112 protein-coding genes, 6 tRNA genes, 1 pseudogene and 1 riboswitch (2 of these 120 only partly in view) are annotated in these 111,234 nt (G+C 60.1%); of the genes and pseudogenes, 48 read left to right on the top strand and 71 right to left on the bottom strand.

Annotation, left to right across the window (positions count from 1 at the left end; translation table 11 throughout):
* A protein-coding gene (locus QMK50_RS20525; protein ID WP_320333834.1) for a site-specific integrase crosses the window boundary here: on the top strand, positions 1-260 show its 3' end. It extends 952 nt beyond the left edge of the window; only the last 260 of its 1,212 coding nucleotides appear in the window; its start codon lies off the left edge, out of view; it ends in the stop codon at positions 258-260.
* Here QMK50_RS20525 and QMK50_RS20520 read toward each other — a convergent pair.
* A complete protein-coding gene (locus tag QMK50_RS20520) occupies positions 257-754 on the bottom strand; it encodes a hypothetical protein (RefSeq protein ID WP_320333833.1) in 498 nt (165 codons plus the stop codon). The genes QMK50_RS20525 and QMK50_RS20520 overlap by 4 nt on opposite strands.
* Positions 755-916: 162 nt before the next feature.
* On the opposite strand from QMK50_RS20520, the gene QMK50_RS20515 reads away from it, so the two are divergent.
* Together QMK50_RS20515 and QMK50_RS20510 are read left to right on the top strand one after the other, a co-directional pair.
* Positions 917-1,117 carry a helix-turn-helix domain-containing protein gene (locus QMK50_RS20515; protein ID WP_320333832.1) on the top strand — a complete coding sequence of 67 codons (201 nt, stop codon included), beginning with the start codon at positions 917-919 and terminating at the stop codon, positions 1,115-1,117.
* 136 nt (positions 1,118-1,253) lie between these two features.
* Positions 1,254-1,490, top strand: a complete 237-nt coding sequence (locus tag QMK50_RS20510; RefSeq protein WP_026067396.1) for a helix-turn-helix domain-containing protein — start codon at positions 1,254-1,256, stop codon at positions 1,488-1,490.
* Positions 1,491-2,237: 747 nt separating this feature from the next.
* On the opposite strand, the gene QMK50_RS20505 is transcribed toward QMK50_RS20510, so the two are convergent.
* The 4 genes from QMK50_RS20505 to QMK50_RS20490 all read right to left on the bottom strand — a co-directional run bounded on the left by QMK50_RS20505 (position 2,238) and on the right by QMK50_RS20490 (position 3,499).
* Positions 2,238-2,567 (bottom strand): hypothetical protein, encoded by a 330-nt coding sequence (locus QMK50_RS20505; RefSeq protein WP_320333831.1) that lies wholly within the window; start codon positions 2,565-2,567, stop codon positions 2,238-2,240.
* Positions 2,564-2,863, bottom strand: coding sequence for a hypothetical protein (locus tag QMK50_RS20500; RefSeq protein WP_320333830.1), 300 nt, complete (start codon positions 2,861-2,863; stop codon positions 2,564-2,566). Before QMK50_RS20500 ends, QMK50_RS20505 begins: the two co-directional genes overlap by 4 nt.
* A complete protein-coding gene (locus QMK50_RS20495) occupies positions 2,860-3,126 on the bottom strand; it encodes a hypothetical protein (protein ID WP_320333829.1) in 267 nt (88 codons plus the stop codon). Before QMK50_RS20495 ends, QMK50_RS20500 begins: the two co-directional genes overlap by 4 nt.
* 145 nt (positions 3,127-3,271) lie before the next feature.
* Positions 3,272-3,499: a hypothetical protein gene (locus QMK50_RS20490; RefSeq protein ID WP_320333828.1), complete on the bottom strand. Its 228-nt coding sequence runs from the start codon at positions 3,497-3,499 to the stop codon at positions 3,272-3,274.
* A gap of 170 nt (positions 3,500-3,669) precedes the next feature.
* Here QMK50_RS20490 and QMK50_RS20485 point away from each other — a divergent pair, with 170 nt between their 5' ends.
* The 8 genes from QMK50_RS20485 to QMK50_RS20450 all read left to right on the top strand — a co-directional run bounded on the left by QMK50_RS20485 (position 3,670) and on the right by QMK50_RS20450 (position 9,390).
* Positions 3,670-4,332, top strand: coding sequence for a DUF4145 domain-containing protein (locus QMK50_RS20485; RefSeq protein WP_320333827.1), 663 nt, complete (start codon positions 3,670-3,672; stop codon positions 4,330-4,332).
* Positions 4,333-4,507: 175 nt separating this feature from the next.
* Positions 4,508-5,179 (top strand): hypothetical protein, encoded by a 672-nt coding sequence (locus QMK50_RS20480; protein ID WP_320333826.1) that lies wholly within the window; start codon positions 4,508-4,510, stop codon positions 5,177-5,179.
* Positions 5,180-6,492: 1,313 nt separating this feature from the next.
* The gene (locus QMK50_RS20475) at positions 6,493-6,909 is read left to right on the top strand and encodes a DUF5681 domain-containing protein (protein ID WP_017138405.1); all 417 of its coding nucleotides are present in this window, start codon (positions 6,493-6,495) and stop codon (positions 6,907-6,909) included.
* Positions 6,906-7,337 carry a hypothetical protein gene (locus QMK50_RS20470; protein ID WP_320333825.1) on the top strand — a complete coding sequence of 144 codons (432 nt, stop codon included), beginning with the start codon at positions 6,906-6,908 and terminating at the stop codon, positions 7,335-7,337. The genes QMK50_RS20475 and QMK50_RS20470 overlap by 4 nt, the downstream gene beginning before the upstream one ends.
* Positions 7,324-7,533 (top strand): hypothetical protein, encoded by a 210-nt coding sequence (locus QMK50_RS20465; RefSeq protein ID WP_320333824.1) that lies wholly within the window; start codon positions 7,324-7,326, stop codon positions 7,531-7,533. The genes QMK50_RS20470 and QMK50_RS20465 overlap by 14 nt, the downstream gene beginning before the upstream one ends.
* A gap of 4 nt (positions 7,534-7,537) precedes the next feature.
* Positions 7,538-8,371 (top strand): hypothetical protein, encoded by an 834-nt coding sequence (locus QMK50_RS20460; RefSeq protein ID WP_320333823.1) that lies wholly within the window; start codon positions 7,538-7,540, stop codon positions 8,369-8,371.
* Between the two features lie 69 nt (positions 8,372-8,440).
* The gene (locus tag QMK50_RS20455) at positions 8,441-8,785 is read left to right on the top strand and encodes a hypothetical protein (RefSeq protein WP_320333822.1); all 345 of its coding nucleotides are present in this window, start codon (positions 8,441-8,443) and stop codon (positions 8,783-8,785) included.
* An 8-nt stretch (positions 8,786-8,793) separates the two neighbouring features.
* Positions 8,794-9,390 carry a tail assembly protein gene (locus tag QMK50_RS20450; RefSeq protein ID WP_320333821.1) on the top strand — a complete coding sequence of 199 codons (597 nt, stop codon included), beginning with the start codon at positions 8,794-8,796 and terminating at the stop codon, positions 9,388-9,390.
* 48 nt (positions 9,391-9,438) lie between these two features.
* Here the strand turns inward: QMK50_RS20450 and QMK50_RS20445 are convergent, their stop codons facing one another.
* Positions 9,439-10,113: a hypothetical protein gene (locus tag QMK50_RS20445; protein ID WP_320333820.1), complete on the bottom strand. Its 675-nt coding sequence runs from the start codon at positions 10,111-10,113 to the stop codon at positions 9,439-9,441.
* Entirely contained in the window at positions 10,113-10,961 is an 849-nt protein-coding gene (locus QMK50_RS20440; protein ID WP_320333819.1) for a hypothetical protein, read from the bottom strand. The genes QMK50_RS20445 and QMK50_RS20440 overlap by 1 nt, the downstream gene beginning before the upstream one ends.
* A 243-nt stretch (positions 10,962-11,204) precedes the next feature.
* Between QMK50_RS20440 and QMK50_RS20435 the strand changes: the two genes are divergently transcribed.
* Positions 11,205-11,819, top strand: coding sequence for a recombinase family protein (locus QMK50_RS20435; protein ID WP_320333818.1), 615 nt, complete (start codon positions 11,205-11,207; stop codon positions 11,817-11,819).
* Here the strand turns inward: QMK50_RS20435 and QMK50_RS20430 are convergent.
* The 3 genes from QMK50_RS20430 to phnN all read right to left on the bottom strand — a co-directional run bounded on the left by QMK50_RS20430 (position 11,800) and on the right by phnN (position 13,586).
* Positions 11,800-12,654, bottom strand: coding sequence for a hypothetical protein (locus QMK50_RS20430; protein WP_320333817.1), 855 nt, complete (start codon positions 12,652-12,654; stop codon positions 11,800-11,802). The genes QMK50_RS20435 and QMK50_RS20430 overlap by 20 nt on opposite strands.
* Before the next feature lie 160 nt (positions 12,655-12,814).
* Positions 12,815-12,891: transfer RNA gene (locus tag QMK50_RS20425), tRNA-Arg, on the bottom strand.
* Between the two features lie 110 nt (positions 12,892-13,001).
* Positions 13,002-13,586 (bottom strand): phosphonate metabolism protein/1,5-bisphosphokinase (PRPP-forming) PhnN, encoded by a 585-nt coding sequence (phnN, locus tag QMK50_RS20420; protein ID WP_320333816.1) that lies wholly within the window; start codon positions 13,584-13,586, stop codon positions 13,002-13,004.
* Positions 13,587-13,971: 385 nt separating this feature from the next.
* Here phnN and QMK50_RS20415 point away from each other — a divergent pair, with 385 nt between their 5' ends.
* Positions 13,972-14,298: an Arc family DNA-binding protein gene (locus QMK50_RS20415; RefSeq protein ID WP_095171568.1), complete on the top strand. Its 327-nt coding sequence runs from the start codon at positions 13,972-13,974 to the stop codon at positions 14,296-14,298.
* Positions 14,299-14,462: 164 nt separating this feature from the next.
* Here QMK50_RS20415 and mgtE read toward each other — a convergent pair whose 3' ends face one another.
* Positions 14,463-15,905: a magnesium transporter gene (gene mgtE / locus QMK50_RS20410; protein WP_095171567.1), complete on the bottom strand. Its 1,443-nt coding sequence runs from the start codon at positions 15,903-15,905 to the stop codon at positions 14,463-14,465.
* Positions 15,906-16,289: 384 nt separating this feature from the next.
* Here mgtE and QMK50_RS20405 point away from each other — a divergent pair, with 384 nt between their 5' ends.
* Positions 16,290-16,571: a hypothetical protein gene (locus QMK50_RS20405; RefSeq protein ID WP_320333815.1), complete on the top strand. Its 282-nt coding sequence runs from the start codon at positions 16,290-16,292 to the stop codon at positions 16,569-16,571.
* 19 nt (positions 16,572-16,590) lie between these two features.
* On the opposite strand, the gene QMK50_RS20400 is transcribed toward QMK50_RS20405, so the two are convergent.
* The 8 genes from QMK50_RS20400 to ltaE all read right to left on the bottom strand — a co-directional run bounded on the left by QMK50_RS20400 (position 16,591) and on the right by ltaE (position 22,698).
* A tRNA-Arg gene (locus QMK50_RS20400) sits at positions 16,591-16,667 on the bottom strand.
* Between the two features lie 71 nt (positions 16,668-16,738).
* Positions 16,739-16,815 (bottom strand) — tRNA-Arg (locus tag QMK50_RS20395).
* A 72-nt stretch (positions 16,816-16,887) separates the two neighbouring features.
* Positions 16,888-16,964 (bottom strand) — tRNA-Arg (locus tag QMK50_RS20390).
* Positions 16,965-17,071: 107 nt separating this feature from the next.
* A tRNA-Ser gene (locus QMK50_RS20385) sits at positions 17,072-17,162 on the bottom strand.
* Between the two features lie 62 nt (positions 17,163-17,224).
* A complete protein-coding gene (gene csrA / locus QMK50_RS20380; RefSeq protein ID WP_002554426.1) occupies positions 17,225-17,413 on the bottom strand; it encodes a carbon storage regulator CsrA in 189 nt (62 codons plus the stop codon).
* Positions 17,414-17,596: 183 nt separating this feature from the next.
* Positions 17,597-18,838: an aspartate kinase gene (locus QMK50_RS20375; protein WP_095171563.1), complete on the bottom strand. Its 1,242-nt coding sequence runs from the start codon at positions 18,836-18,838 to the stop codon at positions 17,597-17,599.
* A 90-nt stretch (positions 18,839-18,928) separates the two neighbouring features.
* The gene (gene alaS, locus QMK50_RS20370; protein WP_159994215.1) at positions 18,929-21,547 is read right to left on the bottom strand and encodes an alanine--tRNA ligase; all 2,619 of its coding nucleotides are present in this window, start codon (positions 21,545-21,547) and stop codon (positions 18,929-18,931) included.
* Positions 21,548-21,693: 146 nt separating this feature from the next.
* Positions 21,694-22,698 (bottom strand): low-specificity L-threonine aldolase, encoded by a 1,005-nt coding sequence (ltaE, locus tag QMK50_RS20365; protein WP_320333814.1) that lies wholly within the window; start codon positions 22,696-22,698, stop codon positions 21,694-21,696.
* Positions 22,699-22,895: 197 nt separating this feature from the next.
* Positions 22,896-23,067: riboswitch (FMN riboswitch) on the top strand.
* A gap of 120 nt (positions 23,068-23,187) precedes the next feature.
* On the opposite strand from ltaE, the gene QMK50_RS20360 reads away from it, so the two are divergent.
* Positions 23,188-23,697, top strand: coding sequence for a 6,7-dimethyl-8-ribityllumazine synthase (locus QMK50_RS20360; RefSeq protein WP_095171559.1), 510 nt, complete (start codon positions 23,188-23,190; stop codon positions 23,695-23,697).
* Positions 23,698-23,751: 54 nt separating this feature from the next.
* Here QMK50_RS20360 and astE read toward each other — a convergent pair whose 3' ends face one another.
* From astE to QMK50_RS20325, 7 genes are all read right to left on the bottom strand, one after another.
* The gene (astE, locus tag QMK50_RS20355) at positions 23,752-24,762 is read right to left on the bottom strand and encodes a succinylglutamate desuccinylase (protein ID WP_320333813.1); all 1,011 of its coding nucleotides are present in this window, start codon (positions 24,760-24,762) and stop codon (positions 23,752-23,754) included.
* Between the two features lie 12 nt (positions 24,763-24,774).
* Complete coding sequence (locus QMK50_RS20350) at positions 24,775-25,062, bottom strand: topoisomerase II (RefSeq protein WP_095171555.1); 288 nt, start codon at positions 25,060-25,062, stop codon at positions 24,775-24,777.
* A 63-nt stretch (positions 25,063-25,125) separates the two neighbouring features.
* Complete coding sequence (gene astB, locus QMK50_RS20345) at positions 25,126-26,472, bottom strand: N-succinylarginine dihydrolase (protein WP_320333812.1); 1,347 nt, start codon at positions 26,470-26,472, stop codon at positions 25,126-25,128.
* 164 nt (positions 26,473-26,636) lie between these two features.
* Positions 26,637-28,106 (bottom strand): succinylglutamate-semialdehyde dehydrogenase, encoded by a 1,470-nt coding sequence (astD, locus tag QMK50_RS20340; RefSeq protein ID WP_320334532.1) that lies wholly within the window; start codon positions 28,104-28,106, stop codon positions 26,637-26,639.
* Positions 28,103-29,128 carry an arginine N-succinyltransferase gene (gene astA, locus QMK50_RS20335; protein WP_095171550.1) on the bottom strand — a complete coding sequence of 342 codons (1,026 nt, stop codon included), beginning with the start codon at positions 29,126-29,128 and terminating at the stop codon, positions 28,103-28,105. The genes astD and astA overlap by 4 nt, the downstream gene beginning before the upstream one ends.
* A 79-nt stretch (positions 29,129-29,207) precedes the next feature.
* Entirely contained in the window at positions 29,208-30,227 is a 1,020-nt protein-coding gene (gene aruF, locus QMK50_RS20330) for an arginine/ornithine succinyltransferase subunit alpha (protein ID WP_095171548.1), read from the bottom strand.
* Between the two features lie 194 nt (positions 30,228-30,421).
* Positions 30,422-31,642 carry an aspartate aminotransferase family protein gene (locus QMK50_RS20325; RefSeq protein WP_095171547.1) on the bottom strand — a complete coding sequence of 407 codons (1,221 nt, stop codon included), beginning with the start codon at positions 31,640-31,642 and terminating at the stop codon, positions 30,422-30,424.
* Between the two features lie 306 nt (positions 31,643-31,948).
* On the opposite strand from QMK50_RS20325, the gene QMK50_RS20320 reads away from it, so the two are divergent.
* The gene (locus QMK50_RS20320; RefSeq protein WP_320333811.1) at positions 31,949-36,979 is read left to right on the top strand and encodes a dermonecrotic toxin domain-containing protein; all 5,031 of its coding nucleotides are present in this window, start codon (positions 31,949-31,951) and stop codon (positions 36,977-36,979) included.
* 57 nt (positions 36,980-37,036) lie between these two features.
* Here the strand turns inward: QMK50_RS20320 and argR are convergent, their stop codons facing one another.
* The 8 genes and pseudogenes from argR to acs all read right to left on the bottom strand — a co-directional run bounded on the left by argR (position 37,037) and on the right by acs (position 45,043).
* Positions 37,037-38,017: a transcriptional regulator ArgR gene (gene argR, locus QMK50_RS20315; RefSeq protein WP_159994205.1), complete on the bottom strand. Its 981-nt coding sequence runs from the start codon at positions 38,015-38,017 to the stop codon at positions 37,037-37,039.
* A 98-nt stretch (positions 38,018-38,115) separates the two neighbouring features.
* Positions 38,116-38,229: pseudogene (locus tag QMK50_RS20310) on the bottom strand (outer membrane lipoprotein carrier protein LolA); the annotation flags it as partial.
* Between the two features lie 6 nt (positions 38,230-38,235).
* Positions 38,236-39,000, bottom strand: coding sequence for an ABC transporter ATP-binding protein (locus QMK50_RS20305; protein ID WP_095171542.1), 765 nt, complete (start codon positions 38,998-39,000; stop codon positions 38,236-38,238).
* A gap of 23 nt (positions 39,001-39,023) precedes the next feature.
* A complete protein-coding gene (locus QMK50_RS20300) occupies positions 39,024-40,136 on the bottom strand; it encodes a M14 family metallopeptidase (protein ID WP_320333810.1) in 1,113 nt (370 codons plus the stop codon).
* 1 nt (position 40,137) lies between these two features.
* The gene (locus QMK50_RS20295; RefSeq protein WP_095171538.1) at positions 40,138-40,836 is read right to left on the bottom strand and encodes an ABC transporter permease; all 699 of its coding nucleotides are present in this window, start codon (positions 40,834-40,836) and stop codon (positions 40,138-40,140) included.
* Entirely contained in the window at positions 40,833-41,522 is a 690-nt protein-coding gene (locus tag QMK50_RS20290; RefSeq protein WP_095171536.1) for an ABC transporter permease, read from the bottom strand. The genes QMK50_RS20295 and QMK50_RS20290 overlap by 4 nt, the downstream gene beginning before the upstream one ends.
* Positions 41,523-41,613: 91 nt before the next feature.
* Positions 41,614-42,387 carry an ABC transporter substrate-binding protein gene (locus tag QMK50_RS20285; protein ID WP_159994201.1) on the bottom strand — a complete coding sequence of 258 codons (774 nt, stop codon included), beginning with the start codon at positions 42,385-42,387 and terminating at the stop codon, positions 41,614-41,616.
* Positions 42,388-43,087: 700 nt separating this feature from the next.
* On the bottom strand, positions 43,088-45,043 hold the full coding sequence (acs, locus tag QMK50_RS20280; protein WP_320333809.1) for an acetate--CoA ligase: 1,956 nt from the start codon (positions 45,041-45,043) through the stop codon (positions 43,088-43,090).
* Positions 45,044-45,416: 373 nt separating this feature from the next.
* On the opposite strand from acs, the gene QMK50_RS20275 reads away from it, so the two are divergent.
* Together QMK50_RS20275 and QMK50_RS20270 are read left to right on the top strand one after the other, a co-directional pair.
* Complete coding sequence (locus tag QMK50_RS20275) at positions 45,417-45,680, top strand: DUF2790 domain-containing protein (RefSeq protein WP_095167135.1); 264 nt, start codon at positions 45,417-45,419, stop codon at positions 45,678-45,680.
* A gap of 253 nt (positions 45,681-45,933) precedes the next feature.
* Complete coding sequence (locus tag QMK50_RS20270; protein WP_095167133.1) at positions 45,934-46,179, top strand: hypothetical protein; 246 nt, start codon at positions 45,934-45,936, stop codon at positions 46,177-46,179.
* A 48-nt stretch (positions 46,180-46,227) separates the two neighbouring features.
* Here the strand turns inward: QMK50_RS20270 and QMK50_RS20265 are convergent, their stop codons facing one another.
* Together QMK50_RS20265 and QMK50_RS20260 are read right to left on the bottom strand one after the other, a co-directional pair.
* Positions 46,228-47,613 (bottom strand): sensor histidine kinase, encoded by a 1,386-nt coding sequence (locus QMK50_RS20265; RefSeq protein WP_095167131.1) that lies wholly within the window; start codon positions 47,611-47,613, stop codon positions 46,228-46,230.
* Entirely contained in the window at positions 47,606-48,277 is a 672-nt protein-coding gene (locus QMK50_RS20260; protein WP_095167129.1) for a response regulator, read from the bottom strand. The genes QMK50_RS20265 and QMK50_RS20260 overlap by 8 nt, the downstream gene beginning before the upstream one ends.
* 234 nt (positions 48,278-48,511) lie before the next feature.
* On the opposite strand from QMK50_RS20260, the gene QMK50_RS20255 reads away from it, so the two are divergent.
* Genes QMK50_RS20255 through QMK50_RS20235 form a run of 5 tightly spaced genes read left to right on the top strand, consistent with a single transcriptional unit; the run spans position 48,512 to position 53,919 of the window.
* Entirely contained in the window at positions 48,512-49,804 is a 1,293-nt protein-coding gene (locus tag QMK50_RS20255; protein WP_320333808.1) for an OprD family porin, read from the top strand.
* Between the two features lie 54 nt (positions 49,805-49,858).
* Positions 49,859-50,848, top strand: coding sequence for a tripartite tricarboxylate transporter substrate binding protein (locus tag QMK50_RS20250; protein WP_320333807.1), 990 nt, complete (start codon positions 49,859-49,861; stop codon positions 50,846-50,848).
* 60 nt (positions 50,849-50,908) lie between these two features.
* Positions 50,909-51,367: a tripartite tricarboxylate transporter TctB family protein gene (locus QMK50_RS20245; RefSeq protein ID WP_320333806.1), complete on the top strand. Its 459-nt coding sequence runs from the start codon at positions 50,909-50,911 to the stop codon at positions 51,365-51,367.
* 1 nt (position 51,368) lies between these two features.
* Complete coding sequence (locus QMK50_RS20240; protein ID WP_320333805.1) at positions 51,369-52,883, top strand: tripartite tricarboxylate transporter permease; 1,515 nt, start codon at positions 51,369-51,371, stop codon at positions 52,881-52,883.
* The gene (locus QMK50_RS20235) at positions 52,876-53,919 is read left to right on the top strand and encodes an AbrB family transcriptional regulator (protein WP_095167121.1); all 1,044 of its coding nucleotides are present in this window, start codon (positions 52,876-52,878) and stop codon (positions 53,917-53,919) included. The genes QMK50_RS20240 and QMK50_RS20235 overlap by 8 nt, the downstream gene beginning before the upstream one ends.
* A gap of 38 nt (positions 53,920-53,957) precedes the next feature.
* On the opposite strand, the gene ung is transcribed toward QMK50_RS20235, so the two are convergent.
* Positions 53,958-54,650, bottom strand: a complete 693-nt coding sequence (gene ung / locus QMK50_RS20230; protein WP_320333804.1) for a uracil-DNA glycosylase — start codon at positions 54,648-54,650, stop codon at positions 53,958-53,960.
* 132 nt (positions 54,651-54,782) lie between these two features.
* On the opposite strand from ung, the gene QMK50_RS20225 reads away from it, so the two are divergent.
* Positions 54,783-55,895, top strand: a complete 1,113-nt coding sequence (locus QMK50_RS20225; protein ID WP_095167117.1) for an enoyl-CoA hydratase/isomerase family protein — start codon at positions 54,783-54,785, stop codon at positions 55,893-55,895.
* Positions 55,896-55,948: 53 nt separating this feature from the next.
* Here the strand turns inward: QMK50_RS20225 and QMK50_RS20220 are convergent, their stop codons facing one another.
* Complete coding sequence (locus QMK50_RS20220; protein ID WP_320333803.1) at positions 55,949-56,395, bottom strand: hypothetical protein; 447 nt, start codon at positions 56,393-56,395, stop codon at positions 55,949-55,951.
* 230 nt (positions 56,396-56,625) lie between these two features.
* Between QMK50_RS20220 and QMK50_RS20215 the strand changes: the two genes are divergently transcribed.
* From QMK50_RS20215 to QMK50_RS20185, 7 genes are all read left to right on the top strand, one after another.
* Entirely contained in the window at positions 56,626-58,113 is a 1,488-nt protein-coding gene (locus QMK50_RS20215) for a sensor domain-containing diguanylate cyclase (protein ID WP_320333802.1), read from the top strand.
* Complete coding sequence (locus QMK50_RS20210) at positions 58,106-58,324, top strand: cysteine-rich CWC family protein (protein WP_159994185.1); 219 nt, start codon at positions 58,106-58,108, stop codon at positions 58,322-58,324. The genes QMK50_RS20215 and QMK50_RS20210 overlap by 8 nt, the downstream gene beginning before the upstream one ends.
* Before the next feature lie 32 nt (positions 58,325-58,356).
* Positions 58,357-59,049, top strand: a complete 693-nt coding sequence (locus QMK50_RS20205; protein ID WP_320333801.1) for a pseudouridine synthase — start codon at positions 58,357-58,359, stop codon at positions 59,047-59,049.
* A gap of 311 nt (positions 59,050-59,360) precedes the next feature.
* Positions 59,361-60,245 (top strand): alpha/beta fold hydrolase, encoded by an 885-nt coding sequence (locus QMK50_RS20200; protein WP_095167107.1) that lies wholly within the window; start codon positions 59,361-59,363, stop codon positions 60,243-60,245.
* A 169-nt stretch (positions 60,246-60,414) separates the two neighbouring features.
* Positions 60,415-60,488 (top strand) — tRNA-Gly (locus tag QMK50_RS20195).
* Between the two features lie 281 nt (positions 60,489-60,769).
* Entirely contained in the window at positions 60,770-60,952 is a 183-nt protein-coding gene (locus QMK50_RS20190) for a type II toxin-antitoxin system HicA family toxin (RefSeq protein WP_093412936.1), read from the top strand.
* Between the two features lie 31 nt (positions 60,953-60,983).
* Entirely contained in the window at positions 60,984-61,391 is a 408-nt protein-coding gene (locus QMK50_RS20185; RefSeq protein ID WP_320333800.1) for a type II toxin-antitoxin system HicB family antitoxin, read from the top strand.
* Positions 61,392-61,396: 5 nt separating this feature from the next.
* Here the strand turns inward: QMK50_RS20185 and tam are convergent, their stop codons facing one another.
* Positions 61,397-62,167, bottom strand: a complete 771-nt coding sequence (tam, locus tag QMK50_RS20180; protein WP_320333799.1) for a trans-aconitate 2-methyltransferase — start codon at positions 62,165-62,167, stop codon at positions 61,397-61,399.
* 157 nt (positions 62,168-62,324) lie between these two features.
* On the opposite strand from tam, the gene QMK50_RS20175 reads away from it, so the two are divergent.
* Entirely contained in the window at positions 62,325-63,053 is a 729-nt protein-coding gene (locus QMK50_RS20175) for a class I SAM-dependent methyltransferase (protein ID WP_320333798.1), read from the top strand.
* 168 nt (positions 63,054-63,221) lie between these two features.
* Here the strand turns inward: QMK50_RS20175 and QMK50_RS20170 are convergent, their stop codons facing one another.
* Entirely contained in the window at positions 63,222-64,307 is a 1,086-nt protein-coding gene (locus QMK50_RS20170) for a type I restriction endonuclease (protein WP_320333797.1), read from the bottom strand.
* Between the two features lie 198 nt (positions 64,308-64,505).
* Here QMK50_RS20170 and QMK50_RS20165 point away from each other — a divergent pair, with 198 nt between their 5' ends.
* Entirely contained in the window at positions 64,506-64,916 is a 411-nt protein-coding gene (locus tag QMK50_RS20165) for a low affinity iron permease family protein (RefSeq protein ID WP_320333796.1), read from the top strand.
* A gap of 6 nt (positions 64,917-64,922) precedes the next feature.
* Here QMK50_RS20165 and QMK50_RS20160 read toward each other — a convergent pair whose 3' ends face one another.
* The 5 genes from QMK50_RS20160 to QMK50_RS20140 form a co-directional block, all read right to left on the bottom strand.
* Positions 64,923-65,426, bottom strand: a complete 504-nt coding sequence (locus QMK50_RS20160) for a DUF4142 domain-containing protein (protein ID WP_320333795.1) — start codon at positions 65,424-65,426, stop codon at positions 64,923-64,925.
* A gap of 119 nt (positions 65,427-65,545) precedes the next feature.
* On the bottom strand, positions 65,546-66,889 hold the full coding sequence (locus QMK50_RS20155; protein WP_095167094.1) for a bifunctional diguanylate cyclase/phosphodiesterase: 1,344 nt from the start codon (positions 66,887-66,889) through the stop codon (positions 65,546-65,548).
* Between the two features lie 109 nt (positions 66,890-66,998).
* A complete protein-coding gene (locus QMK50_RS20150) occupies positions 66,999-67,637 on the bottom strand; it encodes a LysE family translocator (RefSeq protein WP_095167092.1) in 639 nt (212 codons plus the stop codon).
* Between the two features lie 138 nt (positions 67,638-67,775).
* Positions 67,776-68,516 carry a hypothetical protein gene (locus QMK50_RS20145; RefSeq protein WP_095167091.1) on the bottom strand — a complete coding sequence of 247 codons (741 nt, stop codon included), beginning with the start codon at positions 68,514-68,516 and terminating at the stop codon, positions 67,776-67,778.
* A 33-nt stretch (positions 68,517-68,549) separates the two neighbouring features.
* Positions 68,550-69,461 carry a LysR family transcriptional regulator gene (locus tag QMK50_RS20140; RefSeq protein ID WP_174244567.1) on the bottom strand — a complete coding sequence of 304 codons (912 nt, stop codon included), beginning with the start codon at positions 69,459-69,461 and terminating at the stop codon, positions 68,550-68,552.
* A 78-nt stretch (positions 69,462-69,539) separates the two neighbouring features.
* Here QMK50_RS20140 and QMK50_RS20135 point away from each other — a divergent pair, with 78 nt between their 5' ends.
* Complete coding sequence (locus QMK50_RS20135) at positions 69,540-70,028, top strand: DMT family transporter (protein ID WP_320333794.1); 489 nt, start codon at positions 69,540-69,542, stop codon at positions 70,026-70,028.
* 12 nt (positions 70,029-70,040) lie between these two features.
* Here QMK50_RS20135 and yiaY read toward each other — a convergent pair whose 3' ends face one another.
* The gene (gene yiaY / locus QMK50_RS20130) at positions 70,041-71,189 is read right to left on the bottom strand and encodes an L-threonine dehydrogenase (protein WP_159994165.1); all 1,149 of its coding nucleotides are present in this window, start codon (positions 71,187-71,189) and stop codon (positions 70,041-70,043) included.
* Positions 71,190-71,343: 154 nt separating this feature from the next.
* On the opposite strand from yiaY, the gene QMK50_RS20125 reads away from it, so the two are divergent.
* Complete coding sequence (locus QMK50_RS20125) at positions 71,344-72,363, top strand: DUF4917 family protein (RefSeq protein WP_159994163.1); 1,020 nt, start codon at positions 71,344-71,346, stop codon at positions 72,361-72,363.
* Between the two features lie 83 nt (positions 72,364-72,446).
* On the opposite strand, the gene QMK50_RS20120 is transcribed toward QMK50_RS20125, so the two are convergent.
* Positions 72,447-72,989 (bottom strand): helix-turn-helix domain-containing protein, encoded by a 543-nt coding sequence (locus QMK50_RS20120; protein ID WP_095167081.1) that lies wholly within the window; start codon positions 72,987-72,989, stop codon positions 72,447-72,449.
* A 157-nt stretch (positions 72,990-73,146) separates the two neighbouring features.
* On the opposite strand from QMK50_RS20120, the gene QMK50_RS20115 reads away from it, so the two are divergent.
* A complete protein-coding gene (locus tag QMK50_RS20115) occupies positions 73,147-73,929 on the top strand; it encodes an aldolase (RefSeq protein WP_320333793.1) in 783 nt (260 codons plus the stop codon).
* Positions 73,930-73,960: 31 nt separating this feature from the next.
* The gene (locus QMK50_RS20110) at positions 73,961-74,848 is read left to right on the top strand and encodes a dihydrodipicolinate synthase family protein (RefSeq protein ID WP_095167077.1); all 888 of its coding nucleotides are present in this window, start codon (positions 73,961-73,963) and stop codon (positions 74,846-74,848) included.
* 47 nt (positions 74,849-74,895) lie between these two features.
* Here the strand turns inward: QMK50_RS20110 and QMK50_RS20105 are convergent, their stop codons facing one another.
* From QMK50_RS20105 to QMK50_RS20095, 3 genes are read right to left on the bottom strand one after another with little or no spacing between them, the layout of a single operon-like run.
* Complete coding sequence (locus QMK50_RS20105) at positions 74,896-75,240, bottom strand: YegP family protein (protein ID WP_320333792.1); 345 nt, start codon at positions 75,238-75,240, stop codon at positions 74,896-74,898.
* Positions 75,241-75,297: 57 nt separating this feature from the next.
* Positions 75,298-75,603 (bottom strand): ribbon-helix-helix domain-containing protein, encoded by a 306-nt coding sequence (locus QMK50_RS20100; protein ID WP_095167073.1) that lies wholly within the window; start codon positions 75,601-75,603, stop codon positions 75,298-75,300.
* Between the two features lie 14 nt (positions 75,604-75,617).
* Positions 75,618-76,199, bottom strand: a complete 582-nt coding sequence (locus QMK50_RS20095) for a DJ-1/PfpI family protein (RefSeq protein ID WP_095167071.1) — start codon at positions 76,197-76,199, stop codon at positions 75,618-75,620.
* Between the two features lie 197 nt (positions 76,200-76,396).
* Here QMK50_RS20095 and QMK50_RS20090 point away from each other — a divergent pair, with 197 nt between their 5' ends.
* Complete coding sequence (locus QMK50_RS20090; protein WP_159994159.1) at positions 76,397-77,308, top strand: DMT family transporter; 912 nt, start codon at positions 76,397-76,399, stop codon at positions 77,306-77,308.
* On the opposite strand, the gene QMK50_RS20085 is transcribed toward QMK50_RS20090, so the two are convergent.
* The 4 genes from QMK50_RS20085 to QMK50_RS20070 form a co-directional block, all read right to left on the bottom strand.
* Positions 77,259-78,473 carry an SAM-dependent methyltransferase gene (locus QMK50_RS20085; RefSeq protein WP_320333791.1) on the bottom strand — a complete coding sequence of 405 codons (1,215 nt, stop codon included), beginning with the start codon at positions 78,471-78,473 and terminating at the stop codon, positions 77,259-77,261. The genes QMK50_RS20090 and QMK50_RS20085 overlap by 50 nt on opposite strands.
* 125 nt (positions 78,474-78,598) lie before the next feature.
* A complete protein-coding gene (locus QMK50_RS20080) occupies positions 78,599-79,216 on the bottom strand; it encodes a TPM domain-containing protein (protein ID WP_320333790.1) in 618 nt (205 codons plus the stop codon).
* 28 nt (positions 79,217-79,244) lie between these two features.
* The gene (locus tag QMK50_RS20075; protein WP_320333789.1) at positions 79,245-79,970 is read right to left on the bottom strand and encodes a TPM domain-containing protein; all 726 of its coding nucleotides are present in this window, start codon (positions 79,968-79,970) and stop codon (positions 79,245-79,247) included.
* Positions 79,971-79,991: 21 nt separating this feature from the next.
* Positions 79,992-80,600, bottom strand: a complete 609-nt coding sequence (locus QMK50_RS20070) for a LemA family protein (RefSeq protein ID WP_095167062.1) — start codon at positions 80,598-80,600, stop codon at positions 79,992-79,994.
* 230 nt (positions 80,601-80,830) lie between these two features.
* Between QMK50_RS20070 and bglX the strand changes: the two genes are divergently transcribed.
* Positions 80,831-83,122 (top strand): beta-glucosidase BglX, encoded by a 2,292-nt coding sequence (bglX, locus tag QMK50_RS20065; RefSeq protein ID WP_095167060.1) that lies wholly within the window; start codon positions 80,831-80,833, stop codon positions 83,120-83,122.
* Between the two features lie 944 nt (positions 83,123-84,066).
* Here the strand turns inward: bglX and QMK50_RS20060 are convergent.
* The 5 genes from QMK50_RS20060 to QMK50_RS20040 form a co-directional block, all read right to left on the bottom strand.
* On the bottom strand, positions 84,067-85,224 hold the full coding sequence (locus QMK50_RS20060; RefSeq protein ID WP_320333788.1) for a phosphatidylserine/phosphatidylglycerophosphate/cardiolipin synthase family protein: 1,158 nt from the start codon (positions 85,222-85,224) through the stop codon (positions 84,067-84,069).
* Position 85,225: 1 nt separating this feature from the next.
* A complete protein-coding gene (locus tag QMK50_RS20055) occupies positions 85,226-85,816 on the bottom strand; it encodes a YceI family protein (protein ID WP_320333787.1) in 591 nt (196 codons plus the stop codon).
* Between the two features lie 69 nt (positions 85,817-85,885).
* Positions 85,886-86,224 carry an amidase gene (locus tag QMK50_RS20050; RefSeq protein WP_095167055.1) on the bottom strand — a complete coding sequence of 113 codons (339 nt, stop codon included), beginning with the start codon at positions 86,222-86,224 and terminating at the stop codon, positions 85,886-85,888.
* Positions 86,221-87,315 carry a serine hydrolase gene (locus QMK50_RS20045; RefSeq protein ID WP_320333786.1) on the bottom strand — a complete coding sequence of 365 codons (1,095 nt, stop codon included), beginning with the start codon at positions 87,313-87,315 and terminating at the stop codon, positions 86,221-86,223. Before QMK50_RS20045 ends, QMK50_RS20050 begins: the two co-directional genes overlap by 4 nt.
* Before the next feature lie 55 nt (positions 87,316-87,370).
* Positions 87,371-88,252 (bottom strand): acyl-CoA dehydrogenase, encoded by an 882-nt coding sequence (locus tag QMK50_RS20040; protein ID WP_320333785.1) that lies wholly within the window; start codon positions 88,250-88,252, stop codon positions 87,371-87,373.
* 140 nt (positions 88,253-88,392) lie between these two features.
* On the opposite strand from QMK50_RS20040, the gene olsB reads away from it, so the two are divergent.
* Together olsB and QMK50_RS20030 are read left to right on the top strand one after the other, a co-directional pair.
* Positions 88,393-89,148, top strand: coding sequence for an L-ornithine N(alpha)-acyltransferase (olsB, locus tag QMK50_RS20035; protein ID WP_095167049.1), 756 nt, complete (start codon positions 88,393-88,395; stop codon positions 89,146-89,148).
* A complete protein-coding gene (locus QMK50_RS20030) occupies positions 89,148-89,942 on the top strand; it encodes a lysophospholipid acyltransferase family protein (RefSeq protein WP_095167047.1) in 795 nt (264 codons plus the stop codon). Before olsB ends, QMK50_RS20030 begins: the two co-directional genes overlap by 1 nt.
* Before the next feature lie 30 nt (positions 89,943-89,972).
* Here the strand turns inward: QMK50_RS20030 and QMK50_RS20025 are convergent, their stop codons facing one another.
* Positions 89,973-90,554 carry an ACP phosphodiesterase gene (locus tag QMK50_RS20025; RefSeq protein WP_320333784.1) on the bottom strand — a complete coding sequence of 194 codons (582 nt, stop codon included), beginning with the start codon at positions 90,552-90,554 and terminating at the stop codon, positions 89,973-89,975.
* Between the two features lie 154 nt (positions 90,555-90,708).
* On the opposite strand from QMK50_RS20025, the gene QMK50_RS20020 reads away from it, so the two are divergent.
* The 3 genes from QMK50_RS20020 to QMK50_RS20010 are packed head-to-tail and all read left to right on the top strand — an operon-like array spanning position 90,709 to position 93,275.
* Positions 90,709-91,014 (top strand): ArsR/SmtB family transcription factor, encoded by a 306-nt coding sequence (locus QMK50_RS20020; protein ID WP_095167043.1) that lies wholly within the window; start codon positions 90,709-90,711, stop codon positions 91,012-91,014.
* Between the two features lie 23 nt (positions 91,015-91,037).
* Positions 91,038-92,204 carry an MFS transporter gene (locus QMK50_RS20015; RefSeq protein ID WP_320333783.1) on the top strand — a complete coding sequence of 389 codons (1,167 nt, stop codon included), beginning with the start codon at positions 91,038-91,040 and terminating at the stop codon, positions 92,202-92,204.
* A gap of 21 nt (positions 92,205-92,225) precedes the next feature.
* Positions 92,226-93,275 (top strand): alkene reductase, encoded by a 1,050-nt coding sequence (locus QMK50_RS20010; protein ID WP_095167039.1) that lies wholly within the window; start codon positions 92,226-92,228, stop codon positions 93,273-93,275.
* Between the two features lie 61 nt (positions 93,276-93,336).
* Here QMK50_RS20010 and QMK50_RS20005 read toward each other — a convergent pair whose 3' ends face one another.
* Positions 93,337-94,221, bottom strand: coding sequence for a DMT family transporter (locus QMK50_RS20005; RefSeq protein WP_159994141.1), 885 nt, complete (start codon positions 94,219-94,221; stop codon positions 93,337-93,339).
* A 143-nt stretch (positions 94,222-94,364) separates the two neighbouring features.
* Positions 94,365-95,015: an efflux system transcriptional repressor EmhR gene (emhR, locus tag QMK50_RS20000; RefSeq protein ID WP_095167034.1), complete on the bottom strand. Its 651-nt coding sequence runs from the start codon at positions 95,013-95,015 to the stop codon at positions 94,365-94,367.
* A gap of 268 nt (positions 95,016-95,283) precedes the next feature.
* Here emhR and emhA point away from each other — a divergent pair, with 268 nt between their 5' ends.
* From emhA to adeC, 3 genes are read left to right on the top strand one after another with little or no spacing between them, the layout of a single operon-like run.
* Entirely contained in the window at positions 95,284-96,441 is a 1,158-nt protein-coding gene (gene emhA / locus QMK50_RS19995) for an efflux RND transporter periplasmic adaptor subunit EmhA (RefSeq protein WP_320333782.1), read from the top strand.
* Between the two features lie 3 nt (positions 96,442-96,444).
* Positions 96,445-99,609 carry an efflux RND transporter permease subunit EmhB gene (gene emhB / locus QMK50_RS19990; protein WP_320333781.1) on the top strand — a complete coding sequence of 1,055 codons (3,165 nt, stop codon included), beginning with the start codon at positions 96,445-96,447 and terminating at the stop codon, positions 99,607-99,609.
* Positions 99,606-101,066 carry an AdeC/AdeK/OprM family multidrug efflux complex outer membrane factor gene (adeC, locus tag QMK50_RS19985; RefSeq protein WP_095167028.1) on the top strand — a complete coding sequence of 487 codons (1,461 nt, stop codon included), beginning with the start codon at positions 99,606-99,608 and terminating at the stop codon, positions 101,064-101,066. Before emhB ends, adeC begins: the two co-directional genes overlap by 4 nt.
* 97 nt (positions 101,067-101,163) lie before the next feature.
* On the opposite strand, the gene QMK50_RS19980 is transcribed toward adeC, so the two are convergent.
* The 3 genes from QMK50_RS19980 to QMK50_RS19970 all read right to left on the bottom strand — a co-directional run bounded on the left by QMK50_RS19980 (position 101,164) and on the right by QMK50_RS19970 (position 104,545).
* The gene (locus QMK50_RS19980) at positions 101,164-102,342 is read right to left on the bottom strand and encodes a trans-sulfuration enzyme family protein (protein ID WP_095167026.1); all 1,179 of its coding nucleotides are present in this window, start codon (positions 102,340-102,342) and stop codon (positions 101,164-101,166) included.
* Positions 102,339-103,715 carry a cystathionine beta-synthase gene (locus QMK50_RS19975; RefSeq protein WP_320333780.1) on the bottom strand — a complete coding sequence of 459 codons (1,377 nt, stop codon included), beginning with the start codon at positions 103,713-103,715 and terminating at the stop codon, positions 102,339-102,341. The genes QMK50_RS19980 and QMK50_RS19975 overlap by 4 nt, the downstream gene beginning before the upstream one ends.
* 344 nt (positions 103,716-104,059) lie before the next feature.
* On the bottom strand, positions 104,060-104,545 hold the full coding sequence (locus QMK50_RS19970) for a hypothetical protein (RefSeq protein WP_320333779.1): 486 nt from the start codon (positions 104,543-104,545) through the stop codon (positions 104,060-104,062).
* Between the two features lie 367 nt (positions 104,546-104,912).
* On the opposite strand from QMK50_RS19970, the gene QMK50_RS19965 reads away from it, so the two are divergent.
* The gene (locus QMK50_RS19965) at positions 104,913-105,812 is read left to right on the top strand and encodes a polysaccharide deacetylase family protein (protein ID WP_320333778.1); all 900 of its coding nucleotides are present in this window, start codon (positions 104,913-104,915) and stop codon (positions 105,810-105,812) included.
* A 22-nt stretch (positions 105,813-105,834) separates the two neighbouring features.
* Here the strand turns inward: QMK50_RS19965 and pcaD are convergent, their stop codons facing one another.
* The 6 genes from pcaD to pcaR form a co-directional block, all read right to left on the bottom strand.
* On the bottom strand, positions 105,835-106,626 hold the full coding sequence (gene pcaD, locus QMK50_RS19960; protein ID WP_095167019.1) for a 3-oxoadipate enol-lactonase: 792 nt from the start codon (positions 106,624-106,626) through the stop codon (positions 105,835-105,837).
* A gap of 72 nt (positions 106,627-106,698) precedes the next feature.
* Positions 106,699-107,994 carry an MFS family transporter gene (locus tag QMK50_RS19955; RefSeq protein ID WP_095167017.1) on the bottom strand — a complete coding sequence of 432 codons (1,296 nt, stop codon included), beginning with the start codon at positions 107,992-107,994 and terminating at the stop codon, positions 106,699-106,701.
* 152 nt (positions 107,995-108,146) lie between these two features.
* Positions 108,147-109,352: a 3-oxoadipyl-CoA thiolase gene (gene pcaF / locus QMK50_RS19950; protein ID WP_174244566.1), complete on the bottom strand. Its 1,206-nt coding sequence runs from the start codon at positions 109,350-109,352 to the stop codon at positions 108,147-108,149.
* Positions 109,349-110,131: a CoA-transferase subunit beta gene (locus QMK50_RS19945; protein WP_174244611.1), complete on the bottom strand. Its 783-nt coding sequence runs from the start codon at positions 110,129-110,131 to the stop codon at positions 109,349-109,351. Before QMK50_RS19945 ends, pcaF begins: the two co-directional genes overlap by 4 nt.
* Positions 110,128-110,985, bottom strand: a complete 858-nt coding sequence (locus QMK50_RS19940; RefSeq protein WP_095167011.1) for a CoA transferase subunit A — start codon at positions 110,983-110,985, stop codon at positions 110,128-110,130. The genes QMK50_RS19945 and QMK50_RS19940 overlap by 4 nt, the downstream gene beginning before the upstream one ends.
* Before the next feature lie 198 nt (positions 110,986-111,183).
* A protein-coding gene (gene pcaR / locus QMK50_RS19935) for a pca regulon transcriptional regulator PcaR (protein ID WP_095167009.1) crosses the window boundary here: on the bottom strand, positions 111,184-111,234 show its 3' end. Its footprint extends 792 nt past the window's final position; only the last 51 of its 843 coding nucleotides appear in the window; its start codon lies beyond the right edge, outside the window; it ends in the stop codon at positions 111,184-111,186.

Raw genomic sequence — 111,234 nt, 5'->3', positions numbered from 1 at the left:
ACTCTCGCTACGTGTTCCCGAGTCAGGAAGGTGGCCGCCTAGAGGATGTGAAAAGCGCCTGGCTCAAGCTACTTGAGCGAGCCAAGATCGAGGGCTTCCGTTGGCACGATATGCGCCACGACTTCGCGTCACGCCTCGTGATGGCTGGAGTGCCGCTCAACACGGTGCGAGACCTTCTGGGGCACGCCGATATCAAGATGACACTGCGCTATGCCCATTTGGCACCAGGGACCAAAGCCGCCGCGGTAGAACTGATTTAGATAGGCGGTTCAAAGGGCACGATGGTGCGGCTTTCTTTGTTTTCCTCCACGTGCTCTAAAAGGTCGCCCCAGAACGTCCTGATATACGACCGATCCAACTGGCCCACTCCCTCTATCTGCCAATGCGTGCCAATTTTTGCAGCTCCTTTATCGTGGAACACTGGAGACGCCTTGATGGTTTCCCAGATGCGTTGCTCCTCGTATGTGAGCAGATTAGGCAGGTGATAGCAGAGATTCACAAAGCGCTCACTTTCATCCGTCGACCACACCTCTGTTACGGCATTAGCAACCGACCAGCTCTCTGTGTTCCCGCCATCATGAAATGGAACATCAAGATCGAAAACCAACGCCTCAACTGCAGCCTCTACCACCCCAGTGATTGACTGCCGTTTTACCCGAGAAATGACATCAATCGTGAACTTGACCTTTGGGTCTAACCGGAGGGTCAGTGTTTCGGTCTTCCGCGATCCTTGGTTAGGTTTGTTCTTGGCCATTTCAGAATCTCCGAGCCATAAATCGAGCGACAATCCTAATCCGTACGTCCGAGTGAGTCCATACGTTCATACAAATGATATAGCATCAGTTGACGTACAGTATTCTATGCAACTAGGATCGACCCACGGCCAACCAATTCCAATGGCCGGAGGAGAGCCAAAATGCTTGCAGCAGGACAACCAGCAGCCTTGTCCGTTAGCGTCGAAGACGCTGCTCGGATCGTCGGATATTCGCGATCGGGTGTTTATGAGTTGATCGCTAAGGGAGAAATCAAAAGCTTCAAGATTGGCCGGCGTCGCTTGATCCTGATGGCCGAACTTAAGGTTTGGATCGAGCGGGCAGCGAAGGAAGGTGCCCGGTGACTAGCATGATGCCCCTGGAAACAGGACTGGAAGGGATTCAACCAAGAGAACTGAATGATAGAGAGAGCGTTAAGGCGGTGTTCGAGCACCGCCCTAACGAAAACACACTGGATAGCACCAACGTGAAGGCCAAACTATGACACGCCATTCTTCGACAGAGCAAGACCGCAAGATGATGGAGGCCCTTCGAAATGGCCCGGTATCGACCATCGAAGCGGCAAAGGATCTGGATATCGTCCAGCCACCAAACACGATCCGCCGCCTCAGAAAAAAGGGGCATGAGATCCGCACTTACTGGACGCATCAGTCCACTGAGCCAGGCCGCCCCCCTCACCGCGTCGCGAAATACATTCTGATGCGCGAAGCCTCGTAACCCACCGACCAGCAGGCGACTCCTCAAATCGAGGGGCCGCTTGCGCTTGTGAGCGGCCGTATGGCTATAAAAAGAAAGGGGTTCAAACCTAAGGCCAAACCTTTTGCCATGATGTTGTGGCAGATGGGGCAGTCGGCCCCCTATCGCGCGCTGAGCTTCACCGCCAGAGGGGTGCTGATGGAATTGCACATGCAGTACAACGGGAACAACAACGGTGATCTGTCAGCCACAAGGACGATGGCAAAAGACTGGGGGGTCAGCTCTCCCAACATCTTGCAAAAGGCGCTTACCGACCTCTTGAGTGGGGGGTGGATCATCCAAACCCGAAGCAGCGTTTTCTCCCGGCACGGCTCTCGGTGCGCCCTCTATGCGCTGTCTTGGTACTCGATAGATGACTGCCCAGGCAAAGAACTCGAAATCTCTCCCACGCGGACACCACTGAGAACGGTCCGAGACCTGACAGATTCGATTTGATCCGGTATCGAATCAATACACAGAGCGGTATCGAATCAATACGCATAGGAAAACCAGCAGTACCATTCCGTCCGGTTGTGTTTAGAAACCAATCTATCGTGTATTGATTCAGTACCACTAAATCAAATCATCCTGTATCGAATCAATACACCCTTATAGATATCTACCATACCAGCCGTTGAAAATAGGATTGCTCGCTAAGTCTTAGTGATCGTTCACAGCAAAAGGCACCACCCTGTAACGGGGTAGTGCCTTGGTTACTACGAAACTTTGTTATCGGGTGCGGTTTAGCAACAGCCTGTACTGCGTCATGTAGGTCTCATTGTCGATGACGCTGCAATTGAGCAGAGCTGCTAAGTGCCCCTGTGCAATCCCACATTTGGTATCCGCTAGTGGGTCGCCCCTCCTGGCCTTCACAGCGTCCTTGACCGCCTTCTCGACCATTCGCTTGCCAGTCCAGTACACGTCGAGCCGCGATGGATCGCTGAAGTCGATCGTTGCAGCGCCGAGCGCTCTGTAGCGAATACCGAGAAGTGCAAGCTCGGCGAGTTGTTCGCCATCCAACCCTTTCAGCGCAATATGGCTTTCGAATGATCCGCTCATTGGCCGCACCCCTTGTCGATCTCGGCACGCTTGCCAACCACGCCATAGGAAGCGCCCAAGTGACGATGCCGCCAGCAGAAATTGCCACTGAAAATGGTGATTTGCTCAAGGTGCCGCGCGATATCGCAGGCCAGTTCATTGTCGTAGCCGCCCATAGCCGGGATTACGAACGTGAGCAGGATTTTCTCCAGTTTCCTGCATTCCTCCCTGGCGAAATTCATTGAGCACATTTGTTCGGCGGTGAGCACGGCCTGGCCCAGCACCTCGCCTTGAGCTACATAGGGTTGCAGGTTCATTGCACACCCCCTTTCAGGCAGAACTTGCGGAAGACGTCATAGCTCGCATCGTTCAGCCCGGGATTGAAGCGTTGGCGAGTCATGGTGCTGACGTGAGCCTCGACTGCGCTTATCAGCCCAGAGAGCTCCAGGTCGTCGCTGTAGCGCATTGCGACCTTGAGCAGACGTACGCAGTATTCCTTGCTCAACTCCCTGCTTAGGCCGCTTTGGGGGGGCTTATCTTGGTCTTTCGGGGTGTTACTGGTATTTTGGTAGTGTTGCATGACGTGTCCCTCGTACGGTCGTCGTGTGATCGCCAGGTCGCTGTTAGCGCAGCGGCTTGGCACCTCTTCTGAGATGGCCCACTTCTGGACCACCGATCAATAAGCTAAATTTTCAGCCGATTGAAATGCGGGATAATCCCGCCTTTTACTGCTTACCCTTCTCGCTGATCCAGCCTGCCGCCCAGCTCAGAGGGTCTTTCGACTCCATCGGCTTGAGTGGCTGCCCATCGCGTGCTGCCTGCTTGCCCTCTTGCTCCGTCTCTGTGTGTATCCACACCGTGGTGTGCTTGTACCCTTCGGCAATCCTGCGCGCTTTGAGATCCCTCTGGCGCTCGTTGCTGGTCCTGGGTGCCGGCTTGCTGTCTTCGGTCATATGGCGCCTCGTTTGTACTAACGTGGATAGCATACTCGCACAACGTTAGTACTGACGCAAGGGTAAAGTACAAAATGATTGCAGGATGCTGATTGAGTGAAGATTGAGCATTGCCGAATCATCCCTCGAGCGCCAAGATCGGCCATCACACATGGAGCGGTATAATTTCAATGACGGCACTATTCGCGAAGCGCTTTGTCGAGCTCGATGGACAACTACAGGATCTGCAATCCAGCATCGTCACTCGATACAATTCTTACAATGGCACCAACTATGAGGACCTTGATTCCGAAGCGCTTCTGAACTGGGGCGTAAAGGTAAAATCCCTTTTCGAGCGACTTGGCGCAGGAGCATCTAGCCAACTACAGATGTACATAGACGCAGAAAAGCATCAGGGACTGGAATCAACTGCTAGCCGCCTAAGACGTATGAGGGCGGTCTTTCTTGCGACAAAAGAAGATTTCGAAGGGGGTTATCTAAATTCGCTTCGAAACCTGGTGCAAGCCGAAGTATTCACAAGCGAGCTTGAGCAAGCGGAAGAGCTCATCAAGTCGGGTTACGCAACAGCGGCGGCAGTTATTGCTGGAGTTGTACTCGAAACCACTTTGCGCGATCTGTGTACTACCCATGAGCTAGAGCACGGTAGCCTCAACAAAATGAACGATGACCTGGCCAAGGCCTCCGCATACAACGCAAGTCAGAAAAAGCGGATCACCGCGTTGGCTGCAATCCGCAACAGTGCCGCCCATGGTAAGCCTGAGGAGTTCACGGCCGCAGACGTGAGGGGCATGATTGATGATGTGGAGCGCTTCCTTGCAACAACCCTTCACTGATCTCCACTTCTAGGCGTACTCAAATCTGAACACGCTTGGCGCTTATGGCGAGTTTACGGGGAAGTCTGAATTCCCCCCTGCAACCTAGCAAAACGAAATTTGCTAAGGGCATCGGCTCTGACTAAAATGATAGCCATACGCCACCCGCCGGGGTCATTTCAGGTAGACACGTTGAATGCAACACTTATCAAAAACCAATATAGCATTGACTATTCTCTTAGCTTTTCTAATCGGTTCACTATTTGGGCTCTCAGTTAATTTAGGGTGGGGGCTACCACTTGGCACAACCCTGACATTGGTAGTGGCTGTTTTGGGTTTCGGGGTCGCATTCTATCAATCCTACGCAACTAGGAAACACAACCGACTTTTGGTGAAGCCGCACCTAACTATAAACCATAATTTTTCAAGTACTGAACTAGAAGGTTTCTACACACTCTCAATAAAAGTGAAAAACTCTGGATTGGGGCCTGCCTTACTTGAAAATTTTTCAATCGCTATTGGTGAAGGCGGTAGTGTTCAACGTGGCGCTTTGCTTGAAACCATTCAAAAACACGCCCGCGTTCAGTTAAAAGCCGAAGGAAACACTCGATGCGGTGCAAATTTTTTAAAAAAAGGTGACGCTTTAGATAAAGGAGAGGAAAAGCTTCTAATACTAATCAGATTTCGCGGACCAAGTATTACTGAAGCTAGAAAGCTAGCAAAACTCTACTTATCCACCGTCGCAATTAAGATCGAATATAAATGCCATTACGGCCATAACTTCAATTCAGAAAAACTTGCACGACAAAAAAAACAACCTAAATCTGATCTACATACTATCGCCCCTCCCGATCCAAAAGCCATATAAAGCGCACGAGACTTGTAGGACTCTGCAACCTAACCTGCTGGACTTAAAACAGACTTCCGGCAGTAATGACTCCATAGAGAGTTTCTTTTTGATCTCACTGAGCGTGCTGAAAAGTCTCAGAGTTTGGAAAGCAACACACTGTGTAGGAATCAACGCGATGGAGAACCCCTCATATCCGAGGGATTTTCTGACACCTGACCAAACTGCCAACTCTGGTAGTTTCGATTATTGCTAGACAGACCAAAGGAGCCGACTCGGAGCATATGGTCTGCTTGGCCCCGTTCCGCCTGACAGCAGGCTGGAACAGGTGTTGCGATTACAGCAACACCTTCAGATCAAGGTGATCTTGGCCCACTTAAACTAGGGCACGCCTTCAAAATGCGAAATCGTGCCGCATCTGCCTCTTAGCGAATTTTTCTCGCATAGCCTTTCTTGACCACCCGCCCAATGTAGCTGTTCAACCCTTGGCCAGCCCTAGCCAGCCGGTGCATTTCTGCAATAGACCCCGACCCAGCGCTTTCATTGGTATAGAGGTACTGCGAACGGTCGTTAAACTCGACAGTGATAGAACCATTCCCTATCTCAAATGCGGCCACATTTGAGTCTCCTCCTAAGTTCCTATAGCGCTCCATTAGCTTTCCTTTGTTCGGTAGTTCGTGAGCAGGCCGGCTATCTGGCCTGTGGCCATGACGTTAGCCCAGGATCGCTACTTGTCCAAAAAAGGCATCATTTTCGACAGTCCACGCAAAGCCCAATCGGAACACCTGATAGGAGTATGGGTTTAAACCGCTGGCTGAGGATGCATCCAAACCCGGATGCATCAAACCCGCGCCACGTTTTCACATCTCGCAAAACGTGGCGCGGAACCTGACATACCGAAACGTTAGGTCAGCCTTCCCCGCGCCATCCTCAATCTGAGGCCGGACTGAGCCGAAAACCCGGCTGTGTATCACTTTGCCTAGCACCGACTTACTGCAACAAAAATCCCCTCCTCGATCCCCTCAAAACCAACTATTTCAGTCCGGTTGCGTCCACTCACGTGTACCACCTAAGGTGCACCTAAAAAGCACTGGATAAATGATCAGATCATGCCTAATGTGAGTTTTTGAGCCACTCAAAACCCCATTCGAGGCCACATCTATGAACACAGCTAAGCCCGCCCGAGGACGCCAGCACAAACCAACTCGCTCTGAAGTTGCTGCCGCCTGGGGACGCCTTCGCGAAGCCGCAGCAGACGGAAGCGTTCAAGCATCCGCCCTGCTGATAGCGCTCGCTGAAAACAAACCGGTCATCGCTATGGAACCGCCCACCGCATGACTGATCGCGATAAAGCCGGCAAATGGAAGCCGGGGCAGTCAGGTAATCCAGGTGGCCGTTCTGGCCAAACGCAGGAGCTGCGCGCCCGACTCGCGGAAGGTGCAGACGCCGTGACAAAGAAGGTTCTGACAGCGGCCAAGAAGGGCGATATGCAGGCTTGCCGCCTGATCCTTGAACGCCTGGTACCGCCAATCAAGCCAACTGCCGAGACAGTGTGCTTCGAACTCGACGACACCGACCTACCCAGCGCAGCCAAATCAATCCTTCGCGCAGTTGCCGCCGGCGAGCTACCGCCCGACCAGGGCAAAGCATTGATCGAAGGTCTAGGCGCTGTTGCCCGTGTAATCGAAGTTGCCGAGCTACAGAAGGCCGTTGAAGAACTCCGCGAACAGATGGAGGGAATGCGGCAATGAGCATTAAGTGGATGCGCGCCGAGCTCAAACGAATAGCAGAAAAGATCGGCGCCGAAGACGAAGAGACAGTGCTCGTTATGTTGACGGTAGTGGACTGCAGCGTTGACGCGGTTGAGGAGGAGATGGATTACCCCAAAACAGTGGGCCATTCGTTCAACTATCCCGTCCTGGGCGTGCAAACGGTGATGCACTTCCCACTGCGCACCATGAACAGCTATGACGCGGCCAATCTGGCAGAGGCGTTCATTCTCCACGTCCGCGCAATTGAAAGCCTCCGCCGTCCCGCTCCAGTGGGTGTGATGGATATGCGGCCATTCCCAAGCGCTTGCGCCTGGATCTTTCCGCCCTTGGCTGACGGGCAAGACATCAAAACTCACGTCGCAGAACAGTACCAACTGATCATTGAGGCCCGCCATGAACATCCGTAGCCAGATGGCCAAGCTGCGCCAGCAATCCGGTCTCACTCAGTTCAATCGTGACGTGCGAGAGATCAGCGCCCTTATGGACGAGTTGCACGCAGCAGCAACCGGCGGCGACTCCCCGGAGAGCGCTTCCCTACTCCAGATCCTGAGCGAAGCCTCAGACCAAAGCCGGCCGAACCACGGCCAGACAATCAAAAGGTAACTCAATGAAAATCGGCAAACGATCCGTCCTCAAAGTTGGCTTGGCCAACCTCCATTACTCCGAATACGAGCACTCCCAGGTAGAGGCCCGAACATTCAATATTCAGCGCCCCGACGGCACCAAAGGCACCTGGCAGGCCGGTGGCCTGCTGAAGTCTGTTCGCCATCTGCAGGGTTTGTCGCTGGAGACGTTCAAGGACCTCGGAGAGGAAATCCTCTCGATTCGCGGGAATAAGGACCTCAACGCCGCTGCCATTGAGCGCAAGGGCAAGGAGCAGATTGATGGAATCGTCCCAGCCCTGATGCCGGCGATGGAAAAGGCGGCAAAAGATATGCTCACGCTGGCCCAAACAGTGGCCAGCGGCTTCGCACCGGTCACGCCTCGCGCAAGCTCAGATGTTGTTGGTTTCCTGGCTGATCAGGAGCTACGAGCCATCGTGCGTGGCCTCAAGCCCGAAGAGCGCCAGAGACTAGTCGCTGAGGCTCGGGCAGGCAGCCATCCCGACGTTGTAGAAGCGGTACTCAGGGCAAACCCAATGCTATCTGGACTATCGCCAGAGGCGGCTGACAGCCTTTCGCGCGCAGGTATTGCCGCGTCCCGCGCCGAAGACATCGAAGGGCTCAAGCAGATGCTAGCGATCTACGATGACGTGCTGGCCACCGCCTCCAATGCCGGTGTCGCACTGAGCGGCATGGTTGCCAATTCGAATGGGTACACCGGCCGATTTGAGAAGTGGCGATCGGGCTGTGAGGGCTCCGAAGCACTTCGCGAATGGCTGGCGAAAATGCCCACTCGCACCTCTGCAAAAGCGACCCCTGATCAATCCGAAGCGGCCTAACTGACCATCAGTGCGCTACGCAAGTGTTGGTAGCACCGATCAGCCGGCTGATTCTTTGAGTAAGAAGACATGACCTTTCAAGAACGCTTTACCGAAGCGTGCAGCACGCAGAAGTTCAAACCCCACGAGCTGATACAGGGGCCTGACGCTGGCTATTTGGTGTGGGAGGTTCAACACGTCCGCAATGGCCAGCAAGTGACCATCGACGGCCCCTACTTCACCGAGGAAGAGGCCAGGGTTTCGGCAGACCTGATGCGGGGGACATTTCGCGGCGCCAGGGCAAGCGAGACGATCTACAACCGGGTGTGGAACTACGACCCGCGCCAGGAACAACTGACCATCGACCAAGCGCATATGTCGCGTGCAGTACTCGCCATTCGTCTTGGGCTGCCCGCCCCATCCACCAAGCCATAGGAGGCCCCATGGCCGCTACAGCAATCGAATACGCCCCGCTCACCACCATCAAACTGTATGGGCAGTTACGGCAGTTCGGTAAGTCCTACCAGTTCTGCGTCCGAACGCCGGCCGAAGCCATCAAAGCACTGTCAGTGCAGATCCCAGGGTTTGAACGGTTTCTTTCTAATGCGAAGTCTCGCGGGCTCGTGTTCGCTGTTTTTCGAGGCAAGAAAAACATCGCTGAGAGCGAGCTCACCTACCAAGGCCAAGGCGACATCATCATCGCGCCTGTGATCGTTGGTAGTAAGCGCGCTGGAGTTTTGCAAACGGTCGTCGGCGCGCTGCTTATAGCAGCGTCATTCCTCACGTTCTGGACACCTCCAGTATCAGCGGCCCTGTTTGCATCTGGAGTGGGTATGGTTGCCGGTGGCGTCATACAAATGCTCAGCCCCCAGGCCGGCAGTCTCAAGACCAGCGCAGCGCCAGAGAACACGCCATCGTATGCATTTGGCGCAGCTCGAAACACCACAGCATCTGGCAACCCTGTCCCGCTTTGCATCGGCAAGCGTCGGTGGGGTGGGGCAATCATCAGTGCCGCCATCTACGCCGAAGACCAAGCTTGAGAAGGTAAAATTACGCGTGATGCATGACTCACGCCATTGGGTTTTACCTTAGTTCTGCAAGGACGCAGAATAACTCTCTCGAATTTCAGTAAGCTCGCCTGCGGAGTACTTCAGTGCGACGTAGTAAGGGAGCAAGTCCGACACAAAGAAGTGGAATGATGACCAGATAACCACTAAAAAAACACAGAAACCAACTAACGCCACAAAAGAATTCACCCAACCAAATGGCAATACAACAACTACAGCGAGCCCAATCACCAAAAACAGTTCAGCAACAGACCTAGTTCTTCTAATTCTTTTTTGATTACGCTCAATTTCTACTTTTGCACCTAGCCCTAGCGCACGCCGCCTAGCATCGTCACTTTTACTCTCATGAAACAATAGAGTCATATCCAATATCAGGCCCGCAAAATCCTCTTTCAGAGTAAAAAAATAGAAGAGACCCTCAGAAAGCTTACGAGATATCCAGATAACAGAAATCACAAACCCAATCGAATACAAAACCTGCAAAATACTCAGCGCTGGAATGACTCCATCAGTAAAGTCCATCAAAGACTTAACTTTCAAAGCAGCTAAACCCTGCACCACATTATGACTTTCACCATCATAGTAAACATGAATACAGACAACGAAAAACACCCAGCTAAATATGTTTGACAGACTGAATTTGAAGCCGAGCTCCTCATCATACCGCGCCTTGCAGTACTCTAATAATTTATCCATTAGGTAAGACCTATGAAGAAAACGTCACCACCCTTAACATCATATGCCCCACCTTCATAGACGGGACTCCCTATGAAATTCATCGGTACGTCAACCCCCAGATATCGCTTAATCATTTCAAACTCAACATCACTCTTATACTGCAGCTTCACCGTCCTTTCCGTAACGATATTTATCACCTTCGCAGTCTTGTTTGTTGAATCAAGCTCGGTGACCTTTACGGAATATAAAAGCGGATCTCCCAAGTTTCGCCTTGAAACCAAAGAGTGGAAATTTTCGCTAGAGACCCTATTAAACTTAAACGACTGCGGAGTATCGGAACCAACAATTAGCTCTATAGTGCTTTGCCCAGCATTACGGTGCCTAACAACACTTACAAGCTGATCAATTTCTTTATTGATCGCACGGTCACCATAAGGGTGCTGGGAGGCAGTAGGCATATAGTTCTCATAGCTTTCTGGGTCTATAATCCCTAGCTTTACTTGCTGCTCCCTAAGTGCTGATTGCTCCGCTAAAGATTTTGCGTTAGTCATTGCTTGCGCCCGAGACTTCTCCATAGCGGGAGTCATAGCGCTAACAATTCTCTTCAAGGTTTTTTCTAGGCGCGGGCTGCTTTGGAAGAATTCAATAATGTATCCACCATCGCGTGGCGCACTAGACCACAATTCTGTCTCAGCGTAGTCCTCAGCCGACAAGCGAGCGTTTTTCCAAACCTCACCATATCTCACGTCCAGATGTGCACGGTTCACTGCGCCTTGGAGATGGTGCAGGCTTTGCCCTAATGTTCGAAGACTCACCGTATGATTACGGGTAATTTCTCCTTCAAAATGAAGATGCAAATAACTCATTCTTGCTTCCTTGCTTGTCTATGGTCTTTAGCCGTGTCCGTCTCCTGGGCACGAGCCGCTCAGGTAGACCTCTTGAATTATGCACTGTCCGACAGCCGACGCGATGGTATTTAGCCATCCATATTAGAGTATGCCTAAGCTGATACGCGCAAATTCGTGTTTATTTGCGCATTCCGCTTGATAAGTGACACTCATAGTGCAACAGTATTAGTAGGACACCCTAACTGATACGGAACGCACATCATGTTCATCCGCGCATACCTCCGAGCATCGACCGAAGAGCAGGACGCCAGCCGCGCCCGGGTATCGCTCGAGCAATTCGCCACCGACCACAACAAGGTGATCGCGAGCGTGTACCTAGAGAACGCTAGCGGCGCCTCTGTAGATCGTCCTGAGCTGCTGCGCCTTCTCAAGGATGCGCGGAAGGGAGATGTCCTACTGGTAGAGTCAATAGACCGCCTCTCACGCCTTCCTGTTGAGGATTGGCACAAGCTCAAGTCCGCTATCGATTCAAAGGGGTTGCGTATCGTCGCGCTTGACCTGCCGACCAGCCATCAAGGAATGCAGGACACCAAAGGCGACGAGTTCACCGGGCGGATGCTGGGCGCCATCAACTCGATGCTGGTGGAAATGATGGCTGCCATTGCTCGCAAAGATTACGAACAGCGCCGGGAGCGCCAGGCTCAGGGCATCGAAAAGGCCAAAGCCGCCGGCAAGTACCAAGGGAGACCGGTCGACGAAAGTCTGCACAAACGGGTCAAAGAATTACTAGGTGCCGGCCTAGGCATCCGGGCGACAGCGAGACACGCAAACTGCTCAACCACTACCGTCCTCCGGATTAGGGAGTTGGGGAGCTAGTCAAAAGCTGCTCAATTTTCGCGCTTGCGATCTGCCGTTCCATTTCCTGCGCTTGACGCAATGCTGCTTCGCTAAAAACCTTGCCAGTAAGCAGTTTGTCAAAGGCAGTAAAAAGCGCCCTTTCAAACTCTTGGCGCAACCAATCGAAACGGCTAAAGCGAAGACCCAGGAAAATCTTGCGCTTCTCTTCGCCAAAGGCTGATGCAATCAACCTCTGAACTGCTTCGTCCCGATACCACCTACGATCTTCATTTTTTTCTCCCGAGAGGATAAAAATGCACCTTGCAACTATGGCGTGGTATGTGGAGTAAAGCGCCCAGACGTACTCCCCCACGTGAGGCCGTACCTTATCGGCATCACCGAACAAAAGAGGTGATATCTCCATTGGCTGAATGCGCACTAGAAGCCGACGGAGCTCCAGGAGTTGCGGGGTCTTCCGCATATCCGCCAGCTCATCATCCGTCAAGACGTCGCTCAGATAGACCCCTCCAGGAATATGCTGTCTAGCTTGGCGGACAGCCTCCCACAAGTGATCAACTGCCTCAATCTTTCGTGGGATCGTCGCTTTTTGGACATCAGAAAAGGAAAGCGCGGCAATTTTGAGTTTTTCCGCCTGTCGATCTACTTCAGATTTCAGAGCGGCAAGATCTGCATCGCTCTGCGCCTTGAGCTCGCTCTTTAGACGCTCTAATCGATCGTCATATTCGTGCTTAACGCTCGCTTTAAAGCGTTCGCCTATCCAAGTCCTGAAGAACCATCCAAGGGCCGCCAAAAGAAGAGCGCTAGCTCCTGCAGAAGTGATTGTGGTCAGAGCGAAAACCATCAGCGCATCCATACGACCTCTCCCTGATTTGACGTAACGGTTATGAAAAAGCCCCGCCAGTTGACAACCTGAGCGAGGCTTTTTTGTTGCCCGAAGCACTCCAATTGCACCCACCCTGCACCCATGAGAGTTAAGCGGAGAAATCGTAAACTGCTGAAGGCCTTGAATTATATGGTGTCCCAGGGCAGGTTCGAACTGCCAACCTTCCCCTTAGGAGGGGGATGCTCTATCCAATTGAGCTACTGAGACACAGACCGGCCGCAAGGAGCTGCGGCGCGATGGACGGCGAGCATGTTAACGGGCAGCCCCGCGTTTGTCATGTCGTCTGTACGGCTTATTAAGTGTAGGCAATGGCCCGCTCACGCCGAACGGGGTTTTTCCACGATACCTTCATTGCCAAGCAACGCCAGCAAGCGAGCCAGGGTTGTCGACAACTCGGCGGAATTATCCAGCAGGAAAATACCGCCGGACTCGTTCTCCGCCGTACCACGGGCAAACAAGGCATTACGCGCCAACCTGGCCTCGATCTCTTCGCTGCTTTCACGCCCCCTGCGCTGAAGGCGCTCACGCAGGACATCGGCATCCACCGTCAACAGGATGGGCAATAACTGCGGGTAGCGCTCTTTCGCTAGAGGCAAATGCCCCCTGGAACCGTTGACCAGCACATGCAGCCCTTGCGCCAACCACTGATCGATCTGCATCGGGATTCCGTAATCCAGCCCGTTGGCATGCCAACTCAGGGCAAAACCGCCCTCACGCGCCAATTCGGCAAATGCCTGGGGCGTGAGCCCCAGGGCAGCCTCCCCGACTGACTCTGCCGAGCGGGTAATTACCCGGCGCGCCACCACGCAGTCGAGTTGCGCCAGAGCATCGCGGGCCGCATCGATCAGGCTGTCCTTGCCAGAGCCCGAGGGGCCCATGAGATAAACCAGTCTGCCACTCACCCGCAATATCCCCTCATGATGTATTCACCCCTAGTAAATCGGCCATTTGCCACTACGCTGTATACGTAGAGGAGTGGCGTGCAAGCGTACACGGCTTGCACACAAGGACGCGCAGCCCCCTGTCCACTGGGCAAAAGGGCGAGGCCATGCACCCGGAGCGGATTTAAGTTTTCAAACCAGTCCGCATTTCTGATAATTGGTGCTGGCATAACGCCTGCCTCAGGCTCAATATTTGTCACAGAATTGGCGCCAAGGATCTGGCTTGCTTGAGGCATGATGCGGGCCTCTTATCAATTCAGGTTGAACATTTGGCTGCCTTGCTTGTCCTAAAGACATCCTGCGGCCAATTCCGAGAACCGCTCCCCTGAACTAACCGGTTAAATATATGCGCCCATTGAAACAGGCAATTTATTCCAGCCGTACGGCTGACAAGTTCGTCGTACGCCTGCCAGACGGAATGCGTGAACGCATTGCCGAGGTGGCACGCAACCATCATCGCAGCATGAACTCCGAAATCATCGCGCGCCTGGAGCAGAGTCTTATTCAGGAAGGCGCGCTGGGCGAAGAGTTGAGCATGCGCCTGGACAGCCCCGAGCTGTCGCTGCACGAACGTGAATTGCTGCAACGCTTCCGCCAGCTATCCCACCGCCAGCAAAATGCACTGGTGTCGTTGATTGCCCATGACGCTGAAATGGCCGCAAACCCGTCCTGATTACACCCCGAAAGTTCAAGCCAGCCTCGCGCTGGCTTTTTTTTGCCTGAAACAGTCCGCCCAGGCATCTTCGCGATGATTCGCACGCAGGCCATCGACATCAGACAGTTTGATTAATCCCAGATGCGCGACGCGGCAATTGGGCCAGGTCGCGCAGCACAGGCCTAGAGCAGGAAGATCGTGGCGAGGCCAAGGAAGATGAAGAAGCCGCCGCTATCGGTTACGGCCGTGATCATCACGCTTGCACCCATTGCCGGGTCACGCCCGACGCGCGCCAGGGTCATTGGGATCAGCACCCCCATCAGCGCCGCCAGCAGCAGGTTCAGGGTCATGGCGGCCGTCATCACGACGCCGAGCGACCAACTGCCATACAGCAGGAAGGCCACTACGCCAATCACTCCACCCCACACCAGGCCATTGATCAGGCCCACGGCCAGCTCCTTGCGCATCAGGCGCGAGGTATTGCCGGTACTGACCTGGTCCAGCGCCATGGCGCGCACGATCATGGTGATGGTCTGGTTACCGGAGTTGCCACCAATGCCGGCAACAATCGGCATCAGCGCCGCCAGGGCCACCAGCTTCTCGATAGACCCCTCGAACAGGCCGATCACCCGCGAGGCAACGAAGGCGGTAATCAGGTTGATGGCCAACCACGCCCAACGGTTACGCAGGGACTTCCACACCGAAGCGAAAATATCTTCCTCTTCACGCAGACCCGCCATGTTGAGGACTTCGTTTTCGCTCTCTTCACGAATCAGGTCGACCATCTCGTCGATGGTCAGACGGCCGATGAGCTTGTCGTTCTTGTCGACCACCGGGGCCGAGATCAAGTCGTAACGCTCGAACGCCTGCGCCGCGTCATAGGCATCTTCGTCCGGGTGAAAGCTCACCGGATCGCTGGCCATGACTTCCGAGACCTGCTTGTCCGGATCGTTGACCAACAGGCGCTTGATCGGCAGGACGCCCTTGAGCACACCGTCGTAGTCGACCACGAACAATTTGTCGGTATGGCCCGGCAGCTCCTTGAGGCGCCGCAGGTAGCGCAAGACCACCTCGAGGCTGACGTCCTCACGGATCGTCACCATCTCGAAGTCCATCAATGCACCGACCTGCTCCTCGTCATAGGACAACGCGGAGCGCACGCGCTCACGCTGCTGGCCATCGAGGGTCTCCATCAGCTCATGGACGACGTCTCGCGGCAGCTCAGGGGCCAGGTCAGCAAGTTCGTCGGCGTCCATCTCCTTGGCGGCTGCCAGGAGCTCGTGATCGTCCATGTCGGCGATCAGGGTTTCACGGACGGAGTCAGACACTTCAAGCAGGATGTCGCCGTCACGCTCGGCCTTGACCAACTGCCAGACCGTCAGGCGATCGTTCAGCGGCAATGCTTCAAGGATGTAGGCAACGTCAGCGGAGTGCAGGTCATCGAGCTTGCGTTGCAGCTCGACGAGGTTCTGCCGGTGGACCAGGTTCTCGACCCGGTCGTGATGAGGACCTTCCTGGCGGTGAGTCAGGTCTTCGACCACCCGCTGGCGCTGCAGCAGCTCAATGACTTGAGCAAGGCGGTCCTGCAAGCTTTCTTGAGTCTTTTTTACTTCTACTTCAGTCATAGGCGAACTCCACTCCCAGCAGCGGGGCACGCCGGAAGGATCAATCAGTCAATTCATGATTGGAAAAACGGGGTACTGAGTAACTACTGGGTAAGTCCATGGAGGTATTCCACAAGCCCCGGCGGGGCTGACGGGCGCAATGATACACCGCCTGACGCTTTTAAACGTTAAAAATCGCGGCTGAAACAAGCGCTTGCACGACAAACCTGAGCGCTGTCCTGATCCATGAGAGTGCGACGACTTATCCCGAAAAGAAAACACAGGGCCATCGCAAAATGTCCGGCTAACCTTCAAATGGATCGCCAGGGAGGGCGCTGAATGCCATCGCGGATACGCTGTTTGTTACTGACTACCCTGCTCTGCCCAGCGGCCAGCGCGCAAGTAATGACTGTGCAGCGCTGTGAGGCAGCCAACGGTCGCATCACATTCACCAGCACGGCCTGCAAGACCGGAGAGCATCCGAGCCTGCAGCAAGTCCGCACCTACCTGCCCGGCAGCAGCACCGAGGTATACGCCGACACGGCAGTCCTGCCCGAAGCCGAACACCTGCAAGCAGCCGACCGGGCAATCAAGGCAAAGAAGATAAAAAGCGCGCCGAGCAGATTTGACGAGCAAAGACGGGTTCGGCAGAAAGCCAAATCCCAGACAGCAAAAAGCCCGCGTTAGACGCAGGCTTTTTGGTGTTTGGTGCACTCGACAGGATTCGAACCTGTGACCGCTCGGTTCGTAGCCGAGTACTCTATCCAGCTGAGCTACGAGTGCAATTGTACTTTTAGACCAGATCACAACTGGTTGAAGCCAGGTTACCTGCATGACTGCAAACAACCCTTAAATGGTGCACTCGACAGGATTCGAACCTGTGACCGCTCGGTTCGTAGCCGAGTACTCTATCCAGCTGAGCTACGAGTGCAATGTGTGCTTTTAAACCAGATCACAACTGATTGAAACAAGGTTGCTTGAATCACTTCAAACAACCCTTAATTGGTGCACTCGACAGGATTCGAACCTGTGACCGCTCGGTTCGTAGCCGAGTACTCTATCCAGCTGAGCTACGAGTGCATTTGTTGCCGCGCATTATAGTTCGTCGAATCTTTTTTCCAAGCACTTTTTCTAGTAATTTCAACCACTTACCGAAAAAGCCTGATTACAACGCTCTACACAAATAATGGCGGAGAACGGGGGATTCGAACCCCCGACACCCTTTTGAGGTGTACTCCCTTAGCAGGGGAGCGCCTTCGGCCACTCGGCCAGCTCTCCGCAACACGGGGCGTATCTTAACCAACCTTTTCCCCGTTTGCAAACATAAAAAGCGATAAAAATTAATGGCTTGGTTCTTCGTCCTTCTCTTTCTTTATACGCAGGTAGATTTCCTCACGGTGTACAGCTACCTCCTTGGGTGCGTTAACGCCTATGCGCACCTGATTTCCTTTGACGCCGAGCACGGTTACGGTGATTTCGCCATCACCGATAATCAGGCTTTCTGCACACCGACGAGTCAGAATCAGCATACCTTTCTCCTTACGCATTTCAGTTCAGGGACAACAGTCTGCAAAAAAAAAGCGCTCGAACGGCGACCGGAACGATCGCAGCTCTACACGCTTAAGTATTGACCAGCGCATGCAAAAGAACAGCCTTGCCCACGCCACTCAAAAAATAAAGGGCGCGGTCAGACCGCGCCCCTCGGGACCACATCACTCGCCTTGGCGAGCCGGTGCGTCCAGTTCGAACGCCGTGTGCAGTGCGCGCACAGCCAGTTCCAGGTACTTCTCTTCGATCACCACCGACACCTTGATCTCCGAAGTGGAGATCATCTGGATATTGATGGTTTCCTTGGCCAGGGCTTCGAACATGCGGCTGGCAACACCTGCGTGAGAACGCATGCCAACGCCGACGATCGAGACCTTGGCGATCTTGGTGTCACCCACCACCTCACGGGCACCGATCTCGCGAGCGGTGTTTTCCAGCACGGTCTGGGCCGCCTGGTAGTCATTGCGGTGCACGGTGAAGGTGAAGTCGGTGGTGTTATCGTGCGCAACGTTCTGCACGATCATGTCGACTTCGATATTGCCGGCACTGATCGGGCCGAGAATCTTGAATGCCACGCCCGGGGTGTCTGGCACGCCACGGATGGTCAGCTTGGCTTCATCGCGATTGAAAGCGATGCCGGAAATGATCGGCTGTTCCATGGTTTCCTCTTCATCAATAGTAATGAGGGTGCCTGGCCCCTCCTTGAAGCTGTGCAGTACGCGCAGCGGGACGTTGTACTTGCCGGCGAACTCGACCGCACGGATCTGCAGCACCTTGGAACCGAGGCTGGCCATTTCCAGCATCTCTTCGAAGGTGATCTTGTCCAGGCGCTGGGCCACGGACACCACGCGCGGGTCGGTGGTGTACACCCCGTCCACGTCGGTATAGATCTGACATTCATCGGCCTTCAGGGCCGCTGCCAGCGCCACGCCAGTGGTGTCGGAGCCGCCACGGCCCAGGGTGGTGATGTTGCCGTGCTCGTCGACGCCCTGGAAACCGGCCACCACAACCACGCGGCCAGCCTTCAGGTCACCGCGAATCTTCTGGTCATCGATCTGCAGGATACGCGCTTTATTGTGCGCGCTGTCCGTCAGAATCCGCACCTGGTTGCCGGTGTACGACACCGCTGGCACGCCGCGCTTGATCAGCGCCATGGCCAGCAATGCAATCGTCACCTGCTCGCCGGTGGAGACAATTACATCCAGTTCACGCGGAACCGGTTGCTCATCGCCACTGATTTGCTTGGCCAGATCGATCAGACGGTTGGTTTCGCCGCTCATTGCAGACAGCACGACCACCAGGTCATCGCCGGCATCGCGGAATTTCTTAACCTTGTCGGCGACCTGCTCGATTCTCTCGACAGTGCCGACCGAGGTGCCTCCAAATTTCTGTACGATCAAAGCCATTTCAAAGCCGCCTCTGCCCATGAAGGGCGCCCATTAGTCACTCAAACAGCAGCCGGACCCACCACTAGACGAGAGGCCCGGCATACAGCCTTAAATACCCTGTTCGACAAACGGTACGGTCAGGGCCAGGGCCGCGTCCAGTGCGCCAGCGTCAATACCACCGCCTTGCGCCATGTCCGGACGACCACCGCCCTTCCCGCCCACTGCCGCAGCGGCTTGCTTCATCAAATCACCGGCTTTGAGTTGGCCAGTCAGGTCTTTGGTCACACCGGCAACCAGCACGACCTTTTCCTCATGGACACTGCCGAGCAGGATCACTGCGCGGCCGAGTTTGTTCTTCAACTGATCGACCAGCGCCAGCAGCGCCTTGCCATCCTGACCGTCGAGACGCACGGCCAGCACCTTCACGCCCTTGACGTCCTGGGCCTGGGCCGACAGGTCGTCACCCGCCGCACTGGCAGCCTTGGCTTGCAACTGCTCGAGTTGCTTTTCCAGCAGACGGTTGCGCTCAAGCACAGCCGACAGCTTGTCGATCAGGTTGTCGCGGCTGCCCTTGACCAGGCTGGCCGCTTCCTTGAGTTGCTCTTCTGCCGCGTTAAGGTAGGCCAGCGCTGCTGCGCCAGTCACTGCCTCGATACGCCGTACGCCCGAAGCCACACCGCCTTCGCTGATGATCTTCAGCAGGCCGATGTCGCCAGTACGGTTGGCGTGGATACCGCCGCACAGCTCGACGGAGAAATCACCGCCCATGCTCAGCACGCGCACACTGTCGCCATACTTTTCGCCGAACAGCGCCATGGCGCCTTTTTGCTTGGCGGTGTCGATGTCGGTTTCTTCAGTCTCTACCGCCGAGTTCTGGCGAATCTGCGCGTTGACGATTTCTTCCAACGCCTTGATCTGCTCAGGCTTGATGGCTTCGAAGTGGCTGAAGTCAAAGCGCAGGCGCTGACTGTCGACCAACGAACCCTTCTGCTGGACGTGCTCGCCCAGCACCTGGCGCAAGGCTGCGTGCAGCAAGTGGGTCGCCGAGTGGTTCAACGCAGTAGCGTGACGCACCTCGGCATCCACCTGGGCCTCAACCGGCGCACCAACGATCAGGCTACCCGATGCCAGCACACCGTGGTGCAGGAAGGCACCACCGGTCTTGGTGGTATCGCGCACGTCGAAACGTGCAGTACCGGCCTGCAGATAACCGCAGTCACCGACCTGGCCACCGGACTCGGCGTAGAACGGGGTCTGGTTGAGAACGATCACGCCCTCGTCGCCTTCGCTCAATACGTCGACCGACTGGCCGTTCTTGTACAGGGCAACGATTTTCGCCGAACCGCGAGTATCGGTGTAGCCGGTGAACTCGGTGGCCACGTCGACTTTGACCAGGGTGTTGTAGTCCAGGCCAAACGAACTGGCCGAACGTGCACGCACGCGCTGGGCTTCCATTTCGCGCTCGAAACCGGCTTCGTCGATGGTCAGCTCGCGCTCGCGGGCGATGTCGGCGGTCAGGTCCATCGGGAAACCATAGGTGTCATACAGCTTGAACACCACGTCGCCCGGCACTACGGTGCCTTTGAGTTCGGCCAGGTCCTGCTCGAGAATCTTCAGGCCGTGCTCCAGGGTCTTGGAGAACTGCTCTTCCTCGGCCTTGAGCACGCGCTCGATATTGGCCTGCTGCTGCTTGAGTTCCGGGAAGGCTTCACCCATCTCGGCCACCAGCGCCGCGACGATCTTGTAGAAGAAGCTGCCAGTGGCGCCCAGCTTGTTACCGTGGCGGCAGGCGCGACGGATGATCCGGCGCAGCACGTAGCCACGGCCTTCGTTGGACGGCAGCACGCCATCGGCAATCAGGAAACCGCAGGAACGGATGTGATCGGAAACCACTTTGAGTGAAGACTGATCGCCATTTTCGCAGCCGATTGCTTCAGCCGAGGCTTTGAGCAGGTTCTTGAACAGGTCGATGTCATAGTTGGAGTTGACGTGCTGCATCACCGCACTGATCCGCTCCAGGCCCATGCCGGTATCCACCGACGGCGCTGGCAACGGATGCAACACGCCATCGGCGGTGCGGTTGAACTGCATGAAGACGTTGTTCCAGATCTCGATGTAACGGTCGCCGTCTTCTTCCGGCGAACCCGGTGGGCCACCCCAGATGTGGTCGCCGTGATCGTAGAAAATCTCGGTGCATGGGCCGCACGGGCCGGTATCGCCCATGGTCCAGAAATTGTCGGAAGCGTAAGGCGCGCCCTTGTTGTCGCCGATGCGGATCATGCGCTCGACCGGCACACCGATCTGCTGGGTCCAGATGTCATACGCTTCATCGTCGGAGGCGTAGACGGTAACCCAGAGTTTTTCCTTCGGCAGTTGCAGGACACCGGTCAGGAAGGTCCAGGCGAAAGTAATTGCGTCGTGCTTGAAATAGTCGCCGAAGCTGAAGTTACCCAGCATCTCGAAGAACGTGTGGTGACGCGCGGTGTAACCGACGTTTTCCAGGTCGCTGTTCTTGCCGCCGGCGCGTACGCACTTCTGGCTGCTGGTGGCGCGGGTATACGCGCGCTTTTCCTGGCCCAGGAAGCAGTCCTTGAACTGGTTCATCCCCGCGTTAGTGAACAGCAGGGTTGGGTCGTTGCCCGGAATCAAAGAGCTGGAGGCTACACGGGTGTGGCCTTGCTCTTCGAAGAAGCGAAGGAAGGCTTCACGGATTTCTGCGCTTTTCATTAGGTTCTTCCACGGAGGCTGCGGCCAAAGGCCTGTGCGATTCGTCAACGGACGAAGCGACGGCAAAGGGCCGCATTATATCGGCCCTGCGCGCGCGGTACAGCGTGTTTATACGATAGAAACCGTCAATTGGACGGCCTGCAAGATCATTTAGCGCAAAACTCGACGAATGTCGCGATTACCTGGTCGATCTGGGCCCGACCGACATCCATGTGGGTAACCATGCGCAAACGGGCAGCGGCGCTGAGCTTGACGCCCCGCTCTGCAGCAAAAGCCTTGATTGCGTCGGCTTTGTCGCCGATCTGCAGGTAAACCATGTTGGTATGCACCGGCTCGACAGCAAAACCCGCCGCTCGCAGACCTTGCGCCAGGTACTCGGCGTTGGCATGGTCCTCGGCCAGGCGTTGCACGTGATGATCCAGCGCATACAGGCCGGCCGCCGCCAGATAGCCGGCCTGGCGCATGCCGCCACCGACCATCTTGCGCAATCGCCGCGCCTTGGCGATCAACTCCACCGAACCACAGAGCACCGAGCCCACTGGCGCGCCCAGGCCTTTGGACAGGCACACTGACACCGAGTCGAAATGCTCGGTGATCTTGCGTGCATCCACCCCCAGCTTGACCGCCGCGTTGTACAACCGCGCGCCATCCAGGTGCAACTGCAAGCCATGCGCCTGGGTAAAGCTTCGCGCCTGGGCCAGGTACTCCAGCGGAAGCACTTTGCCTTGCATGGTGTTTTCCAGGGCCAGCAGGCGAGTACGGGCGAAGTGGAAGTCATCCGGCTTGATCGCCGCCGCCACCTGCGCCAGGTCCAGCGAACCGTCAGCCTGGACCTCCAGTGGCTGCGGCTGGATCGAGCCCAGCACCGCGGCGCCACCGCCTTCGTATTTGTAGGTGTGCGCCTGTTGGCCGACGATGTACTCCTCACCGCGCTCGCAGTGGGCCATCAAGCCCAGCAGGTTGCTCATGGTGCCCGTCGGCACGAACAGTGCGGTGGCAAATCCCAGGCGCCCGGCCAGCTCGGCCTCGAGTCGATTGACCGTAGGATCCTCACCATAGACATCGTCACCGGTGGCCGCCCTGGCCATTGCGTCGAGCATCCCTGCGGTTGGTTGGGTGACGGTGTCGCTGCGAAGATCGATAACACTCATGAATCAGGCCTCGGTAGACAGGGGAGAATCCCTTACAGGTGTGAATTACTGCGGGCATGCCGGGCAATAATCAACCCTTGCGCCAGGAAAAGGCGGCAGGCGCCCGATAAAAAGTCGATGACAATCAGCAGATAGCAGCAATGCACAGCTGTGAAATATGTGTTAAAAACGCTGCGCCGCCAGACAATCTGTCGGCAAAACGTTCTCAGGGCGGGGTGTAACTCCCCACCGGCGGTAATTGCGCGCAATGCGCATAGCCCGCGAGCGCTTGGTGTCACCGCAGCCGCTGGTTGTGAATGATGGCAAGGTCAGCAGACCCGGTGTGATCCCGGGGCCGACGGTCATAGTCCGGATGAAGAGAGAACGGGATTGGCGCCAAAGGGCCGTCCACGGGAGAGGTGCAGTCAATGCACGCTTACCCGTTGCGTACCCTTAAATCCCATTCGATTCATAACGCCCTGTTTTTCACACAAACAGGAGTCAGAACAGATGCAACCCACCGCAATCGACAGCAAAAGCAAAAACCATCAGGGCGAGCGCGTAGCGTTTATCCAGGCCTGCTGGCACAAGGATATTGTTGACCAGAGCCGTAAGGGCTTCGTCAGCGAGATGATCGCCCAGGGCTATCAGGAATCGGAGATCGACTTTTTTGAAGTCGGCGGTGCCTTTGAAATCCCGCTGCACGCCAAGCTGCTGGCCAAGTCCGGCCGTTATGCCGGCATCGTCGCGGCCGCCTTGGTGGTCGATGGCGGCATCTACCGTCACGAGTTCGTCGCCCAAGCGGTTGTCAGTGGCCTGATGCAGGTCCAGCTCGAAACCGAAGTGCCGGTGTTCTCGGTCTCCCTGACGCCCCATCACTTCCATGCCGGCGAAGAACACCAGAAGTTCTTCTTCGAGCACTTTGTGCACAAGGGCCAGGAAGCGGCGAAGACCTGTGCCGATACCCTGCACAAGATCCGCGCGCTGCGTCGTAACGAGCCTCGCGCGGTAGCCGTTTAAGCCAGGCAAAAACCTGTGGGGGCAGCGTTGCTTCCACAGATTTTAGAAGTTGAATCAGGCCAGGTTTTCACCCGTGGTTGGCACAATCAAGATGCCGGCCCGCAAGCCATTCTTCACCTTGGGGTTGGGGAAGATGATTCGCGCACCCTCCTCCTCGATGACCCAGCGCGTCTGCGCGATGTCTTCAGCCAGCACATAACCCACGTCCAGCGGTGAGAAGTTCTCGATGTCCGCCGGCAGGTTCAGCGTGAAGCTGTCGCTGTGCTTGATGATTTCCCGCGCCACACTGAACAGTTGCAGGCCGTCCAGGCCGGCGTCTGCCAAGGGCGGCTCGCTGCCCTCGATGATCTGCTTCAGGCGAGTTTCCAGGCGTGAAACATTGACCCCATCGTTCTGCCCAAATGGCCGGGCCTTGCCCAGCTCCAGGGTGAAGGCCTCAGCGCCCAGCTTGTCGTAGGTGTAGGAACTGAACACGATCGACGGCTTGTTCTGCAACAGCACCGCCTCCATGCCTGCCGCCCGTAGCCGGGCCAGTTCGCGACGCGAGTGCTGGCGGCCTTCTTTCCAGGGGTACAGGGCAAACTGTTCGATCTTCGAACCACGAATAGCGGTATGCAGGTCGTAGTGCAGGCGCTCACGGTCCGGCAAGCTGAAAAAACTCGCCGCCAGGCGCTCCAGCTCACAGGCGCGCAGCGCCTCGCAGCCACTGCTCAATTCATGCCGGCCGTTGAACAGCCGATTGACATCCTGCTCGACAAAACGCTCACCGCGGCGCATGGCCTCGGGGTTGCCGAACAGGAACAGAATGCGTGCGCACGGCTTCAAGTCACCGCGAGCAATGTCGTGCAACAGGCGATCGAGCAACTCGATCGGCGCTGTTTCGTTGCCGTGAATGCCGGCCGACAACAGCAAGTCCAGGCCGTTGTCGCGAGCTTGTGGTGGCCGGACTTCCAGCGCACCTTCACTCAGCCAGCGCATCCGCACGCCTTCGACAGTCAGTTGAGTCTTCTCCGCCGGTTCACGGCCGGCGAGGGTCAGTTCAAGCAGTTTGCCGAGGGCGAGCATAGAACGATTTCCTTAATGGTCGTGATTGCAATCCGGGCCATGCACGTGGTCTTCGTCGCCGACTTCAGCCGGTTCCATTTCCAGTTGCAGGCTTACCAGATTAGTCGCCAATGGGCGCAGCAGCAGGTTGGCGTATTCGGCATCGCCTTCTTCGACGTCAACGCCGATCAGCAGTTGGCCGCGGCCGTCGTGCTGGATCCACAGTTCCTTGCCCTGCCAGATCACCGCTACGCGGGTGCAGGAGGTTTCCAGTTGAGTGCCGTCGGTGTCTTCAAGGATCAGCTGCAGGGTATCGCTCATTTTTTCGCTCTCATCTGGAGATAAAGCAGCGCGCCCGACTCATCAGGAGCCGGTCGCGGGCTTTCAATTGATCTGGAATGGATAAACCGCGCCCAGTTTAAGGATTTGCGTCAGTTCATCCAGTGCCGCCCGGCACTCAAGCAACAATTGTGGGTCCGCCAGATCGTTTTCGGTCATGCGGTCACGGTAGTGCTTTTCAACCCACTGGGTCAGCGTGCCATACAGCGGCGCGGTCATGATAACCCCTGGGTTGACGGCCGCCAGCTCGGTTTCATTCAACGCCACGCGCAGACGCAGGCACGCCGGGCCACCACCGTTCTGCATGCTCTGCTTGAGGTCGAAGACTTTGACCTCGCGGATCAGCCCACCGGAACTGGTCAGGGTCTGCAGGTACTGCCAGACGCGTTCGTTGTTCTGGCACTCTTGCGGCACGATCAGCAACATCGAACCGTCCGCCTGCGACAGCAGTTGGCTGTTGAACAGGTAGGAACGCACGGCGTCCTCGACCGAAACCTGCGCACGCGGCACGCAGATCGCCTTGAACTGACCACCCCGCTTGGCGAGCTTGGCCGACAGTTCAGCCAGCATCTGCTCGGTGTCGAGGAAGGCGTCCTCGTGATAGAACAGCGCCTCACCGTTACCCACCGCAATCACGTCGTTGTGGAACACGCCCTGATCGATCACCGCCGGGTTCTGCTGAGCATAGACCACGCCGTCATCACTCAGGCCGTGCAAACGTGCGACCGCTTGCGAGGCTTCCAGGGTCTGGCGCGCCGGGTACTTCTGGGGCGCCGGGTAACGGGGGTCGAACGCACTGCGACCGAACACAAAGAACTCGACCCCGGCTTCGCCGTAGTCACGGCAGAAACGGGTGTGGTTGGCCGCGCCTTCGTCACCGAACTGCGCCACGGCCGGCAAGGCCGCGTGATGGGCGAAGTGCTTCTGGTCGGCGAACATCGCCCCCAGCACGCGGCTGGTGGTCGGGTGCTCGATGCTGCGGTGGTACTTGCAGTTGAGGTTGGCGGCGGTGAAGTGCACACGGCCGTCGGCGGTGTCGGCGCTCGGGCTGACAGTGGCGGCGTTGGCCACCCACATGCTCGACGCCGAGCAACTGGCGACCAACAGTGGCACGGCCTCTTTGGCGGCCTGCTCGATCACTTGGGCATCGGTGCCGCTAAAGCCCAGGCTGCGCAATGCGCCGACATCCGGACGTTCCTGGGGCGCCAGCACGCCCTGGACAAAACCCATGTCCATCAGCGCTTTCATTTTCGCCAGGCCTTGCAGCGCTGCTTCCTTGGGGTTGGAAGACTGCTGGCTGTTGCTCTGGGACGCAACGTTGCCGAAGGACAGACCGCCGTAGTTATGGGTCGGCCCCACTAGACCGTCGAAATTGACTTCATAGGATTTCATCAGCGAGGCTCCACGAGAATCTGTTGTTATAGGCTCAGGTAACAATTCTTTTAGGCTGCGGTGCGGCCATCGCGGGCAAGCCCGCTCCCACAGGCTCAGCAGTGATCACAAGTTTTTGTGATCGACGCAGTACCCTGTGGGAGCTGGCTTGCCAGCGATAGGCATCACGCCATCTTCACGCCCGGCGTCAGGGTCGCCGGCAAGACCAGGCTCGGTGTTTCCAGCGAGGCCACCGGGTACGCGCAGTAATCCGCTGCGTAGTAAGCGCTGGCGCGGTGGTTGCCCGATGCGCCGACGCCGCCGAAGGGCGCGCTGCTCGCAGCACCTGTCAGTTGCTTGTTCCAGTTGACGATACCGGCACGGCTCTGCAGCCAGAACTGCTGGTAGCGCGCCTCGGAGTCCGACAGCAAGCCGGCGGCCAGGCCGTACTGGGTGTTGTTGGCCTCGCTGATCGCCGACTCGAAATCGGTGTAGCGAATCACTTGCAGCAGTGGCCCGAACAGCTCTTCGTCAGGACGATCCGCCACGGCGCTGACATCCAGGATGCCCGGGGTGAGCAATGCCGCATTGGCCTGTGGCTGAGTCATCTCCAGCAAGCTCACCGCGCCATTGGCCAGCAGGTGTTCCTGGGCGTCCATCAAGGCTTTGGCGGCGGCCAGGGAAACCACCGAGCCCATGAACGGTGCCGGCTGTTGATCGAACGCGCCGACCTCGATGGTCGCGCTGACCGCCACCAGGCGCGCCAGCAGCGTGTCGCCCCAGGCGCCTTGCGGCACCAGCAGGCGGCGCGCGCAAGTGCAGCGTTGACCGGCAGAAATGAAGGCCGACTGAATAATGGTGTAGACCGCCGCGTCGAGGTCGGCGACCTGATCGACCACCAGCGGGTTGTTGCCGCCCATTTCCAACGCAAGAATCTTGTCCGGGCGCCCGGAGAACTGCGCATGCAGGTGGTTGCCAGTGCGGCTGGAACCGGTGAAGAACAGACCGTCGATCCCCGGGTTGGCGGCCAGCGCGATCCCGGTTTCACGGGCGCCTTGCAGCAGGTTCAACACACCCGCCGGCAGGCCGGCTTCGATCCAGCAACGGACCGTCAATTCGGCGACTTTCGGGGTCAGTTCGCTAGGCTTGAACAGCACGCTGTTACCGGCCAGCAGGGCCGGAACAATGTGCCCATTGGGCAAGTGACCCGGGAAGTTGTAAGGCCCGAAGACCGCAACCACGCCATGGGGTTTGTGCCGCAATACGGCGGTGGCGTCGCCCAGCGGGCCGCTCTTTTCGCCGGTACGCTCGCGGTAGCTCTGCACCGAGATGGCGATCTTGTTGACCATGCTGGTCACTTCAGTCGCCGCTTCCCACAGCGGTTTGCCGGTTTCTTCACCGATGCAGTGCGCCAACTCGTCGGCGTGGGACTTGAGGCTGGCGGCAAAGGCCTCCAGCACGCTGATGCGCTCTTCCAGGGTACGCTGGGCCCAGGCCGGGAACGCCTGGCGCGCAGCCTGCACGGCGCTTTCAACCTGGGCGGTGGTAGCGCCCTGCCCCGACCACAGCACGTGCTGGGTCACCGGGTTCAGCGATTCAAAGGCTTCGCCCTGACCCGCCAGCCACTCACCTGCGATGTATAACGAATTCATTATTTCGACTCCCGGGCAGCAGACAACGGCACGGCGCGCACTTGATCACCGGCATTGAGTTGAAGACGTTTGGCGGTCAGTGGATCGACCACCAGGGTACCGGCGGCAAAACGTGCGGGCGCAGCAGTGATGCGGCAGTCTTCGCGCTTACGGTTGTGAATCAGGAACGGCGTGGCGTCATCCCCCGGGGTGCCGATGGCCAGCACCAGCGCCTGGCTGTCACGCACCGCGCGGATCTTGCCGGTTTCGCATTCCACTGCCGGGCCGGCGTCGAAAATATCGACGTAGCCCTGGTAGCTGAAACCCTCGCTCTTGAGCATCGCCAGCGCCGGCTCGGTGTCCGGGTGAACCTGGCCGATGACATTGCGCGCGTCTTCGGAAAGGAAGCAGGTGTAGAGCGGAAACTTGGGCATCAACTCGGCAATGAACGCCTTGTTGCCCACGCCAGTCAGGTAATCGGCCTGACTGAACTCCATCTTGAAGAAGTGCCGGCCCAGGCTTTCCCAGAACGGCGAACGGCCAGCCGTGTCGGAGACGCCACGCATCTCGGCGATGATCTTGTTGCCAAACAGCTGCGGGAATTCGGCGATGAACAACATCCGCGCCTTGGCCAGCATGCGGCCGTTGAGGCCGGTGCGATAATCGGCATGCAGGAACAACGAGCACAACTCGGAGTTGCCGGTCAGGTCGTTGGCCAGGAACAGCGTCGGAATTTCGCGGTAGATGTTCAGCTCTTGCGAAGCGCTGACCGTCAAGCCAACCCGGAAGTTGTACCAGGGCTCACGCAGACCCACGGCGCCGGCAATTGCGGAAATTCCCACCACGCGGCCGTCGTCATCCTCGAGCACGAACAGGTAATCGGCGTCGCCGCGCCCCGCTTCGCCACGGAAGGTCTTTTCGGCCCAGCCAACCCGGTGCGACAGGCGCTCTTCGTTGGCCGGCAAGGTGGTCAGGCCGGTGCCAGTGCTGCGGGCCAGCTCGATCAGAGCGGGTAAATCGCTGCTGCGTACGGGACGAACGATCATGCTATCTCCTCAAACGGACGGCCGGTAACGGCCCCCCGCAAAACTCGCTGCTCTGCAGCCTTTATCAGGCGTAAAAGCGTTAAACCGCCACCAGGCGCACGCTGGCACCCTCGCCGACGCCCAGGGCCTCGGCGGCTTCCAGATCCAGGACCACCGGTTTGCCCGGCGCGTAGTCCAGCTCCAGCATGACCGCGCGGTAATCCTGCAACTGGGCATTGGCCACCAGGTACTGCCGGCCAGCGCCCTTGACCGGCTCGCCGATCTTCACCGGCACCACACGGCTCTGGGCAATCGAGCGGATCCCCGAGACGCGCGCGTGCAGGGTCGGGCCACCGTCGAAGATGTCGATGTAATGATCGGTCTCGAAACCTTCGCGCATCAGGATGTCGAAGGTGATCTGCGCCCGCGGGTGCACCTGGCCCATCGCTTCTTGAGCGGAGTCCGGCAGCAGGGGGACATAGATCGGGTAATGCGGCATCAGCTCGGCCAGGAACGTGCGGCTCTTGAGCCCGCACAGGCGTTCGGCGGCGGCGTAGTTGAGGTCAAAGAAATTACGGCCGATGGCGTCCCAGAACGGTGAGTCGCCCTGTTCATCGCTGTAGCCGACGATCTCGGTCACCACCGAATCGGCGAACCGCTCGGGGTGGCTGGCGACGAACAGCAAGCGACCGCGGGAGTTGAGTTCCGACCAGGCCGAACCCACCAGCTCCGGCAGCACGTAGAAGCTGGTCAGCAAGCTGTTGCCGGTCAGGTCATGGCACTGGGAGAGCACGTGGATCTTGTTGTGGATCTTCAGCTCGCGGGAGGCGTGGACGAAGGTTTCATTGCGAAAGCTGTAGAAAGGTTCCGAATAACCGGCCGAGGCAACGATGGCCGAGCAGCCCACCAGCTTGCCGGTGGTGCTGTCTTCGAGCACGAAGAAATAGCTCTCCTCACCGTTGAAGCTGACTTCGGCGGCGAACGAGGCTTCGCTCGCGGCGATCTTGTCGCTCAGGCGTTCAACGTCATCCGGCAGGGAAGTGACACCAATCGGGCTGTCCGCAGCCAGACGCTGTACCTCGCCCAGATCAGCCATTTGCGCAGGGCGCATCACCAGCATGGTGTCACTCCTTTCTTGAAAACTCTTTGAGGAAAATAGCCGGCCCCTTGTAGGAGCGAGCCTGCTCGCGATGGTGGTTCAGCAACAATGATGTCGCCTGACACACCATCGCGAGCAGGCTCGCTCCTACAGAAAAGCAGGACCGGAACAAAAATTGGGTTCGACACCTGAATGATCAGGCGCCGAAGGGTCTATCAGGCTTGTGTCAGTTTGGCGGCAGCGCGTTCGAAGCGGTCCAGACCGGCATCGATATCAGCGTCTTCAACCACCAGGCTCGGCGCAAAACGGATCACGTCCGGACCAGCTTGCAGGATCATCAGGCCTTCTTTTTCAGCGGCGTTGAAGATGTCCTTGGCCTTGCCTTTCCAGGCATCGCTCAGCACGCAACCGATCAGCAGACCCAAACCACGGACCTGAGTAAACAGACCGTACTTCTCGCCGATCTGCTCCAGGCGCGCCTTGAACTTGTCGTGCTTGGCATTCACCCCATTGAGCACTTCAGGGGTGTTGATCACGTCGATCACCGCTTCGGCCACTGCACACGCCAGCGGGTTGCCACCGTAAGTGGTGCCGTGGGTGCCGACGACCAGGTGCTTGGCCAGGTCTTCGGTGGTCAGCATGGCGGCGATCGGGAAACCACCGCCCAGGCTCTTGGCGCTGGTCAGGATGTCCGGCGTCACACCGTAGTGCTGGTAGGCGAACAGCTTGCCGCTGCGGCCCATACCGGTTTGCACTTCGTCGAACACCAGCAGGGCGTTGTGCGCGTTGCACAGTTCACGGGCCCCTTGCAGGTACGCCAGCTCGGCCGGCAATACCCCGCCCTCGCCCTGGATCGGCTCCAGCACGACGGCGCAGGTCTTGTCGGAAATCGCGGCTTTCAGCGCGGCCAGGTCGTTGTACGGCACGTGGCTGATGCCTGTGATCTTCGGACCAAAACCGTCGGAGTACTTGGACTGGCCACCAACGTTGACGGTGAACAGCGTACGGCCGTGGAAGCTGTTGAGCGCGGCGATGATTTCGTACTTCTCAGGACCGAAACGATCATGGGCGACCCGCCGGGCCAGCTTGAAGGCGGCCTCGTTGGCTTCAGCGCCGGAGTTGCAGAAGAACACGCGCTCGGCAAAGGTCGCGTCGATCAGCTTATGGGCCAGGCGCAAGGCCGGCTCATTGGTGAACACGTTGGACACGTGCCACAGCTTGTTCGCTTGCTCGGTCAAGGCACCGACCAGTGCCGGGTGGGCGTGACCCAATACGTTGACGGCAATCCCGCCGGCGAAGTCGATCAGCTCGCGACCGGACTGGTCCCAAACGCGGGAACCTTCACCACGCACTGGGATGAAAGCGGCAGGCGCATAGTTGGGAACCATAACCTGGTCAAAATCGGCGCGTTGTACCGCAGCGTGCTCAACGGACATCGGAGTCTCCTGATGAGAAACACCCGCCTGGAACTGGCGAGCTTGGTGAGGATTGTAAGGACAGTTTCCGGCTTGGCCTTGCCGCCAAGCGACAACTTCTTATAGCGCAAAACCCGCTTTTGACCGGGTTTACGGCAATGCGACAAATAGCGTCGCAAAGGCGCAGTTTAAACTGCCTGCGCAGGTTAGAGGCAGGATTACCGGGATTTGATTTCGAGCCGTGTGTCCGCCCGTAACTATGTAGCGCACCCTGGCCGTTGCCCTCTGATCTGCTTGGCACTCTTTAGACAGCCAAGGATGAACACGATGTCATTACCTGAAGGACAACACTCCGCAACCACACTCAACACCCACCACTCAGAACACCCCGACAGCCACTATCTGCCCCTCAGAAACGCCGTTCCCGACTGGCTCGCCAAGGCATCACCCGCCAGGCGCCAGGCCCTCAAACGCACACGACCACAGTTGCCCGACCGCTTGACCACGGCACCGGCCGACCAGCATACCGAGCTCGACACTCTCAACGCCGCTCACTGGAGCGCACAAAATGCTGTGGACCAGGCGCTGGAACGCCTGCAAGACGTCAACAGCTTCGCCGAACCCTTACTCAGGAATGCGCTGAAAACCCGCTTCAACCTGGAGGTGGACGTCAAGAAAACCTTCTTGCGTCTGTATATCCCCGCGACAATCCCCTGGTTCCCGATTCAGTCTGGAGCCGCCCGGACCTGGACGGTTTCGTTGCTGGACGCGGCGCTGCACAACTTTGAAAGCAAGGAAACCGAAGCCGACGCCTACGAACCTGACTCAACCTTCATCACTAAACCCTCGGCCACGGGGCAGTTCACCACCCTGCCCGCACTCAAGGCAACGATCGGCATCCCGGCCTTTACCCGACTGTGCCGGGAACTGGATATTGGCGCCCAGTACAAGACTTACCTCGAAGACAACCTGGGCGTCTCCAATCCGGTCGCCGCCGCGATTCTCCAACCCAAGGTCATCCAGAGCCAGAAAGCCGCGCTGAAGGCGGCACTGCGATTTGCATGGATGAGTGGCCATATTCAGTCGGATTATTTCCTGCTGATTCAGGGCATGCTCCAGGGCGTACGGGGCATGAGGATGAAAGGTGAAGCCGTGCACTGTCACGACCTCAGGATAATGTCCTCGACGCTCACCGGCATTGTGCTGTTTGCCCCGAACCTTGAGCAGAGCCGCAGGCCGGTGCGAGTGGTGGCCTATGTCCCGGATGATCCCAATCACCCGATCAGGGAGTACCCGTCGACCGCTGATTTCATGCGAAGGCTGACTGAACAACTGCGCGATACCGACTATCGAACATTCTTCAGCCGGTTCATTGCCCACGAACACCGAGGCTATTTCTTTGGCAACCTTGCCAATCGCCTCACGGAAGTCACATGGCATCAACACCAACAGGGCGACCCACAGGCCTCATGGCGCGAATCCGCCATCGACAATCCCGACCTCCAGTTCTCCGCCACCCCCATCAGGCGCAGACTGTGGCAACACCTCTACCAGGGCAAGCTGAACAAAATCCTCAATGATGCACGGGTCATGGCCGTATCAACCGCAACAACCGATCAGAAAGCCCGCTGGGCGCTGTGGGACTCTTTCGTCAACATCGCGACCTCGATCCTCGAGATCGCAGTGCTCGTGGTAGCCCCCTTCGTACCTTTTGCGGGGGAGTTGATGATGGCCTACATGGCCTATCAATTACTGGACGAGACATTCGAAAGCGTCATTGAGTGGGCCCAAGGCCTGAAAAGTGAAGCCTTCGAGCATTTCATGGGCGTGGTCGAGTCGGTCATCCAGCTGGGTACCTTTGCCGCCGGTGGCGTGGTCGCGGCGGGCGAATTCCGCACCCTGCTACCCAAGGAAATTGTCACCTTCATCGATCAATTCAAACCGGTCTCGGCACACGGTGGCAAAACCCGGTACTGGAAACCCGACCTGAGCGCCTACGAGCTGAAAACCCAGCTACCAGAAGGCTCGAAACCGGACGCCCAAGGCTTCTATCAGCATCAAGGCAAGCGCGTCGTGCAGATCGAGGGCAAACACTACTCAGTGCAAACAGCGGCCGACACCAACGCCTGCTACCTGCAACACCCCACACGACCCGAGGCCTATCGATCACCGCTGAAACACAATGGTTCAGGTGCATGGAAAACCGAGCTCGATCATCCTCTGCACTGGGACAAAGCAAGACTGGTTCGCCGTCTCGGCCACAACGTCGATGCCTTCACCGATCTTGAACTCGACCAGGCCCTGGACATCAGCAACGGCCATGAAAACATGCTGCGCAAGATGCATGTCCATAGTGAGTCTGAACCGCCACTTCTGACAGACACCCTTGAACGCATGCGAATTGAAAAAGCGATTCAGGGCCTGATCGATCAGCTCAACAGTGATGACCCCCTGGTGTATCGCAAAGCCGATCCGCAAGCCCAGTTGCAATTGCTGACGAGCGACGGTCTATGGCCAGCAACCAAAGCACTCCGTTTTCTCGACGCCGATGGACAGCCAGTCTGGGAGTTCTCCGCGAAGGAGCACCTGCCCGTCATACAGATACACGAAGCCCAATTGAACAATGGTGACTTGCTTAAAACCGTACTGGAATCCCTCGACCAGAGTGAGATCAAGACCATGTTCGGCGAAAGCTTCGGTGCCCCGACGATCAATCTCGACATTCGTGCCAGTCACCTGAGAAAAAAGCTCGGGCAAATCGCCAAAGACAAACGTGCCACGCTTTTCGAGTCACGCTACAGAGGACAGGAGGCTACGCAAGACCCTCACGCCCAAACAATCATTGAGGCGACACCGGGGCTACCCCGGAGCGTTGCCCGAGAGTTGCTGAGCCTGGCCAGCGGCGACGAGCTTAAGGAAATCGATAACGGGCACCTGCCGAAGCGCCTGGAGGACCTTGCACAACAGGCCAATGAAGAGGTGCGAGTCACGCGTGCGTATGAAGGGTTGTATCTGGATTCGCCTGACTCGGCGGACACCGAAAGACTGGCCCTGCGCTCGCTCGAACGGTTACCCGGCTGGTCATCCGATGTGCGGATCGACATCCATGACCAGGCCTTTGAAGGCCCGCAGGTCGACGGCATAGGTGGCGCCCAGGCCTCTATCCGCAAAGTGCTGGTGCTGACCAGCGATGGCCGGTACCAGGCCTACGATGACGAAGGCTTGCAACTTTCCGCTGCCACCGATCTCTATGGCGCCGTACTGCAAGCCTTGCCGGATGCCCAGCGAAACAGCCTGGACATTCATATCGGCGAAAGCGGAAAACTGAAACAGGCAATCCGGGACTTCCCCCTGGAACGAGCCGAGTTACGAACAGCCCTGTCACTCCCCCCCACACCCAAACCGGTCATTGAGACCCTCCGCCTGCTCGGGTCCGAAGGCTATCGCCGCAGTACCGGCGACCAACCACGCACACTGGAAGATCGCACACGAGAGCTTTATCCCAACCTTCCCCCCGAAGAGATCCAGACCCTGCTCCAACGACTGCAAAGCCACCCCGACGGCCCGCGCGCGGAACTCTCACGCCTGCGCAACGAGTACTACCAACTGCAGGAGGACCTGCATATCTGGGCCAACAATCCGCCCGCCGTACACCCGCAAACCCATGTCGCGCTCAGTGAACAGGCGTTGCTGACCGAGACCCAAAACCGCCGATTGCTCAGGGAGCAAATACTCCGCTGCTGGCGCCGGGAGACTGATTTTTCCGATGAGAATTTGGGGGCCATAAGCGGCCACATCTTTAATTTCTCCCAACCCATCATCGGCGATCTCCCCGTCCTGAGCGCCGACTTCGGTCATGTCTCCTCCTTGTCGCTCCACAACAGCGCGAGCGCACGCGCCCTTGACCCGTTTCTGGAACGCTTCCCGAACCTGCGCCACCTGGAGCTGCGCAACTTTACCCTGCAGGAGCTACCGCAACCGATCAATGCCCTGCCGGCACTCGAGGAGCTGATACTGAGCGACTGCGGCCTTGTACTCACCGCCCAAAGCCAGGCAACACTGTCATCGCTGAGCAAGCTTTCCGTTCTGGACCTGTACAACAATCCATTGGGGCTCACACCCAATCTGGCCACCATGCCTGAGCTGACCTACATCGACCTTTCCAACACCGGAATTTCCAGCATTCCAGACGGGCTGGTGAATCACCCTCACATTCGAACAGCCATTTTCAATAACAACCAGATCACCGAATTACCCGCTGCCCTCTTCGACCTTCCCGGCAACATCAGTGAGGGATTTGATTTTGGCAACAACCCACTGTCCCCGCTCACCCGTGAACGTGTAAAGATTCACTACAGCCGGACCGAGAAAGACTTTGGGGTCTATGCCGAACAGGCCGATATCGATCGAGCCAAAGCCCTGTATCCCAGCCTGGACAATGAAGAAGCCAGTGATTTCATCTATCGCTTACCTGGAACACTGACAGACGGTCGAGCCGACCTGACACGCCGCGAACTTGAGCTCACCAGACTCCGTAACGACCTGAGTCTATGGACGGCCAATGTGCCGGACAACCACGCCGTTACTGGCGCCCCCATGACGGCCGACGAGCTGTTTGCCGAGCACGTCAAAAGAGATGAGTTCAAGCAAAAGCTGGAACAATGCTGGCGCCAGATACCGATCGAAAGCATAGCCGTCAGCGAATATGGTTTCACCTCACACCTGACAATCATGGGCGACTTGCCGGTGCTGACAGCGGACTTCGGCCATGTGCCAGAAATATACCTGACGAGCGCAGGAGACATTGCCCCGCGAATCAGCCGATTCCTGGAAGCTTTTCCGAACCTGGACAGCCTGACCGTGCGCGGATACCAACTGGATAACATCCCCGATGGCGTCTTCAGAATGCGCAGGCTGACAGTACTGAGCTTGTCTGAATGCAGGATCACCCTGACCCAGGAAACCGTCGATGGATTGGCGGGCATGAATAATCTTGACCACTTGAACCTGCGGGACAATCCGCTAGGCCTTAGCCCCGACCTCAGCCAGATGACGGATATCTCCTCATTGGACCTTAGCCATACAGGCATCACCGAGATCCCTAGAGGAGTGTTGAGCATCAACTCCTGGACGGATGTCGACCTGAGCTACAACGCCATTACCGAGATGCCCGTCGAGCTCATGGAGGTCGATCCCGATGTCGGTGAAAGCTTTGACTTCAGTGGCAATCCATTCACCGAACAAAGCATGCAACGCATCGCCGCTTACTACCACGCAACCGAAAATGATCTAGGGTTCGAGCAAACCGACCTACCCGCCCCCATTGATCCGGCGCCTGATACAGATATTGAAACCTGAGTACTCGCTATTGAGTCAGGCCATGGGGAGCTCGCGCTCCCCATGGCCAACCGCGGCCTAGCCGCGTTCCGACGGCACCGACGACAGTTCGAACGGGCTGCTGCTGCGGCGCTGGTTACGGTCTTCTCGCGGCGTGGCGCCGAAGAAGTTGCGGTAGGCGCTGGAGAAATGCGGCCCGGAGGAGAAGCCACAGGACAAGCCGATCTGAATGATCGACTTGCTGGTTTGCATCAACATCTGCCGGGCCTTGTTCAGGCGTAACTCCAGGTAGTACTGGCTCGGCACACGGTTGAGGTACTGCTTGAAAATCCGCTCCAGCTGCCGACGGGACACGCACACATGCTGGGCGATTTCGTCGGTGGTGAGCGGCTCTTCGATGTTGGCTTCCATCAGCAACACGGCTTGCGTGAGTTTTGGATGGCTGGAGCCGAGGCGATTCTGCAAGGGAATGCGCTGACGCTCACCTCCTTCACGAATCCGCTCGACCACCAACTCTTCCGACACTGCTCCGGCCAGCTCGGCCCCATGGTCTCGCGCCAAAACTGCCAGCAACAGGTCAAGCACCGACATCCCGCCGCACGCCGTCAGGCGATCACGATCCCAATCGAACAGATGACTGGTGGCAATCACCTTGGGGAAGCGCTCGGCAAAATCGTCCTGCCAACGCCAGTGCACCGCAGCGCGGTAACCATCGAGCAGACCCAATTGCGCCAGGGGATAGACACCAGCCGACAGACCGCCAATCACACAACCGGCGCGCACCAACTGCTTGAGCGCACTGCTCAGTGCCGGTGCCAGCGCGGTGGGTGGCTCGTCGGCGAGCAGGAACAGCTTCTGGAAGTTTTCCAGCTTGCCGCTCCAGGCCTCGCCAGGCAATTGCCAGGCCCCCTCGCTCGGGGGTTCGGCCTGCAGGAACACCAGTTCGTAAACCACTTCCGGATGCACGCGCTGAGCAACACGCAAGGCCTCCTCGGCCAGCGCTAGCGTCAAGGCTTTAGTGCTGGGCCAAATCAGGAAACCAATTTTGTGGGCGGTCATGGAATGCTATCCGAAGCCAGTAACAGTAATGAAGACAAAGGCCAATGCTAGCCCGTAAACCAACACAAATCTCAAAAAACGATGAAGACCCGCTCCTCTGTAGGAGCGAGCTTGCTCGCGAAAAACCTGAGAACGCCACGGAGCATCAGGCTTCCCGCGTTATCGTTGACGATCTTCGCGAGCAAGCTCGCTCCTACAGGGCGAGACAGCAGCCTTGACTATTTCAAGCTGCCGGAGAGGAATTGCTGCAGGCGTTCGGACTGTGGATTGACCAGCACTTCGCGCGGGTTGCCACTTTCCTCGACCACACCTTTGTGCAGGAACACCAACTGGTTCGAGACTTCCCGGGCAAAACCCATCTCGTGGGTCACCACCACCATGGTCCGGCCTTCCTGGGCCAGGGCCTGCATGACCTTGAGCACGTCGCCAACCAGCTCCGGGTCGAGCGCCGACGTCGGTTCGTCGAACAGCATCACCTCAGGCTCCATCGCCAGCGCCCGGGCAATCGCCACGCGCTGTTGCTCGCCACCGGACATATGGCCCGGGTAGGCGTCCTTGCGATGGGACACGCCGACCTTGGCCAGGTACATCTCGGCCTTTTCCCGCGCTTGGGCCTTGGACATGCCCAGCACGTGCACGGGCGCTTCCATGATGTTTTCCAGCGCGGTCATGTGCGACCACAGGTTGAAATGCTGGAACACCATCGACAGGCGCGAACGCATGCGTTGCAGTTGCTTGGGGTCGGCCGCCTTCATCGCGCCGTCCTTGCCGGCCACCAGCTTCAACTCTTCGTTGTTGAGCAGGATCTTGCCCGCGTGCGGCTGCTCCAGCAGGTTGATGCAGCGCAGGAAGGTACTTTTGCCGGAGCCACTGGAGCCGATGATGCTGATCACATCGCCTGCCGCTGCCTTCAGGGACACGCCCTTGAGCACTTCGTGACTGCCATAGCGTTTATGCAGGTCTTGGACTTCAAGTTTGTACATGCTGTCGGTTCTCACAAAAACAGTCAGTCGTTGAGCAAGCGCCCGTGACGCAGCGCTTCGCGCCCCGCCACCTTGGCCAGCCAGAAACCGGGTTGGGCATACCGCAGCCGTTCAACGGCAAACAGCACGCCGGCCGTACCAGCACACACGGTGCTGACCCGATCAGCCAAAGGATCAATCACTTCAAAAATCTGCTCACCGGCCTCGACCCACTCGCCCGGCTCACGCAAGAAACTCACCACGCCCGGATGCGGCGCAAACAGCAGCTCGGTGCCTTCGAACGGCAGCCCTTCGCAGGCTTCGTGCAACGGGGCCGGCCATTGACCCTTGATCAGGCCCTGCTCGGCAAGGAACGCCAGGATGCCCTCGGCGTAACCTTCGGCCTGGGCACGCCCAGTGTCTGCCTGACCGCCCAGCTCGATGGTGGTCGCCAGGCACGCCAGGGGAATTTGTGCCTGGGGAAACTGCCGGGCCAAACGCAGCCACGGCAACGAGCAGGCTTCATCAAAGGAGCTGCCGCCGGAGTCTTCCGCCAGCAACCCGACCCGCACATTCAAGTGCGCGGCCAGCGAACGCCACTGCGGCCAGTGCTGCGGCAAGGCATACATGTGCAGCGCGGCTTCGGCGTCGCAATGCAGGTCCAGCACCACGTCGGCAGTGCAGGCATGGCTCAGCAAGATCCGCTGCATGCCCTGCAATTGACTGCTGGGCGCGGGCAATGCGGCCAGCGCATCACTCATGGCCGGGCGGATCAACTGGACATTGGCGTGCGGATCATCCCCCAGGCGACCTTCGAGCTGGGCGGCCACCGGCGCACTCAGCTCGACGAAATCGCGGTTGAAATTCTTGCCGCTGCCCGCCTCGAAACGACCTTGGTGGTTGCCCTGGAGCAACTGCCCAAGGCCCAGCGGGTTGGCCACCGGTACCAGCTCGATCACCCCGTTGAGGGCACCTTGGGCTTCGAGTTCGGCCAGGCGCTTTTTCAGCTCCCAGGCCGTGCGCATCCCCGGCAACTCGTCGGCGTGCAGGCTGGCCTGGATATAGGCCTTGCGCTCGCCAGCGCCGAAGCGGAACACCGAAACATGGCGCTCGCTACCCAGGTGGCTCCACGGTAACTGATGGTCGATACGTTCCATATCAGTGCTTCCGTGGGGCCATGTAGCCCAGCCAGCGGCGCTCGGCCATCTTGAACAGGCGCACCAGGATGAACGTCAGGCACAGGTAGAACACGCCGGCGGTGATGTAGGCTTCGAACGGCAGGTAGTACTGGGCGTTGACGGTACGCGCGGCACCGGTGATGTCGATCAGGGTCACGATGGACGCCAGACTGGTGGTCTGCAGCATCATGATCACTTCGTTGCTGTACTGCGGCAGCGCCCGGCGCAACGCCGATGGCAGCAGGATGCGCTTGTACATCTTGAAGCGCGACATGCCCATGGCCTTGGCCGCTTCGATCTCGCCATTGGGCGTGGCCCGCAGGCTGCCGGCGATGATTTCGGCGGTGTAGGCGCTGGTGTTGACGGCAAAGGCCAGGCACGCGCAGAAGGTCGCGCTCGACAGCCATGGCCAGAGGAAACTCTCGCGCACGGCTTCGAACTGGGCCAACCCGTAGTAGATCAGGAACAGCTGCACCAGCATCGGCGTGCCGCGGATCACGTAGGTGTAGAGCCAGGCGGTCATGTTGATGACCGGCTGCTTGGACACCCGCATCAAGCCCAGGGGCAAGGCGCACAGCAAGCCGAAGAACAGCGACAGCCCGAGCAGTTTCAAAGTGGTCAGCAGGCCGCCGAGGTACAGCGGCAGTGCCTCCCAGATGACGTTGTAGTCGAAGATCATAGATCAGCCGCCCTTACGCCTACCGAGTAGCGCTTCTCAAGGTGACGCAATGCCAGCAACGAGACACTGGTGATCACCAGGTACATTGCCGCCACCGCGAGGAAGAAGGTGAAAGGCTCGCGGGTGGCATCTGCCGCCTGCTTGGCCTTGAACATCATGTCTTGCAGACCCACCACCGAAATCAGCGCAGTGGCCTTGGTCAATACCAGCCAGTTGTTGGTGAAGCCGGGAATTGCCAGGCGAATCATCTGTGGCACCAGGACCCGGAAGAACACCTGGAAGCTGCTCATGCCGTAGGCCATGCCCGCCTCGGCCTGCCCCTTGGGGATCGCCATGAAGGCACCGCGAAAGGTTTCCGACAGGTACGCACCGAAGATGAAGCCCAAGGTGCCGATACCGGCGACCAGCGGATTCAGGTCGATGTAGTCGTCATAACCAAGCAACGGCGCTACGCGGTTGAGCAGGTCCTGACCGCCGTAGAAAATCAGCAGGATCAGTACCAGGTCGGGAATACCGCGGATTACCGTGGAGTACAGATCGCCCAGCCAGGCCAGCCAGCGTACCGGCGACAGGCGCAATGCGACCCCGATCAGACCCAGAACAATGGCCAGGGCCATGGACGACAAGGCGAGCTGAAGCGTCAGCCATGCGCCATCGAGGATGACAGCCCCGTAGCCTTTCAACATGATTCAGGTCCTCGAAAATTGGGATGAAAAAATGGCGCAAACCTCAGAGATCCTGTTGCTTGCGCCATTTCGGACTTGTCGCTGCGACGATTTACTTGCCGTAAATGTCGAAGTCGAAGTACTTGTCCTGGATTTGCTTGTACTTGCCATTCTCGCGAATGCCAGTGATCGCGGTGTTGATCTTGTCTTTCAACGCATCACCCTTGCGTACTGCGATACCCACGCCGTCGCCGAAGTATTTGACGTCGGTGAAGGCCGGGCCAACAAACGCGAAGCCTTTGCCAGCGTCGGTTTTCAGGAAGCCATCATTCAACAGGGTAGCGTCTGCCACGGTGCCGTCGAGGCGACCGGCAGCCACGTCCAGGTAGATCTCGTTCTGCGAACCGTATGGCTTGATTTCCGCACCCAGCGGGGCCAGGACTTCACGAGCGAAACGCTCGTGAATCGAACCACGCTGCACACCGATGTTCTTGCCCTTGAGCTCGGCCAGGTTGTCGCCAACCTGGGTGCCGGCCTTCATCACCAGGCGTGCCGGGGTGTTGTAGTACTTGTTGGTGAAGTCCACGGACTTCTTGCGATCTTCGGTGATCGACATGGACGACAGGATGGCGTCGATCTTGCGCACCTTGAGTGCCGGGATCAGGCCGTCGAACTCTTGCTCGACCCAAACGCACTTGACCTTCATCTCTTCGCACAAGGCGTTGCCGATGTCGTAGTCGAAACCAACGATGCTGCCGTCCGGCGACTTGGACGCGAACGGAGGGTAAGCCGCCTCGATACCAATTTTCAGAGGCTTTTCATCGGCGAACGTTGGCAGGGACAGCACGGACAGTGCCAGGGCGCCAAGAAGCACGAGTTTCTTCATCTTAGGACTCCATCGGTAAAGGGCGAAAACGGCAGAGTGAGCATCAGCCCAATATGCGAATGGGTTAAACGTAAAAAACGTTGCTGCGTCCTGGTCGGCGCGCGTTGTTTTCAACGCGGACAACGACGAGCGAGTGATCGGCATTCTAACGACAGGCCCGAAGTCGATATTTCTTCAATGCGACAACAAATTACAGAAGCACCGAGAAAGCCGTTTAGGCACGTTGACAGCCCTGCAAAATCATGCAAGAGAAAAAGACAGTGAACCGATCAATACTGCAAATTGCGGGCCTATTATTGGCAAACCCTTCTAATCCGGCAAGCGCAGCGTGGGGTCTTATTTTTATGGGGGGCGTTTGAGCCCCTGATTTGGAGCGCGGCGTTTCCCTACGCCCCGGATCGGCGTGATGCGGTTACACATTCAGTAACTTGAAAGAACGCGGGTAACAGTAAGAATGTTCCGAGGATAGAAGCCGATAATTATTGGCCGGTGTTTAAGTGGTGCCTGACAGATCGTCATCGCGGGCAAGCCCGCTCCCACAGTTTTTGTGGCGTGACTCAGATCGCGTGCACACCGAAACCCCCTGTGGGAGCGGGCTTGCCCGCGAAGAGACCAGTGCAGTCACCACAAAAACGTCAGGCATGAAAAAGCCCCGCCAGGCTCACACCTGACGGGGCTTTCAGTGACTCAGAATCAGCGCTTACGCAACATTCATCGTCTTGTGAGTATCGATCAAATGCTGCACCACACCCGGGTCGGCCAGGGTCGAGATGTCACCCAAGCCATCGTACTCAGCCGTGGCAATCTTGCGCAGGATGCGGCGCATGATTTTCCCCGAACGGGTTTTCGGCAACCCCGGCGCCCACTGGATGACATCCGGTGAGGCGATCGGACCGATCTCCTTGCGCACCCAGTTCTTCAGTTCCAGGCGCAACGCTTCGTTCGGCTCTTCGCCACCGTTGAGGGTGACGTAGACATAGATCCCCTGGCCCTTGATGTCGTGCGGCACACCGACTACCGCGGCCTCGGCGACTTTCGGGTGGGCGACCATCGCGCTCTCGATCTCGGCGGTGCCCATGCGGTGGCCGGAGACGTTGAGCACGTCATCCACCCGGCCGGTGATCCACCAGTAGCCGTCTTCGTCGCGACGAGCACCGTCGCCGGTGAAGTACATGCCGCGGAAGGTCTTGAAGTAGGTGTCGACAAAACGGTCATGGTCGCCGTACAGGGTACGGGCCTGGCCTGGCCACGAGTCGAGGATCACCAGGTTGCCTTCGGCGGCGCCCTCGATGATGTTGCCCAGGTTATCCACCAGCGCCGGCACCACGCCGAAGAACGGACGCGCCGCAGAGCCCGGCTTGAGGGCGTGAGCGCCCGGCAGCGGGCTCATCAGGGTGGCGCCGGTTTCGGTCTGCCACCAGGTGTCGACGATCGGGCAACGCGATTGTCCGACGTTCTTGTAGTACCAGTCCCAGGCTTCCGGGTTGATCGGCTCGCCCACCGAACCCAACAGGCGCAGGCTGCTGCCATCGGTGCCTTCGCAGGCGGCAGTGCCGGAGGCCATCATGGCGCGGATCGCGGTCGGCGCGGTGTAGAGGATATTGACCTGGTGCTTGTCGACGATTTTCCCCACCCGGGTGATGTCCGGGTAGTTCGGCACACCTTCGAACAACAGGGTGGTTGCGCCATTGGCCAGCGGACCGTAGACGATGTAGGTGTGGCCAGTGACCCAGCCGACGTCGGCGGTGCACCAGTAGATTTCGCCCGGACGGTAGTCGAACACGCGCTCATGGGTCAGCGCCGCGTACAGCAGGTAGCCGCCGGTGGTGTGCTGAACGCCCTTTGGCTTACCGGTGGAGCCGGAGGTGTAGAGGATGAACAGCGCTTCTTCGGCGCCCATTTCTTTCGGCGCGCAGACGGTGCCCGCGACTTTCATCAGGTCTTCGTACCAGATGTCGCGATGCTGGTTCCACTTGATGTCGCCACCGGTGCGCTTGCACACGATGACTTTCTGGATGCTGCTGGTTTCCGGGTTGGTCAGCGCGTCGTCGACGTTGGCCTTGAGGGAAATTTTCTTGCCGGCACGCAGGCCTTCGTCCGCGGTGATCACCACTTTCGATTTGCAGTCGATGATCCGCCCGGCCAGGGCTTCGGGCGAGAAACCGCCGAACACCACCGAGTGAATCGCGCCGATCCGGGTGCAGGCCAGCATGGCGACCACGGCTTCGGGGATCATCGGCATATAGATAGTCACCACGTCGCCGCGGTGCACATCCTGGCCACGCAGGGCGTTGGCAAACTTGCAGACTTGTTCGTGCAGCTCGCGGTAGGTGATGTTGCGGCTCTCGGTTGGGTCATCGCCTTCCCAGATGATCGCGATCTGGTCGCCGCGCTCGGCCAGGTGACGGTCGAGGCAGTTGTAGGAAACGTTGAGGGTGCCGTCGGCGAACCACTTGATGTCGACATGGTGGTCGTCGAACGAGGTCTGCTTCACCGTGGTGAAAGGCTTGATCCAGTCGAGGCGCTTGGCTTGTTCGCGCCAGAAGCCGTCCGGGTTGACGACAGACTGCTGGTACATGGCCTTGTAGGTCGCCTCGTCAGTCAGGGTATTGGCCGCAACCTCGGGACGAACGGGATACAGAGAAGCCGCACTCATCTTTCTTTACCTCGGTGAAATAGTTGTTTTTGTATGACCCCGTTGTAGCCCGAGGCGGGCCTATAGAACCATTCGACGATGGTAGTAACAAGCCCCTACAAATCGTCCAGATTTCCCGGCGCATAGCCGTACGGACGTCCCAGGTAGCCGATGTTTCGGGGATTGTTACAAGATCTGTCAACAGTGTTTATCAAAAGCGCGGCTATATGAATCCGCGCCCCACGCCTAGAATCCGCCTCGCCAACTCGGCAATGTGATTAACCCAGTTGCAGCCCCCACGAAGGCAGTTAATCCACAGTAACTAAATCCAGATATACACGCAGCCCCACAAAGGCTGCGTGACCCATCTCGACCTCAGAAAGGTAAATTTCAAATGAAAGCTTTATTGGTTCTGGCCCTCAGCAGTCTGTGCGTTACCGCCATGGCAGACGAGGTCCCGACTGATGTTGCAGGCAATACAGTAGCGGTAGAGGAATACACTTACTCCACCCACCTGGATATCGCCAAAGTTATCTCCATGAGCGAAATACCCAGTGTTTGCGAAGTTGTGCCAGCGCGCATGGAATATGAAGACTCGAGCGGTCAACGGCATATCCTGCGTTACAGCGTCATGGGCAATGGTTGCTCTAACGGCTGATCCACCCCGCACTTAAAAGTGCTTTCGAACATCGGCCGCAGGAAATCGTTCTTGCGGCAAAAACGCCCGCCGCACCAGATCTGGAGCCTGCAGCCCCACCCTCTACCGCCTGCATTGCTTGAATAGGCCTGAAGGCCATCACATCTAATAATTCGATCTATTTGAGCATTTATTTGCGCTTTTTAATCAAATTCATCCGAGTAGTATCAGCTTCAACCCCACACAACATCCTCAACACCTCGGAGTCACCACCATGAAAACCCAACTGATCCTCGCCCTGACCCTCTCCGTCCTGGCCGCCAACACCTTCGCCGCCGACGGTTATGACCGCACGATTGCCGCTGATGGTTTTGATCGCACCGGGTCCGCTACCCTCGCTGCTGATGGCTTCGACCGCACCGGGTCCGCCACCCTCGCCGCTGATGGCTTCGACCGCACCGGGTCCGCTACCCTCGCTGCTGATGGCTTCGATCGCACCGGGTCGGCCAACCTCAGCTAAGTGCTGAATCTCTGCTCACAGCCCGGCCTCGGCCGGGCTTAGTTGTTTTTAGCCCGCGATAAAACTGACCCGAACCTTCAGCCCCGCCTGTGCACCGTCGTGCAGGGTAATGTGGGCCAGGTGCGCGCGGCAGATTTCCCCGACAATCGCCAACCCCAAGCCAGACCCTGCGACTTGCTGGTTGCGGCGGTAGAAGCGTTCGAACACCCGGTCACGCTCCTCCAGCGGAATCCCCGGCCCGTCATCTTCAACCTCCAGCACTGCCGGCGCGCTGACGCGCAAGATCACGTTGCCACCTGCTGGCGTGTGGGCCAGGGCGTTGTCCACCAGGTTGCTCAGCAGCTCGTTGAGCAGTGTCGGCTCACCGCGCAACCACACCGGTTCGTCAGCTTCCAACGCCAGGGCAACCCCCCGGGCATGGGCCAGAGGTGCCATGGCCATGCCGAGTTCGCGCGCCAGTTGGCTCAGGTCGAGCAACTGCGCCCCGCCCTCGGCAATCGCCCGCGCGCCATTCTCGACCCGGGCCAGCGACAGCAGTTGATTGGCCAGGTGCGTCAGGCGATCGGTGCCTTGGGCGGCGCTTTCCAGGGTGCTGCGCCAGGTCTGCGGCTCAGTGGCGCGCAAGCCCAATTCAAGGCGCGCCTTGAGCGCCGCCAGCGGGGTGCGCAACTCGTGGGCGGCGTCGGCAATGAATTGCGCCTGGCGCTCGAACTGTCCGCGCAAGCGCTCGGTGAAATGGTTGAGGGCCCGCACCAAAGGCCACAATTCACGCTGTACCTGGACCAACGGCAGCGGCCGCAAGTCATCCGGTTGGCGCTCTTCCACCGCGGTGCGCAAGCGCTCCAGCGGACGCAACGCGGCACTCACGGCAAACCACACCAGGAGCAAGGCGCCTCCGGCGAGCATGCCCAGGCGCAGCAAGGTATCGGCCATCAGGCTGCGGGCCATGCTCACTCGCGCCTCGTCGGTTTCCGCCACGCGAATTTCCGCCATGCCGTTCATGTTCGGTTCGCTCACTGCCTTGAGCAGGCTGACGACCCGCACGTTCTGGCCCAGGTAAGTGGCGTTGTAGAAGCGTGCCAGCGCCGGATAGTCGTCGGTGCGCGGGGTGCCGGGCGGCGGGCCCGGGAGGTTTTCGTAACCGGAAATCAGCTTCTGGTGGATGTCGTTGACCTGGTAATAGATGCGCCCGGCACTGTCGTAGGCGAAGGTGTCCAGCGCCACGTACGGCACATCGGCACTGAGGCTGCCGTCACGCTGGGACAGGCCGGCGGCGATGGTCCGCGCCGAAGCCAGCAAGGTCCGGTCATAGGCGGTGTCGGCCGCTTCCCGGCCATTCCAGTAGGCGCTCAGGCCGCTGGCGATCATCAGCACCACCAGCAACAGCGCGAGGTTGCCCAGCAACCCCCAGCGCAGACTCCTGGGCTTATGCATCACGGCTTTCCAACAGGTAGCCCAACCCCCTGAACGTGACGATGGCCACTGAGTGCCCGTCGAGTTTCTTGCGCAGGCGGTGCACGTAGATTTCGATGGCGTCGGGGCTGGCCTCCTCGTCGAGACCGAACACCTGGGAGGCCAATTGCTCCTTGCTCATCACCCGCCCAGGACGGGCAATCAGCGCCTCGAGCACGGCCTGCTCGCGGGAGGTCAGGGTCAGCAGTTCGTCACCGAGGCTGAAGCGCCGGGTGTCGAGGTCATACACCAGCCCCCCGCAACGCTGCTGGCGTTCGCCACCCAACACGCTGCGGCGCAGCAGAGCCTTGACCCGCGCTTCAAGCTCGGTCAATTCGAAGGGTTTGGCCAGGTAGTCGTCGGCACCGAGGTTGAGCCCATGGACCCGATCCTTGACGTCGCTGCGGGCGGTCAGCATCAGCACCGGGAGGTTTTTGCCACGGCTGCGCAAGCGCGCCAGTACTTCAAAACCGTCCATGCGCGGCAGGCCCACATCGAGGATCGCCACCGCGTAGTCCTCGCTGCTCAAGGCCAGGTCGGCCGCCACCCCATCGTGCAGCACATCCACGGTCAGCCCTGTGCTCTTGAGCGCCTGGGCGACACTTTCGGCCAGCTGCAGATGGTCTTCGACGAGAAGCACGCGCATGGATCTTTACCTCAGGTGGGGATGGTCGACGCCATTCTTCGGCGCGGAGTTTACAGCCGCATCCGCCGCTGTGAAGCCCGTAACCGGTGAAAGTATTCTGAAAGGTTAGCGAAAGGTTGGCCCGCTAGAGTCCAGCCACGGACAGTTTCGACTGCCGTGTCCTTGAGAGTAGTGAACGAAAAACGCCCCGATGCGTTTTCGCCCCAATAAGAACAATAAATGGAGTGCTTCACGATGCTGTCTACGCAGCCCCAGGCTTACCTGCCTGTTCGTTTTTCCCGCCTTGGTACCACCGCCCTTGCCAGTGCCGCCGCCCTAGCCGGCTTTACGCCTGCCAGTCATGCCGCCTTCTTCGAAGACAGCAGCGCGACCCTGGAAACCCGCAACATGTACTTCAACCGCGACTTTCGCAGTGGCACCAGCGCCCAGCAATCCAAGCGTGACGAGTGGGCCCAGGGCTTCATGCTCAACCTCGAGTCGGGCTACACCGACGGCACCGTAGGGTTCGGGGTCGACGCGCTGGGGATGCTCGGGATCAAGCTCGACTCCAGCCCCGACCGTACCGGTACTGGCCTGTTGCCAACCCATGACGACGGGCGCGCGGCCGACGAATATTCCAAGCTAGGCCTCACCGGCAAGGTGAGGATCTCCGCCACCGAGCTGAAGATCGGCAGCCTGATTCCCGAGTTGCCGATCCTCAAGGCCAACGACGGACGCATCCTGCCCCAGACCTTCGAAGGCGGCCTGCTGACCTCCAGGGAGATCAAGAACCTGACCTTCACCGGCGGCCGCCTGGACAAAGCCAAGGACCGCGACAGCACCAACTTCGAAGACGTCGCCCTGAACAACAAGAACAGCCGTTTCGCCGGCACCGTCGCGGGCAGCCATTTCGATTTCGGCGGCCTGGACTACAAGTTCACCGACAAGATCACCGCCAGCTACCACTTCGCTCAATTGGGTGAGGTCTACAACCAGCACTTCCTCGGTTTGCTGGCATCACAGCCGGCAGGTCCGGGGACGTTCGCCGCCGACCTGCGCCTGGCGGTCAGCGACGATTCCGGTCAGGCCCGCGGCGGCAAGATCGACAACAACTCCCTCAACGGCCTGTTGAGCTACGCCCTGAGCGGGCATAAATTCAGCGCCGGTTACCAGCACATGTCGGGCGACAGTGCCTTCCCCTATGTCGACGGCTCCGATCCCTACCTGGTCAACTTCGTGCAGATCAACGACTTCGCCGGCGCCGAAGAACGCTCCTGGCAGGCCCGTTACGATTACGACTTCGCCAAGCTGGGCGTGCCCGGCCTGAGCTTCATGAGCCGTTACCTGAGCGGTGACAACATCAAGCTCAACAATGGCGAGACCGGCAAGGAATGGGAACGCAACACCGAGATCAAGTACGTGGTGCAAAGCGGCGCCCTCAAGGACGTTGCCCTGCGCCTGCGCAATGCCACCTATCGTTCGAACTATTCGGCCCGGGACGCTGATGAAGTGCGGGTGCTGGTGAGCTACAGCGTTGCCCTCTGGTAACGGATTCAAGCCACAACCGTGCCACTCCAATAACAACTCCTGTGGAGACGACCGATGAATTTTTCGCTGCGTAACCTTGCTCTCGCCGCCAGTTGCCTACTGGTCACCGCCCCCCTGCTCGCCGCCGACAGCACTGAGCCCAAGCGTCCGGAATGCATTGCCCCGGCGTCGCCCGGCGGTGGTTTCGACCTGACCTGCAAGCTGGTGCAGAGCGCGCTGGTCAACGAAAAGCTACTGTCCAAGCCGATGCGCGTGACCTACATGCCCGGCGGTGTCGGCGCCGTGGCGTACAACGCGGTGGTCGCCCAGCGCCCTGCCGATGCCGGAACCCTGGTGGCCTGGTCCAGCGGTTCGCTGTTGAACCTGGCCCAGGGCAAGTTCGGCCGTTTTGATGAAAACGCCGTGCGTTGGTTGGCGGCAGTCGGCACCAGCTATGGCGCCATCGCCGTGAAAAACGATTCGCCCTACAAGAACCTCGACGACCTGGTGCAGGCGCTGAAGAAAGACCCGAGCAAAGTGGTAATAGGTTCCGGCGGCACCGTGGGCAGCCAGGATTGGATGCAAACCGCCCTGATCGCCAAGGCTGCCGGGATCAACCCTCGTGACCTGCGGTACGTGGCACTCGAAGGCGGTGGCGAAATTGCCACTGCCCTGCTCGGTGGTCACATCCAGGTCGGCAGTACCGACATCTCCGACTCCATGCCGCACATCCAGAGCGGTGACATGCGCCTGCTCGCCGTGTTCGCCAACGAGCGCCTGGACGAGCCTGAAATGAAGAACATTCCCACCGCCAAGGAGCAAGGCTACGACATCGTCTGGCCGGTGGTGCGCGGCTTCTACCTTGGGCCAAAGGTCAGCGATGCCGAATACGCCTGGTGGAAAAATGCCTTCGACAAACTGCTGGCTTCCGAAGAGTTCGCCAAGCTGCGTGACCAGCGTGAACTGTTCCCGTTCGCCATGACCGGGGTCGAGCTGGACACCTACGTGAAGCAACAGGTAGCGGACTACAAGCTGCTGGCCAAAGAGTTCGGCCTGATCCAGTAATCGCCTCGTTCTCACGGCCACCGCCCTGGCACCAATCGGGGCGTGGCCCAGGAGTTTGTCATGCTGTTACAACGCATTTTTGCTTCGGTGCTGTTGCTGGCCTGCCTGTGCCTGATCCTTATGGCCTGGCCTTACCAGGCAGCCTTTTCCTACGAACCGATCGGACCACGCGCCTTCCCCCTGCTGATGCTGGGACTGATGGCGCTGGGCCTGATCTACATAGTGTACCGGCCCTCACCGATCAAGCACAGCGAAGAAGACCCGCCACTGGACCGCGAGACCCTGAGCAAGATCGGCCGCTGCGTGCTGTTGCTGCTGGTGTTCGCCGGGCTCTTCGAGCCCCTGGGGTTCATCCTCAGCAGCATCCTGGTGGGTATCCCGATGGCGCGCCTGTATGGCGGACGCTGGCTGCCCGGCACGCTGATCATCTGCCTGCTGAGCGTGGGTCTGTACCTGTTGTTCGACAAAGTCATGGACGTGCCGCTGCCCTTGGGCCTGCTCGACGTCCTGGAGAACTGATATGGATACTCTTGGTTATTTGAGCCATGGTTTTGGGGTTGCCCTGACGCCCTACAACCTGGTCACGGCGTTGAGCGGAACCTTGATCGGGACCGTCGTCGGCCTGCTGCCGGGGCTGGGTCCGATCAACGGCGTGGCCCTGTTGATTCCCATCGCCTTCGCCCTGGGCCTGCCACCGGAGTCGGCGCTGATTCTGTTGGCGGCGGTATACCTGGGATGCGAGTACGGCGGGCGGATCAGCTCGATCCTACTGAACATTCCCGGCGAAGCCTCAACCGTCATGACCACCCTCGACGGCTACCCGATGGCCCGCCAGGGCATGGCCGGGGTGGCCTTGTCGTTGTCGGCCTGGAGCTCGTTCATCGGCGCGTTCATTGCGACCTGCGGCATGGTGGTGTTTGCGCCGATACTGGCCAAGTGGGCAATCGCCTTCGGCCCAGCGGAATATTTCGTACTGATGGTATTCGCGATTGTCTGCCTGGGCGGCATGGCCGGCGACCGGCCGCTGAAAACCTTTATCGCGGCCCTGATCGGCCTGTTCCTGTCCACGGTCGGCATCGACGCCAACAGCGGCGTGTACCGCTTCACCGGGGACAACATCCACCTCACCGACGGCATTCAATTCGTGGTGCTGGTGCTGGGCCTGTTCTCCATCAGCGAGATCCTGCTGTTGCTGGAGAAAACCCACCGGGGCCAGGAAGCGTTCAAGGCCACCGGGCGCATGATGTTCAACTTCAAGGAAGCCGCCTCGGTGTTCTGGGTGAACATCCGCTGTGGCGTACTGGGTTTCATCATGGGGGTATTGCCGGGTGCCGGTGCAACCCTCGCCAGCGCCGTGGCCTACATGACCGAGAAAAAGATCGCCGGTCCTGGCGGCAAGTTCGGCCAGGGCGACAAGCGCGGCCTGGCGGCACCGGAAACCGCGATTGGCGCCGAAGCCTGTGGCGCCCTGGTACCGATGCTGACCCTCGGGGTCCCGGGCTCGGGCACCACGGCGGTGATGATCGGCGCCCTGTCGCTGTACAACATCACCCCAGGCCCGCTGTTGTTCCAGCAGCAGCCTGACATCGTCTGGGGCCTGATTGCCTCGCTGTTCATCGCCAACGTCATGCTGGTGATCCTCAACATCCCGATGATCCGCATCTTCACCCGCATCCTCGCCGTGCCGAACTGGGCGCTGGTGCCGATGATCGCGATCATTACCGCGATCGGTGTCTACGCGGTGCACGCCACCACCTTCGACCTGTTCCTGATGATCGGCATCGGCATCTTCGGCTATATCCTGCGCAAGTTGGACTTCCCGTTGTCGCCCGTCCTGCTGGGCTTCATCCTCGGCGGCCTGATGGAGCAGAACCTGCGTCGTGCGCTGTCGATTTCCAACGGTTCGCTGGAGATCCTCTGGTCGAGCGGGATCACCAACACCGTGTGGGCGCTGATCGTGCTGATGCTGCTGGTGCCGATCCTGCGCATCTGGCGCAAGCGCTCCGTGGCCCGTCGCGCAATTGCCGATGTCTGATCGCCGGTCCTGGAAAACCTGGTGGGGAACACCGCTGGTCGGTCTGCTGGGCGGTTACCTCGCCAGTCAGATCGGCTGGCCGCTGCCGTGGATGGTCGGCTCGTTGCTGGCGATCATCCTGGTACGCTGCTTGACCCCTTGGCAATTGGCCGAGATCCCGGGCGGACGCAAGTGCGGCCAGTGGATCGTCGGCATCGGCATTGGCCTGCACTTCACTCCCGTGGTGATGGAGCAGGTCATGAGTCATTTCGGGCTGATCTTCTTCGGCGCGCTGGTGACCAGTCTTTCGGCCGTGGTCGGGGTCTGGCTGCTGCGGCGCACCGGCGAGGATCGCGCCACCGCATTTTTCTCCAGCATGCCGGGCGGCTCCGGTGAAATGGTCAACCTCGGCGCTCGCAACGGCGCCGTACTGAGCCGAGTGGCGGCCGGGCAAAGCCTGCGGGTGCTGGTGGTGGTGCTGTGTGTGCCAGCCGCCTTCAAGTACCTGCTGGGCGAAGGCGTGCCGGCCTTGCATCCGACCAGCGTCGACTGGCGCTGGCTGGCCCTGCTATTCCCGGCGGGCGCGCTGTGTGCCTGGCTCTGGCAGCGCTTGCGCCAACCCAATCCGTGGCTGTTCGGTCCCTTGCTGGTGAGTGCCGCCGTGAGTATCAGCCTGGACCTGCACATCGGCCTGCCCGATGGCGGCAGCCAGGTCGGTCAATGGCTGATCGGCAGTGGCCTGGGCTGTCACTTCAACCGGCAGTTCTTCCGCCGCGCGCCCTCCTTCATGGGCCGCACCCTGATCGGCACGGCACTGACCATGCTGATCGCCACCCTGGCCGCGTTGTGCCTGAGCGCCCTGACCCAGTTGGACCTGCGCTCATTGACCCTGGGCATGATGCCCGGCGGCATCGCTGAAATGAGCCTGACCGCCGAAACCCTGCAACTGTCGGTGCCACTGGTGACCGCGATGCAGGTGATGCGCTTGCTGTTCGTGCTGTTTCTGGCCGAACCGTTGTTCCGGCACTGGGACCGGCAACCGGATTCAGAGCAGTAGACCGTGTCGCGCCCGATCGGGCGCGCGAGGTTATGGCGTCAGACTGGCGGCAATCGCCATTCGATCGGCGTCTCGCCATTCTGCTCAAGGTACTTGTTGGTACGACTGAAGTGCCCACAGCCGAGGAAACCGCGATAGGCAGACAGTGGCGAGGGGTGCACCGAGGTCAATACCAGGTGCTTGGTGGCGTCGATCAGTTTCTGTTTGCTCTGCGCATGGGCGCCCCACAGCAGAAACACCAGGTGGGGCTGATGCTCGCTCACCACTTCGATTATCCGGTCAGTAAAGAACTGCCAGCCTTTGCCCGCATGGGCGTTGGCATTGGCCCGCTCTACGGTCATGGTGGTGTTGATCATCAGCACGCCCTGGTCGGCCCAGCTTTGCAGGCAGCCGTGACTGGGGATGTCGATGTTCAGGTCGCGTTTCAATTCCTTATAGATGTTGACCAGCGACGGCGGCGCCGGCACGCCCGGCTGCACCGAGAAACACAGGCCATGGGCCTGGCCCGGGCCGTGGTAGGGGTCCTGGCCGAGGATCACCACCTTGACCTTGTCCAACGGCGTGGAGTTGAGCGCGTTGAAAATCATCGGGCCGGGTGGATAGATCTCCTTGCCTGCCGCACGTTCCTGTTGCAGGAAGTCGCGCAACTCTGCCATGTAGGGCTGGTCGAATTCGGCACGCAGTGCCTCCTTCCAGCTCGGTTCGAGTTTGATACGGTCGTCAGCAGTCATGGTTACATCCGGCAAAAACAATGGGGCGAACCCTAGGAAAGCCCGTCACGCTTGTCAATTGATCTGACGCAGATCCGGCACTTTCCTGCACAACGCTCATAATGAACCCTTGAATCCGCAATCGAGGTCACGATGAATCTGCACTTCGAAGAACTCACCGGCACAGATGGCGCACGTATCGGCATCGCCAGCCTGGATGCCGAAAGCACCCTCAATGCCCTGTCCCTGCCGATGATCCGCGCCCTGACCGAGCAATTGGACAGCTGGGCCAAAGAACCGCAGGTGGTCTGCGTCCTGCTGCGCGGCAACGGCACCAAGGCATTTTGCGCCGGCGGCGAAGTGCGCAGCCTGGCCCAGGCCTGTCGCACCCAACCCGGCGAAGTACCGCCGCTGGCCGCGCAATTTTTCGCTGCGGAATACCGCCTGGACTTCCGCCTGCACACCTACCCCAAGCCGCTGATCTGCTGGGGCCATGGTTATGTGCTCGGCGGTGGCATGGGCTTGTTGCAGGGCGCGAGCACCCGCATCGTTACCCCCAGCAGCCGCCTGGCCATGCCCGAGATCAGTATCGGCCTGTACCCGGATGTCGGCGCCAGTTGGTTCCTCTCGCGCCTGCCCGGCAAGCTGGGTCTGTTCCTTGGTTTGACCGGCGCCCAGATAAACGCCCGTGATGCCCTCGACCTGGATCTGGCTGACCGCTTCCTGCTCGATGAGCAGCAGGAGCAATTGATCGAAGGCCTGCTGCAACTCAATTGGCAGGAGCAGACCGCGATGCAACTCAACAGCCTGTTCAAAGCCCTGCAGCAAGAAGCCATCGAGCAAATGCCCGAGGCGCAATGGTTGCCGCGCCGCCAGCAGATCGACGAGCTGCTGGACGTCAGCGATGTGCGCTGTGCCTGGCGCGCCATCAGCCTATTGCGTGATCACCCTGACCTGCTGCTGGCCCGCGCCGCGAAAAACCTGCACGACGGCTGCCCGTTGACCGCCCATCTGGTCTGGGAGCAGATTCAGCGCGCCCGCCACCTGTCATTGGCCGCAGTGTTCCAGATGGAATACACCCTGAGCCTCAATTGCTGCCGCCATCCGGAGTTCAGCGAGGGTGTCAGGGCGCGCCTGATCGACAAGGACCACAAACCTCGCTGGCACTGGCCGGACGTCAATACGATCCCCCAGGCGGTGGTCGATGCGCACTTTCACAAGGCCTGGGAAGGCCGGCACCCGCTGGCGGACCTGTCGGACTACTGAATCCCCGGGCATAAAAAAGCGGCGCTGGATGCGCCGCTTGCCGGTTGCCGGATCTAACGGTTGCGCCCGCCGCGCTCACCACGACCATTGTGCTCGCCATGCCGATCGCCGCGCCGGTCAGCGTGATCGCGCCCACCCCGCCCACCCTGTTCCCAGCGCTGGTTGCTCTGGCCGTAGTTATTGCCCCACCCCTGGTTGCGATGACCGTCCCAGCCATGGCTGGGGGCTGGGCGGTAGGCCCGGGACGGGGCCTGGTAATAACGGGGTGAAGGTTGGTAGTAACGCGGCGCCGCCTGGTAATAACGCGCCGAAGGGTAATACCGCGAGGGCTGCGAGTAGTAACTGCGTGGGTAGGAATAATAAGAACCGCCCCCGTAGTAGACCGGCGCCGGCGAAGAGTAGATGTCTGAACGGTAGTAGCTGGAACCTCCGTCGTAATAAGGAACGCACGCGGCAAGACTCAAACTCATCGAAGTAATCAGAACAAGTCGGCGATACATGGCGGCCTCCTGGACCGCTAAAGAGCCACACCAGCGACGCGGGCGGGCATCAGCCAAATAATCTGCCTGACGTGATATCTGACAGCGAATTGACAATCTGGTGCGCAGCGGCAACAGATTGATACATGTCATTCGTCGACTGGCTTGCCGCGTAACGGCGCAAATGCCCGCGTCAATTCCCCTAAGTCCCACTAGAATGCTCTGACTCAACATCGATCAACGGACTCGTCATGCCGCTTCGCTCTGCGCTGTTTTCGCAACGTTCGTTGGTACTCACCTTGATCGCCCTGCTGGGTGCCGGCTTCCTGGCCACTTCCCTGCTCAGTTACTACGCCTCGCGCGCCTCGATTCGCGACAGCATCGTCAACACCGAACTGCCGCTGACCTCCGACACCGTCTACTCGGAGATCCAGAAAGACCTGGTCCGGCCAATCCTGATTTCCTCGATGATGTCGCGCGACACCTTCCTGCGCGACTGGGTGGTGGCCGGCGAGCGCGATTCCGGGCAAATGACCCGTTACCTCAACGAGGTCATGACCCACTACGGCGCCTACACCGCCTTCTTCGTCTCCAACAACAGCCTGACCTACTACCAGGCCAAGGGCGTGCTGAAAAAAGTCAACCTTAGCGAACCGCGCGACACCTGGTACTTCCGCGTCCGCGACATGGCCCCGCCCTACGAGATCAACGTGGACGTGGACATGGCCAACCAGGACAGCCTGACCTTCTTCATCAACTACAAGGTCTACGACTACCAGGACAACTTCATTGGCGCGGCGGGCGTCGGCCTGACCGTCGATGCCGTGATCAAGCTGATCGACACCTACCAGCAGCGTTACCAGCGCAGCGTGTATTTCGTCGACACCGAGGGTCGCATCGTCCTCACCGGTGCCGACGGCGGCCCGCAAGGCGCGCGGGTCGGCACGGCGCTGAGCGAGCTGGACAGCATGCGCGATCTTCTGGCCACGCTGCCCAAACCCCACAGCGGCAGCTACGAATATATGACCCAAGGCCAGGGGCATTTCCTCAACGTACGGTTTATCCCGGAACTGAACTGGTACCTGTTCGTCGACAAACGTGAAGGCAGCGCCCTGCACGAGGTGCGCCAGTCGCTGTACCTGAACCTGCTGATCTGCCTGATCGTCACCCTGAGCGTGCTGGCCCTGCTCCATCGGGTGATCACGCGTTTCCAGGGCCGCATCGAAGCCCAGGCCACCCTCGACAGCCTCACCGGCCTGCCCAACCGCCGCGGCTTCGACCTGCTGGCAGCGCAAGCCATGCAGGAAGCCCAGCGCGAACCCAAGCCGCTGACCGCCTTGCTGCTGGACCTGGACCATTTCAAGCGCCTGAACGACAGCCATGGTCACCTCGCCGGCGACCTGGTGCTGGCCGGTTTCGCCCGTGACCTGGAAAGCTGCCTGCGCCAGTCCGACATCGTCTGTCGCTGGGGTGGCGAGGAGTTCATCGTGTTGCTCAAGGACACCGACGCCAGCACCGGCCTGAAGATCGCCGAGAAAATTCGCCAGATGATCGAGCACAAGCACTACCGCTATGAAGGCAAATCCCTGCAAATTACCCTGAGCATCGGCTTGACCACCCTGCAGGCGGATGACACCTTGCACGACCTGCTGTCGCGCGCCGACCAGGCGATGTATCGAGCCAAACAACTTGGCCGCAACCGGACCTGTACCCAGATGCCTCATTCCAGCTATGCATAAACCCGATCTCTGCCCGGCCTGCGGCGCCAGCAACGCTTGCAGCCTGGCCGACCCGCGCACCGCCCAGCACAGTTGCTGGTGCTACACCGTGACCATCGACCCGGCGGTGCTGGCGGCCTTGCCCGCGGAACTGCGCGACCTGTCGTGCCTGTGCCCCGGCTGCGCCCAGGTCGAGGCACAACTGCAGGCAAACGGCGTCTGTGTCGCGTAAGATGCGCGCCCCTTGCCGACCTGCCGACTCCCATGCGCGTTGACCGTTTCCTCAGCAACTTGCCGCGTTTCAACCGCCAACAGGCGCGCCTGGCGCTGGTCGAGCGGCGGATCAAGGTCGACGGGCAGATCGTCAGCGACCCGCACACCGAGGTGCGCGAGTTCAGCCGCGTCGAATGCGACGACGAGGTGCTGCAAGCCGGCAAGGCCGCGCGCTACTTCATGCTGCACAAACCCGCCGGTTGCGTCAGTGCCACCCGTGACCCCGAGCACCCGACCGTCCTCGACCTGATCCATGAACCCGACAAGCTCGACCTGCACATCGCCGGCCGCCTGGATTTCAACACCACCGGCTTGATGCTGATCACCAACGACGGCAGCTGGTCACGCCGCCTGACCCAACCACAGACCAAGCTGGCGAAGATCTACTACGTCGAAACCGAGCAATTGATTACGCCCCAGTACGCCGAAACCTTTGCCCGCGGCCTGTACTTCGCCTTCGAAGACCTCACCACCCAACCCGCCGACCTGCAGTTGCTGGCGCCCCGGGCTGCGCGCCTGGCCATCATCGAGGGCCGCTACCACCAGGTGAAACGGATGTTCGGCCACTTCGACAACAAGGTCATGCGTTTGCATCGCGAACAGATGGGCCCGTTGACGCTGGACAGCTGCTTGAAACCGGGCGAATACCGCCCACTGAGCGCTGCCGAGATCGCCTTGATCTGATTGCGCGACCGCCGGGCAGACATTGTCGAACAATTCGCCAACGGCACTTGCGCGATAGCCAGCACCCTGCTTGAATCAAACCGTCGGCCGAAATGTGACCGCCAAGTCATACCATACCTCTAAGAAACTTTTTGTCGGTTGAGCGCCTCCCGTCTCCACCTCTCCCGACAGACTGCCCGCCTATAACAACACCCGTCGACCAGACATTAACGGATCGACATGGGCCCTCACCTTCCAGGCGTATGCCTACCTGTCATAAAGCCCGTGCACACTCAGTTGCGCGCCTACACGCTTGCCAGGAGTCTTACGACATGAGGCCAGAAATCGCTGTGCTGGACATACAAGGTCAGTATCGGGTCTACACGGAGTTCTATCGCGCAGATGCCGCAGAGAAGACCATCATTTTGGTCAACGGCTCGATGGCCACCACGGCGTCGTTTGCACAGACCGTGAAAAACCTCCATCCACAGTTCAACGTGGTGCTCTACGACCAACCCTACGCGGGCCGGTCAAAAGCCCACAATCAGCATGAAAAAATGCTCACCAAGGAAGTCGAGGGGCAGATCCTCCTGGAGCTGATCGACCACTTCGCCGCCGAGCACGTGATGTCATTTTCGTGGGGTGGCGCCGCCACGATGATCGCCCTCGCGCATCGCCCGCGACGCATCGAAAAGGCCGTGATCAGCTCGTTCTCGCCGGTGATCAACGAACCGATGCGCGACTACCTGGAGCGGGGTGTCGACTACCTCGGCAACCTTGATCGCGACCGTGTCGGGCACCTGGTCAACGACACCATCGGCAAGCACTTGCCATCGTTGTTCAAGCGCTTCAACTACCGCCACGTCAGCACCCTGGCCGAACATGAATACGGGCAGATGCACTTTCACATCAGCCACGTGCTCAACAGCGACCGCCTGTGCTACCTCAAGGCCGCCAAGCAGATCGATGTGCCCGTACTGTTCATGAACGGTGAATGGGACGAGTACACCGCCGCCAGCGATGCCCGGTTGTTTGGCAACCATGTGCAACACAGCACCTTCAGCACCATCCAGGCCACCGGGCACTTTCTCGACATGGAGCACAAAGCCGCCTGCCGAGACAGCCGCGAGGTACTGCTGGGCTTCCTGAAACCGGCGCCCCACGAAGGCCGGACGCGTTCCCACGTAACCCAGGACCACCATGCACTGGCCATTTGAAACAGCGTCCTCGCGAGCAGCCTCGCCACCTTAGGTAATCCTCTACCTGTAGGAGCAGGCTTGCCCGCGACAGACCGCGCCTTGCGTGTAAAAAACTACGTAAATGCAGATCCAGCAAAGAAAAACTTCAAATCCGTCGCCACATCTGGTACAAAGTCAGCCGTTCCGAGCGGGTGTCGTATAATGGCATTACTCCAGCTTCCCAAGCTGATAACGAGGGTTCGATTCCCTTCACCCGCTCCACTAATTTCAGTCTTGCGCCAGGTAGCTTCCTGACGGGAGACGACAAAAAACCGGTCCACAGTGACCGGTTTTTTTATGCCTGCAATTCCGTAGGGCCCCGCACAAAAGCGTCCTGCACCATCGCGCAATACTTTCGCCGGTAACGTGCCTTCCCGTTTCAACAGCGGTTCCTACACTGATCTCAACCACTCATCACCTGCCCCATCAAAATTGGTGGTTATAGTGTTGATAAGATCATTTTAGTAGGTATAGTAACCACCTACACAGCACAGGGACGTGATGTGAACAGTCGATATTTGATCAGCCAAATCGTTGCAGACGGCTGGTATCTGGTGCGGGTCCGGGGCAGTCACCATCATTTCAAACATCCAACCAAACCTGGATTGGTGACGGTTCCGCACCCGAAGAAGGATCTGCTGACCAAGACGGCAGTGAGCATCCTGCAACAGGCCCTGTTGTCATGAGTTGGCGTACTAAAACCAGAGGACAATCAACATGCTTTATCCAATTGCCATTTCAGAAGGCGATGAGCAGCACGCCTGGGGCGTGGAAGTGCCGGATATTCCGGGGTGCTTCTCGGCCGGTGATGACCTGGACGATGCCATCGCCATGGCGCGTGAAGCCATCGAGGGTCACTTCGAGATCCTGGCCGAGGACGGTTCGGCGATTCCGCCAGCCAACAGGGTGACCCACCATGCGCGCAACCCACAATATGCCGGCGTGACCTGGGCCTTGGTCGACATCGACGTCAGCAAATACCTGGGCAAGGCGCAAAAACTCAACATCACCCTGCCCGCCTATCTGCTGACTCGCATCGACGAATACGTGCTGCACCACCCGGAAGAAAAAAGCCGCTCCGGCTTTCTGGCCTCGGCGGCGTTGAAGGTGTTGCAGCAGGCGTGATCCCCTTAGCGCGTAGCGACGATGAACAGTCGCGGGAACGGCAATAGCACCGAGCCGTTGGCCAGTACCGGGAAGTAGGGTTCGATGGCTTCCAGGTACTGCGCCAGGTATTGAGCTTGCTCCACCTCGTTCAGTGGCTGCAGAAACGGCCGCAGGCCGCTGCCCTTGAACCACTCGACCACCGCCGCCGGGCCGCCCGCCAGCGGGTGGTGGTAGGTGGTGCGCCACACATCCACCCGTGCGCTGCAGGTACACAGCATCTGGTAATAGCTATTGGCGTCGTCCAGGGTCGTGCGCTGCCCGGCGACCGGGGCCAGCTTGTCTGCCCAAGGGCCATTGGCCGCGACTTCGCGCATCATCCGATGGGGCGGCTGTTCGAGGTTGTCCGGCATCTGGATCGCCAGGCTGCCGCCCACCGTGAGCTTGTCGACCAGCGCGGGCAACAGCGTGGCATGCTCGGGCAACCACTGCAGCACCGCGTTGGCGAAGATCACGTCGAACGGCCCGGGCTCGTTCCAGGTGCCAATATCGCTGGTATCGAAACGTACGCCCGGCAGGCGTTTGCGGGCGGCGTCGATCATGTCGGCGGAGCTGTCGATACCGCGTACCGCGGCACCGGCAAAACGCTGTACCAGCAACTCGGTGGAGTTGCCCGGGCCGCAGCCGATGTCGATCACCGAACGTGCATCAATCGTGGGGATCGCGGCCAGCAAGTCACGCGCCGGGCGGGTGCGCTCATCTTCGAACGCCACATACTGTTGGGCAGACCAGCTCATCGCATACTCCTATAACCAATCAGGATGGGAGCGCCACGCTAGACTGTGCGTTTCGCTCGTGGGGCGCCAGTAAGCGACGAGCCTGGGGACTGCGTCAAGACGCGGTCACGGGTTGAAACATCTGCCCCCTGCCCAGGTTGATCGAGGAGAAGTGTCGATGACTCAGAACATCTACGACGACCCTGGTTTTTTCCAGGGCTACAGCCAGTTGGGGCGCTCCATCGGCGGCCTCGACGCCGCGCCGGAATGGCCCGCGCTGCAAGCCTTGCTGCCGCCCATGGCAAACTTGCAGGTGGTAGACCTCGGCTGCGGCTACGGCTGGTTTTGCCGCTGGGCCAGCGAGCAAGGTGCGCAACAAGTACTGGGACTGGATGTCTCGCATAAGATGCTCGAACGCGCCAGGACAACGACCGATGCTGGCAACATCAGCTACCGCCACGCGGACCTCGAACACCTTGATCTTCCTGCCGACAGTTTCGACCTGGCCTACAGCTCCCTGGCCCTGCACTACATCAAGGACCTGCCCGGCCTGTTCACCCAACTGCACGCCGCGTTGCGGCCCGGCGGGCGTTTGGTATTTTCCATCGAGCACCCGATCTTCATGGCCCCGCGCAACCCCGGCTGGATCATCGACGCCCAAGGCCGCAAGAGCTGGCCGCTGGACAGTTATCAGCGCGAAGGCGAACGGGTGACCCACTGGCTGGCCGACGGCGTGATCAAACAGCACCGCACGCTGGGAACCTTGTTGAACCAATTGATCGCCGCCGGCTTGCGGATCACCCATGTCAATGAATGGGGACCCACTGCGAAACAGGTGGAAGCGCAACCGGCACTCGTCGAAGAACGGGAGCGACCGATGATGTTGCTGGTGGCAGTGGAACGCTGAGGCGTGTGTTCAGGATAAATCGTCGTCCTTGGCATCGCGAAAAAGCGCAAAGCCACCCGGCTCTCTTGGGTGGCAGGCATTCCCTCAATGCCTGCACTGACCAACACAGGCGCTTTTTAACTGGCAGTTGAGCCCACGGCGCTGAGGGCTCAACCGTCAGAACTAACGTTACTCGTAGTATCCAACTGTCTTTTTCAGGCGATCTGAATACTCATAGATATCATCGACCGAGTTGATCGGATGCCGCGTTTCGTTTTTCTCTTCGTCGAAGATACCGATGTACTTCTGCGAGCGGTTGAAGTGCAGGCGGCAGATTGGCTTACGGTTATTGTCGTCCAACAGGATGCCGAAGTAGCTCTGTGTATCACGTTGCACAATACGTTTGGCATCAACGACAGATCTCACCACTGCACGGACGATGTGATACCCCTCAAGCTCCTCCAGAGTGGTCAACACCTTGTCATCTGACTCATCGCGATCATCCATAACATCAGGACTTGAGCCTGCCGATGGCAGGGACAGCAGGCTGGGCTGAATAGCCCCACTCATTGCAGACTTGAGTCGATCATTGATTTGATCATTGAGAAATTGCACAACGGCCTTTCTGGTCAACTCCTGGAATTGCTCCCGGACTTTTTGCGTGATCACTCCGTCGTAGACCCGGGAGGCGAACACTTTGACGAAATCGTCGTCGGGTTTACTGACCTGCGCGGCAATGACTTTTTTGATCTGACTGACGTATTTCAGCTCACCGGCTGCATTGATGATCGAATCAACATCGAATGCTGACTTGGTCAGCTTTGTCAGTTCCGGAACCGAATACTCGTCGATGTCGAGTAGATCGAGTTCCAGGAAGGGTTTTTCATCCATTTTGTTGGGAGCGTCCAAGTCGGTAAAAAACTTATAGACCTGGCCGTTAGTCAGAATCGAAATTCGCGCGCTCGTGACATGAAAATAGCGAAACAGTTGCGATGCATGATTGATGTGCAGAGGCTCGCCGATTTTCTTGCACTCGATGAGGATCTGGACCTCGCCGTCTTTCATGATCGCATAGTCGATTTTCTCCCCTTTCTTTGTGCCAACATCACAAACAAATTCCGGGATCACCTCAGACGGATCGAAAACGTCGTACCCCAGGACAGTGCTGATAAATGGCATGACGAAAGCATTTTTGGTGGCTTCTTCTGTCTGGATGGTGGCGCCTTGCAGCCGGACTTTGGCCGAGAGACTTGAAAGCTTTTCGATAAATTCCATGAGTGACCTCTTCCCCGTTTCAGATCCGTGTTTGTACATGCTGGCAAATTGATTGCCATTGATACTAGTCACAAACCGGCACAAAGAAAGAAGAGCCGCAGGCGATCCCGGCAGGGAATGAACCAGAGTCGGCAAAAGCAATTCCTGCGCACCGTCGCGGTCTGAACTTCAGGTCCATCCCTTAGAAGGTAAACGGCAATGAAATTCGCGAAGGTGTCACAGAAGCTGGCGTTGTGGGCCGGGAGCCCGCGGACGTTCCTGTTGGCCATTGTGCTGATTGTTGCCTGGGCACTGACCGGGCCGCTGTTTGATTTCAACGATACCTGGCAATTGATCGTCAACACCTCGACCACCATCATCACCTTCCTGATGGTGTTCCTGATCCAGAACACGCAGAACCGGGACACCGACATCCTGCACCTGAAGATCGACGAATTGCTGCGGGTGACCAAAGATGCGCAAAACGCCATGCTTGGCCTCGAAGCACTCGATCTCAAGCAACTCGAAGCCCTGAGAAAGCAGTACCGCAGCCTGGGTGAAGGTGAGTCGATTGTGCTAGAGGGTACGCCTGCTGCCGACGGGCAGCAGCAGGACTTGAATCAATGCTGAAGCCGGTCAACGACTGGCTTGCAGGGCCCTGGCCATTTGCAGGTGTTGTTCGAGCTTGGGCAGGGTCTCTTCGGCGAATGCCTTGAGCTCGGGCACGTCGGTGGTCCGGGCCTCCTGCTGCAATTGCTCGATGGCCTGCTCGGTGGTTTTTACCTGGCTGGCGGCATAGGCCGAGTCGAAGGACTCGCCATCCGCGACGGCGGGTATCAGGGTCTTGGCCTTGTTCATCACCTCTTCCCGAGGGGCGACGGGCAGGTCGAGCTTCTTGGCGATTTTCGCCAGGTGCTGGTTGGCCGTGGTGCGGTCGTTGATCACCACGATGGTGTAGTCCTTGACCGCCTTGGACTCGGTCTTCTGGTGTGCCAGGCGGCTGGCTTCGATGTCCGCCATGCCTTTGGCCGAGGCGTCGTTGATGAAGTCGGCAGGCGACTGGGCAAAAGCGCCGCTGGCGCCAAGGCTCAGCAACACGGCAAAGCTGATGGTCGATAATCGGCTGGCCACAGGTTTCATGGTCGCGCCCTCCTTGAACAGACAAATGAATGCAACGGTACGTCCCGCCTGTCATTCGAAGGCCAAAGCGCGCAAAGGTTTAAAAAAGCTGTCCAAACATCGACGAGTGGTGCCCCGGCTCACGCCCGGTCCAGGCGTCCACTCAGGCGCTTGGCGGCATACATGGCTTCATCGGCGTGCTTGAACAGCTGCTTTTCCTCGAGGCCGTGCTCCGGGTACAAGGCCACGCCAATGCTCGGCAGAATGCTCAGGTTGTGGCTGTCCAGCCGGATGGGCTGGCCCAGCACCTGGCGGATTTTCAGTGCCACCCGGGCCGCGTCTTCTGCGGCCTGGATACTGTCGAGCAATACCACAAACTCATCGCCACCAATCCGCGCGACGGTATCGCTCTCGCGCACGCAACCTTGCAGCCGATTGGCCACGGCTTGCAGCAGCATGTCGCCGATGCCGTGGCCGTAGGTATCGTTGACCTGCTTGAAATGGTCCAGGTCCACGTACAGCAGGGCCATGCGCCCGTTGTCCCGGCGGGCCTTGAGCAAGGCTGCGCTCAGGCGCTCTCGGAGTAATTCGCGATTGGGCAGGCGAGTCAGGTAGTCATGCTGCGCCATGTACTGCAGGCGACTGTGCAATTGCCGGCGCTCGATCGCTGCCGCCACCTGGGCGCAGACGTATTGCAGCAGCTCCTTGTCGCGTTCGGTGTAGCGCTCGCCGCCAGGCATGCTCTTGACGATCAGCGCCCCGATGGTGCCCCGTTGCGAATTGAGCGGCACCCCCAGCCAGCAAGGGCAATCCTGCGCGTCGATCAGCCCGGCCAGCCCCGGCAAGGCAAACGGCTGGTCCGGGGTCAGCAGCACCGGCTGCCCGCTACGGACCACTTCGGCACACAGCCGGCCAGTCACGCTGAACTCGGGATCACGCTCGTGATCGTCGACGTGGTACGGGAAGTTCAGTTGCTCGCAGTGCTCATCGTACAGCGCCACCGAAAAATTCAGCGCCGGCAGCCATTCGCCGATCAGTTGGTGAATGCGCTTGAACAAGGCCAGCAGATCCTCGGCGGCATGGGCCGCTTCAGAAATCGCGTAGAGCGCAGCCTGGCGCGATTCGGCCTGTTTGCGTTCGGTGATGTCGCGGGCCACGGCGATGCGCAACTGGTCGACCTCGGACCAGCGCGCCGACCAGAGGATATGCACCACCTGGCCATCCTTGCGCAGGTAGCGATTCTCGAAGTTCGGGTTGGGTTTGCCGCGCATGATTTCCCGGGCGGCGTCCAGGGTCCGCTCGCGATCGGCCGGGTGCACCATTTCGATCATCGGCTGGCCAATCAGCTCATCCGGGGTGTAGCCGAACACTTGTTCGCAGGACGCGCTGACAAACACGAACCGTCCCTGTCCGTCGACGGCACAGACGACGTCGAGCAGCAGATCGATGTAGCTGGCCAATGGCGCGGAGTTTGCGGTGCTCATCGTGGATGGATACTGTCCAAAAATACCGCTGTGAGTAGCTATCCATGGACCTGGCCTGCGCGCTACACCGCGCTGGCCGCAAGCCGCTGCCGCAGCCCTGCAAGCAGCCTCAACTCTTGTTGGCCAGCAACCCCGGCACCGCGTGCAGCAAGGCATTGATGGCGAAACCGATGAACATTACCCCGCAAATCCGGGTAATAGCCAGCTCATGGCGCTGATACAACGTGCGCACCCGACGAGCGCCCACAATCCCAATCAGAATAGCGTATGCCAAAACGCCACCAAGGAAGCTCAGAAAGATCAACCAGGGCAGCATCGACCACTGCAGCAACTCGGCGCGACTGGACAACAGGGCAGTAAAGGTCGCCACCGCCACCGGATAAGCCTTGGGGTTGGTCAGGCCAAACATGATCCCGTGCCAGAACGGTTGCCGCGCCGCGCCCTGAGGTGCGTCGCCGCTGCTGCGACGGCTGCGGATCGCCCGCATGCCCAGCCAGAACAGGTACAGGCCGCTAAGCACGCCGAGCACATCAAAGGCACTGCTGCCAATTTCCCGCGCGCCGACGATGGCAATCAATGCGGTGCTGCACCAGACCACATCCCCTAACAGGTGCCCACACAGAAAACCCGCCCCGGCCCGCCGCCCGCGGGCTGCGCCAATGCCAAACACCGCGAGCACGCCCGGGCCCGGGGTGATGCCGTAGATAAAACCGGAGGCAAGGACGGCCAGCAATAAAGATGAGGTCATGCGGTAAAGCTCCATGTCGGGCTGCCAGGCCCTATCGTCAGACTGCGGTGGGCTTTTGTATCACAAGGTTTTGCGATGACTGTAACCATAAATGTGCAGAGCCGCATGACTGCAGGTCATGCCTGGCGTTGGCCCGGCTTACACGCCCTGCAGCTCTTTGGGCACCACGTACTGGCGCCCGTCGTAACGCAAAGTCGTCGACACCGTATTGCCCACGACGTCCTTGGACTGGCAATCATCTTTGCCCACGCTGCTCTGCGTGTCGGTGGTCACCGATCTGACAATCAGGTCGGCGAAGCCGTGGCTGCTGGTCTTGGCCAGGTCCAGGGTGCGTTTGGTGTGGCTGAATTCGCCGGTGCAGTTGGTATCCCATTCACCATTGCTGGATTCGATCACCAACTGCTCGAGCACCGGACGCAAGGTGTTGCCTTCGCGCACGTACAGCGACAGCACCGCCTGTTCGAACGGATTGGCTCGCGATGAACCGGTGAAGCCGGCACGTACGCCGAATGCGCGCAGGTCGGAGGTGAGTTTGTAGCGGGCGGTGTCGATGCTCAGGCCATCGAAGCGCACGGCGTCGGAGCTGTACACCGAGGCCTGGGCGTAACGGGCCAGGGGCTTGCCATCGATGTTGGAGACCACCGCCAGTTTCAGGTCGTACATGCCGGTGCCATCGGGGGCATCGCTCAAGGTCGGGTCCGGCTCGATCTGCGACAGCGCGGTAATGGTCTGGCCATCGTAGGCCGGCCAGTCCTTGCACACCGAGTACCCCGGCACGCCCTCGGGCAGCGGCGGCTGTGCGCACGCGCCATAGGCCTGGGTCGCGCCCAGCGCGCCACTCATTGCCACACATCCCAGCCAGCGGTATTTCAAGGTCATTCCGTGTTCCTTGTGTCCATCGAAGTGAAAAACTCAGCCGTGCACTATCGCCTGAGCGATCTGCCGATTCAACCAGTTCAACGCCTGGTCACCGCCCCGACGCACATGCCAGGCCAGGACGAAGTTGAACGAGGGGATAGGAAATGGCGGTGGCACAACGCTTAACTGCGGTTGATCGACACCCTGCAAGCCGCGGGCCGCCACGGTGAGAATCAGGTCGGTACCGGCGATCAACTGCGGGGCCACGCTCCAGTGCGGCAGGCTGACTGCCACGTGGCGGCGCTGGCCAATGGCGGTCAGCGCCCGCTCGATCTCCGGGGTGCCGCTGCCGCGCATCTCCAGCAATACGTGGGGCCGGGCCAGGTAAGTCGGTAAATCCAGCACGCCACTGGCCGGCAAACGCCGGGCGTCCACCAGGCACACGAACTGCTCTTCGAACAGCGGCGTGCAGCGCAGCTCATGGGGCAGTTCGGGAAAGACTCCAGCAGCCAGGTCGATGTCGCCGTTGAGCACGCCTTCCAGCATGCCTTCGCGACTCGCGTGGCTGATCTGCAGGTCGATCCCCGGCGCCTCCTGGCGCAAGCGCGCGATCAAGCCGGGCAAGACAATCGCCGCGCCGTAGTCGGACATCGCCAGGCGGAACCGGCGCTTGGCCGAGGCTGGGTCAAAGGTATTGGGCGCCAGCAAGGCCTGGACACTGGCCAGTGCTTCAGTCAGGGGCGCCATCAGTTCCTGCGCGCGCGCAGTGGCGACCAGGCCGGCACCGGCGCGTACCAGCAGCGGATCGCCGAGCATCTCGCGCAGGCGCGCCAGGGCATGGCTGACAGCCGGTTGGCTGAGGTGCAGGCGCTCGGCCGCACGGGTCACGTGCTGCTCGCTGAGCAAGGCGTCGAGGACCACCAGCAGGTTCAAATCGATACGGCGTAGATCATTCATCTGATGCATGTTCTGGATGATTAATCGGAATTTCAATCTGCGCGACGAATGACCTAGAGTCCAGTAAAACCTCTTGGAGAGAGACTTATGAGTACCTTGCAGTGGGCCGGTTTGTCGGTGCTGGCCGTAGTCGCCGGCGCCGTGGTGCCCTTTCAGAGCGCAATCAACGCCAACCTGAGTCGCGGCCTCGGTCACCCGTTATGGGCCACCCTCGCCTCGCTGCTGGTGAGTGTGCTGGTATTGCTGCCGGTGGTTATCAGCCTGCGCCTGCCATTGCCGTCGCTGGGGTTTATCAGCAAGGCGCCGCTGTGGATGTGGGCCGGGGGCGCCTTTGGCGTGTGTTTTATCGCCCTGGCCCTGATGCTGCTGCCCAAGCTCGGGGCCTCAGGCTTTATCGCCCTGGCCCTGGCCGGGCAGGTAGTGGCATCGCTGGTGCTCGACCACTTCGGGCTGTTCGGGCTGGTGGAGCGGCACCTGACGTTACCGCGCCTGCTCGGTGCCGTGCTGTTGATCGCCGGGGTCGCGTTGATTCAATTCAGCGCCACCCCGGGCCGGTCCCTGGTGACTTCCGGCTAAGGGCGCGCGGGATCAGAACGCGTTACGAAAGATCTCCTCGATCTGCTGCTGGTCTGCCGCCCGCGGGTTGGTCAGGCCACAGGCATCCTTGAGGGCGTTGGCGGCGAGGATCGGGATGTCCTGCAGCTTGGCTCCGAGGTCACGCAAACCGGCGGGAATTTCCACGTCCGCGGCCAGCGTGCGGATCGCCGCGATCGCCGCTTCGGCCCCCTCCTCCGGGCTGCACCCCTGGATGTCCACGCCCAGCGCCTGCGCCACTACCGTCAGGCGTTCGGCACAAACCTTGGCGTTGAAGCTTTGCACATGGGGCAGCAGCACCGCATTGCACACGCCGTGGGGCAAGTCGTAGAAACCACCCAACTGATGCGCCATGGCATGCACAAACCCCAGGGACGCGTTGTTGAACGCCATGCCGGCCAGGAACTGCGCATAGGCCATGTTTTCCCGGGCCAGCAGGTCACTGCCATCACGCACCGCCACGCGCAGGTTGAGGCTGATCAGTTCGATGGCTTTCAGGGCGCAGGCGTCGGTGATCGGGTTGGCAGCGGTGGAGACGTAGGCCTCGATTGCATGCGTCAGCGCATCCATGCCGGTGGCGGCGGTCAGCGACTTGGGCATGGCCACCATCAAGGCCGGATCGTTGACCGACAACAGCGGCGTGACGTTACGGTCGACAATGGCCATTTTCACGTGCCGCGCTTCGTCGGTAATGATGCAGAAGCGGGTCATTTCGCTGGCAGTACCGGCCGTGGTGTTGATCGCAATCAGCGGCAGTTGCGGCTTGGGCGACTGGTCGACGCCTTCGTAGTCGCCAATCTGCCCACCATTGGTGGCGCACAGGGCGATGCCCTTGGCGCAGTCATGGGGCGAACCACCGCCCAGGGACACCACAAAATCACACCCGCTGCGCTGCAACAGCACCAGGCCGGCCTGTACGTTGGCGATGCTGGGGTTGGGCTTGGCCCCGTCGAAAATCACCGACTCGATGTCCTGCAGCGCCAGTTTTTCCGCGATCATTGCCGCCACGCCGGCCTTGGCCAACCCGCTGTCCGTGACAATCAACGCCTTGGCAAAGCCGTATTTACCGATGGCATCCATGGCTTCGTCGAGACAGCCGATGCCCATGATGTTGACGGCAGGAATGAAGAATGTGCTGGTCATGGCGAGTCCTCTGCAATGGGGCCGAACCGACCCTTGGCGTCGGCGGATAACCCAAGGATCACCCCATCGCGCCGCGTGCATCTTGATCTGGCTCAACAGCCGGTCGTGATAAAGTCTGCGCCCTGTACCCCACCTGCTTGAGATGACTGACGCAATGAGCGATTTCCAGGATGTTGATGCCCACTTAGAAGACTGGAACGCGTTGCGCGCAACCACCCCGTTCAGCGCCCTGCTGGTGGGTAACGGCGCCAGCCGCGCGGTGTGGGATGACTTTGGCTACGACTCGCTGTTCGAGAACGCCCGCAGTGTCGAAGAAAAACCCTTGAGCCAGTCCGAGCTGAGCGTGTTCGACGCCCTGCACACCCGCAGTTTCGAGCAGGTGCTCAGCGCCCTGAAAACCACCAGCCGGGTCAACAAGGCCTTGGCGGTAAGCTCGGCGGCACCGCGCAATCGCTACTATGCGATCAAGGAAGCGTTGATCAACACCGTACACGCGGTGCACATCCCCTGGCGCCTGGTGCAAGCCACCAGCCTGGCGAGCATCAGCCAGGAGCTGGGCCGTTATCGGACGGTCTTCACCAGTAACTACGACCTGCTCAACTACTGGGCGGTCCAGCACCAGGGCACGGCCATCGACGACCTGTTCCAGGGCAGCGAACCGCGCTTCGAGCTGAGCGCCAGCGCCACCGACAAAACCCGCCTGCTGTACCTGCACGGTGGCCTGCACCTGGTGCGCAACCAGGACGGTACCGCCCGTAAGCTGACCTCCACCGAGGGTACGCTGCTGGGCAGTTTTGCCATCAACAACACGCTCAAGACCCTGGACGACGTGCCGTTGTTCGTCAACGAAGGCAGCAGCGAAGACAAGCTCAAGACCATCCGCAGCTCGGACTACCTGTCGTTCTGCTACGACCAGTTGCTGCAGCAACACGACGCCTTGTGCATCTTCGGCCACAGCCTCGGCAAGCAGGATGCGCACCTGGTCCATGCACTGTGCCAGGCCAAGCCAAAAACCCTGGCGATCTCGATTTATCCGCGCAGTGCGGCGTTCATCCAGAGCCAGAAGCGCCACTACGCAAAGCTGTTTGCAGACACCGGGGTGGCACTGCGCTTTTTTGATTCCAAGACCCATGCCCTGGGCAGTTCGAGTCTTTCGGTGCCGGTCGAGGTCTAGGCCTGGGCTGAAAGCATCGCGAGCTGGCTCGCTCCCACAGGGGCGGTTTCGCTAGACCTTGCTCACGATGCTCTGGCGCCGACTCATTCCTCGCTGCTGTGTACCACCACCAGCAACTGCGCCTGCACCTCGCCCACCGAGCGCAGGCGATGGGGTTTCTGGGCGTTGAAGTGCAGCGCATCCCCGCGATCGAGGATCACCCGCTCGTTCATGAAATCGACCTCGACCTGGCCTTCGTGGACGAACAGGAATTCCTCCCCCAGGTGCTCCTTGAAGGTCTTGTCGCTGAACTCCCTGGGCGGGTAAATGATGAACGGCAGCAGGCTGCGCTCGCTGACCTGATGAGCCAACACCGCGTAGCCGGGGGCCTGGTCGTTGGCGGCCAGCGACTGGCGCTCGTGGGCGCGCACCAAGCTATAGCTGTCCAGGCTGATAGCGTCCTCGGCAAACAGCTCCTCGACCTTGACGTTCAGCGCCTTGGCCAGTTTCAGCGCGGCCGCGATCGACGGCGTGTTGAGGCCACGCTCGACTTTCGACAGATAGCTCTTGGTCATGCCGGATTTCTCGGCCAGCGCCTCAAGCGTCACACCAAGTTTTTTTCGCAGTAATTTCAAACGGATAGACATGTGCAGCGGTTAATCCATCAAGGAGGCAACGATTAGTCCTTGCCAATGACACAAAGTGTCATATAGGCTCTCAAGTGTCATGTGATTACCCCCGACGACCTTGCGAGCAGCGGGAGAACCACATCCGACGTCCATTGAGCTTTACAGGGACACCGATATGGCCAAGACATTAGCACTACCCAAAGACCAACTCATCAAGCAGGCGCTGACGCAGATGCAAAGCAGCCTGGCGGATAATACGTGGACTGACCGGCAAAAGCTGGCACTGACCTGCCGCATCCTGTTCGAGAACGGCCACGATTCCGGCCTGGCGGGGCAAATCACCGCCCGCGGCCCGCAGCCGGGCACCTATTACACCCAGCAACTGGGCCTGGGTTTCGACGAAATCACCGCGAGCAATCTGCTGCTGGTCAACGAAGACCTGGAAGTCCTGGAAGGCCACGGCATGGCCAATCCGGCCAATCGTTTCCACAGTTGGGTATACCGTGCCCGGCCGGATGTGAACTGCATCATCCACACCCACCCGACTCACGTCGCGGCGCTGTCGATGCTCGAGGTGCCGTTGGAAATTTCCCACATGGACCTCTGCCCGCTGTACGAAGACTGCGCGTTTCTCGAAGCCTGGCCGGGGGTACCGGTGGGTAACGAAGAAGGCGAAATCATCGCCGGGGCCCTGGGCGACAAGCGCGCCATCCTGCTGTCCCACCACGGCCAGTTGTCGACCGGGCGCAACATCGAGGAAGCCTGCGTGATCGCTCAATTGATCGAACGTGCGGCCAAACTGCAGTTGCTGGCGATGGCCGCCGGCACCCTCAAGCCAATCCTGCCGGCACTCGGCCGCGAGGCCCATGACTGGATCTCCAAACCCAAGCGCCACGGCGCTGCGTTCAACTACTACGCTCGGCAGAACCTGCGCCAACACGCCGATTGCCTGAACTGAAGCGACTTTTTTGCCTAATTGGAGAGACAGCATGTCCAGCCCGAACATTCACGGCATCATCGGCTACACCATCACCCCCTTCACCGCCAACGGCGAAGCGGTCGACCTGCCTGCCCTGGGGCGTTCCATCGACCGCCTGATCGACGGCGGTGTCCACGCGATCGCCCCGCTCGGCAGCACCGGGGAAGGTGCTTACCTGAGCGACGCAGAGTGGGATCAGGTCAGTGAGTTCAGCATCCAGCATGTGGCCAAGCGCGTGCCGACCGTGGTCAGCGTCTCCGACCTGACCACCGCCAAGGCCGTGCGCCGCGCGCGGTTTGCCGAGGCCCACGGCGCCGACGTGGTGATGGTGTTGCCGGCGTCGTACTGGAAACTCAGCGAAGCGGAAATCCTTGCCCACTACCGCGCCATTGGCGACAGCATCGGCGTGCCGATCATGCTCTACAACAACCCGGCCACCAGCGGCACCGACATGTCCGTGGAGTTGATCCTGCGGATCTTCCATGCCGTGGCCAACGTGACCATGGTCAAGGAGAGCACCGGCGATATTCAGCGCATGCACAAGCTGCAAATACTGGGTGAAGGCCAGGTGCCGTTCTACAACGGTTGCAATCCGCTGGCGCTGGAGGCGTTTGCCGCCGGAGCCAAAGGCTGGTGCACGGCGGCGCCAAACCTGATCCCGCAACTCAACGGCGCGTTGTATCAGGCGGTGCTGGCCAATGACCTGGACCAGGCGCGGCAATTGTTCTATCGCCAACTGCCACTGCTGGACTTCATCCTCAAGGGCGGACTGCCGGCGACCATCAAGGCCGGCCTGCGCATGACCGGCCTGGAAGCGGGCGACCCGCGCCTGCCGGTGTTCCCATTGGCTGAGGCGGGGTGCAGTCAGTTGCAGGGGTTGATCGATACGCTGCGCTGACAGTGCGCAAATGTGTAGGCGCTGGCTTGCCAGCGCCTACACAGGTTTCACAGTACCGGCAGGGTCTTGTCCTTGATCACCGTGGTCGGGCCATTGGTCTTGACGCTGGCGATGCCCTTGTCCCGCGCCGCCTCCGAGGAATAGGCCTCGCTGCTGCCGATGACCTGATGGTTGGCAGCCTTGAGGTTGAAGTAAGGATGGCCGTCCTTGGTGGACTTTTTCTCGTAGCGTTCATCCAGCGGGCTATTGCTCTGGACCGAGGAAATACCACCCTCGGCGGCCGCCCGGGTGGTGTACAGCTCGCTGGTGAGAATGGTTTCGGCGTTGGCCGCTTTCAGCACAAAGCGGAACTGGCCACTGCTGCTTTTACTCAACTCGTACCATCCAGACATGCTCGTGCTCCTTGGCGATTAAAAGATTACGCGCTTCAGAGTAAAGACCACACCGCCCTACTTCACCACCGCGCGTACCACCGATAACTCCGGCGAGCCGCTGCGCCGCTGACTCAAATAACGGGTGCAACTGACCCGCAGGAACGAGGCGAAGTTCACCACTTCGCCGCGGTAATCCATCACTTCTTCATAGAGCTTGGCGATCAACTGGTTGGTGGTCATGCCGTCGACCTCGGCGATTTCGCTGAGGATGTCCCAGAACTGGTTCTCCAGGCGCAGAGTCGTGACCACCCCACAGATGCGCAGCGAGCGCGAGCGTGACTCGTACAAAATCGGGTCGGCTTTGACGTACAGCTCGCACATGGACAGGCCTCCGCTTACAAGGTGATAGTCGTGCCCAGCAGGCCAAGGAAACCGGCCAGCCAGCTTGGGTGTGCCGGCCAGGCGGGCGCCGTGGCCAGATTGCCTTGAACGTGGCCCTGCGTCACGGGGATATCGATGAACGTGCCACCGGCCAGCCGCACTTCCGGGGCGCAAGCCGGGTAGGCGCTGCATTCACGCCCTTCGAGGATGCCCGCCGCCGCCAACAACTGCGCGCCATGGCAGACTGCGGCAATCGGCTTGCCGGCCTGGTCGAAGTCGCGTACCAACTGCAGGACTTTTTCATTCAGGCGCAGGTACTCCGGCGCACGTCCGCCTGGAACCAGCAGAGCGTCGTAGTCGGCGGCATCGACCTGGGCGAAGTCGAAGTTCAGGGCGAACAGGTGACCGGGTTTTTCGCTGTAGGTCTGGTCGCCTTCGAAGTCATGAATCGCCGTGCGCACGGTCTGCCCGGCGGTCTTGTCGGGGCACACCGCATGCACCGTGTGGCCGACCATCAGCAAGGCCTGGAACGGCACCATCACTTCGTAGTCTTCGACGTAATCGCCAACCAGCAGCAGGATCTTTTTCGCAGCCATGGGGAGGACTCCTCTGGGTACAACGTGGGCAGAAAGGAGTATTCAAGGTAGTCCTAATCCTTGGGGCCGGGTAACAACCCGCTACTACGCTGTATGCAACTGTACGGATAAGTCCGTGCGTAGCTGTAACAGCGCAATCGGCCGGCGTTGTGGCTAGATGAAGTCACTTCCCGCCACCTTCGACCCTGGTTGCCGTTATGTCCTCGCGCGAAAACACTGGCATGGCCCTGGGCCTGCTGGGCGTCATCATCTTCAGCCTGACCCTGCCTTTCACCCGGATCGTGGTGCAAGAGCTGCACCCCTTGCTCAACGGCCTGGGCCGTGCCCTCTTCGCGGCCATTCCAGCCGCGGCGCTGCTGCTCTGGCGTCGAGAGCGCTGGCCAACCTGGCAGCAGGTCAAGGGCCTGAGCCTGGTGATCGCCGGGGTTATCCTCGGTTTTCCGGTGCTCTCGGCCTGGGCCATGCAAACCTTGCCGGCGTCCCACGGAGCGCTGGTCAATGGCCTGCAACCGCTGTGCGTGGCGCTGTACGCGGCGTGGTTGTCCCACGAGCGACCTTCCAAAGCCTTCTGGGCCTGCGCCGCCCTGGGCAGTGCGCTGGTGCTGGGCTACGCGCTGATCAGCGGCGCGGGCAGTATTCAGGCGGGCGACTTGCTAATGCTCGGGGCCATTGCGGTGGGCGGTCTGGGGTACGCCGAGGGCGGCCGACTGGCCAAGGAGATGGGCGGCTGGCAGGTGATCTGCTGGGCCCTGGTGCTGTCGACGCCGCTGTTGATCGGTCCGGTGCTGTACCTGGCCTTGCAGCATCAAGGCGCGATCAGCGCCAAGACCTGGTGGGCCTTTGGCTACGTCTCGCTGTTCTCGCAGTTCCTGGGCTTTTTTGCCTGGTACGCCGGGTTGGCCATGGGCGGGATTGCCCGGGTCAGTCAGATCCAGTTGCTGCAGATCTTCTTTACCATCGCCTTTTCAGCGCTGTTTTTTGGTGAGCACATCGAGCCCATTACCTGGCTGTTTGCCGCCGGGGTGATCGTCACGGTGATGCTGGGCCGCAAGACCGCGATCACAGGTAACCATCAGCCCGCAGCAAGGTTTCCAGGCAATGTTCGCTGATGTGGTAGAACGCCTTGAGTTCCTCGATCTTTTGCAGCAGCTGGGCCGGGTCCACCGGTTCGGCGCGCTTGACCGCGAGGATCATCTTGTTCTTGTTGGTGTGATCCAGTGAGATGAATTCGAACACCTTGGTCTCATAGCCGCAGGCTTCGAGGAACAACGCGCGCAAGCTGTCGGTGACCATTTCCGCCTGCTGGCCCAGGTGCAGGCCATATTGCAGCATCGGCTTGAGCAGTGCCGGGCTCTGGATCTGCAGACGAATCTGTTTGTGGCAGCACGGCGAGCACATGATGATCGACGCCCCGGAACGGATGCCGGTGTGAATCGCGTAGTCGGTGGCGATGTCGCAGGCATGCAGGGCAATCATCACGTCCAGCTCACTCGGCGCCACACTGCGCACGTCGCCGCACTTGAACACCAACCCCGGGTGCTGCAGCTTGGCCGCCGCGGCGTTGCACAGGTTGACCATTTCCTCGCGCAGCTCGACACCGGTGACTTCGCCCTCGGCCTTGAGGGTGTTGCGCAGGTAATCGTGAATGGCAAACGTCAGGTAGCCCTTGCCCGAACCGAAATCCGCCACGCGTACCGGCTTGTCCAGCGCCAGTGGCGAGGAGGTCAGGGCATGGCTGAAGACCTCGATGAACTTGTTGATCTGCTTCCACTTGCGCGACATCGCCGGAATCAGCTCGTGCCTGGCATTGGTCACGCCCAGGTCGGCGAGAAACGGTCGGCTCAGGTCGAGGAAGCGCTGTTTCTCACGGTTGTGCTCGGCGGACGGGGCCTCGCGCAATTGCTGCGGTTTGCTCTTGAACAGCGAACTTTTGTTCTTCTTGCTGTATTCCAGCTGGGCTTCGTCGGTCACCGAGAGCAAGTGCGCATTTTTGAACGACACCGGCAACAGCTCGGCAATCGCCGCCACGCCATCGGCCAGGGAGAAGTTCTTGGTGATGTCGCGAGTCTTGTAGCGGTAGACGAAGGACAAGCAGGGCTGATCCTTGACTGTCGTCGGCTTGATGATCAGCCGTTGCAGGTCCGCTTCACCGCCGACGTACTTGGCCAGCACCAGCTTGATAAAGGCGTTTTGCTCAAGGCTGGCAGTCAGCAGCTCAAGAAACTGTGCATGGTGATCCGGCGCGGGACTGACAGGTTTAGCGGTGACAGACATGAACAAAAACGCCTCGGGCAGGGAATGCCGGGCATTTTAGGGGGGATGGGGCTTGAGGGCACGGAGTTATTTGATCAACGGTCGTTATAGCCGCTGTCGAACGCCAGCGGCTATGGATGTTTCATCTAATCGAGTACCACCAACCGATTCGGTAACTCATTGCGGGTTTGCGTCAGCGGCACATGCACCTTGAGCAACTCCCCGCAGGCTTCAATGCAGGCAATAAACCCGGCCAATGTCTGCCCCTGTTTCACCTGCTGGGTGAAGGCCTTGACGATGGCATCCCAACAGCTGTCATCCAGGCGCTTGGAGATGCCGTCGTCCACCAGGATTTCTACGTAACGCTCCGCTTCACTGACAAAAATCAGCACTCCGGTACTGCCCACCGTGTGGTGCAGGTTCTGCTCCAGGAACTGCCGACGTGCCAGATTCGACGCTCGCCAGTGCCGCACGGAACGCGGAATCAGCCGGGTGGTGATTTTCGGCAGGCGAAACAGCAGGCACAACACAATGAAGGTCGCCCACTGCGCCAGCAGCAAGGTGTACATGCTCATCCAGCCGAACAGGTAATGAATGATCCCCGGCACCACCAACGCCAACAGGCTGGCCCACAGCAAAGGGATGTAGGCGTAGTCGTCGGCCCGGGCCGCCAGCACGGTCACCAGCTCCGCGTCGGTCTGTTGCTCGACCTTGGCGATCGCTTCGGCGACCTGGCGTTGTTCGTGTGCGTTCAGTAATGCCATGGTTGCAGATGCTCTTTAGTTATTGTCATTACCAGCCGCCCGAGGCCCCGCCGCCGCCGAAACCACCACCGCCACCTCTGAAGCCACCGCCACCTCCGCCTCCGCCGCCACGTCCACTGCTGCTGAGAATGGCCAGAAGAATCGCGCCCACCGGTAACCCCATGCGATTGCACAACCACAACACGATCAGCAGCAGCACGAACATGCCGATGGAGAACGCCGGATTATCCTTGGCGAAATTGGCGTCCGCCACATGGGCCGGTACAGCCAGCGGGTCACCGCCCACCACCTGCAACATCGCCGCGACACCGTCGCTGATGCCTTTGCTGTAGTTGCCGGTCTTGAATGCCGGCGCGATCACCTGGTTGATGATCACCCAGGACTGCGCATCGGTCAGCACGCCTTCCAGGCCATAGCCGACTTCGATGCGCAATTTGCGCTCATCCCGGGCGACGATCAGCAGCGCGCCATTGTCCTTGCCCTTCTGGCCGATACCCCAGTGGCGGCCCAATTGATAACCGTAGTCCTCGATGGGCAGGCCTTGCAGGTCAGGTACGGTGACCACCACGATCTGGTCGCCGCTGGTCTGCTCCAGCGCCTGCAACTGTTGAGTCAGTTGCTCGCGCACAACCGGGTCGATCATCTGGGCGGTGTCTACCACCCGCCCGGTCAGCGCGGGAAACGCCAGCGCTGCCTGGACGGTGGTCACACATGCCAGGAGCCACAGCGCCAGGCCTATCCGTAATAAACGCATCGACACCTCATTGAAGCCTGATCAGAACTTCACTTGCGGTGCTTTATCGGCGTCGGGGCTGGTGGCCTCGAAGGTCTGGCGGATCGGCAGGTCGCTGTACATCACGCTATGCCACAGGCGACCCGGGAAGGTGCGGATCTCGGTGTTGTAGGCCTGCACGGCGGCGATAAAGTCACGACGCGCCACGGCGATGCGGTTCTCGGTGCCTTCAAGTTGCGACTGCAGGGCCAGGAAGTTCTGGTTGGCCTTGAGGTCCGGGTAGCGCTCGGACACCACCATCAAACGGCTGAGCGCACTGCTCAAGCCATCCTGGGCTTGCTGGAACTGTTTGAGTTTTTCCGGATTGTCCAGGGTGCTGGCGTCGACCTGGATCGAGGTGGCCTTGGCCCGCGCCTCGATCACTGCGGTCAGGGTGTCCTGTTCATGCTTGGCATAACCCTTGACCGTTTCCACCAGGTTGGGGATCAGGTCGGCGCGCCGCTGGTACTGGTTCTGCACTTGCGACCAGGCCGCCTTGGCCTGCTCGTCGAGGGTAGGAATGGTGTTGATGCCGCAGCCGGCCAGAACCGTGGTCAGCAGCATTAGAACCGTGACTTGCCAGGCCGAGCGAGAGTGCTGTTGTACATTCATGTCTGTGATGCTCCTGATGAAAATAGACCGGCAGCCTTCAATTGATCCCCTGGGGACTTAATCTGCCCCCGCCACTGGATTGCATCTCGCCAATCGGCTAAAAGATGCCCAGCGCGAATAAAGAGTTCGAAGTTTGCTGCATTTACCCACTCAACAATAGTCGCTCCCTAAATTTTGGCTGACCCGATGCGTTTCGCTGAGCGTCGTTTTAGCGTTTGAGAAAACTATTCATGAAGAAGCTGTGTTTGCTGAGCCTGGCCATCGGCCTGGCCAGTCACTCGGTAATGGCCGATACCAAGCCTGCCCCCATAGAGAACAAGGACGCGTTCGTCAGCAACCTGATGAAGCAGATGACCCTGGACGAAAAGATCGGCCAGTTGCGCCTGATCAGCATCGGCCCGGAAATGCCGCGCGAGATGATCCGCAAGGAAATCGCCGCCGGTAACATCGGTGGCACGTTCAACTCGATCACTCGCCCGGAAAACCGGCCGATGCAGGACGCGGCCATGCGCAGCCGGCTGAAGATCCCGATGTTCTTCGCCTATGACGTGATCCACGGCCACCGCACGATTTTCCCGATCCCGCTGGCCCTGGCCTCGAGCTGGGACATGGACGCCATTGGCCTGAGCGGGCGCATTGCCGCCAAGGAAGCCGCCGCCGACAGCCTCGACATCACCTTTGCGCCGATGGTCGATATCTCCCGCGATCCTCGCTGGGGCCGCACCTCCGAAGGGTTCGGCGAAGACACCTACCTGGTGTCGCGCATTGCCCAGGTGATGGTCAAGGCCTACCAGGGCACCGGCCTGATCGGCGCCGACAACATCATGGCCAGCGTCAAGCACTTCGCCCTGTACGGCGCGGTCGAGGGCGGGCGTGACTACAACACCGTCGACATGAGTCCGGTGAAGATGTACCAGGACTACCTGCCACCGTACCGCGCGGCCATCGATGCCGGCGCGGGCGGGGTGATGGTGGCGCTGAACTCGATCAACGGCATTCCGGCCACGGCCAACCTGTGGCTGATGCAGGACCTGCTGCGCAAGGAGTGGGGCTTCAAGGGCCTGGCGGTGAGTGACCACGGGGCGATTTTCGAGCTGATCAAGCACGGCGTGGCCCGTGATGGTCGCGAAGCGGCGAAGCTGGCAATCAAGGCCGGCATCGACATGAGCATGAACGACACCCTGTATGGCAAGGAACTGCCGGGCTTGCTGAAGGCCGGCGAGATCGAGCAGAGCGACATCGACAACGCCGTGCGTGAAGTGCTGGGCGCCAAGTACGACATGGGCCTGTTCCGCGACCCGTACCTGCGCATCGGCAAGGCCGAGGATGACCCGGTCGACACCTATGCCGAAAGCCGCCTGCACCGTGCCGAAGCCCGTGACGTGGCGCGCCGCAGCCTGGTGTTGCTGAAGAACCACAACGAAACCCTGCCGCTGAAGAAAACCGCGAAGATCGTCCTGGTCGGTCCGCTCGCCAAGGCGCCAATCGACATGATGGGCAGTTGGGCCGCCGCCGGGCGTCCGGCGCAATCGGTGACGCTGTTCGACGGCATGACCCGCGCCCTCGGCGACCAGGCCACCCTGCACTATGCCCGAGGCGCCAACATCACCTCGGACAAGAAAGTCGTCGATTACCTGAACTTCCTCAACTTCGATGCTCCGGAAGTGGTCGATGACCCACGTTCGGCGCAGGTACTGATCGACGAAGCGGTGAAAGCCGCGCAGCAGGCCGATGTGATCGTTGCCGCCGTGGGCGAATCCCGGGGCATGTCCCACGAGTCCTCGAGCCGCACCGACCTCAACCTGCCCGCCAACCAGCGCGAGCTGATCAAGGCGCTCAAGGCCACCGGCAAACCGTTGGTGCTGGTGCTGATGAACGGCCGGCCGTTGAGCATTCTCGAAGAGAACGAACAAGCCGACGCGATCCTCGAAACCTGGTTCAGTGGCACCGAAGGCGGCAACGCCATCGCCGATGTACTGTTCGGCGACTACAACCCGTCCGGCAAGCTGCCAATCAGCTTCCCGCGTTCGGTGGGGCAGATTCCGACCTACTACAACCACCTGACCATCGGTCGCCCGTTCACGCCGGGCAAACCTGGCAACTACACCTCCCAGTACTTCGATGACACCACCGGCCCGCTCTACCCGTTCGGTTATGGCCTGAGCTACACCCAGTTCAGCCTGTCGGAAATGGCGCTGTCGTCGACCACGCTGAACAAGACCGGCAAGATCGACGCCAGTGTGACGGTCAAGAACACCGGCAAACGTGATGGCGAAACCGTAGTGCAGCTGTACATCCAGGACGAGACCGGGTCGATGATCCGCCCGATCAAGGAACTCAAGGGCTTCCAGAAAGTGCTGCTCAAGGCCGGCGAACAGAAAGTCGTGCATTTCAGCATCGAAGAAGACGACCTGAAGTTCTACAACACCCAGCTCAAGTACGCAGCCGAACCTGGCAAGTTCAACGTGCAGATCGGCCTGGATTCCGAGGCGGTGACGCAGCAGAGCTTCGAGTTGCTCTGACCGCAGAGGCAACACCATTACCCTGTGGGAGCGATCTGCTCCCACAGGGGCTTGGATCGATGCTTGAATGTGCCGGCCCTATCGCGGCATAGGTATCTACACAACTGTGGTGCGACGTTGCATCTGTGGGCCGGCCAGGGTGTTGGATTAGACCGAGTACATATCCATTCTTGCGGTAACGGCCTCCTATGGTTCCGCCTGACGGCGGCTCACTTTTGGACAGCGCAAAAGTAAGCAAAACGCTCTTTCCCCACCACTCGGTGCCTCGCTTAGGCTCGGCATGCCCGTACTCCGACATTGATTTGGGGGGCCGCCGCAATGGGCCCTCCCTGGCCCAGTGCGGCTAAACCGGCGTCCTGCCGGTTTACCCCCAAATCAATATCGAAGTACGGCCAGCGTGGTTAACGGGGCGCCCAGGATCAAAAACAAGGCGAGGCGGCCTTAAAGCCGACCTGATCGCTAGGGCATGCGCGGTGTGGCTTCCACTTCCCAAGACGCTGACGAAGTCAGCAATCTTTTGATCTGGCTCTGGCTCTGGCTCTGGCTTTTGATCCTGGGCGCCCCGTTAACCACGCTGGCCGAACGCAGGCTTGAAGCCGTGGGTAACCCGGCAGGACGCCGGGTTAGCCGCCCCGCGCCATGGATGGCGCGTGGCGGCGGCCCACGGATTCAAGCCGGAGTGAGGGAACACCGAGCCTAAGCGAGGCACCGAGTGGTGGGGTAAGAGCCTTTTGCTTACTTTTGGGCTTTCAAAAGTGAGCCGCCGTCAGGCGGAACCATAGGAGGCCGTTACCGCAAGAATGGATATGTACTCGGCCAAATCCAACACCCCGGTCGGCCCAGAGGCCGCCACAAAGTTGTGTAGATACCTATGCCTATCGCGGGCAGCCCGCTCCCACAGTGCATATACCCACAGAGATTTTGCCTGTTTGCGAGGCTGGGCTTCAGCCCCGCCGATCCAGCAGGTTCACCACCACCCGATCCACCCATCCCCACACCCGCTGCTTGATCCGGCGCCACAACGGCCGGCGTTGCCATTCCTCCAGACTGACCTGTTGGCTCAGGCCGAAGTCCCGCTCGAAACTCGCCACCACCGCCTGGGTCAGGCCGGTATCGAGGGCCTCGAGGTTGGCTTCCAGATTGAACCGCAGGTTCCAGTGATCGAAGTTGCACGAGCCAATGCTCACCCAGTCATCCACCAGGACCATTTTCAGGTGCAGGAAACACGGCTGGTACTCGAATATTTTTACCCCGGCCTTGAGCAATCGCGGGTAGTAACGATGCCCGGCATACCGCACTGAGGGGTGGTCAGTGCGCGGCCCGGTCAGCAGCAGGCGCACATCGATGCCACGGGCGGCGGCCTTGCGCAGGGAGCGGCGGATCTTCCAGGTCGGCAAGAAATACGGAGTCGCCAGCCAGATGCGCCGCTGGCCGCTGTTGAGGGCGCGGAACAGTGATTGCAGGATATCCCGGTGCTGGCCGGCGTCGGCATAGGCCACCCGGCCCATCCCTTCACCCATCGACGGCACCCGGGGCAGGCGCGGCAGACCGAAGTCCGAGGCCGGCTTCCAGGCGCGGCGGTGACGGTTGGCACGCCATTGGCGATCGAACAGCGACTGCCAGTCGTGCACCAGCGGGCCGCTGATTTCCACCATCACCTCATGCCATTCGCTGCTGTCGTGACCCGGCGTCCAGAATTCATCCGTGACCCCGGTGCCGCCGACCACCGCCAGCACCTGGTCGACCAGCAGCAACTTGCGGTGGTCGCGGTACAGGTTGCGCACCCAGCGCCGCCAGCTCAGGCGATTGTAAAGGCGCAGCTCGACACCGGCCTCGTTCAACCGGCGCCGTAGGCCGAGAGTGAAAGCCAGGCTGCCATAGTCGTCGAACAGGCAACGCACCCGCACGCCGCGCTCGGCGGCCTGCACCAGCGCTTGCACCATTGCCTCGGCGCAGGCACCCGCCTCCACCAGGTAGAGTTCCAGTTCGACCTGCTCCCGGGCATTGGCAATCGCCTGCAGCATGCGCGGGAAGAATTGCGGGCCATCGACCAGCAACTCAAAGCGGTTGCCGTCACGCCACGGAAACACCGCGCCGGCCATGTCAGCGCGCCGTGAAAATCAGTACCGCGCCCACCGGTACCGACAGACTGATGGCCGACAGGTCGGCCAGCTTGCGCAGCCGTTCCAGCCCCGGCACCAGGTCAAAATCCGCGGCACTGATCACCACCGGTTCCAGGGTCACCACCTGGAACCGCCGATCATCCAGGCGGGTTGCCAGCAGCTCGGCGTCGTAGCTGTGCTGCTTGCCGTGCAGGCTGACGGTCAATGGCAGACGCAACTCCAGCTGCGCGCCGGGGGCCAGGTCGTTGATCGGCAGTAGATCGATCTGGGTGGTAATCAACGCTTCGGGAAACGCCTCGATCTCGAACAGCTCCTTGCGCATGCGCTCATCGCGCAGCGGCACACCGCTGTTGACCGAGTCCAACTCGACTTCGACTTGCGCCAGGCCCTTGGGATCGACCTTGCCGTGCAGTACCAGAAAGCGCTGGACCTCGGCGATATGGGTGTTCTTGGTGGAGATAAACGACAGGCGTGAGGACTCGCCGTCCAGGTACCAATTGGCCTGGGCCGACGCGGCGCAGCCGGCCAGCAGCGAGAACGCGACTGCTTTATAGAGGGAGCGGTTGAACATAGACACTCGTGGGGCCGATAAACCTGAACGAACCTTAACTGGCCCGGTGCCGATTGCAAACCTGGAAGATCACGGAATCAGCCGACAGCCCTCGCGCACGCCCAGCCAACTGGCCGTATGGGTGCGTCCCAGGCCGCTGGCCTTGACCCGTTTGTGCTCGGGGTCATCGACAAAATCGCTGATGGGCAGGTACTGCTTGACGTACCCCTGGCAATACGGCGCCGACTGACCGGCCACGTAGCGACAGGAACAATACTCCTTGGCAGTGTAGGCGCTGAGGATGTCGGGGAACGCCGACAAGGCAACCCGCTGCTGCCAGCCCCAACCCAGCAACAGGACCAACATCAGGACCAGCAACCCCAGCAGCAGGCTGAGTAGCGGACGACGCCGCACAAAATCACCGGTCATGGCAGCACCTGCGGTGGGAACGCGGCCTGGACGCGCTTGAGCAGTTCGTTGTGACGGTAACTGCCATCACGATCATCGGCATACCGCACGATCACCAGCTTCTCACCAGGCAGCACGTACAGCGCCTGCCCCCAGTGGCCCAAGGCGGCGAAGCTGTCTGGCGGTGCATCGGGCCAGGGCCGCGGCGCGCCATCCAGCGGGCGATTGAGCCACCAATGACCGCCCGGCACAGCGGCATCCTGATTAGCCTGGTAGTGGGCGAAGGGCTGGAGATTGAACGCGACCCAATCGGCAGGCAGCAACTGGCGCTCGCCCCAACGACCCTGGCGCTGCATCAGCAGACCGATGCGCGCCAGGTCGCGGGCAGTCATGTAGGCGTAGGAGGACGCGACAAAGGTGCCCGTGGCGTCGCGCTCCCACACGGCGCTGCGAATGCCCAGGGGTTCGAACAGCGCGGTCCAGGGATAGTCGGCGTAACGCTGCGCACCGAGGATGTTTTTCAGCGCCGCAGACAACAGGTTGCTGTCGCCGCTGGAATAACGAAAGTATTGCCCGGGTGCGCCGAATGCCGGGTGTGCGGCGGTGAAGCCCGCCATATCGGTATGCCCACGGGTATACAGCATGGCCACCACCGATGAGTTCAAGGGGGCGTACTCATAGTCTTCCTGCCAGTCCAACCCTGAGGCCCAGTGCAGCAGATCGGCGAAACTGATCCCGGGATGAGGCATCAAGGCAGGCAAGAACTTCGCCACCGGGTCCTGCAAGGAGAACCGGCCTTCGCCATAGGCCACGCCCAGCACGGCGGCCATCAGGCTTTTGCTGACCGACCAGGTCAGGTGCGGGGTGTCGGCCGTGGTGCCGCCGGCGTAGCGCTCATAGACCAGTTGACCGTCACGGATCACCAGCAAGGCATCGGTGCGGATGCCCTTGCGGGTGGCCTCGTCACGGTTGGCAAAGGCATAGTCCTCCAGCGCCGCCAGCGCCGGGCCACTGCCGGGTGGACCGGGCGCCCATTGCTCGGCGGGCCAGTCCTGTGCAGTTACCGCGCAACTGCACAACAACATCAACAGCAGGAAAACGCCTTTGAACATGGGCTGTGGCTCGGCAGGAGAAACCTGCTGAGCCTAGTCCAGATAGGTGACAATTCTACAAGGCCCCAGCCAACGCCTTGGCCAACCGCTTGACCCGTGCGCCAGCCGCCAGGTCGAGTACCGCGCGATCGCGCGTCCACAAACCCGCCCACTGTGGCGGGCCATCGGCAAAAGCTTCATCCAGCGCACCCTGCAAACCCTCGAACTGGGCGAACAGGCCACCGAGCAGGACATGCCCGGCGCTGCTGTTGGGCGGCTGCCGGCTGACCTCGGCGCACCCGGCCAGCAGCGCCAGCAACTTCAATTGCAGCGCTTGCGGCCAGTCGCTGTCCTCGCCGACGCCATACAGCCAAGCGCATAGGGCGCTGAGCACATACAGGTCTTCCAGGGTGCGGAAGGGTTTGACGTAGGCATCCCAACCATCGCCGGCCAGCAGTTCACATAAGGCACCGTCGAGAAACAGCCGGCCGTGGCTGATGTCCGGCATCAAGGGGATGGCGGGCAGTTTCTCCAGGCGCACCCCCGGTTCACCGGGATACACCACCGCCAGGCTCAAGCGTGGGGACTGGCCCGGATCTTCGCTGCGTGCGGCGATCAGCAACCAGTCCGCCGCATCGCCAGCAGTGACGAAGTCCTTGCGCCCGCTCAGGCGCAGGTCGCTCAAGCGAGTTTGCATGTCCGCCGGGCGCAGGCTGCGCTGTTCGGTCGCACACAAAGCCCCCAGGCTCAGGGGTGCGCTGGGCCACAACATGCGCAAGGCAGCCTGGTAACCCACCAGAAATGCCCAGCCGGGGGTGGCCATCAAACGTGCACCGCGCACGGCCAGTTCGAACGGCGTTACCGCCCCCAAGGTTTCCAGCAATCGGGCGTAACCCTCGGCCAGGTCGGGGTTTGCGGGCAATCGTGTGCGGCAGTTCAGCAGGGCTTGCCAAGGCATATACGGCTCCTCAAGGGCTGTCATACAAGCATCACCAAAGCTTCATGGCGATGACACCGGGGCTACATAGCCTGACTTTGCACAACAAAGTCGATCGACTGCAACCCATGACGGGTGAGCAGCCAGTACGGAGATTCACCATGACCCAGATCGCCTGCATCCGCGACACCGGCACTGAACGCCGCCTGCAAGCCGAACGCCTGATCGGTGCCCAGGCCCTGCAACAAGCCCAGGCCCTGCGCTTCAATGTCTTTAGCGGAGAATTCAACGCCAAACTCAAAGGCGCGGAACTGGGTCTGGACATGGACGACTACGATGTTCACTGCAGCCACATTGGTGTGCGGGACCTGAACACCGGACGCTTGGTCGCGACCACCCGCCTGCTCGACCACACGGCAGCCAGCAGCCTGGGACGTTTCTACAGTGAGGAGGAGTTCAGCCTGCACGGCCTGGTGCACCTGCAAGGACCGATCCTGGAAATCGGCCGCACCTGCGTCGACCCGGCATACCGCAACGGCGGCACCATCGCCGTGCTGTGGGGGGAACTGGCCGAGGTCCTGAACCAGGGTGGCTACAGTTACCTGATGGGTTGCGCGAGCATTCCGATGCAGGACGGCGGGATCCAGGCCCACGCGATCATGCAGCGCCTGCGCGAACGTTACCTGTGCACCGAGCACCTGCGCGCCGAACCGAAAAAGCCGCTGCCCAGCCTCGACATCCCGTCCAACGTGATTGCCGAAATGCCGCCGCTGCTCAAGGCCTACATGCGCCTGGGCGCGAAGATCTGCGGCGAGCCGTGCTGGGACGAAGACTTCCAGGTCGCCGATGTGTTCATCCTGCTCAAGCGCGATGAGCTCTGCCCGCGTTACGCCAAGCACTTCAAGGCGGCCGTGTAATGAGCCGCTTGCGGGTGTACGCACGGGTGACCAGGGTGTTGCTGGTGGTGGCGCTCGGCTTGAGCATGGCCTTGGTGTTTGGCCTGTTCGAGCGTCTGGGAGTGGCCAATTCGATGCTGCGGCGCCAACGCTGGTCGCGGTTTTTCATGAAGCGCTTGAGCCGCGCCCTGCCCTTTCGGGTGACGGTGCATGGGCAGTTGCCGCAACAGCCGATGCTTTGGGTCAGCAACCACGTGTCCTGGACCGACATTCCGTTGCTGGGCATGCTCACCCCGTTGTCGTTCCTGTCCAAGGCCGAAGTGCGCACCTGGCCGGTCGCCGGCTGGCTGGCGGCCAAGGCCGGCAGCCTGTTCATCCGCCGCGGCGCGGGCGACAGCCAACTGATCCGCAAGCAAATGAGCCGTCACCTGCAACAGCAACACCCGCTGCTGATGTTCCCCGAAGGCACCACCACCGATGGTCGCTCACTACGCACCTTCCATGGCCGCCTGCTCTCGGCCGCGATCGACGCCGATGTCGCCCTGCAACCCGTGGCGATCCGTTACCTGCGCGACGGGCAGATCGACCCTCTGGCGCCCTTCATCGGCGATGACGACTTGCTATCGCACCTGATGCGCCTGTTCGCCAACGACCAGGGCGACGTCCACATCCACCTGCTCAAGCCCATAACCTGTCACGGCCAGGAGCGCGCCGCCCTGGCGTTTGCCGCCCAGCAAGCGGTGCACAACGCGTTGTTTGGTGACGTGGCACAACCGGCCCAACCAAGACCTGCAGGTGAGCTGATCGCGGCCTGACCCCAACAACGGGGGAACCGGCTAGCGATATCAAGGCGTACGCAGGTGCTGTGCCGAGAACCGCTGCAGTTCTGGATAGAACAAACGAAAGTCCTCGCTCAGCGGTTCATACAAGCGCTCCAGCTCCTGCATCGCGGCGGCCAGTTCTTCGGGACGTGACAGGCGCCGCGAGATCCCCCGCAGCACCTGGTCGAGCACCGCAAAGTCGCGATACGAACCCAGCCAGTCATCCGCCGCCATGTAGGGTGCGATCTGCGCCAGCCGCCCCGGCAACTGCGGTTCGGCGGCGAGTACCCGGTACACGTCCGCAGTGAAGGCCGGCAACGACGAATCGGCATACAACGCCCAATCCCGGGCCAGGCAATGGTCGAAAAACACGTCGAGCACGATTCCGGCATAGCGCCGCCGGGTCAGGCTGAAACGCGACAACGCGACGTCCACCAAGCCATGACGGTCGGTGAACACATCGATTTGTCGATGCAGGGTGATGGCGTCCTCGATCTCCGCAGGAAACTGCCCTTGCAGCCGGCCTTTGACAAAATCGCCGTACAAACTGCCGAGCAATTGACCGGGACGCTGGCCACCGAGGTGAAGATGTGCGAGATAGTTCATAGCGCGTAGCTTAGCACCGCACCACACATATCGTTATAACCCGATATACCGATTTAAGCTGACCTCAGATCAAAATCATATTGGTATATCGCGAAGTACCGATTTAAAGTTCGCCTTATCGCGATATAACGTTTTACCCAATTCGAGCACTGCCATGTCCACCATCGACCTCGACGAAATAATAAAAGCCCTGGCACACCCAGTACGGCGAGACATCCTCAACTGGCTGAAAGACCCCGCGACCCAGTTCCCCGATCAGGAGCACAGCACCGACTTCGGCGTCTGTTGCGGGCAAATCGATCAACGCTGCGGCCTGTCGCAATCGACCGTCTCTGCGCACCTGGCGACCCTGCACCGGGCCGGCCTGATCCGCAGCCAGAAAGTCGGCCAATGGCATTTCTATAAACGTAACGAGGAAACCATCCAGGCGTTCCTCGACACCTTAGGCAAAGAGCTCTGAGGAGCTCGACAAGGACTCCACCCATGCCCCTCTCGCTCCTCATCCTGGCCTTGAGCGCCTTCGCCATCGGCACCACCGAGTTCGTCATCATGGGCCTGCTGCCCGATGTGGCGGCCGACCTCGGTGTGTCGATTCCCGGCGCCGGCTGGCTGGTGACCGGTTACGCCCTCGGCGTGGCGATCGGTGCGCCGTTCATGGCTCTGGCCACCGCCAAACTGCCACGCAAGGCGGCGCTGGTAGCGTTGATGGGGATTTTCATCGTCGGCAACCTGCTGTGCGCCCTGGCCACCGACTACAACGTGCTGATGTTTGCCCGGGTGGTCACCGCCCTCTGCCACGGTGCGTTTTTCGGCATCGGCTCGGTGGTCGCGGCAGGCCTGGTGCCGGCCAACAAGCGTGCTTCGGCCGTGGCCTTGATGTTCACCGGCCTGACCCTGGCCAACGTGCTTGGCGTACCGCTAGGCACTGCGCTCGGCCAGCAAGCCGGCTGGCGCTCGACCTTCTGGGCGGTGACGGTGATCGGCGTGGTCGCCCTGATCGGCCTGATCCGCTTCCTGCCGACCAAGCGCGATGAAGAAAAACTCGACATGCGCGCCGAACTGCGGGCTCTCAAGGGCGCTGGCATCTGGCTGTCCCTGAGCATGACCGCGCTGTTCGCCGCGTCGGTATTCACTCTGTTCACCTATGTCGCACCGCTGCTGGGCGAAGTCACCGGCGTCTCGCCTCGCGGTGTGACCTGGACCCTGATGCTGATCGGCCTGGGCCTGACGGTCGGCAACATTATCGGCGGCAAGCTGGCAGACAAGGGCATGGCCGCCACGTTGATCGGCGTGTTCATCTCGATGGCCGTGATCTCCACGGTGCTGACCTGGACCAGCGTTGCACTGATCCCCACCGAAATTACCTTGTTCCTCTGGGCGACCGCGTGTTTTGCCGCCGTGCCGGCCCTGCAAGTCAACGTGGTGACCTACGGCAAGGCCGCACCGAACCTGGTGTCGACCCTCAACATCGGTGCCTTCAACATCGGCAACGCCCTCGGCGCCTGGGTCGGCGGCAGCGTGATTGCCCACGGTTTTGGCCTGACCAGCGTGCCACTCGCGGCGGCAGCACTGGCGGTACTCGCCCTGCTGGTGACCCTGATTACCTTCCGCCAGGGCGGCGACGCCGAACTGGCTCCTGCGACCAACTGATCTACCTGCGAGCGCTTTTACATGACGACTATTTTCGATCCAATCAAACTGGGCGACCTCGAGTTGGCCAACCGCATCATCATGGCCCCCTTGACCCGCTGCCGCGCGGACGAAGGTCGAGTGCCCAACGCCCTGATGGCTGAGTACTACGTACAGCGTGCCTCCGCCGGGCTGATCCTCAGCGAAGCCACTTCGGTCACGCCCTTGGGCGTGGGCTACCCGGACACCCCGGGCATCTGGTCCAACGACCAGGTGCGGGGCTGGAGCAACGTGACCAAGGCCATCCACGGCGCCGGCGGCAAGATTTTCCTGCAACTGTGGCACGTGGGCCGGATTTCCCACCCCTCCTACCTCAACGGTGAGGCACCGGTCGCACCAAGCGCCCTGCAGCCCAAAGGCCATGTCAGCCTGGTTCGCCCCCTCGCCGACTTCCCGACCCCGCGCGCCCTGGAAATCGCCGAGATCGCCGACGTCGTCGACGCTTACCGGGTGGGCGCCGAAAACGCCAAGGCCGCAGGCTTTGATGGGGTCGAGATCCACGGAGCCAACGGCTACCTGCTCGACCAATTCCTGCAAAGCAGCACCAACCAGCGCACCGACCATTACGGTGGCTCGCTGGAAAACCGCGCGCGCCTGCTGCTGGAAGTGACCGACGCCGCGATTGAAGTCTGGGGCCCCGGCCGCGTAGGTGTGCACCTGTCTCCCCGTGCCGACCTGCATGACATGGGCGACGACAACCTGGCCGAAACCTTCACCTACGTGGCACGTGAACTGGGCAAGCGCGGTATCGCGTTCATCTGCTCGCGGGAAAAAGAAGCCGGCGACAGCCTCGGGCCACAGCTCAAGGCCGCCTTCGGTGGCCCGTACATCGTCAACGAGCGTTTCACCAAGGACAGCGCCAACGCCTGGCTGGCCAGCGGCAAGGCCGATGCAGTAGCGTTCGGCGTGCCGTTCATTGCCAACCCAGACCTGCCTGCTCGCCTGAAAGCCGATGCACCGCTCAATGAAGCACGTCCAGAGCTGTTCTACGCCAAGGGTCCGGTCGGCTACATCGACTACCCAACGCTGTAAGCCGTCAGCCAGAATAAATAAGCCCCGGTTCGAACCGGGGTTTTTTCATTCCGGGGTTTCTTCAACGTTTGCGCTGGCCAAAGGCGACCGCCAGGCCGCTCAGGCAAATGACCGCGATCCCGACGATGGCGTAGCTGTCCGGGGTATGGTCGAAGATCAGGTAGCCGTACATCCCGGCGAACAGAATCTGCCCATAGCTGAACGGCGCCAGCATTGCCGGCGCCGCATGCCGGAAGGCCTGGGTCAGCAGCATGTGGCCCAGCATGCCGCAGGTGCCCAGGCCAATCATGAACACAGCATGCGGCCAGCTCGGCGTGCTCCAGAAAAACGGCAGCAACGCGCTCATGATCAGGCTGTTGATGATGCCGGTGAGAAAGTTGCTGGTGGTCGGGCTGTCGATGCCGGTGAGCTTGCGGGTCAGTAACTGGTAAAAGCCGAAACACAGCGCCGAGCACAGCGGCAGGACGATAGTCGGAGTAAACAGTGCCCCGCCCGGGCGGATCACGATCAGCACCCCGGCAAAACCGCCGAGCACCGCCAGCCACTGGCGGCGGGTCACGTGCTCGCCCAACAACGGTACCGACAGCGCGGTCACCAGCAACGGTGCGAGGAAGTTCACGGCAGTGGCTTCGGCCAACGGGATGTAGCGCAACCCGGTGGTGAAAAACAGACTGGTGCCGATCAGACACATCGCCCGCAAAAACTGCAGCCCGGGACGCTTGGTGCGCACCACCGCGGAAAAACCGCTGCGCGGGACAAACACCATCAGCATCAACAAGGTGTGCACCACGTAGCGCGCCCACACCACCATGACTATTGGATAAAAACCGGAGAGGTACTTGGACAGGGTGTCATGGCTGGCGAACAACAGCACAGCCAGGCAAATCAGGAGAATGCCCTTGACGGGTTGTTCGGCGGTCTTGAACAACGGGTGGCTCGCACTCATTCACACACTCGACACAATTTCCCTACAAAATACGTAGCCCGCTATGTATCAAGCAGGCGAATGTCCGTATATAAAAGCACCCCATCGCCAAAAGGCGAATGCAGTCGGGACAGTGTTCACCTTAAGTGTTGACACAGGCAGACTCAATTACGCATGTTGTCCGGCAGTCGCAGGCTGGGACTCAGGCGGAGCATTTCCAGCCCGGTGTCGACCCAGCGTTCAGCTTCCAGGTGCAGCTCAAAGCTTTCGGGGGCCAGCAGCCATTGATAAAGCATGCCATCGATGTAGGCATGAATGCTAACCGCCGCACGCTCGGTATCGAGGTTTTCCGGCAACTGTCCACGATTCACTGCATTACGCAATGCCAGCGCGATACGCATGTTGCAATCCAGACTGACCGTGCGACGTTGTTGGCGCAGATCACACATTTCATCTGTGAACTCACACTTGTGAAACAGAATCTCATTGATGCGGCGGGTCTTCGGATCCAAGGCAACTTGATGAAACAAATGAATCAGCAGCTTGCGCATGCAGCCCAGCGGATCTTCTTCGTCTGCACTTTCGCTCGCCCGCGCCATCTCATCCAACGGCTCGCGCAGACTGTCGAGCATGGCCTGGACCAGGTCGGCCTTGTTGCTGAAATGCCAATAGATAGCACCCCGAGTCACCCCGGCCAGGGTGGCGATGTCCGCCAGCGTAGTGCGCGCCACGCCCCGCTCGTAAAAGGCTTGCTCAGCGGCTTCGAGTATCTGGTTGCGGGTTTCTTGCGCTTCCTCTTTAGTGCGACGAACCATGGCAGTAAAACCTCAATCAGGAATGCTTCAGCGATGCCTGAACATCTTCTGAACAAATGTGGGGATCACCTCTTACGGGCTTGGTCCCCGGCCTACAATTCACACCTTGAAACAGCTCTGGTAACCGGGTGTGTACGCGGTCAAAGGTGTTTACAAACAACCATGAACGTAAGTATATTCCTTAGCAAGCTACTTATCCACTCACCGCGACTTTTTCATCTTTCCACTTTTCTAGTGCGCATTGTGCGCGCCTGACCCGAGGATCTTCATGCAATTCAAGCCAGCTGTTACCGCTCTGGTCACTGCCGTCGCCCTGGCATCGCTGCTCAGCGGATGTAAAAAGGAAGAGGCGGCCCCTGCTGCACACGCCCCTCAGGTCGGCGTCGTTACCCTGCAAACCCAAGCCTTTACCCTAACCTCCGAACTGCCGGGCCGCACCACGGCCTACCGCATCGCGGAAGTTCGCCCACAGGTCAACGGCATCATCCTCAAGCGCCTGTTCAAAGAAGGTGCCGAGGTCAAGGAAGGCCAGCAGCTCTACCAGATCGATCCGTCGGTCTACCAGGCCACCTTGAAAAGCGCCGAAGCCAATCTGCAATCGACCAAATCGATTTCCGATCGCTACAAACAACTGGTCACCGAACAAGCCGTAAGCCGCCAGGAATACGACACTGCCCTGGCCAACCGCCTGCAATCGGAAGCCTCGCTGCAGACCGCCCAGATCAATGTGCGCTACACCAAGGTACTGGCGCCGCTGACCGGTCGTATCGGGCGCTCCAACGTCACCGAAGGTGCCCTGGTAAACAATGGCCAGACCGACGCCATGGCCGTGATCCAGCAACTGGACCCGATCTACGTCGATGTGACGCAATCCTCGGTGGAACTGCTGGAATTGCGCCGTGAGCTGGAAAGCGGTCGCCTGCAGAAAGCCGGTGACAACGCCGCGATGGTCAAGCTGACCCTCGAGGACGGCAGTGAGTACAAGCGACAGGGCAAGCTGGAATTCTCCGAAGTCTCGGTCGATGAAGCCACCGGTTCCGTGACCTTGCGCGCAGTATTCCCCAACCCTGATCACACCCTGCTGCCAGGCATGTTCGTTCACGCCCAGCTGCAAGCCGGGGTCAACGCCGCCGCCATCCTGGCGCCGCAACAAGGCGTGACCCGTGACCTCAAAGGCTCGCCAACAGCGCTGGTCGTAGGCCCTGACAACAAGGTCGAACTGCGCCAGCTCAAGGCCAGCCGCACCGTGGGCAGCCAATGGCTGATCGAAGACGGCCTCAAGGCTGGCGATCGCCTGATCACCGAAGGCCTGCAGTACGTCAAGCCCGGCGTTGAAGTCCAAGTCAGCGAAGCGACCAACGTAGCCGCGAAAAACCCGGCCCCTGCACAGGCAACAGACAAAGCTGCAGGCGGCAAAGGGGAGTAAACCATGTCGAAATTTTTTATCGACCGTCCGATTTTCGCCTGGGTAATTGCCCTGGTGATCATGCTGGTCGGGGCTCTATCGATCCTCAAGCTGCCCATCAACCAATACCCGAGCATCGCCCCACCGGCGATCGCCATCTCTGTGACCTACCCAGGTGCTTCTGCACAGACCGTGCAGGACACCGTGGTCCAGGTGATCGAGCAACAGCTCAACGGTATCGACAACCTGCGTTATGTGTCCTCGGAAAGTAACTCCGACGGCACCATGACCATCACCGCGACCTTCGAGCAAGGCACCAACTCCGACACCGCCCAGGTCCAGGTGCAGAACAAGCTGAACCTGGCCACCCCGCTGCTGCCCCAAGAAGTGCAGCAACAGGGGATCCGCGTCACCAAGGCCGTGAAGAACTTCCTGCTGGTGATCGGTGTGGTGTCGCGTGACGGCAGCATGACCAAGGACGACCTGTCCAACTACATCGTGTCCAACATGCAGGACCCGATTTCCCGGACCGCCGGCGTCGGCGACTTCCAGGTGTTCGGTGCCCAGTACGCCATGCGCATCTGGCTGGACCCGGCCAAGTTGAACAACTTCAACCTGACTCCGGTGGACGTCAAGGCCGCCGTTGCGGCACAAAACGTCCAGGTCTCGTCCGGTCAGCTCGGCGGCTTGCCTGCCCTGCCCGGCACCCAGCTGAACGCCACGATCATCGGCAAGACCCGCCTGCAGACTGCCGAGCAGTTCAAGGAAATCCTGCTCAAGGTCAACAAGGACGGCTCCCAGGTTCGCCTCAAGGATGTCGCCGATGTCGCCCTGGGTGGTGAGAACTACAGTATCAACGCCCAGTTCAACGGCGCACCGGCCTCCGGCCTTGCGGTGAAACTGGCTACCGGCGCCAACGCGCTGGATACTGCCAAAGCCTTGCGCACCACCATCGAAAGCCTCAAGCCGTTCTTCCCTGAAGGCATGGAAGTAGTCTTCCCGTACGACACCACCCCGGTGGTGACCGAATCGATCAAGGGCGTAGTACACACCCTGATCGAAGCGATCGTGCTGGTGTTCCTGGTGATGTTCCTGTTCCTGCAAAACTTCCGCGCCACCGTCATCACCACCATGACCGTGCCGGTGGTATTGCTGGGTACATTCGGCATCCTCGCGGCGTTCGGGTTCAGCATCAACACCCTGACCATGTTCGGTATGGTCCTGGCCATCGGCTTGCTGGTGGACGATGCCATCGTCGTGGTGGAAAACGTCGAACGGGTGATGAGCGAAGAAGGCCTGTCGCCCAAGGAAGCCACCAAGAAGTCCATGGGCCAGATCCAGGGCGCACTGGTGGGTATTGCCCTGGTACTGTCGGCGGTACTGCTGCCGATGGCGTTCTTCAGCGGCTCTACCGGGGTGATCTACAAGCAGTTCTCGATCACCATCGTCTCGGCCATGGCCCTCTCGGTACTGGTCGCCCTGATCTTTACCCCGGCGCTCTGCGCCACCATGCTCAAGGCCATTCCCAAGGGCGAGCACGGCACGCCCAAGCGTGGTTTCTTTGGCTGGTTCAACCGCAATTTCGATCGCGGCGTACGCAGCTACGAGCGTGGCGTGGGCAACATCCTCACGCACAAGGCGCCGTACCTGCTGGCCTACCTGATCATCATCGTTGGCATGATCTGGCTGTTCACCCGCATCCCGACCGCATTCCTCCCGGAAGAAGACCAGGGCGTACTGTTCGCCCAGGTCCAGACCCCGGCGGGTTCCAGTGCCCAGCGCACCCAGGTGGTGGTCGATGAAATGCGTGAATACCTCCTGCGCTCCGGTAAGGATGGCGGTGAAGGTGATGCGGTTGCCTCGGTGTTCACGGTCAACGGCTTCAACTTTGCCGGCCGCGGCCAGAGCTCGGGTATGGCATTCATCATGCTCAAGCCGTGGGACGAGCGTAACGCCGACAACAGCGTGTTCAAAGTCGCAGAACGGGCCCAGCAGCACTTCTTCACGTTCCGTGATGCCATGGTGTTCGCCTTCGCCCCGCCAGCGGTACTGGAGTTGGGTAACGCCACTGGTTTCGACGTGTTCCTGCAGGACCGCGCCGGTATCGGCCACGAGAAGCTGATGGAGGCCCGCAACCAGTTCCTCGGCATGGCCGCACAGAGCAAGGTGCTGTCCCAGGTGCGTCCTAACGGCCTGAACGACGAACCGCAGTTCCAACTGGAACTCGATGACGAGAAAGCCAGCGCCTTGGGCGTAACGCTGACCGACATCAACAACACCCTGTCGATTGCCCTGGGCAGTAGCTACGTCAACGACTTCATCGACCGCGGTCGAGTGAAGAAAGTCTACATTCAGGGCGTGCCGGGCTCGCGGATGACCCCTGAAGACCTGAAGAAGTGGTACGTGCGCAACAGCCAGGGAACCATGGTGCCATTCTCGGCCTTCGCCAAGGGCACCTGGATCTACGGTTCGCCGAAGCTGGCGCGTTACAACGGCGTGGAAGCCATGGAAATCCTCGGTGCTCCGGCCCCGGGCTATTCCACCGGTGAAGCCATGGCTGAAGTCGAAGCCCTGGCCAAGAAGCTGCCGGCGGGGGTGGGTATCTCCTGGACTGGCCTGTCCTATGAGGAACGCCTGTCGGGTTCCCAGGCGCCTGCCCTGTACGCCCTGTCGTTGCTGATGGTGTTCCTGTGTCTTGCGGCGTTGTACGAAAGCTGGTCGATTCCGATCGCGGTGATGTTGGTGGTGCCGCTGGGGATCATCGGTGCCCTGCTCGCCACCAGCCTGCGCGGCCTGTCCAACGACGTGTACTTCCAGGTAGGCCTGTTGACGACCATCGGTCTGGCGGCGAAAAACGCCATTCTGATTGTCGAATTCGCCAAGGAGCTGCATGAACAGGGACGCACCCTGCGCGACGCCGCGATCGAGGCCTGCCGGATGCGTCTGCGACCGATCATCATGACCTCGCTCGCGTTCGTCCTGGGTGTGGTGCCACTGGCCATTTCCACCGGCGCCGGTTCGGGCAGCCAGCACGCCATCGGTACCGGGGTGATCGGCGGTATGATCACCGCTACCGTACTGGCCGTGTTCTGGGTACCCCTGTTCTTTGTCACTGTGTCGTCCATGGGGCAGCGCAAGAATGCCAAGCCGGATGACGCCACCGAAACTCCTAAAGAGGCTGGCCAATGAGCAAGTCGCTACTCTCCCTAGCCGTCGCCGCGTTCGTGCTCGGTGGCTGCTCGCTGATACCCGATTATCAGCAGCCCGAGGCCCCTGTGGCCGGGCAGTACCCGCAAGGGCCGGCTTACTCGCCGGCCCAGGCGCCGAACCAGGCCGCCGCCGAGCAAGGCTGGAAGCAGTTTTTCCATGACCCGGCCCTGCAGCAACTGATCCAGACCGCGCTGGAAAACAACCGTGACCTGCGCGTCGCGGCGCTGAACATCGACGCCTATGCGGCCCAGTACCGCATTTCCCGCGCCGACCTGTTCCCCGCCGTTTCGGCCAATGGCAGCGGCAGCCGCCAGCGCCTGCCGGCGGACGCCTCGCAGACCGGCGAATCCTCGATCAGCAGCTCCTACTCGGCGACCCTGGGGGTCAGCGCCTATGAGCTCGACCTGTTCGGGCGTATTCGCAGCCTCAACGAGCAAGCGCTGCAGAACTACTTCGCCACCGAAGAAGCGCGGCGCAGCACCCAGCTCAGCCTGGTGGCCAACGTGGCCAACGCCTACCTGACCTGGCAGGCCGACAAGGAACTGCTGAAGCTGACGCAGGACACCCTCGCCACCTTCGAAGAAAGCTACCGCCTCACCGCGCGCAGCAACGAAGTCGGCGTGGCCTCGGCGTTGGACCTGAGCCAGTCGCGTACCTCGGTGGAAAACGCCAAGGTGCAACTGGCCAAGTACACCCGCCTGGTCGCCCAGGACGAGAACAGCCTGACCCTGCTGCTGGGTACTGGCTTGCCTGCCAACCTGACCGCCGCCAAGCCATTGGCTGACGACCTGCTCAGCGAAGTGCCGGCCGGCCTGCCTTCGGACCTGCTGCAACGACGTCCGGATATCCTGGCCGCCGAGCACAACCTCAAGGCTGCCAACGCCAATATCGGCGCGGCGCGGGCTGCGTTCTTCCCGAGCATCAGCCTGACGGCCAATGCCGGCACGCTCAGCCCGGACCTGTCCGGCCTGTTCAAGGGCGGTTCGGGGACCTGGTTGTTCCAGCCCCAGATCAACCTGCCGATCTTCAACGCCGGCGCCCTGAGTGCCAGCCTGGATTACTCGAAAATCCAGAAAGACATCACCGTTGCGCAGTATGAGAAGTCGATCCAGACCGCCTTCCAGGAAGTCTCCGACGGCCTCGCCGCACGCCAGACCTTCAACCAGCAGTTGCAGGCCCAGAGTGACTTCGTCCAGGCCAACCAGGATTACTACCGCCTGGCCGAGCGTCGCTACCGCATTGGTGTCGACAGCAACCTGACCTTCCTCGACGCCCAGCGTCAGTTGTTCAGCGCGCAGCAATCGCTGATCACCGATCGCCTGTCGCAACTGGTCAGCGAAGTGAACCTGTACAAGGCCCTGGGTGGCGGCTGGAACGCCCAGACCGCGAAGAATGAGCCCGTGCCAGAAGTCGCACCGAAGCTGAAGATGTTCTGATCAGCCCGATGCGCACCAGGCTGATCCCTGGGCCTCACGAAAATCCGCAATCCCCCTCAAGGATTGCGGATTTTTTATGCCTGTTGCACGGCTGGCCTCAGATCCGTGCCAGCGCCTGGGCCAGGTCGGCGCGCAGGTCTTCCACCGCTTCCACCCCAACCGACAATCGCACCAGCCCGTCGCCTATGCCCAGTTCTGCCCGAGTCGCAGGTGGAATGGTGGCGTGGGTCATGATTGCCGGGTGCTCGATCAGGCTTTCCACTCCTCCCAGGCTCTCGGCCAGGGCAAAGATCTGCACCGCCTCGAGAAACCGCCGGGCGCCGGCCAGGTCGCTGTTCAAGTCCAGGGCAATCATCCCGCCGAAGCCGCGCATCTGGCGCTGCGCCAGTTCGTGCTGGGGGTGTGACGGCAGGCCGGGATAATAGACCCGCGCCACCTGCGGCTGGCGCTCCAGCCACTGGGCCAGGTCCAGCGCGTTGCTGCAGTGACGCTCCATACGCAAGGCCAGGGTCTTGACCCCGCGCAACGTGAGGAAGGCGTCGAACGGCCCGGCAATCGCGCCCACCGCGTTTTGCAGGAAACCCAGGCGCTCGGCCAGTTCAGCGTTGTGCCCAACCACCGCTATGCCGCCGATCACATCGGAATGGCCGTTGAGGTACTTGGTGGTGGAGTGCAGCACGATATCGAACCCCAGCTCCAGCGGGCGCTGCGTCCACGGGCTGGCAAAGGTGTTGTCGGCGACACTGATGATCCCCCGCGCACGGCAGATCCGCGCGATGGCGCTGAGGTCGGTCAGGCGCAGCAAGGGATTGCTCGGCGTCTCGACCATGACCATCCGCGTGTCGTCCTGCAGCGCCGCTTCGAAAGCTGCCAGGTCGGTCAGGTCGACGAAACTGAAACGATGCCCGGCGCTGCGTTGGCGCACTTTGTCGAACAGGCGGAAGGTGCCCCCGTACAGGTCGTTGCCGGAGACAATGTGCGCACCGGCATCCAGCAGCTCGAGCACCGTGGAGATAGTTGCCAGCCCGGAGGCGAAGGCAAATGCCTGGGTACCGCCCTCCAGGTCGGCCACGCAGCGCTCCAGGGCAAATCGGGTGGGATTGTGCGAACGGCCGTAGTCGAAACCCTTGTGCACGCCGGGACTCTGCTGCAAATACGTGGAGTTGGCGTAGATCGGCGGCATCAGCGCTCCGGTCGTCGGGTCCGGCACTTGCCCGGCATGGATCACCCGGGTGGCGAAATCCTGGGGCGCGGCGGTTTTATCCTGATGACTCATGCAAGGGATCTCCGTAGATGATTGAGCAGGTCGACGCGGGTAATCAGGCCATGGAAGCCTGAAGCGTCGGCGATGATCGCCACCAACCCGCGGTCGAGCTCGGCCTGTAGCTCGGCCAGGCTGGCGGCGGCCGGCAAGGTATGCAGTTGCTTGGTCATGGCCGAGGCCACCGTCATCCGCAAGTGCGCAGCATCCTGATGCACCCCCAGCAACACATCCGATTCGTCGAGTACGCCCACCAGGCGCTGGCCATCGACCAGCACCGGCAATTGCGACACATCCGCCAGGCGCATGCGCTGGAAAGCGGTCAGCAGCGTGTCGTCGGGGCCGACGCTGATCACCCGGCCGTCCTCGAAACGCCGGGCGATCAGGTCCCGCAGGTCGCCGTAGCGCTTGCGCTGCAACAAGCCCTGATCGGTCATCCACTGGTCGTTGTAGACCTTGGACAAGTAGCGGGTGCCGGTATCGCAGACAAAACTGACCACTCGCTTGGGTTCGGTCTGCTCGCGGCAGTAGCGCAAGGCCGCCGCCAGCAGCGTGCCGGTGGAGGATCCGCCGAGAATGCCTTCGGCGCGCAGTAACTGGCGGGCATGTTCGAAGCTTTCTTCATCGCTGATCGAATAGGCCTGGCGCACGCTGGACAGGTCGGCGATGGACGGGATGAAGTCCTCGCCGATGCCCTCCACCGCCCACGAGCCGGGGGTGCCAAGGGTACCGCTGCGGCTGTATTCGGCCATCACCGAACCAACAGGATCGGCCAGCACCATGGCCAGGTCCGGCTGTACTCGGCGGAAGAAACGGGTCAGCCCGGTCAGGGTACCGGCCGAGCCGACGCCGACGACGATGGCGTCCAGGTCATGCTGGGTCTGCGCCCAAATCTCTGGCGCGGTGCTGCACTCATGGGCCAGCGGGTTGGCGGGGTTGTTGAACTGGTCGGCAAAAAACGCCTCGGGGATTTCCTGCGCCAGCCGCGCGGCGACGTCCTGGTAGTACTCTGGATGCCCCTTGCCGACATCGGAGCGGGTGATGTGCACCTCGGCCCCCATGGCCTTGAGGTGCAGCACCTTCTCGGTGGACATCTTGTCCGGCACCACCAGCACCACCCGGTAACCCTTGGCGCGGCCAACCAGGGCCAGGCCCAGGCCCGTATTGCCAGCCGTGGCCTCGACGATGGTGCCACCCGGACGCAGGCGGCCATCGCGCTCGGCGGCGTCGATCATCGCCAGGCCGATGCGGTCCTTGATCGAACCACCGGGGTTCTGTGACTCAAGCTTGAGGAACAGGGTGCAAGGCCCAGTATCAAAGCGGCTCACTCGCACCAGCGGGGTATTGCCGATCAGCTCGAGCACGGCAGGACGGGAATTGTCTGGCATGTCTTCACCTCGTGGCGCGAATCCGCACTGGATGGACAGTAACCTGCGGCAGGCCATGGCCTGCCAGTCACAGACAATGCCTCGCATGGACCATAGGCCGCGATTGCTTCCCCCGCAACCATCCGCAGCCGGCCGGTAACGTTGCGGTTCGTGCGACAAGTAGCAAACCGGGAAATATTAGCCGAGGGAGGAACAACCACTGGCGATAAAAATATTCTGATCTGGCAATACGAAAAAACCACGCCATTGAGCTATACGTGCTCCATGGCGCGGGTCTTTATTGGCACTAGACTTGATTGACCAACACACTGACTCACATCAACTTCACAACACCAACATACCGATCACAAAACCGTTAACTTCGGCACTCTTAAGGAGAAGCTAGGGCACGAAAAATCTACTTGCCGCTCAAACCCCTCACCCAGTTCTTTATACCCAAAACTAAAATACCCTTCGATTGTCTCAAAATCTTCTCCAGGCGTAATGAACATGACATTCAGCCCCCCGACCTTGTCCGACTGAGAATGCCCCGTAGACCCCTTCCAAAAGAAACCCGCCTCCACATCACCAGGCTCCATACCAATACTGTATCTTTTTTCTGCCTCGAGCTTGTCACCACGGAGAGTCAACTCCATCCCGATTTTTGTGTCCTCTACGAGCAGAAAAAAATAAGGGGGTTCCTTGACCCAATAAAAATACAAACTCGTTGCTGTAACAGCAATATCTTCTGCACCTTGCACCTTGAGAGTGCCATGTAACCTTCCCGATATAGGTTGTAAATCTTTCCCATCAATAACTGGCAACCCGCTCTCCGCCCTTGAAAAATCCATGACAACCTCCTGCTTAAAGCGTTAGTTAATCACTCCTGGACAACACAATAAAAACCTAACCCATAAAAACCAGCACAACAACTATCAGATCTAATAGTTGACAACAGCCCGCACAAACAACATTTGAAAAATCAATACAAATACTAATTCGCGACAACACACTTTCGCCGATTAAAAGAATCGGTGAACCGTCAGTTACCCCATCAACCTGCCCTGACTCGATATAATCACCCCGGCCTGCTGAACCCTTCAGTGTCGTGACGTTCCCATGGAGACCTCCCCGGGAGCGACCGCCTTGGCGTGTGGTGAATGACTGCACGCCAACAGGTTGCACCTCTGCTGATTTGTCGCCGGTCACCTCAACACTATGAAATTGATCCTCACCTTTGTCTCTGTGCTCGCCCTTGCGCTCGGTCTCAGTGGTTGCATCGGTCCACCGATCGCCCTGACGCCGCAAACCGAGCAACGCTTGCAGGCATCCCCGCCGATCCGCTTCCTGCTCACTTTCGACGATGGCCCCAGCGCCTCCGGCTGGGCCAATCCGAGCCGGGCGGTACTTGAGGTGCTGGCCAACAACCCGATTCAGCCAGGCATCAAGGCGGTGTTTTTTGTCCAGACTCGCGCGCCACGGGCCGGCGGCAGTGAACGGGGGCGCAAAACCATGCTGCGTGAACACGCGGCCGGCCACATCCTGGGCTTCCACACCGCCACGCCGTGGCACAGCAATCATCGCTCTCTTGATCCGCAAGTACTCGAACAGTCGCTCACCTGGGGCACCGACGACATCACCGCGATCACCGGCGCAGCACCAAGCCTGGTGCGCCCGCCGTTCTGGAGCTACGACGCGCGCACCTTCGCCGCCTATCAACGGCATGGCCTGCAGGTGTTGTTGACTGACTTGAGCGCCAATGACGGCAAGGTGTGGGGGATCACCGCCAGTCCACGTCGACGCACCAACCTGCTCAGGCAGCTGTCAGAAACCCGCGAGCGGATCGCCAAGGGCGAGTTGCCGACCGTTGATGGCGTGATTCCGGTGGTGGTGACGTTTCACGACCTCAATCGCTATACCGCCAGGCACATGCAGGAGTACCTGCAGATTCTGCTCGACAGTGCCGAGCAAACCCACGTGCCCCTGGCAGCCAAACCGTTCTATGAAGACTCGGCCGCCTTGCAGCGCGCAGCCATGGCCCGCACCCTGCGCGATGCCAATGACCCCGCGCGATTGCCCGGGGCGTGGAACTGGATCTGGGGCCGCGACAAGCACTGAATGCGCCGCAGGTTCCAGCGCCTCAGATGGCCCGCAGGAAGTTCAGCACACAGTGGCTGAACGCATCGCCTGCCTGCACGTTGGACAGGTGCGCAGCATAGAACTCGGCATAGTGCGCACCCGCCACCCGCTGCTCGATGAAGTGTCCACCGGCCGGCGGCGTGACCGCATCTTCAGTGCCGGCGATCACCAGCGTCGGCACCTGGATCGCCGTCAGTTGCTCACGCAAATCTGCATCCCGTACCGCTGCGCAATTGGCCGCATAACCTTGTGGCGACGTCGCGGCCAGCATGTCAGTGATCCGCTTGGTCGCCGCCGGATTGGTCGCGGCGAAATCCGCGGTGAACCAGCGCGCAATGGAGGCATCGCCCAGGGCCACCATCGCCGCTGCGCCATCGCGCAGGACCATTTCAATGCGCGGGTCCCAGATGGCCGGCTCGCCAATCTTCGCCGCGGTGTTGCACACCACCAGTGACAACAGGCGCTCGCTGGCATTGATCGCCAGCCACTGGCCGATCAAGCCGCCCATCGACAAACCGCAGAAATGCGCGCGCTCGATATGCAAGGCGTCCAGCAGGGCCAGCACGTCACGGCCCAGTTGCTCGATGCTGTAAGGCCCAGGCGTCACCAGCGAACGACCATGCCCACGGGTGTCGAAACGTAATACCCGAAAATGCTCGGCAAATAACGGGATCTGCCCATCCCACATGTGCAGGTCAGTGCCCAGTGAGTTGGACAGCACCAATACCGGGGCGTGTTCGGGTCCGTCGAGTTGGTAGTGCAGTTCGCCGTCGGCCAGTTGTACAAATGCCACAGTTTTCTCCTTGAGACCGCCAGGGCCAGGTGTGCGGACAGCGCGCGCCCGATTCAGACGCGCGCCGGCCGGTCAAAGGTCGTGATGTAGATACGCTGCCTGCTTGGGCAAGCGCAGGCTGAACAGGAACGCGATGGCCATCATCACCGTCACGTACCAGTAGAACGAGTTTTCCATGCCCACCGACTTCAAGCTCAGGGCCACGTACTCCGCCGAACCGCCGAAGATCGCGTTGGCCACCGCGTAGGCCAGGCCCACACCCAGGGCGCGCACTTGTGGCGGGAACATTTCGGCTTTCACCAGACCGCTGATGGAGGTGTAAAAACTCACGATCGCCAGCGCCAGGGTAATCAGTACGAAGGCCAGGAACGGGCTAGTGACTGACTTCAGGCTCAGCAGGATCGGCACCGTGCACAGCGTGCCCAGGGCACCGAACCAGAGCATCGAACTACGTCGACCGATCTTGTCGGCCAGCATGCCGAAAAGCGGTTGCATGCACATATAAAGGAACAGCGCCCCAGTCATGATGTAGCTGGCGGTCTTGGCGTGCATCCCGGCGGTGTTCACCAGGTACTTCTGCATATAGGTGGTAAAGGTGTAGAAAATCAGCGAGCCGCCGGCGGTGTAGCCCAGCACGGTGATGAAGGCGGCCTTGTGATCGCGGAACAACGCACGGATGCTCCCGGCGTCCTTGTCTTCGCGCATTTCCTTGCTGGTGGTTTCCTTGAGCGAGCGACGCAGCAGCAACGAAATCACCGCGGCAACCGCCCCCACCACAAACGGAATCCGCCAGCCCCAGGCGCGCAATTCATCCTCGGACAGGAACTGCTGCAGGATCACCACCAGCAGCACCGCCAGCAGTTGCCCGCCAATCAGGGTCACGTACTGGAACGAGGCAAAGAAACCGCGCTGGCCCTTGAGCGCCACTTCGCTCATATAGGTCGCGGTGGTGCCGTACTCACCACCCACCGACAGCCCCTGGAACAGCCGGGCGACCAGCAGCAGGATCGGCGCCCAGACGCCAATGTCCTTGTAGGTCGGCAGACAGGCGATCAGCAGAGACCCGGCGCACATCATCAGCACCGAGATCATCATCGAATTTTTGCGTCCGTGCTTGTCGGCTACCCGGCCGAACAACCAACCACCGATGGGGCGCATCAGGAACCCGGCAGCGAACACGCCGGCGGTGTTGACCAGTTGCACCGTGGGATTGTCGGAGGGGAAGAAGGCTGGCGCGAAGTAGATCGCGCAAAACGCATACACGTAGAAGTCGAACCATTCGACCAGGTTGCCGGAGGAAGCCCCGACAATCGCAAATATTCTTTTACCCCGCTCTTCAGCAGTGTAGTGGCTTGTCATAGATGTCATGGTTTTACACTCGATGGGGACAGTGAGAGTCTAGACACACTTTGCAACACTCCTGTTCCCTGGAATCACTCATTCAGGCAATTGCGCGTCTGTGATGACGCCTTCGCGGGCAAGCCTTGCTCCTACGGGAGCAGGGCTTGCCCGCGGGGTGGTCAGACCCGTTCGATCGCCAGCGCCAGGCCTTGGCCGACACCCACACACATGGTCGCCAAGGCTTTTTTACCGCCGGTTTTTTCCAGTTGATGCAAGGCCGTCAACACCAGTCGCGCCCCGCTCATGCCCAATGGATGTCCCAAGGCAATGGCGCCGCCGTTGGGGTTGACCTGCGCCGCGTCGTCAGCCAGGCCCAGTTCACGCAGCACCGCCAAGCCCTGGCTGGCGAAGGCTTCATTGAGTTCGATCACGTCGAAATCACTGATCGCCACACCGAGACGCTCGATCAGCTTGCGCACCGCCGGCACCGGGCCGATGCCCATGACTCGAGGAGCCACGCCGGCACTGGCCATGCCGAGCACTTTGGCCCGCGCAGTCAGGCCGTGTTTCTTCACCGCTTCAGCGGACGCCAGGATCATCGCCGCCGCACCATCGTTGACGCCCGACGCGTTGCCGGCGGTGACAGTTTTGTCCGGGCCATTGACTGGCTTGAGCTTGCCCAGGGTTTCCAGGGTGGTGTCGGCCCGGGGATGCTCGTCCTGCTCTACCAGGCTTTCGCCTTTCTTGTGGGCAATACGCACCGGGACGATTTCTTCGGCGAAAAAGCCTACTGCCTGCGCCGCCGCAGTACGTTGCTGGCTGCGCAGGGCAAAGGCGTCCTGATCCGCGCGCGAAACCCCGTAGTCGTCCGCCACGTTGTCGGCGGTCTGCGGCATCGCGTCCACGCCGTACTGGGCTTTCATCAAGGGATTGATGAAGCGCCAGCCAATGGTGGTGTCTTCCAGTTTCATGCCGCGCGAGAATGCCGCGTCGGCCTTGCCCATGACAAAGGGTGCGCGGGACATCGACTCGACGCCACCGGCAATCGCCAGCTCCATTTCGCCGCTGGCAATCGCCCGGAAGGCGGTGCCAATGGCATCCATACCCGAGGCACAGAGGCGGTTGAGGGTCACCCCGGGAATGCTCTGCGGCAATCCGGCCAGCAACAAGGCCATGCGCGCGACGTTCCGGTTGTCTTCACCGGCCTGGTTGGCGCAGCCGAGGAACACCTCGTCCACCGCGCTCCAGTCAACGCCCGGGTTACGCTCGATCAAGGCCTTGATCGGCACCGCGGCCAGGTCGTCGGCACGCACGCTGGACAAGCCGCCACCAAAGCGGCCGATGGGGGTGCGAATCGCGTCGCAGATATACACCTCGCGCATCATGCTTCTCCCGGTGCCTGGCCGTGGGCGGCGGCGGTCCGTGCTTCCAGATCGCGCAAGGCCGCGAGCTCGACCGCTGTCGGCTCGGCGGTCTGCTGCACCTGCTCGGCAAAACGGATGGCCCAACCGGTCGCCGCCACCACTTGCTCGCGGGTCACCCCCGGGTGCAGCGCTGTGACCACGAACTCATGGGTGCCGGCTTCCGGCTCCATGATGCACAGGTCGGTGATGATGCCCACCGGTCCAGCCCCCGGCAGGCCGAGGCGCTGGCGCGAGTCGCCGCCTTCGCCGTGACCGACCGAGGTGATGAAGTCCAGCTTGTCGACGAACGAACGGGCCGACTGCTTGAGAATGATCAGCACGCTTTTCGCCGAACCGGCGATCTCCGGGGCGCCGCCGGCACCGGGCAAACGAACCTTGGGCTGATGGTAGTCACCGACCACCGTGGTGTTGATGTTGCCGAACCGGTCGACCTGAGCCGCCCCCAGGAAGCCGACGTCGATGCGCCCGCCTTGCAGCCAGTAACGGAAAATCTCCCCGGTCGGCACCACAGTGTCAGCGGTTTCGGCCAGTTCGCCATCACCGATGGACAGCGGCAGCACACTGGGTTTGGCGCCAATCGGACCCGATTCGTAGATCAGCACCACGTCCGGCGAAGACGTCAGGCGCGCCAGGTTGGCGGCTTTGGAGGGCAAGCCGATGCCGACGAAGCACACCGAACCGTTTTTCAGGCGGCGGGCGGCGGCCACGGTCATCATTTCATTGGTGGAGTAAGTCATTATTTGGCCTCCGAAGCACGCGCCAACTTGGCCTGGAATTCACTGAAGTCAGCGCTGCCGTGGATGTACTCATTGATCCACGCGGTGAAGGTCTCACGGTCGCGGGCAATCGGGTCCCAGGCTTGGTAGAAACGGTTATCGCGCTCGGTGTAACCGTGGGCGTAGGACGGATGCGCCCCACCCGGCACATGGCAGACCGCACTCAGGGCCCAGGTCGGCAGGACGCAGGCATTCATCGGAGCCTTGAGGTCATCGACGATTTCTTCGACAGTAACGATGCAACGCTTGGCCGCCAGCGCCGCTTCCTTCTGCACGCCGAGGATGCCCCAGAGCAACACGTTGCCCTTGCGGTCGGCCTTTTGTGCGTGGATCACCGTCACATCCGGGCGCACCGAGGGCACCGCTGCCAGCACTTCGCCGGTGAAGGGGCAGGTCACGGTCTTGATCAGCGGGTTGACCTTGGGCAGGTCGGAACCGGCGTAGGCGCGCAATACGGCGAACGGCAGTCCCGAGGCGCCCGCGACGTAGGCATTGGCCAGGTCCGCATGGCTGTGTTCTTCGATTTCCAGTGGCTGGGGCCATTGCTTCTCGACGGCATCGCGCAGACGGTGCAGCGACCCCACGCCAGGGTTACCACCCCAGGAGAAAATCAGCTTGCGTGCGCAACCGGCACCGATCAACTGGTCGTAGACCAGGTCGGGGGTCATGCGTACCAGGGTCAGGTGTTTCTTTCCCTGACGAATGATTTCATGACCCGCTGCGGTTGGAATCAGGTGAGTGAAGCCTTCGAGGGCGACCGTGTCACCATCATTCACGAATTGCTTCACTGCATCGTGCAGCGAAAGGATTTCTGCCATGGGGGTGGACTCCCGAGCTTGAGTAAACCGACGTGGAGGACGAGGCGCGATGTACGGCGCCGGATTGACTGAAGAGTAAGCCGCTAAAAAACCCCAAACAATCCGATAATCGACTAAGTGTTCGTTTATCGAACAGATTGTTATCAGCCTATCGATCCTCTCAGGACACCTGGCCTCGGTATCGGTTTATCGAACAGTTCAGGCGAACAGCTGGGCGCTCAGTTCCCGGCTGGCACTCAGCAGGCCCGG

Origin of the sequence: Pseudomonas sp. P5_152, assembly GCF_033989915.1 — a bacterium.
Taxonomy (GTDB): domain Bacteria; phylum Pseudomonadota; class Gammaproteobacteria; order Pseudomonadales; family Pseudomonadaceae; genus Aquipseudomonas.
The sequence above is the reverse complement of the archived record's forward strand: the minus strand, read 5'-3'. Positions and strand labels throughout refer to the sequence as shown.

Bases quoted from the DNA above. Each gene is read 5' to 3' on its own strand.
- QMK50_RS20520 (WP_320333833.1), bottom strand. From the start codon at position 754: ATGGCCAAGAACAAACCTAACCAAGGATCGCGGAAGACCGAAACACTG.
- QMK50_RS20515 (WP_320333832.1), top strand. From the start codon at position 917: ATGCTTGCAGCAGGACAACCAGCAGCCTTGTCCGTTAGCGTCGAAGAC.
- QMK50_RS20510 (WP_026067396.1), top strand. From the start codon at position 1,254: ATGACACGCCATTCTTCGACAGAGCAAGACCGCAAGATGATGGAGGCC.
- QMK50_RS20505 (WP_320333831.1), bottom strand. From the start codon at position 2,567: ATGAGCGGATCATTCGAAAGCCATATTGCGCTGAAAGGGTTGGATGGC.
- QMK50_RS20500 (WP_320333830.1), bottom strand. From the start codon at position 2,863: ATGAACCTGCAACCCTATGTAGCTCAAGGCGAGGTGCTGGGCCAGGCC.
- QMK50_RS20495 (WP_320333829.1), bottom strand. From the start codon at position 3,126: ATGCAACACTACCAAAATACCAGTAACACCCCGAAAGACCAAGATAAG.
- QMK50_RS20490 (WP_320333828.1), bottom strand. From the start codon at position 3,499: ATGACCGAAGACAGCAAGCCGGCACCCAGGACCAGCAACGAGCGCCAG.
- QMK50_RS20485 (WP_320333827.1), top strand. From the start codon at position 3,670: ATGACGGCACTATTCGCGAAGCGCTTTGTCGAGCTCGATGGACAACTA.
- QMK50_RS20480 (WP_320333826.1), top strand. From the start codon at position 4,508: ATGCAACACTTATCAAAAACCAATATAGCATTGACTATTCTCTTAGCT.
- QMK50_RS20475 (WP_017138405.1), top strand. From the start codon at position 6,493: ATGACTGATCGCGATAAAGCCGGCAAATGGAAGCCGGGGCAGTCAGGT.
- QMK50_RS20470 (WP_320333825.1), top strand. From the start codon at position 6,906: ATGAGCATTAAGTGGATGCGCGCCGAGCTCAAACGAATAGCAGAAAAG.
- QMK50_RS20465 (WP_320333824.1), top strand. From the start codon at position 7,324: ATGAACATCCGTAGCCAGATGGCCAAGCTGCGCCAGCAATCCGGTCTC.
- QMK50_RS20460 (WP_320333823.1), top strand. From the start codon at position 7,538: ATGAAAATCGGCAAACGATCCGTCCTCAAAGTTGGCTTGGCCAACCTC.
- QMK50_RS20455 (WP_320333822.1), top strand. From the start codon at position 8,441: ATGACCTTTCAAGAACGCTTTACCGAAGCGTGCAGCACGCAGAAGTTC.
- QMK50_RS20450 (WP_320333821.1), top strand. From the start codon at position 8,794: ATGGCCGCTACAGCAATCGAATACGCCCCGCTCACCACCATCAAACTG.
- QMK50_RS20445 (WP_320333820.1), bottom strand. From the start codon at position 10,113: ATGGATAAATTATTAGAGTACTGCAAGGCGCGGTATGATGAGGAGCTC.
- QMK50_RS20440 (WP_320333819.1), bottom strand. From the start codon at position 10,961: ATGAGTTATTTGCATCTTCATTTTGAAGGAGAAATTACCCGTAATCAT.
- QMK50_RS20435 (WP_320333818.1), top strand. From the start codon at position 11,205: ATGTTCATCCGCGCATACCTCCGAGCATCGACCGAAGAGCAGGACGCC.
- QMK50_RS20430 (WP_320333817.1), bottom strand. From the start codon at position 12,654: ATGGATGCGCTGATGGTTTTCGCTCTGACCACAATCACTTCTGCAGGA.
- QMK50_RS20415 (WP_095171568.1), top strand. From the start codon at position 13,972: ATGCGCCCATTGAAACAGGCAATTTATTCCAGCCGTACGGCTGACAAG.
- mgtE (WP_095171567.1), bottom strand. From the start codon at position 15,905: ATGACTGAAGTAGAAGTAAAAAAGACTCAAGAAAGCTTGCAGGACCGC.
- QMK50_RS20405 (WP_320333815.1), top strand. From the start codon at position 16,290: ATGACTGTGCAGCGCTGTGAGGCAGCCAACGGTCGCATCACATTCACC.
- csrA (WP_002554426.1), bottom strand. From the start codon at position 17,413: ATGCTGATTCTGACTCGTCGGTGTGCAGAAAGCCTGATTATCGGTGAT.
- QMK50_RS20375 (WP_095171563.1), bottom strand. From the start codon at position 18,838: ATGGCTTTGATCGTACAGAAATTTGGAGGCACCTCGGTCGGCACTGTC.
- alaS (WP_159994215.1), bottom strand. From the start codon at position 21,547: ATGAAAAGCGCAGAAATCCGTGAAGCCTTCCTTCGCTTCTTCGAAGAG.
- ltaE (WP_320333814.1), bottom strand. From the start codon at position 22,698: ATGAGTGTTATCGATCTTCGCAGCGACACCGTCACCCAACCAACCGCA.
- QMK50_RS20360 (WP_095171559.1), top strand. From the start codon at position 23,188: ATGCAACCCACCGCAATCGACAGCAAAAGCAAAAACCATCAGGGCGAG.
- astE (WP_320333813.1), bottom strand. From the start codon at position 24,762: ATGCTCGCCCTCGGCAAACTGCTTGAACTGACCCTCGCCGGCCGTGAA.
- QMK50_RS20350 (WP_095171555.1), bottom strand. From the start codon at position 25,062: ATGAGCGATACCCTGCAGCTGATCCTTGAAGACACCGACGGCACTCAA.
- astB (WP_320333812.1), bottom strand. From the start codon at position 26,472: ATGAAATCCTATGAAGTCAATTTCGACGGTCTAGTGGGGCCGACCCAT.
- astA (WP_095171550.1), bottom strand. From the start codon at position 29,128: ATGATCGTTCGTCCCGTACGCAGCAGCGATTTACCCGCTCTGATCGAG.
- aruF (WP_095171548.1), bottom strand. From the start codon at position 30,227: ATGCTGGTGATGCGCCCTGCGCAAATGGCTGATCTGGGCGAGGTACAG.
- QMK50_RS20325 (WP_095171547.1), bottom strand. From the start codon at position 31,642: ATGTCCGTTGAGCACGCTGCGGTACAACGCGCCGATTTTGACCAGGTT.
- QMK50_RS20320 (WP_320333811.1), top strand. From the start codon at position 31,949: ATGTCATTACCTGAAGGACAACACTCCGCAACCACACTCAACACCCAC.
- argR (WP_159994205.1), bottom strand. From the start codon at position 38,017: ATGACCGCCCACAAAATTGGTTTCCTGATTTGGCCCAGCACTAAAGCC.
- QMK50_RS20305 (WP_095171542.1), bottom strand. From the start codon at position 39,000: ATGTACAAACTTGAAGTCCAAGACCTGCATAAACGCTATGGCAGTCAC.
- QMK50_RS20300 (WP_320333810.1), bottom strand. From the start codon at position 40,136: ATGGAACGTATCGACCATCAGTTACCGTGGAGCCACCTGGGTAGCGAG.
- QMK50_RS20295 (WP_095171538.1), bottom strand. From the start codon at position 40,836: ATGATCTTCGACTACAACGTCATCTGGGAGGCACTGCCGCTGTACCTC.
- QMK50_RS20290 (WP_095171536.1), bottom strand. From the start codon at position 41,522: ATGTTGAAAGGCTACGGGGCTGTCATCCTCGATGGCGCATGGCTGACG.
- QMK50_RS20285 (WP_159994201.1), bottom strand. From the start codon at position 42,387: ATGAAGAAACTCGTGCTTCTTGGCGCCCTGGCACTGTCCGTGCTGTCC.
- acs (WP_320333809.1), bottom strand. From the start codon at position 45,043: ATGAGTGCGGCTTCTCTGTATCCCGTTCGTCCCGAGGTTGCGGCCAAT.
- QMK50_RS20275 (WP_095167135.1), top strand. From the start codon at position 45,417: ATGAAAGCTTTATTGGTTCTGGCCCTCAGCAGTCTGTGCGTTACCGCC.
- QMK50_RS20270 (WP_095167133.1), top strand. From the start codon at position 45,934: ATGAAAACCCAACTGATCCTCGCCCTGACCCTCTCCGTCCTGGCCGCC.
- QMK50_RS20265 (WP_095167131.1), bottom strand. From the start codon at position 47,613: ATGCATAAGCCCAGGAGTCTGCGCTGGGGGTTGCTGGGCAACCTCGCG.
- QMK50_RS20260 (WP_095167129.1), bottom strand. From the start codon at position 48,277: ATGCGCGTGCTTCTCGTCGAAGACCATCTGCAGCTGGCCGAAAGTGTC.
- QMK50_RS20255 (WP_320333808.1), top strand. From the start codon at position 48,512: ATGCTGTCTACGCAGCCCCAGGCTTACCTGCCTGTTCGTTTTTCCCGC.
- QMK50_RS20250 (WP_320333807.1), top strand. From the start codon at position 49,859: ATGAATTTTTCGCTGCGTAACCTTGCTCTCGCCGCCAGTTGCCTACTG.
- QMK50_RS20245 (WP_320333806.1), top strand. From the start codon at position 50,909: ATGCTGTTACAACGCATTTTTGCTTCGGTGCTGTTGCTGGCCTGCCTG.
- QMK50_RS20240 (WP_320333805.1), top strand. From the start codon at position 51,369: ATGGATACTCTTGGTTATTTGAGCCATGGTTTTGGGGTTGCCCTGACG.
- QMK50_RS20235 (WP_095167121.1), top strand. From the start codon at position 52,876: ATGTCTGATCGCCGGTCCTGGAAAACCTGGTGGGGAACACCGCTGGTC.
- ung (WP_320333804.1), bottom strand. From the start codon at position 54,650: ATGACTGCTGACGACCGTATCAAACTCGAACCGAGCTGGAAGGAGGCA.
- QMK50_RS20225 (WP_095167117.1), top strand. From the start codon at position 54,783: ATGAATCTGCACTTCGAAGAACTCACCGGCACAGATGGCGCACGTATC.
- QMK50_RS20220 (WP_320333803.1), bottom strand. From the start codon at position 56,395: ATGTATCGCCGACTTGTTCTGATTACTTCGATGAGTTTGAGTCTTGCC.
- QMK50_RS20215 (WP_320333802.1), top strand. From the start codon at position 56,626: ATGCCGCTTCGCTCTGCGCTGTTTTCGCAACGTTCGTTGGTACTCACC.
- QMK50_RS20210 (WP_159994185.1), top strand. From the start codon at position 58,106: ATGCATAAACCCGATCTCTGCCCGGCCTGCGGCGCCAGCAACGCTTGC.
- QMK50_RS20205 (WP_320333801.1), top strand. From the start codon at position 58,357: ATGCGCGTTGACCGTTTCCTCAGCAACTTGCCGCGTTTCAACCGCCAA.
- QMK50_RS20200 (WP_095167107.1), top strand. From the start codon at position 59,361: ATGAGGCCAGAAATCGCTGTGCTGGACATACAAGGTCAGTATCGGGTC.
- QMK50_RS20185 (WP_320333800.1), top strand. From the start codon at position 60,984: ATGCTTTATCCAATTGCCATTTCAGAAGGCGATGAGCAGCACGCCTGG.
- tam (WP_320333799.1), bottom strand. From the start codon at position 62,167: ATGAGCTGGTCTGCCCAACAGTATGTGGCGTTCGAAGATGAGCGCACC.
- QMK50_RS20175 (WP_320333798.1), top strand. From the start codon at position 62,325: ATGACTCAGAACATCTACGACGACCCTGGTTTTTTCCAGGGCTACAGC.
- QMK50_RS20170 (WP_320333797.1), bottom strand. From the start codon at position 64,307: ATGGAATTTATCGAAAAGCTTTCAAGTCTCTCGGCCAAAGTCCGGCTG.
- QMK50_RS20165 (WP_320333796.1), top strand. From the start codon at position 64,506: ATGAAATTCGCGAAGGTGTCACAGAAGCTGGCGTTGTGGGCCGGGAGC.
- QMK50_RS20160 (WP_320333795.1), bottom strand. From the start codon at position 65,426: ATGAAACCTGTGGCCAGCCGATTATCGACCATCAGCTTTGCCGTGTTG.
- QMK50_RS20155 (WP_095167094.1), bottom strand. From the start codon at position 66,889: ATGAGCACCGCAAACTCCGCGCCATTGGCCAGCTACATCGATCTGCTG.
- QMK50_RS20150 (WP_095167092.1), bottom strand. From the start codon at position 67,637: ATGACCTCATCTTTATTGCTGGCCGTCCTTGCCTCCGGTTTTATCTAC.
- QMK50_RS20145 (WP_095167091.1), bottom strand. From the start codon at position 68,516: ATGACCTTGAAATACCGCTGGCTGGGATGTGTGGCAATGAGTGGCGCG.
- QMK50_RS20140 (WP_174244567.1), bottom strand. From the start codon at position 69,461: ATGCATCAGATGAATGATCTACGCCGTATCGATTTGAACCTGCTGGTG.
- QMK50_RS20135 (WP_320333794.1), top strand. From the start codon at position 69,540: ATGAGTACCTTGCAGTGGGCCGGTTTGTCGGTGCTGGCCGTAGTCGCC.
- yiaY (WP_159994165.1), bottom strand. From the start codon at position 71,189: ATGACCAGCACATTCTTCATTCCTGCCGTCAACATCATGGGCATCGGC.
- QMK50_RS20125 (WP_159994163.1), top strand. From the start codon at position 71,344: ATGAGCGATTTCCAGGATGTTGATGCCCACTTAGAAGACTGGAACGCG.
- QMK50_RS20120 (WP_095167081.1), bottom strand. From the start codon at position 72,989: ATGTCTATCCGTTTGAAATTACTGCGAAAAAAACTTGGTGTGACGCTT.
- QMK50_RS20115 (WP_320333793.1), top strand. From the start codon at position 73,147: ATGGCCAAGACATTAGCACTACCCAAAGACCAACTCATCAAGCAGGCG.
- QMK50_RS20110 (WP_095167077.1), top strand. From the start codon at position 73,961: ATGTCCAGCCCGAACATTCACGGCATCATCGGCTACACCATCACCCCC.
- QMK50_RS20105 (WP_320333792.1), bottom strand. From the start codon at position 75,240: ATGTCTGGATGGTACGAGTTGAGTAAAAGCAGCAGTGGCCAGTTCCGC.
- QMK50_RS20100 (WP_095167073.1), bottom strand. From the start codon at position 75,603: ATGTGCGAGCTGTACGTCAAAGCCGACCCGATTTTGTACGAGTCACGC.
- QMK50_RS20095 (WP_095167071.1), bottom strand. From the start codon at position 76,199: ATGGCTGCGAAAAAGATCCTGCTGCTGGTTGGCGATTACGTCGAAGAC.
- QMK50_RS20090 (WP_159994159.1), top strand. From the start codon at position 76,397: ATGTCCTCGCGCGAAAACACTGGCATGGCCCTGGGCCTGCTGGGCGTC.
- QMK50_RS20085 (WP_320333791.1), bottom strand. From the start codon at position 78,473: ATGTCTGTCACCGCTAAACCTGTCAGTCCCGCGCCGGATCACCATGCA.
- QMK50_RS20080 (WP_320333790.1), bottom strand. From the start codon at position 79,216: ATGGCATTACTGAACGCACACGAACAACGCCAGGTCGCCGAAGCGATC.
- QMK50_RS20075 (WP_320333789.1), bottom strand. From the start codon at position 79,970: ATGCGTTTATTACGGATAGGCCTGGCGCTGTGGCTCCTGGCATGTGTG.
- QMK50_RS20070 (WP_095167062.1), bottom strand. From the start codon at position 80,600: ATGAATGTACAACAGCACTCTCGCTCGGCCTGGCAAGTCACGGTTCTA.
- bglX (WP_095167060.1), top strand. From the start codon at position 80,831: ATGAAGAAGCTGTGTTTGCTGAGCCTGGCCATCGGCCTGGCCAGTCAC.
- QMK50_RS20060 (WP_320333788.1), bottom strand. From the start codon at position 85,224: ATGGCCGGCGCGGTGTTTCCGTGGCGTGACGGCAACCGCTTTGAGTTG.
- QMK50_RS20055 (WP_320333787.1), bottom strand. From the start codon at position 85,816: ATGTTCAACCGCTCCCTCTATAAAGCAGTCGCGTTCTCGCTGCTGGCC.
- QMK50_RS20050 (WP_095167055.1), bottom strand. From the start codon at position 86,224: ATGACCGGTGATTTTGTGCGGCGTCGTCCGCTACTCAGCCTGCTGCTG.
- QMK50_RS20045 (WP_320333786.1), bottom strand. From the start codon at position 87,315: ATGTTCAAAGGCGTTTTCCTGCTGTTGATGTTGTTGTGCAGTTGCGCG.
- QMK50_RS20040 (WP_320333785.1), bottom strand. From the start codon at position 88,252: ATGCCTTGGCAAGCCCTGCTGAACTGCCGCACACGATTGCCCGCAAAC.
- olsB (WP_095167049.1), top strand. From the start codon at position 88,393: ATGACCCAGATCGCCTGCATCCGCGACACCGGCACTGAACGCCGCCTG.
- QMK50_RS20030 (WP_095167047.1), top strand. From the start codon at position 89,148: ATGAGCCGCTTGCGGGTGTACGCACGGGTGACCAGGGTGTTGCTGGTG.
- QMK50_RS20025 (WP_320333784.1), bottom strand. From the start codon at position 90,554: ATGAACTATCTCGCACATCTTCACCTCGGTGGCCAGCGTCCCGGTCAA.
- QMK50_RS20020 (WP_095167043.1), top strand. From the start codon at position 90,709: ATGTCCACCATCGACCTCGACGAAATAATAAAAGCCCTGGCACACCCA.
- QMK50_RS20015 (WP_320333783.1), top strand. From the start codon at position 91,038: ATGCCCCTCTCGCTCCTCATCCTGGCCTTGAGCGCCTTCGCCATCGGC.
- QMK50_RS20010 (WP_095167039.1), top strand. From the start codon at position 92,226: ATGACGACTATTTTCGATCCAATCAAACTGGGCGACCTCGAGTTGGCC.
- QMK50_RS20005 (WP_159994141.1), bottom strand. From the start codon at position 94,221: ATGAGTGCGAGCCACCCGTTGTTCAAGACCGCCGAACAACCCGTCAAG.
- emhR (WP_095167034.1), bottom strand. From the start codon at position 95,015: ATGGTTCGTCGCACTAAAGAGGAAGCGCAAGAAACCCGCAACCAGATA.
- emhA (WP_320333782.1), top strand. From the start codon at position 95,284: ATGCAATTCAAGCCAGCTGTTACCGCTCTGGTCACTGCCGTCGCCCTG.
- emhB (WP_320333781.1), top strand. From the start codon at position 96,445: ATGTCGAAATTTTTTATCGACCGTCCGATTTTCGCCTGGGTAATTGCC.
- adeC (WP_095167028.1), top strand. From the start codon at position 99,606: ATGAGCAAGTCGCTACTCTCCCTAGCCGTCGCCGCGTTCGTGCTCGGT.
- QMK50_RS19980 (WP_095167026.1), bottom strand. From the start codon at position 102,342: ATGAGTCATCAGGATAAAACCGCCGCGCCCCAGGATTTCGCCACCCGG.
- QMK50_RS19975 (WP_320333780.1), bottom strand. From the start codon at position 103,715: ATGCCAGACAATTCCCGTCCTGCCGTGCTCGAGCTGATCGGCAATACC.
- QMK50_RS19970 (WP_320333779.1), bottom strand. From the start codon at position 104,545: ATGGATTTTTCAAGGGCGGAGAGCGGGTTGCCAGTTATTGATGGGAAA.
- QMK50_RS19965 (WP_320333778.1), top strand. From the start codon at position 104,913: ATGAAATTGATCCTCACCTTTGTCTCTGTGCTCGCCCTTGCGCTCGGT.
- QMK50_RS19955 (WP_095167017.1), bottom strand. From the start codon at position 107,994: ATGACATCTATGACAAGCCACTACACTGCTGAAGAGCGGGGTAAAAGA.
- pcaF (WP_174244566.1), bottom strand. From the start codon at position 109,352: ATGATGCGCGAGGTGTATATCTGCGACGCGATTCGCACCCCCATCGGC.
- QMK50_RS19940 (WP_095167011.1), bottom strand. From the start codon at position 110,985: ATGGCAGAAATCCTTTCGCTGCACGATGCAGTGAAGCAATTCGTGAAT.